Source organism: Daejeonella sp. (assembly GCF_036405355.1).
GTDB lineage: Bacteria > Bacteroidota > Bacteroidia > Sphingobacteriales > Sphingobacteriaceae > Daejeonella.
On the sequence record NZ_DASWXT010000122.1, the window covers coordinates 1 to 115,343 of the forward strand.

At 39.5% G+C, this 115,343-nt stretch carries 116 protein-coding genes and 1 pseudogene (1 of these 117 running past the window's edge); 57 read left to right on the forward strand and 60 right to left on the reverse strand.

The genetic code is table 11. The features are described from left to right. The 7 genes from map to VGE44_RS14785 form a co-directional block, all read right to left on the reverse strand. Positions 1-716: type I methionyl aminopeptidase (map, locus tag VGE44_RS14755; protein ID WP_331080481.1), on the reverse strand; the 716-nt coding region annotated here is incomplete at its 3' end. Positions 717-901: 185 nt separating this feature from the next. Next, complete coding sequence (locus VGE44_RS14760) at positions 902-1,618, reverse strand: DNA alkylation repair protein (protein WP_331080483.1); 717 nt, start codon at positions 1,616-1,618, stop codon at positions 902-904. Positions 1,619-1,630: 12 nt separating this feature from the next. Beyond that, a complete protein-coding gene (locus VGE44_RS14765; RefSeq protein ID WP_331080485.1) occupies positions 1,631-2,062 on the reverse strand; it encodes a DUF3788 family protein in 432 nt (143 codons plus the stop codon). Positions 2,063-2,186: 124 nt separating this feature from the next. Then, positions 2,187-2,549 carry a DUF4180 domain-containing protein gene (locus VGE44_RS14770; RefSeq protein WP_331080487.1) on the reverse strand — a complete coding sequence of 121 codons (363 nt, stop codon included), beginning with the start codon at positions 2,547-2,549 and terminating at the stop codon, positions 2,187-2,189. Positions 2,550-2,636: 87 nt separating this feature from the next. Next, positions 2,637-5,954 carry a vitamin B12-dependent ribonucleotide reductase gene (locus VGE44_RS14775; protein ID WP_331080489.1) on the reverse strand — a complete coding sequence of 1,106 codons (3,318 nt, stop codon included), beginning with the start codon at positions 5,952-5,954 and terminating at the stop codon, positions 2,637-2,639. Positions 5,955-6,254: 300 nt separating this feature from the next. Continuing rightward, positions 6,255-7,685, reverse strand: coding sequence for a pyruvate kinase (pyk, locus tag VGE44_RS14780; RefSeq protein WP_324488286.1), 1,431 nt, complete (start codon positions 7,683-7,685; stop codon positions 6,255-6,257). Between the two features lie 65 nt (positions 7,686-7,750). Beyond that, on the reverse strand, positions 7,751-8,170 hold the full coding sequence (locus VGE44_RS14785; RefSeq protein WP_331080493.1) for an IPExxxVDY family protein: 420 nt from the start codon (positions 8,168-8,170) through the stop codon (positions 7,751-7,753). 148 nt (positions 8,171-8,318) lie between these two features. Here VGE44_RS14785 and VGE44_RS14790 point away from each other — a divergent pair, with 148 nt between their 5' ends. The 4 genes from VGE44_RS14790 to VGE44_RS14805 all read left to right on the forward strand — a co-directional run bounded on the left by VGE44_RS14790 (position 8,319) and on the right by VGE44_RS14805 (position 11,535). Further along, on the forward strand, positions 8,319-8,555 hold the full coding sequence (locus tag VGE44_RS14790; protein ID WP_008508386.1) for an acyl carrier protein: 237 nt from the start codon (positions 8,319-8,321) through the stop codon (positions 8,553-8,555). A 22-nt stretch (positions 8,556-8,577) separates the two neighbouring features. Then, positions 8,578-9,831, forward strand: a complete 1,254-nt coding sequence (gene fabF, locus VGE44_RS14795; protein ID WP_331080495.1) for a beta-ketoacyl-ACP synthase II — start codon at positions 8,578-8,580, stop codon at positions 9,829-9,831. A 73-nt stretch (positions 9,832-9,904) separates the two neighbouring features. Further along, a complete protein-coding gene (gene rnc, locus VGE44_RS14800) occupies positions 9,905-10,633 on the forward strand; it encodes a ribonuclease III (protein WP_331080497.1) in 729 nt (242 codons plus the stop codon). 149 nt (positions 10,634-10,782) lie between these two features. Beyond that, positions 10,783-11,535, forward strand: coding sequence for a lysophospholipid acyltransferase family protein (locus tag VGE44_RS14805; protein WP_331080499.1), 753 nt, complete (start codon positions 10,783-10,785; stop codon positions 11,533-11,535). On the opposite strand, the gene VGE44_RS14810 is transcribed toward VGE44_RS14805, so the two are convergent. Beyond that, positions 11,532-12,257 carry a hypothetical protein gene (locus VGE44_RS14810; protein ID WP_331080501.1) on the reverse strand — a complete coding sequence of 242 codons (726 nt, stop codon included), beginning with the start codon at positions 12,255-12,257 and terminating at the stop codon, positions 11,532-11,534. The genes VGE44_RS14805 and VGE44_RS14810 overlap by 4 nt on opposite strands. A gap of 160 nt (positions 12,258-12,417) precedes the next feature. Here VGE44_RS14810 and VGE44_RS14815 point away from each other — a divergent pair, with 160 nt between their 5' ends. The 4 genes from VGE44_RS14815 to VGE44_RS14830 all read left to right on the forward strand — a co-directional run bounded on the left by VGE44_RS14815 (position 12,418) and on the right by VGE44_RS14830 (position 15,292). Further along, entirely contained in the window at positions 12,418-13,293 is an 876-nt protein-coding gene (locus tag VGE44_RS14815; RefSeq protein WP_331080503.1) for a YicC/YloC family endoribonuclease, read from the forward strand. An 87-nt stretch (positions 13,294-13,380) separates the two neighbouring features. Then, positions 13,381-13,947, forward strand: coding sequence for a guanylate kinase (gene gmk / locus VGE44_RS14820; RefSeq protein WP_331080505.1), 567 nt, complete (start codon positions 13,381-13,383; stop codon positions 13,945-13,947). A gap of 64 nt (positions 13,948-14,011) precedes the next feature. Then, positions 14,012-14,584: a nicotinate (nicotinamide) nucleotide adenylyltransferase gene (nadD, locus tag VGE44_RS14825; protein WP_331080507.1), complete on the forward strand. Its 573-nt coding sequence runs from the start codon at positions 14,012-14,014 to the stop codon at positions 14,582-14,584. A gap of 105 nt (positions 14,585-14,689) precedes the next feature. After that, positions 14,690-15,292, forward strand: a complete 603-nt coding sequence (locus tag VGE44_RS14830) for a tRNA-(ms[2]io[6]A)-hydroxylase (protein WP_331080509.1) — start codon at positions 14,690-14,692, stop codon at positions 15,290-15,292. A gap of 159 nt (positions 15,293-15,451) precedes the next feature. On the opposite strand, the gene VGE44_RS14835 is transcribed toward VGE44_RS14830, so the two are convergent. Continuing rightward, positions 15,452-16,162 carry an SAM-dependent methyltransferase gene (locus VGE44_RS14835; protein ID WP_331080511.1) on the reverse strand — a complete coding sequence of 237 codons (711 nt, stop codon included), beginning with the start codon at positions 16,160-16,162 and terminating at the stop codon, positions 15,452-15,454. Between the two features lie 186 nt (positions 16,163-16,348). Between VGE44_RS14835 and VGE44_RS14840 the strand changes: the two genes are divergently transcribed. Beyond that, positions 16,349-17,689: a DUF6600 domain-containing protein gene (locus VGE44_RS14840; protein WP_331080513.1), complete on the forward strand. Its 1,341-nt coding sequence runs from the start codon at positions 16,349-16,351 to the stop codon at positions 17,687-17,689. Positions 17,690-17,734: 45 nt separating this feature from the next. On the opposite strand, the gene VGE44_RS14845 is transcribed toward VGE44_RS14840, so the two are convergent. From VGE44_RS14845 to VGE44_RS14900, 12 genes are all read right to left on the reverse strand, one after another. After that, on the reverse strand, positions 17,735-18,991 hold the full coding sequence (locus VGE44_RS14845; RefSeq protein WP_331080515.1) for a pyridoxal phosphate-dependent aminotransferase: 1,257 nt from the start codon (positions 18,989-18,991) through the stop codon (positions 17,735-17,737). A gap of 50 nt (positions 18,992-19,041) precedes the next feature. Then, positions 19,042-20,376, reverse strand: coding sequence for an argininosuccinate lyase (gene argH, locus VGE44_RS14850; RefSeq protein WP_331080517.1), 1,335 nt, complete (start codon positions 20,374-20,376; stop codon positions 19,042-19,044). Continuing rightward, on the reverse strand, positions 20,373-20,966 hold the full coding sequence (locus tag VGE44_RS14855; RefSeq protein WP_331080520.1) for a GNAT family protein: 594 nt from the start codon (positions 20,964-20,966) through the stop codon (positions 20,373-20,375). Before VGE44_RS14855 ends, argH begins: the two co-directional genes overlap by 4 nt. Then, positions 20,966-22,024, reverse strand: a complete 1,059-nt coding sequence (locus VGE44_RS14860; protein ID WP_331080522.1) for a M20 family metallo-hydrolase — start codon at positions 22,022-22,024, stop codon at positions 20,966-20,968. Before VGE44_RS14860 ends, VGE44_RS14855 begins: the two co-directional genes overlap by 1 nt. 5 nt (positions 22,025-22,029) lie before the next feature. Beyond that, on the reverse strand, positions 22,030-22,848 hold the full coding sequence (proC, locus tag VGE44_RS14865) for a pyrroline-5-carboxylate reductase (RefSeq protein ID WP_331080524.1): 819 nt from the start codon (positions 22,846-22,848) through the stop codon (positions 22,030-22,032). Next, the gene (gene argB / locus VGE44_RS14870; protein ID WP_331080526.1) at positions 22,848-23,672 is read right to left on the reverse strand and encodes an acetylglutamate kinase; all 825 of its coding nucleotides are present in this window, start codon (positions 23,670-23,672) and stop codon (positions 22,848-22,850) included. The genes proC and argB overlap by 1 nt, the downstream gene beginning before the upstream one ends. Beyond that, positions 23,669-24,631 (reverse strand): acetylornithine carbamoyltransferase, encoded by a 963-nt coding sequence (locus tag VGE44_RS14875; protein WP_331080528.1) that lies wholly within the window; start codon positions 24,629-24,631, stop codon positions 23,669-23,671. Before VGE44_RS14875 ends, argB begins: the two co-directional genes overlap by 4 nt. Before the next feature lie 23 nt (positions 24,632-24,654). Then, complete coding sequence (locus VGE44_RS14880) at positions 24,655-25,785, reverse strand: aspartate aminotransferase family protein (RefSeq protein ID WP_331080530.1); 1,131 nt, start codon at positions 25,783-25,785, stop codon at positions 24,655-24,657. A 48-nt stretch (positions 25,786-25,833) separates the two neighbouring features. Beyond that, positions 25,834-26,187, reverse strand: coding sequence for a four helix bundle protein (locus VGE44_RS14885; protein WP_331080532.1), 354 nt, complete (start codon positions 26,185-26,187; stop codon positions 25,834-25,836). 187 nt (positions 26,188-26,374) lie between these two features. Then, positions 26,375-27,358, reverse strand: coding sequence for an N-acetyl-gamma-glutamyl-phosphate reductase (argC, locus tag VGE44_RS14890; RefSeq protein ID WP_331080534.1), 984 nt, complete (start codon positions 27,356-27,358; stop codon positions 26,375-26,377). Positions 27,359-27,362: 4 nt separating this feature from the next. Then, positions 27,363-28,553 carry an argininosuccinate synthase gene (gene argG, locus VGE44_RS14895; RefSeq protein WP_331080752.1) on the reverse strand — a complete coding sequence of 397 codons (1,191 nt, stop codon included), beginning with the start codon at positions 28,551-28,553 and terminating at the stop codon, positions 27,363-27,365. A gap of 3 nt (positions 28,554-28,556) precedes the next feature. Then, positions 28,557-29,282 carry a GNAT family N-acetyltransferase gene (locus tag VGE44_RS14900; RefSeq protein ID WP_331080536.1) on the reverse strand — a complete coding sequence of 242 codons (726 nt, stop codon included), beginning with the start codon at positions 29,280-29,282 and terminating at the stop codon, positions 28,557-28,559. Between the two features lie 709 nt (positions 29,283-29,991). Here VGE44_RS14900 and VGE44_RS14905 point away from each other — a divergent pair. The 30 genes and pseudogenes from VGE44_RS14905 to VGE44_RS15050 all read left to right on the forward strand — a co-directional run bounded on the left by VGE44_RS14905 (position 29,992) and on the right by VGE44_RS15050 (position 53,926). Beyond that, positions 29,992-31,410: an APC family permease gene (locus tag VGE44_RS14905; RefSeq protein WP_331080538.1), complete on the forward strand. Its 1,419-nt coding sequence runs from the start codon at positions 29,992-29,994 to the stop codon at positions 31,408-31,410. A gap of 184 nt (positions 31,411-31,594) precedes the next feature. Beyond that, positions 31,595-31,921, forward strand: a complete 327-nt coding sequence (locus tag VGE44_RS14910; RefSeq protein WP_331080540.1) for a metalloregulator ArsR/SmtB family transcription factor — start codon at positions 31,595-31,597, stop codon at positions 31,919-31,921. Then, positions 31,911-32,897, forward strand: coding sequence for an SRPBCC domain-containing protein (locus VGE44_RS14915; protein ID WP_331080542.1), 987 nt, complete (start codon positions 31,911-31,913; stop codon positions 32,895-32,897). The genes VGE44_RS14910 and VGE44_RS14915 overlap by 11 nt, the downstream gene beginning before the upstream one ends. A 175-nt stretch (positions 32,898-33,072) precedes the next feature. Continuing rightward, on the forward strand, positions 33,073-33,573 hold the full coding sequence (locus tag VGE44_RS14920) for a sigma-70 family RNA polymerase sigma factor (RefSeq protein WP_331080544.1): 501 nt from the start codon (positions 33,073-33,075) through the stop codon (positions 33,571-33,573). A gap of 3 nt (positions 33,574-33,576) precedes the next feature. Beyond that, positions 33,577-34,242: a hypothetical protein gene (locus VGE44_RS14925; RefSeq protein ID WP_331080546.1), complete on the forward strand. Its 666-nt coding sequence runs from the start codon at positions 33,577-33,579 to the stop codon at positions 34,240-34,242. Between the two features lie 174 nt (positions 34,243-34,416). Continuing rightward, positions 34,417-35,706: an amidohydrolase family protein gene (locus tag VGE44_RS14930; protein ID WP_331080548.1), complete on the forward strand. Its 1,290-nt coding sequence runs from the start codon at positions 34,417-34,419 to the stop codon at positions 35,704-35,706. Positions 35,707-35,837: 131 nt separating this feature from the next. Beyond that, positions 35,838-36,194 (forward strand): DoxX family protein, encoded by a 357-nt coding sequence (locus VGE44_RS14935; protein WP_331080550.1) that lies wholly within the window; start codon positions 35,838-35,840, stop codon positions 36,192-36,194. A gap of 22 nt (positions 36,195-36,216) precedes the next feature. Next, positions 36,217-36,531: pseudogene (locus tag VGE44_RS14940) on the forward strand (DoxX family protein); the annotation flags it as partial. Positions 36,532-36,699: 168 nt separating this feature from the next. Then, positions 36,700-37,605: a prohibitin family protein gene (locus VGE44_RS14945; RefSeq protein WP_331080552.1), complete on the forward strand. Its 906-nt coding sequence runs from the start codon at positions 36,700-36,702 to the stop codon at positions 37,603-37,605. A 42-nt stretch (positions 37,606-37,647) separates the two neighbouring features. Then, the gene (locus VGE44_RS14950; protein ID WP_331080554.1) at positions 37,648-38,178 is read left to right on the forward strand and encodes a peroxiredoxin family protein; all 531 of its coding nucleotides are present in this window, start codon (positions 37,648-37,650) and stop codon (positions 38,176-38,178) included. Between the two features lie 149 nt (positions 38,179-38,327). Beyond that, on the forward strand, positions 38,328-39,059 hold the full coding sequence (locus VGE44_RS14955; protein WP_331080556.1) for a hypothetical protein: 732 nt from the start codon (positions 38,328-38,330) through the stop codon (positions 39,057-39,059). Positions 39,060-39,078: 19 nt separating this feature from the next. After that, positions 39,079-39,666, forward strand: coding sequence for a Crp/Fnr family transcriptional regulator (locus VGE44_RS14960; protein ID WP_331080559.1), 588 nt, complete (start codon positions 39,079-39,081; stop codon positions 39,664-39,666). Between the two features lie 132 nt (positions 39,667-39,798). Beyond that, positions 39,799-40,509 (forward strand): pirin family protein, encoded by a 711-nt coding sequence (locus tag VGE44_RS14965; protein ID WP_331080561.1) that lies wholly within the window; start codon positions 39,799-39,801, stop codon positions 40,507-40,509. Positions 40,510-40,549: 40 nt separating this feature from the next. Continuing rightward, positions 40,550-41,434 carry a pirin family protein gene (locus VGE44_RS14970; RefSeq protein ID WP_331080563.1) on the forward strand — a complete coding sequence of 295 codons (885 nt, stop codon included), beginning with the start codon at positions 40,550-40,552 and terminating at the stop codon, positions 41,432-41,434. 5 nt (positions 41,435-41,439) lie between these two features. Further along, positions 41,440-41,841 (forward strand): OsmC family protein, encoded by a 402-nt coding sequence (locus VGE44_RS14975; RefSeq protein WP_331080565.1) that lies wholly within the window; start codon positions 41,440-41,442, stop codon positions 41,839-41,841. Between the two features lie 115 nt (positions 41,842-41,956). Next, positions 41,957-43,177: a glycosyltransferase family 87 protein gene (locus VGE44_RS14980; RefSeq protein WP_331080567.1), complete on the forward strand. Its 1,221-nt coding sequence runs from the start codon at positions 41,957-41,959 to the stop codon at positions 43,175-43,177. Beyond that, positions 43,170-44,111 (forward strand): glycosyltransferase family 2 protein, encoded by a 942-nt coding sequence (locus tag VGE44_RS14985; protein ID WP_331080569.1) that lies wholly within the window; start codon positions 43,170-43,172, stop codon positions 44,109-44,111. Before VGE44_RS14980 ends, VGE44_RS14985 begins: the two co-directional genes overlap by 8 nt. Further along, positions 44,108-44,887: a polysaccharide deacetylase family protein gene (locus VGE44_RS14990; protein WP_331080571.1), complete on the forward strand. Its 780-nt coding sequence runs from the start codon at positions 44,108-44,110 to the stop codon at positions 44,885-44,887. Before VGE44_RS14985 ends, VGE44_RS14990 begins: the two co-directional genes overlap by 4 nt. Positions 44,888-45,018: 131 nt before the next feature. After that, positions 45,019-45,513 (forward strand): DinB family protein, encoded by a 495-nt coding sequence (locus VGE44_RS14995; RefSeq protein ID WP_331080573.1) that lies wholly within the window; start codon positions 45,019-45,021, stop codon positions 45,511-45,513. A gap of 90 nt (positions 45,514-45,603) precedes the next feature. Then, on the forward strand, positions 45,604-45,837 hold the full coding sequence (locus VGE44_RS15000; protein WP_331080575.1) for a hypothetical protein: 234 nt from the start codon (positions 45,604-45,606) through the stop codon (positions 45,835-45,837). Positions 45,838-46,350: 513 nt separating this feature from the next. Next, complete coding sequence (gene rplM, locus VGE44_RS15005; protein WP_324487238.1) at positions 46,351-46,794, forward strand: 50S ribosomal protein L13; 444 nt, start codon at positions 46,351-46,353, stop codon at positions 46,792-46,794. Positions 46,795-46,803: 9 nt separating this feature from the next. Continuing rightward, complete coding sequence (rpsI, locus tag VGE44_RS15010) at positions 46,804-47,190, forward strand: 30S ribosomal protein S9 (protein WP_305366380.1); 387 nt, start codon at positions 46,804-46,806, stop codon at positions 47,188-47,190. Between the two features lie 18 nt (positions 47,191-47,208). Next, positions 47,209-48,066, forward strand: coding sequence for a 30S ribosomal protein S2 (gene rpsB, locus VGE44_RS15015; RefSeq protein WP_324487237.1), 858 nt, complete (start codon positions 47,209-47,211; stop codon positions 48,064-48,066). Positions 48,067-48,211: 145 nt separating this feature from the next. Beyond that, positions 48,212-49,051 (forward strand): translation elongation factor Ts, encoded by an 840-nt coding sequence (gene tsf / locus VGE44_RS15020; protein WP_331080580.1) that lies wholly within the window; start codon positions 48,212-48,214, stop codon positions 49,049-49,051. A gap of 55 nt (positions 49,052-49,106) precedes the next feature. Next, the gene (nagA, locus tag VGE44_RS15025; protein WP_331080582.1) at positions 49,107-50,216 is read left to right on the forward strand and encodes an N-acetylglucosamine-6-phosphate deacetylase; all 1,110 of its coding nucleotides are present in this window, start codon (positions 49,107-49,109) and stop codon (positions 50,214-50,216) included. A 31-nt stretch (positions 50,217-50,247) separates the two neighbouring features. Continuing rightward, positions 50,248-50,955, forward strand: coding sequence for a UMP kinase (pyrH, locus tag VGE44_RS15030; protein WP_324487234.1), 708 nt, complete (start codon positions 50,248-50,250; stop codon positions 50,953-50,955). 79 nt (positions 50,956-51,034) lie between these two features. Beyond that, on the forward strand, positions 51,035-51,598 hold the full coding sequence (frr, locus tag VGE44_RS15035) for a ribosome recycling factor (RefSeq protein ID WP_331080585.1): 564 nt from the start codon (positions 51,035-51,037) through the stop codon (positions 51,596-51,598). Positions 51,599-51,668: 70 nt separating this feature from the next. Beyond that, a complete protein-coding gene (locus VGE44_RS15040) occupies positions 51,669-53,423 on the forward strand; it encodes an ABC transporter ATP-binding protein (RefSeq protein ID WP_331080587.1) in 1,755 nt (584 codons plus the stop codon). Positions 53,424-53,492: 69 nt separating this feature from the next. Beyond that, positions 53,493-53,717 (forward strand): PLDc N-terminal domain-containing protein, encoded by a 225-nt coding sequence (locus VGE44_RS15045; RefSeq protein WP_331080589.1) that lies wholly within the window; start codon positions 53,493-53,495, stop codon positions 53,715-53,717. Beyond that, positions 53,714-53,926 (forward strand): PLDc N-terminal domain-containing protein, encoded by a 213-nt coding sequence (locus VGE44_RS15050; RefSeq protein ID WP_324487229.1) that lies wholly within the window; start codon positions 53,714-53,716, stop codon positions 53,924-53,926. Before VGE44_RS15045 ends, VGE44_RS15050 begins: the two co-directional genes overlap by 4 nt. On the opposite strand, the gene VGE44_RS15055 is transcribed toward VGE44_RS15050, so the two are convergent. The 6 genes from VGE44_RS15055 to VGE44_RS15080 all read right to left on the reverse strand — a co-directional run bounded on the left by VGE44_RS15055 (position 53,923) and on the right by VGE44_RS15080 (position 60,329). Further along, positions 53,923-55,197, reverse strand: coding sequence for an MFS transporter (locus VGE44_RS15055; protein ID WP_331080591.1), 1,275 nt, complete (start codon positions 55,195-55,197; stop codon positions 53,923-53,925). The genes VGE44_RS15050 and VGE44_RS15055 overlap by 4 nt on opposite strands. 38 nt (positions 55,198-55,235) lie before the next feature. After that, positions 55,236-57,341 (reverse strand): ATP-dependent DNA helicase RecG, encoded by a 2,106-nt coding sequence (gene recG / locus VGE44_RS15060; protein ID WP_331080593.1) that lies wholly within the window; start codon positions 57,339-57,341, stop codon positions 55,236-55,238. 5 nt (positions 57,342-57,346) lie between these two features. Beyond that, positions 57,347-58,276 carry an EamA family transporter gene (locus VGE44_RS15065; RefSeq protein WP_331080595.1) on the reverse strand — a complete coding sequence of 310 codons (930 nt, stop codon included), beginning with the start codon at positions 58,274-58,276 and terminating at the stop codon, positions 57,347-57,349. Between the two features lie 2 nt (positions 58,277-58,278). After that, the gene (locus tag VGE44_RS15070; RefSeq protein ID WP_331080597.1) at positions 58,279-58,659 is read right to left on the reverse strand and encodes a RidA family protein; all 381 of its coding nucleotides are present in this window, start codon (positions 58,657-58,659) and stop codon (positions 58,279-58,281) included. Positions 58,660-58,717: 58 nt separating this feature from the next. Continuing rightward, entirely contained in the window at positions 58,718-58,855 is a 138-nt protein-coding gene (locus VGE44_RS15075; RefSeq protein WP_331080599.1) for a DUF6728 family protein, read from the reverse strand. A 91-nt stretch (positions 58,856-58,946) separates the two neighbouring features. Then, on the reverse strand, positions 58,947-60,329 hold the full coding sequence (locus VGE44_RS15080) for an OmpA family protein (RefSeq protein ID WP_331080601.1): 1,383 nt from the start codon (positions 60,327-60,329) through the stop codon (positions 58,947-58,949). A 161-nt stretch (positions 60,330-60,490) separates the two neighbouring features. Between VGE44_RS15080 and VGE44_RS15085 the strand changes: the two genes are divergently transcribed. After that, positions 60,491-61,780, forward strand: coding sequence for an aminopeptidase P family protein (locus VGE44_RS15085; protein ID WP_331080604.1), 1,290 nt, complete (start codon positions 60,491-60,493; stop codon positions 61,778-61,780). Here VGE44_RS15085 and meaB read toward each other — a convergent pair. Beyond that, on the reverse strand, positions 61,767-62,669 hold the full coding sequence (gene meaB / locus VGE44_RS15090; protein WP_331080607.1) for a methylmalonyl Co-A mutase-associated GTPase MeaB: 903 nt from the start codon (positions 62,667-62,669) through the stop codon (positions 61,767-61,769). The two genes, VGE44_RS15085 and meaB, sit on opposite strands and share 14 nt — an antisense overlap. Before the next feature lie 457 nt (positions 62,670-63,126). Between meaB and VGE44_RS15095 the strand changes: the two genes are divergently transcribed. The 5 genes from VGE44_RS15095 to VGE44_RS15115 are packed head-to-tail and all read left to right on the forward strand — an operon-like array spanning position 63,127 to position 68,407. Then, complete coding sequence (locus tag VGE44_RS15095; protein WP_331080609.1) at positions 63,127-64,005, forward strand: glycosyltransferase family 2 protein; 879 nt, start codon at positions 63,127-63,129, stop codon at positions 64,003-64,005. Further along, positions 64,002-65,009 carry a glycosyltransferase family 2 protein gene (locus VGE44_RS15100; RefSeq protein WP_331080611.1) on the forward strand — a complete coding sequence of 336 codons (1,008 nt, stop codon included), beginning with the start codon at positions 64,002-64,004 and terminating at the stop codon, positions 65,007-65,009. Before VGE44_RS15095 ends, VGE44_RS15100 begins: the two co-directional genes overlap by 4 nt. 41 nt (positions 65,010-65,050) lie before the next feature. Beyond that, on the forward strand, positions 65,051-66,889 hold the full coding sequence (locus VGE44_RS15105) for an ABC transporter ATP-binding protein (RefSeq protein WP_331080613.1): 1,839 nt from the start codon (positions 65,051-65,053) through the stop codon (positions 66,887-66,889). Next, the gene (locus VGE44_RS15110; protein ID WP_331080615.1) at positions 66,890-67,591 is read left to right on the forward strand and encodes a glycosyltransferase family 2 protein; all 702 of its coding nucleotides are present in this window, start codon (positions 66,890-66,892) and stop codon (positions 67,589-67,591) included. It begins immediately after the preceding gene. Between the two features lie 12 nt (positions 67,592-67,603). After that, positions 67,604-68,407, forward strand: coding sequence for an FkbM family methyltransferase (locus tag VGE44_RS15115; protein ID WP_331080617.1), 804 nt, complete (start codon positions 67,604-67,606; stop codon positions 68,405-68,407). Positions 68,408-68,662: 255 nt separating this feature from the next. Here the strand turns inward: VGE44_RS15115 and infB are convergent, their stop codons facing one another. The 4 genes from infB to VGE44_RS15135 form a co-directional block, all read right to left on the reverse strand. After that, complete coding sequence (infB, locus tag VGE44_RS15120; protein WP_331080619.1) at positions 68,663-71,668, reverse strand: translation initiation factor IF-2; 3,006 nt, start codon at positions 71,666-71,668, stop codon at positions 68,663-68,665. 116 nt (positions 71,669-71,784) lie between these two features. Beyond that, positions 71,785-73,020: a transcription termination factor NusA gene (nusA, locus tag VGE44_RS15125; protein WP_324487208.1), complete on the reverse strand. Its 1,236-nt coding sequence runs from the start codon at positions 73,018-73,020 to the stop codon at positions 71,785-71,787. A 33-nt stretch (positions 73,021-73,053) separates the two neighbouring features. Further along, the gene (gene rimP / locus VGE44_RS15130; RefSeq protein WP_331080622.1) at positions 73,054-73,518 is read right to left on the reverse strand and encodes a ribosome assembly cofactor RimP; all 465 of its coding nucleotides are present in this window, start codon (positions 73,516-73,518) and stop codon (positions 73,054-73,056) included. A gap of 141 nt (positions 73,519-73,659) precedes the next feature. Continuing rightward, the gene (locus VGE44_RS15135) at positions 73,660-74,112 is read right to left on the reverse strand and encodes a hypothetical protein (protein WP_331080624.1); all 453 of its coding nucleotides are present in this window, start codon (positions 74,110-74,112) and stop codon (positions 73,660-73,662) included. Positions 74,113-74,145: 33 nt separating this feature from the next. On the opposite strand from VGE44_RS15135, the gene VGE44_RS15140 reads away from it, so the two are divergent. Continuing rightward, a complete protein-coding gene (locus VGE44_RS15140) occupies positions 74,146-74,493 on the forward strand; it encodes a phage holin family protein (protein ID WP_331080626.1) in 348 nt (115 codons plus the stop codon). 46 nt (positions 74,494-74,539) lie between these two features. Here the strand turns inward: VGE44_RS15140 and VGE44_RS15145 are convergent, their stop codons facing one another. From VGE44_RS15145 to panC, 6 genes are all read right to left on the reverse strand, one after another. After that, a complete protein-coding gene (locus VGE44_RS15145) occupies positions 74,540-76,657 on the reverse strand; it encodes a M1 family metallopeptidase (RefSeq protein WP_331080629.1) in 2,118 nt (705 codons plus the stop codon). 175 nt (positions 76,658-76,832) lie between these two features. Beyond that, positions 76,833-78,080 (reverse strand): TlpA disulfide reductase family protein, encoded by a 1,248-nt coding sequence (locus VGE44_RS15150; protein WP_331080631.1) that lies wholly within the window; start codon positions 78,078-78,080, stop codon positions 76,833-76,835. 17 nt (positions 78,081-78,097) lie between these two features. Continuing rightward, a complete protein-coding gene (locus VGE44_RS15155) occupies positions 78,098-79,237 on the reverse strand; it encodes an acyl-CoA dehydrogenase (protein WP_331080633.1) in 1,140 nt (379 codons plus the stop codon). A 149-nt stretch (positions 79,238-79,386) separates the two neighbouring features. Then, the gene (gene rfaE2 / locus VGE44_RS15160) at positions 79,387-79,881 is read right to left on the reverse strand and encodes a D-glycero-beta-D-manno-heptose 1-phosphate adenylyltransferase (RefSeq protein ID WP_331080635.1); all 495 of its coding nucleotides are present in this window, start codon (positions 79,879-79,881) and stop codon (positions 79,387-79,389) included. Then, entirely contained in the window at positions 79,859-80,872 is a 1,014-nt protein-coding gene (locus VGE44_RS15165) for a lysylphosphatidylglycerol synthase transmembrane domain-containing protein (protein ID WP_331080637.1), read from the reverse strand. Before VGE44_RS15165 ends, rfaE2 begins: the two co-directional genes overlap by 23 nt. Then, a complete protein-coding gene (gene panC, locus VGE44_RS15170) occupies positions 80,869-81,723 on the reverse strand; it encodes a pantoate--beta-alanine ligase (RefSeq protein WP_331080639.1) in 855 nt (284 codons plus the stop codon). The genes VGE44_RS15165 and panC overlap by 4 nt, the downstream gene beginning before the upstream one ends. A 147-nt stretch (positions 81,724-81,870) precedes the next feature. Here panC and VGE44_RS15175 point away from each other — a divergent pair, with 147 nt between their 5' ends. The 4 genes from VGE44_RS15175 (at position 81,871) to VGE44_RS15190 (ending at position 86,695) form a co-directional block, all read left to right on the forward strand. Continuing rightward, positions 81,871-82,695, forward strand: coding sequence for a glycogen/starch synthase (locus VGE44_RS15175; protein WP_305366411.1), 825 nt, complete (start codon positions 81,871-81,873; stop codon positions 82,693-82,695). An 89-nt stretch (positions 82,696-82,784) separates the two neighbouring features. Further along, positions 82,785-84,164, forward strand: coding sequence for a DUF4270 domain-containing protein (locus VGE44_RS15180; protein ID WP_331080642.1), 1,380 nt, complete (start codon positions 82,785-82,787; stop codon positions 84,162-84,164). A gap of 69 nt (positions 84,165-84,233) precedes the next feature. Beyond that, the gene (glmS, locus tag VGE44_RS15185) at positions 84,234-86,069 is read left to right on the forward strand and encodes a glutamine--fructose-6-phosphate transaminase (isomerizing) (RefSeq protein ID WP_331080644.1); all 1,836 of its coding nucleotides are present in this window, start codon (positions 84,234-84,236) and stop codon (positions 86,067-86,069) included. Between the two features lie 122 nt (positions 86,070-86,191). Beyond that, complete coding sequence (locus VGE44_RS15190; RefSeq protein WP_331080646.1) at positions 86,192-86,695, forward strand: hypothetical protein; 504 nt, start codon at positions 86,192-86,194, stop codon at positions 86,693-86,695. 27 nt (positions 86,696-86,722) lie between these two features. Here the strand turns inward: VGE44_RS15190 and VGE44_RS15195 are convergent, their stop codons facing one another. Then, the gene (locus tag VGE44_RS15195; protein WP_331080648.1) at positions 86,723-88,087 is read right to left on the reverse strand and encodes a dipeptidase; all 1,365 of its coding nucleotides are present in this window, start codon (positions 88,085-88,087) and stop codon (positions 86,723-86,725) included. A 216-nt stretch (positions 88,088-88,303) separates the two neighbouring features. Here VGE44_RS15195 and panD point away from each other — a divergent pair, with 216 nt between their 5' ends. Beyond that, positions 88,304-88,654 (forward strand): aspartate 1-decarboxylase, encoded by a 351-nt coding sequence (panD, locus tag VGE44_RS15200; RefSeq protein WP_331080650.1) that lies wholly within the window; start codon positions 88,304-88,306, stop codon positions 88,652-88,654. A 9-nt stretch (positions 88,655-88,663) separates the two neighbouring features. On the opposite strand, the gene VGE44_RS15205 is transcribed toward panD, so the two are convergent. Both VGE44_RS15205 and VGE44_RS15210 read right to left on the reverse strand, forming a co-directional pair. Continuing rightward, positions 88,664-89,404, reverse strand: a complete 741-nt coding sequence (locus VGE44_RS15205; RefSeq protein WP_331080652.1) for a pseudouridine synthase — start codon at positions 89,402-89,404, stop codon at positions 88,664-88,666. Between the two features lie 51 nt (positions 89,405-89,455). Next, positions 89,456-91,915, reverse strand: a complete 2,460-nt coding sequence (locus tag VGE44_RS15210; protein ID WP_331080655.1) for a zinc-dependent metalloprotease — start codon at positions 91,913-91,915, stop codon at positions 89,456-89,458. Positions 91,916-92,125: 210 nt separating this feature from the next. Here VGE44_RS15210 and VGE44_RS15215 point away from each other — a divergent pair, with 210 nt between their 5' ends. Beyond that, the gene (locus VGE44_RS15215; RefSeq protein WP_331080657.1) at positions 92,126-93,067 is read left to right on the forward strand and encodes a hydrogen peroxide-inducible genes activator; all 942 of its coding nucleotides are present in this window, start codon (positions 92,126-92,128) and stop codon (positions 93,065-93,067) included. On the opposite strand, the gene VGE44_RS15220 is transcribed toward VGE44_RS15215, so the two are convergent. From VGE44_RS15220 to VGE44_RS15235, 4 genes are all read right to left on the reverse strand, one after another. Continuing rightward, on the reverse strand, positions 93,064-93,231 hold the full coding sequence (locus tag VGE44_RS15220; protein ID WP_331080659.1) for a hypothetical protein: 168 nt from the start codon (positions 93,229-93,231) through the stop codon (positions 93,064-93,066). The genes VGE44_RS15215 and VGE44_RS15220 overlap by 4 nt on opposite strands. Before the next feature lie 70 nt (positions 93,232-93,301). After that, positions 93,302-93,910, reverse strand: a complete 609-nt coding sequence (locus tag VGE44_RS15225; protein ID WP_331080662.1) for a superoxide dismutase — start codon at positions 93,908-93,910, stop codon at positions 93,302-93,304. 76 nt (positions 93,911-93,986) lie between these two features. After that, positions 93,987-94,463, reverse strand: coding sequence for a nucleoside deaminase (locus VGE44_RS15230; protein ID WP_331080664.1), 477 nt, complete (start codon positions 94,461-94,463; stop codon positions 93,987-93,989). Next, positions 94,460-94,795, reverse strand: a complete 336-nt coding sequence (locus VGE44_RS15235) for a tRNA-binding protein (RefSeq protein ID WP_331080666.1) — start codon at positions 94,793-94,795, stop codon at positions 94,460-94,462. The genes VGE44_RS15230 and VGE44_RS15235 overlap by 4 nt, the downstream gene beginning before the upstream one ends. 130 nt (positions 94,796-94,925) lie before the next feature. On the opposite strand from VGE44_RS15235, the gene VGE44_RS15240 reads away from it, so the two are divergent. Continuing rightward, positions 94,926-96,113 (forward strand): class I SAM-dependent rRNA methyltransferase, encoded by a 1,188-nt coding sequence (locus tag VGE44_RS15240; protein WP_331080668.1) that lies wholly within the window; start codon positions 94,926-94,928, stop codon positions 96,111-96,113. Positions 96,114-96,124: 11 nt separating this feature from the next. On the opposite strand, the gene VGE44_RS15245 is transcribed toward VGE44_RS15240, so the two are convergent. The 7 genes from VGE44_RS15245 to VGE44_RS15275 all read right to left on the reverse strand — a co-directional run bounded on the left by VGE44_RS15245 (position 96,125) and on the right by VGE44_RS15275 (position 101,611). Then, positions 96,125-96,898 carry a TerC family protein gene (locus tag VGE44_RS15245; protein WP_331080670.1) on the reverse strand — a complete coding sequence of 258 codons (774 nt, stop codon included), beginning with the start codon at positions 96,896-96,898 and terminating at the stop codon, positions 96,125-96,127. 101 nt (positions 96,899-96,999) lie between these two features. Continuing rightward, positions 97,000-98,241 carry a hypothetical protein gene (locus tag VGE44_RS15250; RefSeq protein ID WP_331080672.1) on the reverse strand — a complete coding sequence of 414 codons (1,242 nt, stop codon included), beginning with the start codon at positions 98,239-98,241 and terminating at the stop codon, positions 97,000-97,002. Next, the gene (locus VGE44_RS15255; RefSeq protein ID WP_331080674.1) at positions 98,222-98,794 is read right to left on the reverse strand and encodes a hypothetical protein; all 573 of its coding nucleotides are present in this window, start codon (positions 98,792-98,794) and stop codon (positions 98,222-98,224) included. Before VGE44_RS15255 ends, VGE44_RS15250 begins: the two co-directional genes overlap by 20 nt. A 34-nt stretch (positions 98,795-98,828) precedes the next feature. Beyond that, positions 98,829-99,392: a sigma-70 family RNA polymerase sigma factor gene (locus VGE44_RS15260; RefSeq protein WP_331080676.1), complete on the reverse strand. Its 564-nt coding sequence runs from the start codon at positions 99,390-99,392 to the stop codon at positions 98,829-98,831. A 458-nt stretch (positions 99,393-99,850) separates the two neighbouring features. Further along, a complete protein-coding gene (locus VGE44_RS15265; RefSeq protein ID WP_331080678.1) occupies positions 99,851-100,396 on the reverse strand; it encodes an ATP-binding protein in 546 nt (181 codons plus the stop codon). A gap of 5 nt (positions 100,397-100,401) precedes the next feature. Continuing rightward, the gene (gene pnuC / locus VGE44_RS15270; RefSeq protein ID WP_331080680.1) at positions 100,402-101,031 is read right to left on the reverse strand and encodes a nicotinamide riboside transporter PnuC; all 630 of its coding nucleotides are present in this window, start codon (positions 101,029-101,031) and stop codon (positions 100,402-100,404) included. A gap of 49 nt (positions 101,032-101,080) precedes the next feature. Further along, a complete protein-coding gene (locus VGE44_RS15275) occupies positions 101,081-101,611 on the reverse strand; it encodes a hypothetical protein (protein WP_331080682.1) in 531 nt (176 codons plus the stop codon). Between the two features lie 329 nt (positions 101,612-101,940). Here VGE44_RS15275 and carB point away from each other — a divergent pair, with 329 nt between their 5' ends. Then, positions 101,941-104,757: a carbamoyl-phosphate synthase large subunit gene (gene carB, locus VGE44_RS15280; RefSeq protein WP_331080684.1), complete on the forward strand. Its 2,817-nt coding sequence runs from the start codon at positions 101,941-101,943 to the stop codon at positions 104,755-104,757. Between the two features lie 167 nt (positions 104,758-104,924). Next, positions 104,925-106,379, forward strand: coding sequence for an arabinose isomerase (locus VGE44_RS15285; RefSeq protein ID WP_331080687.1), 1,455 nt, complete (start codon positions 104,925-104,927; stop codon positions 106,377-106,379). Positions 106,380-106,445: 66 nt separating this feature from the next. Here VGE44_RS15285 and VGE44_RS15290 read toward each other — a convergent pair whose 3' ends face one another. The 5 genes from VGE44_RS15290 to VGE44_RS15310 all read right to left on the reverse strand — a co-directional run bounded on the left by VGE44_RS15290 (position 106,446) and on the right by VGE44_RS15310 (position 111,615). Next, positions 106,446-106,931, reverse strand: coding sequence for a DUF4920 domain-containing protein (locus VGE44_RS15290; RefSeq protein WP_331080689.1), 486 nt, complete (start codon positions 106,929-106,931; stop codon positions 106,446-106,448). 156 nt (positions 106,932-107,087) lie between these two features. Next, complete coding sequence (gene radA / locus VGE44_RS15295) at positions 107,088-108,506, reverse strand: DNA repair protein RadA (protein ID WP_331080691.1); 1,419 nt, start codon at positions 108,504-108,506, stop codon at positions 107,088-107,090. A 119-nt stretch (positions 108,507-108,625) separates the two neighbouring features. After that, complete coding sequence (locus VGE44_RS15300) at positions 108,626-110,176, reverse strand: Rne/Rng family ribonuclease (RefSeq protein ID WP_331080693.1); 1,551 nt, start codon at positions 110,174-110,176, stop codon at positions 108,626-108,628. Between the two features lie 283 nt (positions 110,177-110,459). Next, entirely contained in the window at positions 110,460-111,311 is an 852-nt protein-coding gene (locus tag VGE44_RS15305) for a tetratricopeptide repeat protein (RefSeq protein WP_331080696.1), read from the reverse strand. Between the two features lie 19 nt (positions 111,312-111,330). After that, a complete protein-coding gene (locus VGE44_RS15310; protein WP_305363534.1) occupies positions 111,331-111,615 on the reverse strand; it encodes an HU family DNA-binding protein in 285 nt (94 codons plus the stop codon). A gap of 146 nt (positions 111,616-111,761) precedes the next feature. Here VGE44_RS15310 and mutY point away from each other — a divergent pair, with 146 nt between their 5' ends. Both mutY and VGE44_RS15320 read left to right on the forward strand, forming a co-directional pair. Next, positions 111,762-112,838 carry an A/G-specific adenine glycosylase gene (gene mutY / locus VGE44_RS15315; RefSeq protein ID WP_331080698.1) on the forward strand — a complete coding sequence of 359 codons (1,077 nt, stop codon included), beginning with the start codon at positions 111,762-111,764 and terminating at the stop codon, positions 112,836-112,838. A gap of 23 nt (positions 112,839-112,861) precedes the next feature. After that, positions 112,862-113,326: a single-stranded DNA-binding protein gene (locus VGE44_RS15320; protein WP_331080700.1), complete on the forward strand. Its 465-nt coding sequence runs from the start codon at positions 112,862-112,864 to the stop codon at positions 113,324-113,326. A 341-nt stretch (positions 113,327-113,667) separates the two neighbouring features. Here VGE44_RS15320 and VGE44_RS15325 read toward each other — a convergent pair whose 3' ends face one another. The 3 genes in view from VGE44_RS15325 to VGE44_RS15335 are tightly spaced (at most 9 nt apart) and all read right to left on the reverse strand, a layout consistent with a single transcriptional unit that may run on beyond the window. Further along, positions 113,668-114,510 (reverse strand): hypothetical protein, encoded by an 843-nt coding sequence (locus VGE44_RS15325; RefSeq protein WP_331080702.1) that lies wholly within the window; start codon positions 114,508-114,510, stop codon positions 113,668-113,670. Between the two features lie 9 nt (positions 114,511-114,519). Further along, entirely contained in the window at positions 114,520-115,200 is a 681-nt protein-coding gene (locus VGE44_RS15330) for a hypothetical protein (protein WP_331080704.1), read from the reverse strand. Beyond that, on the reverse strand, positions 115,181-115,343 hold the end of the coding sequence (locus VGE44_RS15335; protein WP_331080706.1) for a sigma-70 family RNA polymerase sigma factor. Its footprint extends 389 nt past the window's final position; only the last 163 of its 552 coding nucleotides appear in the window; its start codon lies off the right edge, out of view — the gene reads right to left on this strand; its stop codon occupies positions 115,181-115,183. The genes VGE44_RS15330 and VGE44_RS15335 overlap by 20 nt, the downstream gene beginning before the upstream one ends.

The window sequence follows — 115,343 nt, forward strand, 5'->3', positions numbered from 1 at the left end:
GTAACCACAATGGTATGTTCATGCTGAGCCATAAAACCTCCTCTATTTCCAACCATTGTCCAGCCGTCATTCAGAGTCTCGGCAAATGTTGATGTCGTTGATATAAATGTTTCAATTGCAACAACAGAATTCTTTTTAAATCTTGTCGGATTAAACCGGTCCCGGTAATTCGCTATTTCGCCAGGTTCTTCGTGAAGGCTTCTGCCTATTCCATGCCCGGTGAGGTTTTTTATCACTTTATAGCCATGCTTTTTGGCTTCAGTTTCTATAAGGTGCCCTATGTCTGAAATTCGAACCCCGCCTTTTATATTGAATATTGCTTTATGTAAAATCTGCTTTGAGGCATCTATTAATTTTTGGTGTTGGTTAATATCTTCGCCTACGACAAATGAACCACCGTTGTCGGACCAAAACCCATTAAGTTCTGCTGAAACATCAATATTCACTAAATCGCCCTCTTTCAGTATTCTTTTGTGGGATGGAATACCATGGCAAAACTCATTATTCACACTAATGCAGGTGCAGCCCGGAAATTGATAAGTTAAAAATGGAGCTGATTTTGCTCCAAAATCAGACAGGATTGCTGCTCCATAGTCATCCAATTGCTTTGTGCTAATGCCGGCTTGAGCATAGTTTCTCATTTCCTTCAGGGTGAAAGCTACTGCCTCACTAGCCTTTTGCATCCCTATTAATTCCTCTTCTTTTGTTATTGACATAATTATTTAATTAGCTTGTATGGATTGTATCCATTGCCTCTGATTTTTAATTAATCATTTAATCCAGGTACATCCGTATTTGAACAAATCTAACCGTTTGTCCTTAAAGTAAGTCCACACTACTGTTCTTAAAAATCAATTTAGAAAATTGACGGAAATTCTCCGGAAACTTCAGAACCGCAAATTTACCTTTTCATTAGGATTACTTTTAATGCTTCCGGCATTTTTTCAATTGCATAACGCAATGCTGTCCGGGGCATTATTTCCTTTTTTGAATGTACATAATCAAAAACTTCCTTTTGATGAACTTCGCTTGCTGCCTTCAGCATCCAGCCATAGCCCTTTTGTACCAAATCGTCCTTGTCTAAAAGAAGAATATCTGCTATTTCAAAAATATCTTTCAGAAACTTACCCCTTCGGGCCGGTATAATCAGTGTTACAGCAGAAGCTCTTTTGGCCCAGCGACCAGGTAATTTAGCCCATTGCTTTAAGTTGCTGAGGTATTCAGGATACATCATAACAAATGTTCCAATGGTATGGTTGCATAGGGTGTCACAATCTGCCCAGTTGTTTACATAATCCATCACCCAATGTTCGAAAATTTTAAAATCAGATGGTTCATATAGTTTATGCTGGGATTCCGAAAATTTACAGGCAATAATAGCTTCCTCGAGATATTTAGATCTCCATAATTCTTCGCAAACAGCAAAAATGTCCTGCTTAGAATATCCTTTCATCTGTCTGTAAAATCCCTTTGCAATCTTGTTGACTTCGGCAGTTTTGACTCCATATACCAATGCCTCTTCCCCTTTTTTAAAAAAACGGCTTGAAGTTTCCAGCATTTTATTGTCAGAGTTGTTCCTTAATGCCAGGCGAATTTCATTGAGCAATGCTTCTTTCATTGTATTGAGTGCTTATTTCATCTTTTTCTTATACTCTATTATACTTTTTAAATCCTTCAAAGCTTCCATATTTTTTATTTCTAGAATCAGGGGGATTAGTTTTCCTATTGACTTTGCGGCAGCGAAGGAAGATTTAACGTTATGGTCTATATGCAAATTTAAAACACCGGAACGGGTTTTTTCGGTAAAGTAGAAACTCGTTTTAATGGATTCATCCCAAAGAGATAACCAAAGAATAGTTTTTTTCTTGTAAGTTGCTTTCCCTAACCAGGCTTTCCCGTCTTTATAATATCTCCATTCGAGAGCAAGCCCCGTTTCTTTAAACAATTCGACAATCTTCCCGACAATATGGTAATTGGGTTTATCAAGAATACGCTGAAATAATTTATCATCCGGGATTTGTTCAGGATCCCTTAGTAGTTGTTTGGGATTTATGGCTTCCATTGGGGTTATTTCAGTTTAATGATAGTTAAAACTCTGTATAAGATTTAATCCAGTATTGATCAACTAAACGCTATTACAATGCTAGTTTGGACAATCAATAAATCTCACTTCAACGCTAAAGAATTCATTTTCCGGAAAGTACATTTAATGCTTCTGCCCTTGAATTTACGAAGTTTATTTGTCTGCCTTTGTTGCTTTCATAAATGAAGTCAGTTAAACTTTTACTTGGGTATTTTGAGAGGTCGCCCACGGTAGCTAAGCGAACACGGTAATTTGAAAATTTCTGAAGTATCTCTCCGGCAATTCCGTTCTTAAGATCAAAAAAGTCCGGGGTGATATTTACTTCATGAATTACAATCTTGTCAAAACCCTGATAGTATAAGTTTCCCAATAAGTCTAATCCATTTTCAGCAGTGCTTATTAATATTCTGTCAGAAATCACTTCGGCAATTTCTGCGTCATTTATATTATGAGTTTTAATGTTCATTTGTTTTCTAATATTCCTGCACAAAAAAAGCCCTGCCATTTCCGGCAGGGCTTTAAGCTTTTGGCTTTCGCCTTTAAATTTTTATGCTTAACTGCATCCTCCCTGCGTTCCGCAGTTCAAACACTTATAACAAGTACCTGATCTTACCATGATATGACCGCAGTTACCACAAGCAGGTGCGTCAGACTGACCGCCGCCGGAAATATCCAGAACAGGCTTCAGTTTAATGCTTGAGGTAGTAGAGGAAACGGTAACCGACGCCTCAATAAAAGAGTTTGAAGTATCAGGATTCACGTCATTATCAGTCATTTGTGGATTTCCAACAATGGCTTTCTGCTCAGTGATTACATGCACCAGATCTGTACGACCCAGGTACTCATAGCCCAGCATTCTGAACATATAATCTACAATAGAGGTTGCACTCTTGATATTATCGTGCCCTGTAACCATACCTGATGGCTCGAAACGGGTAAAGGTAAATTTATCAACAAACTCTTCCAATGGTACTCCGTACTGCAGACCAACTGAAACTGCGATGGAGAAGCAGTTCATCAGGGAGCGGAAAGTTGCACCTTCTTTGTGCATATCCACAAAAATCTCTCCCAATGTTCCATCTTCATACTCTCCGGTACGAACGAATACGGTTTGTCCGCCGACAGCAGCTTTCTGAGTGAAGCCACCACGTTTACCAGGCAGGTTTTTACGCTCTACAACAGAGGATAACTGACGCTTGAACTTAGTATCGGTAGAACGCTCAAGGATCGCTCTGGCGGCATCAAGCACCTGCTCAGCAGTAAGATCACTCAGCTTGACATTTGCTGCCTCTCCAAGGACTTCTTCTACGGTATCCAGCTTATCTTCTTTACTGTCGGATGATTTAGTAGATAATGGCTGAGATAATTTACAACCATCGCGATAAAGCGCGTTTGCTTTCAAAGCAAGCTTCCATGATAATTCATAGCAATCCTTAATTTCATCAACCGTAGCCTCATTTGGCAGGTTGATAGTTTTAGAGATCGCACCTGAAAGGAAAGGTTGTGCCGCAGCCATCATTTTAATGTGACCATGTGCATGAATGTAACGCTCGCCCTTCTGACCGCATTTATTCGCACAATCAAAGATTGGATAATGCTCTTCTTTCAAATATGGAGCACCTTCAACGGTCATGGTTCCGCAGATGTACTCATTTGCTTCTGCAATCTGCTGACGGTTAAACCCGATCGCACGTAAAAGGTTGAAATCAGGAGAAGAATATTGCTCAGATTTAAATCCTAAACGGTTTAAACACTCTTCACCAAGACTCCACTGGTTGAATACAAAACCTATTTCGAAGGCTGCGAGCAATGATTTATCAATTTTTTCGAGTTCATCCTGAGTAAATCCTTTGGCAGCCAGGCTGTCGAAGTTAATATGCGGAGCTCCCTGTAAAGTAGCTGCACCTTTTGCATAATTCACAATGGCTTCAATTTCATGCTCCTTGTATCCCTGATTGCGCAAGGCTGCAGGAACTCCCTGATTGATGATCTTGAAATAACCTCCACCAGATAATTTTTTGAATTTAACCAATGCAAAATCAGGCTCGATACCGGTAGTATCACAATCCATTACCAAACCGATTGTCCCTGTAGGTGCAATAACTGTAGTCTGAGCATTACGGTAACCGTATTTCTCACCAAGCTCAACAGCTTTATCCCATGAATTGCAGGCCGCAGATAACAAATAATCAGGGCAGAATTTAGGATCAATTCCCGGAGGCGCAATCTCAAGTCCTTCGTAAGCATCGTTGTTATACGCAGCATAACGGTGGTTACGCATAACCCTTAGCATATGCTTCTTGTTTTCTTCAAATTTCTTGAAAGTACCCAGCTCCTTCGCCATTTCTGCGGAAGTAGAATAAGCTGTACCGGTCATGATTGCTGTGATCGCACCCCCAATTGCGCGGGCTTTATCACTGTCATAAGGAATTCCGGCAACCATCAGCATGGAGCCAAGGTTAGCATATCCCAACCCAAGTGTGCGGTAATCATAAGATAACTGTGCCACTTCTTTGGATGGGAATTGTGCCATCAATACCGAAATTTCGAGAACCACGGTCCATACACGGCAGGCATGCTCGAAACCTTTAACATCAAATATTAATGTTTGAGGATCGAAGAAATGCGCCAGATTAATGGAAGCCAGGTTACAGGCTGTATTATCCAGGAACATGTACTCTGAACATGGGTTGGAGGCATTGATACGTCCGCCTTCAGGACAAGTATGCCATTCGTTGATGGTTGTATCATATTGAATTCCCGGATCGGCGCAAGCCCAGGCCGCAAAAGCAATATCTTGCCATAATTTTTCGGCTGAGATCGATTTTACCGGCTGTCCGCTGATTCTTCCGATCAGATCCCAGTTGCCACCATCTTCCAGTGCTTTGAAGAAAGTATTTGGAACACGTACAGAGTTATTTGAATTCTGTCCGGATACGGTACGGTAAGCTTCACCTTCATAATCCGAAGAATAGCCCGCCGCAATTAAAGCAGCAACTTTTTTCTCTTCTTCGACTTTCCAGTTTACAAAACCTTCAATTTCAGGGTGATCAAGATCCAGACAAACCATTTTTGCGGCACGGCGTGTGGTACCACCTGATTTGATCGCACCTGCAGCACGGTCACCGATTTTCAGGAATGACATCAGACCTGAAGAATAGCCACCACCTGAAAGTTTTTCGCTTTCGCCGCGGATTGCTGAAAAGTTAGTTCCAACTCCTGAACCATATTTAAATATTCTGGCTTCTCTAACCCAAAGGTCCATGATACCACCGTCATTCACCAGGTCATCACTAACTGAAAGGATGAAGCAGGCATGAGGCTGAGGACGCTCGTAAGCGGAAGTTGATTTTTCTAATTGATCTGTATCCGGATTCACAAAATAATGCCCCTGAGGCTTACCTGTAATTCCGTAAGAGCTGTGTAATCCTGTATTGAACCACTGTGGTGAATTTGGTGCAGCTAACTGACCAACGATCGTATAAACCAATTCATCGTAAAAAATTCCGGCATCTTCCTTGCTTGCGAAATAATTGTATCGCTCCCCCCATGATCTCCAGCAATGAGCCATACGATGTGCAACTTGTTTGATGCTATTCTCAGATGAAGTTGATCCATCAGGCTGAGGAACTCCCGCTTTGCGGAAATACTTCTGGGCTAAAATATCCGTTGCTACCTGGCTCCAGGTTTCGGGTACCTCTACATTTTTCATTTCGAAAACAGCATCACCTGCCGGGTTACGAATAACCGAGGTACGTTTCTCGTATTTGAACAGATCATATACGTTTACCCCCTGCTTGGTGAAATATCTTTGGAACGTAAGACCTTTTCCTGTTCCTTTTGCCGCTGTGTTTGTAGAAGCTTTTGCCATAAAAAATGATTTAATGTTGTAATTGAGCCAGTTACCCTCAATAAAAATGTTTGGGGGTTTTTAATCAAATCTATCAGTTGGAGGCATTTATATCGAATCAGAGTTTTCCACAGATTGTTAGTGTATCTGCACCCCAACACTTAATCAGTTAGTAATAGCGTGATTTAAAGCTAATTAACAATGTTGAAAACTCTAAAAAATGGCGATTTCGGGACATTTTTGTTACACCCGTTTACACACTAAAAAAGCCGGCTTTTGCCGGCTCTTTTACTAAATTTTTAAGGCTGCTTATGCCCTGATTTAATCAACGATGGTCACTTTGATCATATTGGTTTTTCCTTTCTTCTCGATAGGAATGGCGGCAGTATTGATTACCACATTACCCGGTTCAACGAGTTTCTCGGCTTTCAGGATCTGATTTACATCCCTGATCGTTTTATCTGTACTATCAAATTTATCGTAATAGAATCCGCGAACACCCCATAAAAGACTGAGTGTATTCAGAAGTTTGCGATTACTTGTAAAAATAAAGGTTGCTGCTTTTGGGCGATAACTGGAGATTTCGAATGCAGTATAGCCCGATGAGGTCATTGAAATGATACCAACCGCATGGGTCTTTTCAGCAAGAAATACAGCAGAACCGCAAACTGCATCGCCCATATATGTTGGTGAACTCTCATTTAAAACTTTTGTGGTGTTGTAGGGATAATCATTTTCTTCCACATTCCTCACAATCTTATGCATAGTTTCAATTACTATCAGCGGATATTCACCAACCGAAGTCTCACCACTCAGCATAACCGCATCAGCGCCATCCAAAACAGAATTAGCCACATCATTCACCTCAGCACGGGTAGGGCGGGGTGAAGTGATCATACTTTCGAGCATCTGAGTAGCCACGATAACAGGTTTTGAAGCCGCACGGCATTTTCTGGCGATCATTTTCTGCAGCAAAGGAACCTGTTCCATCGGCATTTCAACCCCAAGGTCACCCCTGGCCACCATCACTCCATCAGTTGCTTCAATAATTTCATCAATATTATCAATGGCCTCCGGTTTCTCGATCTTAGCAATTACACGCGCAGTTTTATCACTTCTGGCGATGATCCGCTTCAATTCAATAATATCATCTGCAGAACGGACGAATGAAAGCCCGATCCATTCCACATCATTATTAAGTGCAAATTCAAGGTTTGCGAGATCTTCTTCTGTCAAACTCGGGATTGAAACCTTTGTATTGGGAAGATTTACACCTTTACGGGAAGTAAGGATCCCCCCATAAACCACCTCACACTGAACAGAATCTTTATTATTAGTACTCAGAACCCTCATCTGGATCTTTCCATCGTCAAGGAGAATGATCTCTCCGGAACGGACATCACTTGGAAAACTCTGGTAGGTAATATAGATCTGTTTATCATCCCCGATCAGTTCTTTGGTCGTGATTTCGATCTTATGTCCGCTAATCAGATTGATTCCACCGTCTTTTACTAAACCAATACGGATCTTTGGGCCCTGTAAATCAGCAAGTATCCCAACATTTGTTTTATATTTTTTATTGATATCACGAATAATGTCGATCACCTTTTGATGATCCTCTGCTTTTCCGTGAGAAAAATTTAACCTGCAAACATCTACACCAGCCTTAATCATGTTCAGCAATACTTCTTTCTTAGCAGAAGCAGGACCTAATGTGGCTACAATTTTAGTTCTGTTATGAACCGTCTTCATCTCTTCTTATTTAATTTAAATATCATTTGGACAATTAAGTGTACTTAATACACCATCCCAAAGGGCTAAAATATGAGATTTTCTTTGGATTTCAATTTTTTAGGATCAACTTCCACTGCAACAAGCACCTCCGGAATCTTATTTAAACCATTAATTATTCCTTTCAGGTCTTCTGCATGGATATAATTCTGAATTAATAAAAAGAAATCTACCTTTTTCATTTCGGGCACCAGAAAACCTTCCGTACCTTTATTTGCGAGGATATAGAGTTCTGTTTCGGATTCGGGCAACAGAAAAAAATATCTGCTGAAATAAAATGGTTCTTCATCAGAATTAAAAGGGAGTTCCAAATCAGCGATTTTGCAAAAGTTGGTTCCTAGTTGTTTATTAGTTTTAAAACAAAACATATAGTCTTTAAGTTGTGTAGTAATAGCTACCAGCACAAAATCGAGGTCAAGTTCAAATTTTAAAGTAGTTTTGTTCAAGGTATATTTTCAAGATATTATACAAAGGTAACACGCTTTATCTTTTAAAATGTCGCTATGTTAAAATAGCTAAAAACAAAAAGGTTTGAAAATTGCTAGAATTTATTTTTCTTTGCACAGAATTATTAAACAATTAAATCAAAAAACCATGTCTGATATCGCTTCAAGAGTTAAAGCAATTATCGTTGAAAAATTAGGTGTTGACGAAAGTGAAGTTACACCAGAGGCATCTTTCACCAATGATCTTGGTGCCGATTCATTAGACACCGTGGAATTAATCATGGAGTTTGAGAAGGAGTTCAACGTGGCCATCCCGGATGACCAGGCTGAAACTATCGGTACTGTAGGTCAAGCCATCGCATATTTAGAAAAGAACGTAAAGTAATTTTACGATATCCTAACTATAAATGGAGCTTAAAAGAGTTGTTGTTACAGGACTAGGTGCGCTTACTCCAATCGGTAATACTATTCCGGAATTCTGGAATAGTCTGATCAATGGGGTAAGCGGCGCCGCTCCTATAACACATTACGATCCTGAAAAATTCCGTACGAAATTCGCCTGTGAGGTTAAAAACTTCAATCCGGAGGATTTTATGGATAAAAAGGAGGCTCGTAAACTCGACCCTTTTGTTCATTATGCAATCGCTGCCTCTGATGAAGCAATTAAAGATGCAGGTTTAGACTTCCCTAATCTTGATACTAACCGGATCGGTGTGATCTGGGGTTCAGGGATAGGCGGATTGAAAACCTTCACCGACGAGGTTGTAAACTTTGCACACGGAGACGGAACACCACGTTTCAACCCGTTTTTCATTCCTAAAATGATTCTGGACATTGCTCCGGGTCATATTTCGATCAGGCATGGCCTTCGTGGTCCGAATTTTTCTACCGTTTCTGCCTGTGCCTCTTCAACCAATGCATTAATTGACGCATTCAACTATATTCGTCTGAATATGGCTGATGTGATCGTTTCCGGAGGTTCTGAAGCCATTATTAATGAGGCAGGTATGGGAGGTTTCAATGCCATGCATGCCCTTTCGACCAGAAATGATGATCCTTCAACCGCATCCCGTCCATTCGATAAAGACCGGGATGGTTTTGTGGCAGGCGAAGGTGCCGGAAGTATCATTCTCGAAGAACTCGAACATGCAAAAGCCAGAGGTGCTAAAATTTATGCTGAACTAGTTGGAGGTGGTATGAGTGCTGATGCAAATCACATTACTGCACCACATCCTGAAGGTCTTGGTGCAAAATTGGTTATGACCAATGCGATGAGAGATGCAGGAATTTCAACTTCCGATATTGATTACATCAACGTTCACGGTACCTCTACTCCACTTGGAGATATCAGTGAGGTAAAAGCCATTCTTGATTTATTTAAGGAAGATGCTTTCAAGCTGAATATCAGTTCAACAAAATCAATGACAGGCCATCTTTTAGGTGCTGCAGGTGCTGTTGAAGCAATTGCTGCTATCTTGGCTGTTAAAAATGATATTGTTCCCCCAACGATCAACCATTTCACAGATGATCCCGGTTTTGACCCACGTTTAAATTTCACATTTAACAAGGCTCAAAAACGTGTAGTAAATGCTGCATTAAGCAATACGTTTGGCTTTGGAGGGCATAATGCTTCCGTAATTTTCAAAAAATACAAAGCCTGATTTTGATATCCTGTATTCCGGATCTATTAAAACCTGTATATTTTTTTCTTATCATTAAAATTATCGGTCCTTAATGCCATTTTCCAGAATTTATAAACTTTACTTCTCTCCAAATCGCAACTACATTCGCTCTTTAGAGAATCTTTTAGGTTTTGTTCCCGGAAATCTGCGGCTTTATCGCATGGCATTCCGACATCGTTCAGTTGCTGTTGAACTTAAGAACGGTACAAAGAACAGTAATGAGCGTCTGGAATTTCTTGGCGATGCTATTTTGGGTTCTGTTATCGCTGAGATTCTTTTCAAAATGTATCCTTACAAGGATGAGGGCTTTCTTACAGAAATGCGCTCGAAGATCGTAAGCCGTGCAAACCTGAATCAACTTGCTAAACGACTTGGCCTGGATGAGCATATTGAATACGATAACAGGCTGATCGGTCATAACAACAAGCAGGGTTCCTTACTGGGCGATACTTTTGAAGCAATGATAGGGGCTGTTTACATGGACAAGGGCTATAATTTCACACGCAACTTCCTGATAAACAGAATTATAAAACCCCATATTGATATCCATACCCTCGAGCTTACCGAGACGAATTTTAAGAGTAAAATCATTGAATGGTGCCAACGCCATGGTAAAGACATTAGTTTTGAAATTATAGCTAACGAAGAGGGTGAAAATTCCAAACTGTTTACGATCCAAATTAGTGTGGATGGAGAAAATTGTGCAATTGGCAGGGATTATAACAAGAAAAATGCAGAAAAACTCGCCGCTGAAAAGGCTTGCGAGTACCTAAAGATCTGACAAAAAAGATTATTGTACCAGGCAATACAAATTTTTGCAGCCGAAACCCCGCTGATTCGATAATAAATTTCCATATTACATCTCTTAAAAATACAAAACAGGAATAATTCCCGGCTTTTTGTAGGCTAAGCTTCTTCCAAAACAGTAAAATGGTGAAACTCTTAAAAAAAGTTGCTGCATTCCTGTTCCTCATTTGGGGCTTTCTGGTATTCATCTCAGCGATGATTCTTGTATTTCCACTGATTCTCCTGATGTCGGCACTTTTTAAGAAGAAAAAAGCACAGGATATAGTCTTCTTATTCCTGAAAATTTGGGCTTGGATATTCTCGGTTTTATGCTTCTTCCCGGTAAGAACCAGGGGAAGAGAAAGCCTAGATCCTGATAAGGCCTGCATCTATGTTTGCAATCATAATTCTTATCTGGATGCCATAGCTGTAGTTATGGCAATTCCGGGTTCATTCAAACCATTGGGTAAAATCGAAATGGTGAAGACTCCAATTTTTGGAATGATCTACAGGCGCGTTGTGGTATTGATCGACCGAAAAAGTCAGGAAAGCCGTGCAAGAAGTGTTGAGGAGTTAAAAATTGACCTAAGAAACGGGCAGTCTATTCTAATTTTTCCTGAAGGAACAATGAACCGCAGCGATGCACCTCTTTCTGAGTTTTATGACGGTGCATTCCGGCTTGCAATTGAAACTCAAACCGCCATTGTACCAATGGTTATCCTGAATGCGAGAAAACTGCTTCCCCGAGATAAACCTCTGGCTGTCAGACCGGGTGTCCTGGAATGTGTTTTTGCAGATCGGGTTGAAGTAACCGGACTGAAACCTGATGACCTGGGAGATTTGAAAAGCAGGGTATATAAATGTATGGAAGAGCTGATAACAGATAATCGTGCTTAATATTTAAGATTTTTCTCCGATAAATCAGGAGCCTTTGGCAGAGGAGGTAAAGATCTTATCGCTTTGGGTCTGCCCGAATCGTTAAACAACTGAAGAGACTTTTTAATGTAACTGATCATTGCATAGTCATCAAATTTTGCAACATTTTGATAATCAGGTCGATATAATATCATAAAATTCTTCAGATCATTTCCTTCCAGACCAGTGACCTTTGTGATTGCGTAAGCACTAAAACGGCGATCAATCTCCGATTCCTGAAGTTCTTTGGTATAATATGCATTGAAACGACGCGCCTGAGCAGGAGTTTTGCCGATCAGTTCATATAAAGCCGTGAGTGGCCTGAAGAAATATGCTAGCAAAGGAGGTTTCCCGGCATAATAAGATCCCTTTTTGCGGTACTGATCTCTAACTTCATCCAGTTCCTGCTTTTTGCTCTGTCCCAGCACTTTAACTTCAGATAAGCTTATCACCTGCTGAAGCATTAATACCTTATCAGAAAGCTCTAAAAGAGGAAGAATCAGATCTGAATAACCGGATTTGGATATACTCAGGGTATCCCCAACGGAAGCTGCAATCCTGAAAAGACCCAGTTCATTGCTGAAAGTAGAAATTCCCGTCTTTTTATTCAGGATATATACTCCGGCAATTCTGGATGCGCCCGATCTTTCCATAATTAAACCCTGAATGCTGTTCTGCTGAGCCATCACTGGCCTGATTACCATACATGCAATAATTAATAAAAAAATGTTTGATACGGCTTTCATCAGGTTTCTGGTTCGTGTTCAAAATTACTAAAACAGGTTAGGCTTTCAATGAATGAGATCTTTATGAGCTCTATCAAACTGTTTCAAAGCCTTTCCAATTAAATCTTATCTTTGCAAAATGATAAAATCGATGACAGGTTATGGCTTGGCGGCCAATGATTATTCCCGTGCTAAATACACGGTAGAGATCAAATCATTGAACAGCAAGTTCCTGGAGCTTTCTTTAAAACTTCCTAAATCATTTTCAGATAAGGAATTTTTATTGAGAAATGAATGCAGCAAGCAAATTGAAAGAGGTAAGGTGAACATCAGTATTAATGTGGAATATGCCGAAACCACGCTAAAAACCTCCAGTATCAATCAGCCTTTGCTCAAACATTACTACGATCAGCTCAAAGAAGCAGCCGATTTACTGGGCTCTGCGAATAGCAATCTGTTTCAAATAGCTCTAAACTTTCCTGATGTTATTCAATACGGCTCAGATGAAATCAGTGAGGATGAATGGAAGACTGTTTATAAAACTTTTGAGGAGGCTCTTTTAAACTTTCAGAATTTCCGTCAGGACGAAGGAAATGTTCTAAAACAAGACCTTATTCTCAGAATAAACAACATTCTGGAAGGAATGAGACTTGTATCAATTCAGGAGCCGCTTCGCATACCTTCGATAAGGGAGCGGCTAAACCAGTTTCTGGAAGAGGCTGTTGGAAAAGAAAATGTGGATCATAACCGCTTCGAACAAGAGCTAATCTATTTTATTGATAAACTGGACATTACTGAAGAAAAGATTCGTTTGAAAAGTCATTGCGATTATTTCATTGAAGCACTTAAAGACAAGGATGCAAACGGTAAAAAACTCGGCTTTATTTCGCAGGAAATCGGAAGGGAGATCAATACCATGGGTTCGAAAGCCAATGATGCTAAAATGCAGCAGATTGTGGTGGGAATGAAAGAAGAACTCGAGAAAATTAAAGAACAATTACTTAATGTTTTATAAGTTGTAGGTTTTAAGTTATAGGTTATAAGTTCCCACCAATAGCCTTAACTAATACTTACAACTTATAACTTATAACTTAAAACTCCATTGAACGGCAAACTCATCATATTTTCAGCTCCTTCAGGTGCGGGTAAGACTACGATAGTCCACCATTTGTTAAAAAAGATCCCCGATCTTTCATTCTCAATATCAGCTACAACCAGACATCAGCGTGGTGATGAGGTAAATGCCAAAGACTATTACTTCATCAGCAAGGAGAGTTTTCTTCATAAAATCGCTCAAAAAGAATTTGTAGAATTTGAGGAGGTTTATACCGGTACATTTTATGGAACCTTACGCTCCGAAATAGACAGAATCTGGTCAGAAGGCAAGCACGTAATTTTCGATATTGATGTAATTGGTGGACTTCACCTGAAGAAAAAATTTGGCGATAAAGCTCTGGCGATTTTCGTTCAGCCACCCTCACTTGAGGTTTTGATTGAGCGATTAACAAGTAGAGGAACCGATCTTCCCGAAAAACTTGCCGAGCGTATAAAAAAGGCAGATAAGGAATTGCTATATGCCGATCAGTTTGATGTGATTTTGAAAAATTACGAGCTGGAAACAGCCTGTAAAGAAGCAGAACAACTGGTTACCAAATTTCTTGCTCAATAATAAATAGAATGTCCTGGTTAGCCTGTCTCATATCTCCAATCTCATATCTCATATCTCCAACAATATGAAAATAGGATTATTCTTCGGCTCCTTTAACCCTATACATATCGGCCATCTGATCATTGCCAATTATATGGCTAATCATACTGATCTTCAGCAGGTTTGGCTGGTTGTTTCGCCACATAATCCATTGAAAGAAAAGAGTGATCTGATCAATATGTATGATCGTCTGGAGATGGCAAAACTGGCCACCGAAGATGCAGTCAATATCCGGGTAAGTGATGTGGAACTTAAGCTTCCACAGCCATCTTATACAATTGATACCCTTACCTACCTTCATGAGAAGTATCCGGAACACGAGTTCAGCCTGATCATGGGTTCAGATAACCTGGTATCATTAAAAAAATGGAAAAATTATGAGCTCATCCTGCGGGACTATCATATTCATATTTACCCGCGCCCGGGATTTGATAATCATGATTTTCAACAACATCCTTCTATCAGTTTTACTGAAACTCCATTGATGGAATTGTCGGCCACATTTATCCGCAAGGCTGTTAAAGAAAGAAAAAATGTTCAATATTTTGTACCCGATAAGGTGCTGAAATTTATTGAAGGAAAGAATCTGTATCGCTAAAACAAGGCTGACTGGGTCAAAACCCAGTCAGCCTTGAAACCATATTTAAGAATGAAATCGACCTTGCGAGCGTTCAAAATGCTGACAGGGTTAAAAAATTCAAACGTGAGCAAGGAAAAAACCATATTAAAACTGAAACTCCCCACAGATCCACTTTGGGTTAAGAATGTGGTGGAAAGTAATATCGAAGAAATTCTGACTGACCATGCTTTTTGTGAGCAGAAAGCTGCCAGTAATGCCATTACCCTCATTGTGCAGAATCCCAACTTGTCTGATCTGGTTCAGGAAATGGCGATGCTTGTTCAGGAAGAAATGGATCATTTTAAGCGGGTTCATGATCTGATTCTTGCCCGTGGATATACTCTTGGACGTGAACGTAAAGACAATTATGTCAATGAGTTGATGCAGTTTGTAATCAAAGGAGGCAGTCGCCAGGATCAATTGATAGACCGTTTATTATTCTCGGCAATGATTGAGGCACGCAGTTGCGAGCGTTTCAAAGTAATGTCTGAACACATCAATGATAAAGAACTGTCAGATTTTTATTACGAGCTAATGGTCAGCGAAGCCGGGCATTATACGATGTTCATCGGTCTTGCCCGTAAGTATGCCGGTGATATTGATGTAGACAAACGCTGGAAAGAGTTTCTGGAATATGAGGCAAAGGTGATTCAGAATTATGGAAAATCGGAGACGATTCATGGGTAATCGGTCGTCATTTCGAACACACAACCCCTATTGCTATTATTTAATGAAATTACGATGTGTGGAGAAATCTCGCAGTTTAAGGTTATAAATCAATTAAGGTTGTGCTATTAACACTGAGGTTCCTCAGTCGTACCAACTTCGGAATGACAGAGTAAAGTACTACTTCTTATACAACAAAAATATCGCAGGCCTCTTATGCAGATCCGGGACTTTATTCTTCCAGTCTTTGATACTTTTTGTTTGAATAAATTCATCCTCCGAATTCAGATCGCAGGCTATACACAGTTTTGTATCAGCTTTACAGCTTCGCAAAATCTCCTCTATCATTGGATTATTACGAAAAGGAGTTTCAATAAATAACTGGGTCTGACTATGTCTTTCAGCCAAAGCCTCAAGCTCTTTGATCTTATTTGCCCTTTGGACTTTATCAATGGGCAGGTAACCATGAAAGGCAAAACTTTGTCCGCTAAAACCAGAAGCCATCAATGCAAGTAAAATGGAGCTGGGTCCAACCAAAGGAATAACTTTTATTCCCTTTTGATGAGCCATAGCAACAATTTCAGCACCCGGGTCGGCAACCCCCGGACAACCTGCTTCACTCATCAGACCAACATCTTTACCTGCTAAAAGTCCTTTGAAGAAATCATTTTGATTGCCTTCACGATTATGCTTTCCATAATCATGGATAATAAGCTCACTCTGCGGGATTCTTAAGCCTGCTTCCTTTAGAAACCTACGTGCAGTTTTACTATTCTCTACAATATACTCATCGATATGATTTATCGTTTCTACCAGATAGGGAGTGAACGACTTTGCCGAAGCATTTTCTGCCAAAGGTACAGGAATAAGATAAAGTGAGCCTGGAAGCATGTTTAATTTTTGCTACAAATTAAAACAAATTCCTCTCAAACGAGTTATATCTATAAAATGATATAAAACCATGAATTCATAAATATCCTCTAAAATGAGTTTACGTAATAATTTAATTACAATACAACCTTTGGCAAAATTTTATCCTCTTGTCTATAAGATCACACAAATTAAATTTTAGGAGCTATGAAAACGAACATCAAATTCCCGGAATATTTGGCTGGACTACTATTATTCCTGTCATTTTTATTGCCGGCACAGGTAAAAGCTCAGTATGACGACGTTTCTCTTGAAACATTTTATGAGGAACTGTCCCCTTATGGAGTATGGATAAATGACCCTCAATATGGTTATGTATGGCGCCCTGATGTAGATCAGGATGAGTTCAGACCTTATTACACAAATGGTCATTGGGAAATGACTAAATATGGAAATACCTGGGTATCCGATTACGAATGGGGATGGGCACCATTCCACTATGGCAGATGGCATCACAGCAGCCGAAGAGGCTGGATATGGGTTCCGGATACCAGATGGGGGCCGGCATGGGTGAGCTGGAGAAGTGGTGGCGGCTATTATGGCTGGGCACCGCTGGGTCCCGGTATCAACATCAATATTAATATCGGAAGAATACCTGATTTCTACTGGGTATTTGTACCGCAACGAAATATCTATTACGACAGATATCCGCGTTACGACAGGTACAGAAATAGAAATATTTACAATAACACGATCATTATTAACAATACCTATGTATACAACCGAAACCGGTATTATACAGGTCCAAGGGTTGATGAGATCCGAAGAGTGACCCGTCAGCCAGTCCGTATACATGATGTCAGGGATAACAGACCAACAAATTATGGAAACGGCAGAAACGACAGACCACAGGTGAACAGGGTGCCGGATAGGGTTGGCAATCCAGGACAAAATCCACGCCCTGACCGTCCGACCGACAATTCGGGAGGCAGAGGAGCTGTGACAGGAAGAGGATCAAGCCCCGTGGCTGATAATTCAGTAAATCGCGGAGCTGTACGACCTGAAAGCAGACAGATTCCAGCTTCATCACAGAGATCAGGCAGAGCCTATGACAATCAGGATATCAGGGGGAGTCAAAGCAATCAGGGTGGACAACGCTCTCCAATAACTGATCGTCAAGAGCAAATCAGGCAGGCACCTGCTCAGGTACAAGGTGGTCAAAGGCCGGAACGGGTAGGACAGGCACCGGGTCAAAGTCAGGCTCCTGAACGTGTACAAAGATCTGTACCACAGGAACGCCAGGCACCGACTCCGGAAAGAATTCAGAGAAGTGCACCGCAACAACGCCAATATCCGGCACCGGAACGGGTTCAGAGAAGTGCACCGCAACAACGTCAGGCACCAGCACCCGAGCGAATTCAGAGAAGTGCACCGCAGGATCGCCAGGCTCCTTCACAGAGCAGGCAGAGTTCCGAAGTGCGGGGAAATTCTTCTTCGGGACAAGAAAATGGAAGGGGTGGCCAAAACAGGCCCTCCAGAGGTAATTAAAGCAAAAAAACCGGCGAATTCGCCGGTTTTTTTGCTTTGCACCTATTATTTCAACTTACTGAGTGCAGCCCGCATCCTGGGTATCATTTGTTCTATATCTTCATGCGAACATCCTCCAACAGAAGCTCTGAACCAGTTTATACCGCTATCTGTACCAAATGCTGAAAATGGTACTATACCCATTTTCGCTTCTTTGATCAGGTAGAAATTAACTTCTGCACTATCTTTCAAAATATTTCCTTCGGGAGTGGTTTTACCTATATAATCGACCTTAACAGTTAAGTAGATCGCCCCCATCGGATTGATTGCATCTACAGCAAAACCATCGGCTTTAAGCTGGATCATGCCCTGATATAAAGTATCAAGACTTTTCTGAACTTTTGCTTTAAAAGTTGTCAGATAATTATTTAATTCTTTTGTTTGAGTTAAAAATTTCGCTGTTGCTACCTGCTCAGGCTTCGGTGCCCAGGCTCCAACATGACCTACGATAGTTTTCATTTTATCGATTACATGTTCCGGACCAAACGCCCAACCAACGCGAACACCTGTAGCAGCAAGACATTTGGATATACCATCTATATAAATCACCCTGTCTTTCAGTTCGGGCCTTAAAGTAACCGGATCAAAATGAAACTGATCGCCAAAGGTCAGAAGTGAATAGATCTGATCATACATAATATAAAGTGGCTTTTCACCAGCCCCGCGAGTTTTATTCTCTTCGATTACCAGATCACAGATCTCTTCCAGATCCTTTTTGGCAAACATAGTTCCGGTTGGATTAAGCGGTGAACATAAAGCCAGTAGTGTAGCTCCCTTCAGGTAGGGCCGGATATCATCGGCTGTTGGCATAAATTTATTCTCTGCTGAAGTCTTAACCGCAACCTGAGTTGCCCCTGTAAAACGGCAATAATGATTGTTATTCCAGGATGGTGTAGGATAGATTACCTTGTCTCCGGGATCAACCAGAGCCATATAAGTTCCATAGATCAAAGGACGCGATCCACCGGCAACCAGAATTTGCTTACTGTTATAGGCTAAACCGAAGCGTTCCTGTAAGAAGGCCGAAATGTTCTCACGCAATACTGCCACACCCTCTGCAGGCGGATAATTGGTCTGATTGGCCTGATAAGCCTCAACAATTCCACCTTTCAGCTCATCGGGAATCGGAAAAATATTTGAATCAAAATCCCCGATAGTCAGGTTAGCAATTTGCTCACCCGTACTTTTCAATTCATTGATCTGACCTGCAATTTTTATTATTTCTGAACCCTCAAGGGTACTTGCTATTTTGGATACCTTCATTTCTATTTTTTGTATTCTTCAGGATATCAACCTGTTATAAATTATCTATTCTACCTGATTAATGCTTCAACCGCCTTGTCCACCTTTTCAAAATTGAAGCTTTTCAATATATCCTTAAATGATGAATTGATCTGCTCATTACATAGATTACCTATACTTCCTTCATGTGTATGTTTAACAATGCCCGGCGCCTTAAATTCCCCCTTTTCGATTGCTGCTCCAACTTTTTTATAGGCTTCCCTGAAAGGCAATCCGTTCAAAACCTCTTCATTCACCGCATCTACGCTAAACAAATAGTTATATTTCTCATCCTTAAGAATATCCTCCTTAATTCTGATAGATTGCAACATAAAGCCTGTCATTTCCAGACATTCATTCAGTGATATGAAGGCCGGAAACAGATTCTCTTTTAGTAATTGCAAATCACGATGATAACCTGATGGCAGATTTGTGGTCATCAGGGCAATTTCATTCGGTAAAGCCTGTATCTTATTGCATCTGGCACGAATCAGTTCAAAAACATCCGGATTCTTCTTATGAGGCATTATGCTTGAACCGGTGGTCAGTTCATCAGGGAAACTGATAAATGCAAAGTTCTGATTAATGAATAAACAGGCATCCATAGCCAGTTTAGCCAAAGTTGCCGCAACGGAAGACATTGCCTGAGCCAAAATACGCTCAGTTTTTCCACGACCCATCTGGGCATAAACTACATTATAATTCAGAGAATCAAAGCCCAGTAATTCAGTGGTCATGGTACGGTTCAATGGAAAGGAAGAACCGTATCCTGCAGCAGAACCCAATGGGTTTTTATTACAGATTTTCCAGGCTGCAAGCATCAGCTCCATATCATCGGCAAGGCTTTCGGCATATGCTCCAAACCATAATCCGAAGGATGAAGGCATCGCAATCTGCAAATGTGTGTAGCCCGGAAGTAATTTATTCTTATGCTCTTCACTTTGTGCAATCAGCTGAGTGAACAGAATGTCAGTATTTCTGACCAGTTTCTGAATCTCACTGCGAAAGAACAATTTGAGATCCACCAGAACCTGATCATTTCTGGACCGTCCGCTGTGAATTTTTTTGCCTGCATCACCAATCCTGCGGGTAAGCAATAGCTCTACCTGAGAGTGTACATCTTCCACATCATCTTCGATGCTGAATTTACCTTCCTGAACTTCCCTGAAAATTTGCTTAAGACCAGCCTGAACCTGTTCCAGATCCCGGCTATCCATTAAACCAACGCTTTCAAGCATACGGGTATGGGCTAATGAACCCAATACATCAAACGCAGCAAGCTGATGATCCAGCTCCCTGTCATTTCCAACAGTAAACTTTTCTACAGACCTTTCAGTTTCTGTTTCCTTTTGCCAGAGCTTGCTCATAGAACTGCTTTAAAATTTGTGAAATACTGTGCTTTAATTGTATCCCATTCGGATCTCAAAATACTGTAAAAAACGGTATTTCTGATGTATCCATCATGTATTTTCATATGCTGGCGCAATACTCCTTCGCGGGTAGCACCAATTCCCAATAAAGCCTGACGTGACTGATGATTCCGTTCATCTGCTTTAAATTCTATTCTGTTCAGCCCCAAAACCTCAAAACCATAAGTCAGCATCAGGTACTTCATCTCCTTATTCAATCCGCTTCCCTGAAAATCACGTCCGATCCAGGTCCAGCCAATCTGACCCCGCTCATCTCTCCAGGAGATCTCGGCAAGCCTGGTACTGCCTGCCACCTTATTAGTTTTTTTATCAATGATTACCCAAACTGCACTTGTGCCATTTTCACGGTCAGAAATAGCTTTTTTAATATATTTATTCAACTCTGTCGGCTTCGAAAGATCCTGAAGGCCATAAATCCAAAGACTATCATCATCTGCTACCTCCTGCAATGCTTTTTCATCATCAATCCCAAGCGGACGAAGCAAGACCCTTTCACTTTCCAGGGTAATATTTAAATCCTTTGCCATCACAGAATCTCCGTCAGTAATTTAATATAGATATCTATTCCCTCTTCTATTTCCTTTACATAAATATACTCATCAGCCATATGTGAACGAGCTGAATCTCCCGGACCCATTTTTAATGAAGGGATATCAAGCAATGCCTGATCACTTGTGGTAGGAGAACCATAGGTTTCCCTGCCCAAAGCAATTCCTGCCTTAACAATCGGATGATCAAGACTTATTGAAGATGGCTTTAAGCGGGTAGATCGCGGATTAACCTCACAATCGACATTCTGACTGATAATCTTCAGTACTTCCTCGTTGCGGTAGGCATCAGTTACTCTTACGTCTACTGTAAAATTACAAACCGCAGGTACAACATTATGCTGGGATCCGGCTTCGATGATGGTTACGCTCATTTTAACTGGGCCAAACAGGGCTGATTTCTTGGCAAACTCATACGTTTTGAACCAATTAATATCCTTCATTGCCTTATATATCGCATTCTCACCTTCTTCCCTCGCAGCATGACCTGCCCTTCCATGGGCAACACAATCCAAAACCATTAATCCCTTCTCGGCAACGGCCATTTGCATTAATGTCGGCTCTCCAACTATTGCAAATTCCAGCTGACCCAGTTGAGGAAGGATCAGCTCAATACCGTTATTACCTGAAATCTCCTCCTCGGCAGTTGCAGCCAGACAAAGGTTATATTTTAAATTCTTCTCTTTATAAAAATGAATAAATACCGCGATAAGCGATACCAAACAGCCGCCTGCATCATTACTCCCCAAACCAAACAATTTACCATCAATGATATCAGCCGCAAATGGGTCACGAGAATATCCAGGATTTGGCTTTACTGTATCATGATGCGAATTGAGCAGAATTGTAGGCTTACTTGCATCAAAATGCTCATTATATGCCCAGACATTATTAATTTTACGATAAGTTTTTACTCCGCGATCCTTTAAAAACTGCTCAATTGCCGAGGCAGTATTTTCCTCTTCTTTACTAAGTGAAGGGATGCTGATTAACTCACGCAATAATTCAAGACTGTCATCAAACAGTTTACCGGTCATTTTATTTAATCGTTAGTATATAATTCACCCGCCTTTTGAGCTGATAATTTAATTCCTTTGATCATTGAAGAGCTAAAACCATTATGTTCCATTTCATTCAGTCCGGCAATGGTACATCCTTTTGGTGAGGTTACCTTATCGATCTCATGTTCGGGATGACTGTTCTGCTGCAATAAAAGTGATGCTGCACCTTTGGCTGTTTGTGCAGCCATACGTAATGCCTCATCGGCATGAAAACCAATCTCAACACCTCCCTGTGATGCTGCACGAACCGCTCTGAGAAAGAATGCTACCCCACAGGCACATAGCGCCGTGGCGGCTGTCATCAAATCTTCATTAATCTTAATAACTGAACCAACAGTTTCAAACATTTTGGTCACTTCCGCAATATTTTCAGCCTCTGCATTATCAGAAGCAACACAGGTCATAGATTCACCGATTGCAATAGCCGTATTTGGCATTGCTCTGACAACCTGAACTCTGCTTCCCAGTTTGGCGCGGATATCAGCACAACTAACCCCAGAGATCACAGAAATCACTAAATGTTTGGCAGGATCGATTGCACCGTCGATCTGCTCCAATAAATTATCAAGTTGCTGAGGCAAAACAGCCAGAATGACTATTGAGGCGCCTGCCGCAGCAGCATAATTATCTGAGCTGACCTGAAAACCCTGAGCTGAAACAGTATCCAGTCGCTGTACATTACGGCGGGTCAGGGTGATGTCAGCGGGTTTACAATAATCAGCTTTAACCAGTCCTTTGGCCAATGACATACCAATATTTCCGCTTCCTAAAATTGCTGTTCTTTTTGTTTCTGTTTTCATTATGTGCTGATTAAGCGTGTACCAAAATTTCCATTATTCAAGCCTGGCAATGCATCAGCTTTGCCAATACAAACCTCCTTAAGTCCTTTATTTAGTGCTTCAAATGCATTATCCAGTTTAGGAATCATCCCGTCATTTATAATTCCCTGACGTTTTAATTCATTGTAATAATGCGGATCAATCGAACGGATTACTGAGTCTTCATCTTCTACATCCATCAATACACCTGCTTTTTCAAAGCAAAAGATCAGTGATGCTTCATAATCCTCTGACATTGAGATAGAAATGGCAGAGGCAATAGTATCGGCATTTGTATTTAACAATTGACCTTTACCATCATGCGTGATAGCTGAAAAAACTGGTGTAAAACCAGCTTCCAATAACTTCCTGAGGCCCTGATGATCAATCGACGATTCATCAAGATCACCTACAAAGCCATAATCCACACTAATCGTTTCATTTTTCTCTTTGGAGAAAAGTTCTTTCAAAGGACGTCGTTTTGCATGAATTAAATTCCCATCCGCACCCGACAAGCCAATTGCATTACAATTCTCAGATTGCAAACCTGCGACAATATTCTTATTAATCAAACCGGCATATACCATGGTTACTACTTTCAGGCTTTCCCCATCGGTAATTCTTCTGCCTTCAACCATTTTTGATTTGATACCCAAATCTTCGGCAAGTTTGGTCGCAATTTTTCCTCCGCCATGAACCAGTATCTTAGGCCCCTCCAGAATCGCAAAGTCAGCAATAAATTGATGCAAACTTTCGGGATTATCGATTACATTTCCACCAATCTTTATAACCTTCAGGGATTTCATATCAAGCCCTCCAGCATATTTTTTAAGACCGTTTGAGCAGACCAAACCCGGTTTGCAGCTTCTTTTATTACCAGAGAGTGCGGGCCATCCAGAACTTCAGCAGAAAGCTCGAAATCACGGCGAACCGGCAGGCAGTGCATTACTTTTGCCTCATTGGTTTGCTCCAATTTTTTATGAGTCATCATCCAGGATTCTCCGTTCTGAACAGTTTTACCATAGTCATTGTAAGATGACCAGTTCTTGACGTACACAAAGTCTGCCCCCTGTAATGCAATATCCTGATTGTATTCAATTTTTGCTCCCGGAGTGAATTTCTCAGCCAGCTCCAAACCTTCAGGATGGGTAATTACAAAATCGATCATTCCCTCAGCCTGCGCACGGCACATCCACTCAGAAAATGAATTTGGAACAGCCTGTGGTAAAGATTTTACATGTGGTGCCCAGGTTAAAACAACCTTTGGCTTTGCCACCTTTTTATATTCCTCAATGGTTATCAGGTCGGCAAAACTCTGCAATGGATGCAAGGTAGCACTCTCCAGACTAATCACAGGAACTCCACTGTATTTCACAAATTTATTGAACAAACCCTCGCCATAATCCTCCTCACGATTCAATAATTTAGGAAATGAACGAAATCCCAGTATATCACAATATTGACCCATGACCGCTGCTGCTTCACGAATATGCTCTACACTTGTTCCATTCATCACGACTCCGTCTTCTGTTTCCAAAGCCCATCCTTCCTTGTCGAGATTCATCACCATCACATTCATACCCAAATTCATAGCTGCCTTCTGAGAACTTAAGCGGGTACGCAGGCTCGGGTTCAGGAACACGAGTCCGAGGGTTTTATTCTTACCCAGCGACTGATTTGCATAGGGATCTGCCTTAAGGATCAGTGCCTGCTCAATGAAAGATTTCAGGTCTGCAACATCATTAACGGAAGAAAATAGTTTCATATTCGTAAAAATAGCCTATTATATTAATTCAATTCTGCTTTCAATGCCGTCAAAAATTGATCAGCATGTTCTTTTGTGATATTTAAAGCAGGTAAAAGCCTGATCACATTCGGTTTTGCCTCTCCGGTAAAGATACGATGCTTGAAAAGTAAATCCCTTTTTACGTTTGCATACTCTTCAGAAAGCTCAATTCCGATCATCAAGCCTCTTCCACGAATCTCAGTGATTTGCGGGATCTGCTTTAATTCATTTATGAGGTAATCTCCAATTTCTTCTGCGTTCTTCATAAGATCATCCTGTTCCATTACCTCAAGAACAGCAAGCGCTGCAACACAGGCTAAATGATTTCCTCCGAAGGTTGTTCCCAGCTCACCATACCAGGGCTTAAATTTAGGTGAAATGGAAATTCCCCCGATCGGGAAGCCGTTGCCCATCCCTTTTGCCATTGAATAAATGTCGGCCTCCACGCCTGCATAATCATGTGAGTAGAACTGACCAGTCCGGCCATAACCACATTGCACTGAATCAGCAATATAAACCGAATCATACTGATCACAAAGGCTTCTGATCTTCTGCAAAAAGCTCTTTGATGCTTCCCGGATTCCACCGACACCCTGAATACCCTCAATAATTACTGAAGATATCTCGTTTCCGAATGATTTAAACGCTTCATCCAAAGCCTGTTCATCATTTAACGGAAGAAAAGTGACATTTTCTGTTTCATTTACAGGAGCAATGATCTTCGGATTGTCTGTTGCCGAAACAGCCAGAGAAGTACGTCCATGAAAAGCGCCTTTAAAGGCAATGATTTTTTTACGCTTATTATAAAAAGATGCCAGTTTCAGGGCATTTTCATTAGCCTCAGCACCAGAATTACAAAGAAAGAGCTGAAAATCAGATTTAGCAGACAGATTTCCAAGCTTTTCAGCCAGTTCTATCTGCTGAGAGATGATTACCGAATTAGAATAGAAACCTACTTTATTCAGCTGTTCAGTCAAACGTCTTACATAATGCGGATGGGTATGGCCGATTGAAATCACAGCATGTCCACCATAAAGATCCAGGTATTTATTACCATCAGCATCCCAAACACTGCTGTTCTGAGCTTTTACAATTTCTATATTATTGAGGGGATATACGTCGAATAGTTTCATTTTATGCGAGTTATAAGTAATAAGTTGTAGGTTATAAGTATTTCCTTCCTACGACCTAATCTTTTGTATTAATGATATTAGCATTGCTTTGACCTCGTTTATAGATCTTTCTAAAAGCCGATGATCATCTGTTGTTAAATAACCGAGATCTTTTGCCAGCAGAAGAAAGTATTCAGTTTCATTAGCCGAGCCCAAAGAAATATTCAAAAATCTTCCAAGATCATTATTAGAATTCTTACCACAACCTTCCGCTATATTTGCAGGAATTGAAGATGAAGACCTTCTAATCTGACTTGTTAAAGAATAAATTTCCTCCTTTGGAAAGCCTTTAGTGAGGCTGTAAATTTTAAGGGTAATCTCATGTGATTTAACCCACACTTTCAAGTCTTTATAGTTTTGCATTAATAAACTTAAAAACTCTGATTAAACTCTTATAATTTACTTAACCAACGGACGTTGATGAACACCATCGTCGAAACTCTGTCTTCAAATACCAGGGAGAATTTATTTTAATTTTCATTATATCTTCAAACTTTTTGTTTAGTAGGAGTTTCCAAAAACTTACAACTTATAACCTACAACTTATAACTCAAAAGGCGCTAGCCTTTAGCCTCAAACCTACCGTTTCCCCAATCCCGAACATCAAATTCATATTCTGGACTGCATGACCGCTGGCACCTTTCAATAAATTATCTATTATACTGATAATGAATAATTTATTGCCATGCTTCTCCAGATGGATCAGGGCTTTATTTGTATTTACCACCTGTTTCAGGTCAATGTTTCTTTTGCTCACATGGGTGAATGGATGGTCTTTAAAATAGTTTTCGTAAAGATCGTAGGCTTCATCCAGCGTCAATGCGCATTCGGTGTACATGGCTGCCAGAATCCCCCGGGTAAAATCACCTCTTTGCGGGATAAAATTCATTGCCTGGTCAAAGTTATTTTGCAATTGAGTGAGACTTTGTCCAATCTCATTCAGGTGCTGATGTTCAAACGCTTTGTAAACCGACAGGTTATTGTTTCTCCAGCTGAAATGGGAAGTTGGACTTAAGCTTTGTCCAGCTCCTGTAGAGCCGGTAGTTGCATTGATATGTACTTCCGAATTCAATAATCCTGCAGCTGCAAGAGGCAATAATCCAATCTGGATACCGGTGGCAAAACAGCCTGGATTAGCAATATTATGAGCCTGTTTGATCGATTCCCTGTTTAATTCAGGTAATCCATAAATAAAGGATCTGCTTCCATGTTTAGCATTGAGGTTTAACCTGAAATCCTGAGAAAGATCGATGATTTTTATACTCGCTGCAATTTCATGATTATCCAGAAACTTTTTGGCATCACCATGACCTACACAAAGAAAAAGCACATCTATATCCTGGGAGATGGAATCAGTAAACTTAAGATTGGTATCCCCAAACAGGTCGGCATGCACATCAGAAATTGGCTTTCCAGCGTTGCTGTTACTATTTACCCAACATACTTCTGTCTGAGGATGGTTGATCAGTATTCTGAGCAATTCTCCACCGGTATATCCTGCTCCGCCTGCGATTCCTATTCTGATAGTTCCCATTATTTTATTTTTTATCGTGTACCCGATGCCAGATCATAGTCTGGTTTCCAAATATTTTTGAGAAGCCTTTCACATCCTCTCCCGACCATGAATTATTCATTTCACCATAGCTTCCAAATTTGTTCGACATCAGATCGTTCTCAGATTGAATTCCGATGATCTCAAAACGGTATGGATGAAGCTTCACAAATACCTTTCCGCTTACGGTTTTCTGTGTATCGCTTAAAAACGCTTCAATATTACGCATGATTGGATCGTGAAACTGACCCTCATGAAGCCAGTTGCCGTAGAAACTTGCCAACTGATCTTTCCAGCTTAACTGCCATTTGGTTAAAGTATGTTTCTCCAGAGTATGGTGAGCCTTGATAATAATCATTGGTGCGGCAGCTTCAAAACCAACACGACCCTTGATACCAATTATAGTATCACCCACATGAATATCCCTTCCAATGCCATACGGCTGTGCAATTTCCTGCAGCTTCTGAATGGCTTTAACCGGTGATAGGCTTTCTCCATTAATTCCAATTAGTTCACCCTGCTCAAAATCGAGTTCCAGCTTGCGCGGCTCGGTTTGAGTAACCTGTGTTGGCCATGCCTCTTCAGGCAAGGTTTCATTAGATGTCAGGGTTTCTTTACCCCCAACCGAGGTACCCCAGATACCTTTATTGATTGAATACCTCGCTTTCTCGGCCGTGTATTCAAGACCATGCTTATTTAAATATTCAATTTCTGCTTCACGGCTTAATTTCAGGTCACGGATTGGGGTAATAATTTCCACTCCAGGGATCATGATATTGAATATCATATCAAAACGTACCTGATCATTTCCGGCTCCGGTACTTCCGTGAGCCACATAATCAGCACCAATTAATTTCACGTAATTAGCGATAGCAGTAGCCTGGCTTACACGCTCAGCGCTAACCGAAAGAGGGTAAGTTGCATTCTTCAGTACATTCCCGTAGATAAGGTACTTGATACAACTTTCGTAATAGTTCAGTGTTTCGTCAACTACTGCATGAGAAGTAACTCCAAGGGCATACGCACGTTGCTCAATCTGCTTTAGCTCTTCTTCAGAAAAACCACCGGTATTCACGATCACCGAATGTACCTCCAGATCACGATCTTTAGATAAGTAAATACAACAAAAGGAAGTATCCAAACCTCCGCTGAATGCTAAAACCACCTTCTTCTTCATCATTTAATTTTGTAAAAGTTTAACGAATAACGTACCTATTGCGGCAATCATTTTCAATGAATTGCGTAATTTTTCTTCAAGACGTTCGAACAAAGTTTGCTTGCGGGCAACTTTACTTAAACGTTCCTCTGCCTCTATTTTTAAACGCTCATCTTCTTCCTTCATTTTGCGTTCAATTTCCTTTGCCTTTTCTTCAGGATCCCATAGCATAGCAGTACACATACAGTTTTTGCGGTCCTTGCTTTTGAGGATATCATAGTTCACACAACTTTGACAGCCTTTCCAGAAATCCTCATCCTGAGTTAGTTCGGAATAGGTGACAGGTTCGTAACCAAGTTCAGAATTGATCTTCATTACCGCTAATCCGGTAGTCAAACCAAAGATCTTCGCTTCCGGATATTTTTTACGGGAAAGGTCGAAAACTGCCCGCTTAATCATTCTTGCAAGTCCGCGATTGCGGTAAACCGGATTCACTATCAGACCTGAATTGGCCACAAAAGTACCATGACTCCAGGTTTCGATATAGCAGAAACCAGCCCATGTTCCATCCTTATGAAGTGCGATCACAGCCTTGCCTTCCAGCATTTTTGTAGTGATGTATTCAGGGGTTCGTCTGGCTATTCCCGTACCTCTGGCTTTGGCAGACTCTGCCATCTCATCGCAGATCTGTGTTGCGTATTCAATATGTTGTTCTGTTGCCGGGATGACAACAAATTCGTTTTCTTTCATTGATTTAAAGAAAAAATCCGGTTTTGAATCGGAAAAAAGACTACGTTTTTAGTCTTTCCTTTTGTGAATAATCTGATTGATTGATCTTCCGGCAGGAATGCTCCGGTTACCTATGGGTTAATGCCAAGATTCAAGTCCGCGGCATAAAGGGTCGTCGGAAACGCAACACTAACTTCTCAGGCCTGAAATTACTACAAACAATACCCCTCAAATAACCCGTTTGGGTTAATGATCCTGTATTGGCCTGGTAGTTTAAACTATTCATTGTTAATAGTATAAGTGGTATTGAAATTTTTTACAAAAAAACAAAAAAAATACTGAAATCTGCAATAGTGAGGGGATAATATTACAATTTTTTAATACTGTTTTGTCATTGAAGGCCTTGTATCACAAGCGCTAATGTACATTCAGTATAAATTAAGCTGAATGACCTATCGATTCTATACATTCACCTATAATTAATTCTAATTATCCTTCCGTTCATTGACAGTTAATATTTTTACAAAAAATGAAACTATTGGATTTAAGTAATTGTCCGGATTCGTTTCTGATTTGTTAAAATAATACGTTCCACATCGCCATATATTTCTATTCCCTCTTAATTGTTTTAGCCAACATATTACTTAAATTGCTGCATATACCTAAATATCTTACAACAGTAAATTAAGGTAAAAGCAGGTAATTAATCTTAAAATCTCCCTGGAACAAAATGAATGAAAATGTAAAAACTGAAGCATCACTGAACAGAACATTAGGCCTTTTTGCAAGTACCTTAATGGTGGTCGGAATAGTGATTGGGAGCGGAGTGTTTAAAAAAATAGTTCCAATGGCTCAAACCGGGCTAAGTGAAACTGCAATCCTGATGGCCTGGATTCTGGCTGGAGTAATCAGCTTATTTGCCGCATTTACCGTGAGTGCTTTAGCTTCTCTAACTGAAGAATCCGGAGGTTTATATGAATACTTCCGTTTATCATTCGGAAATTTTTTTGCATTTATTTCAGGCTGGGCTGATTTTATAATTATTAGTCCGGCAGCAATTGCTGCACTCGCCTTTTTGTTTGGTGAGGTTATCAATTCCTTTATCACCCTTCCAAAACCGCTGGATGCCTGGAAAGATTTTTCGATTGGGGGCTTCATTTTCCCTTTTGCAAATTCGGGCGTAAAAATGGTTGGCATTTTTGCAATAATCCTGCTTACAGGAATAAATTCATTTGGGTCCCGCGAAAGCGGTGTTTTCAACTCCATCATTACCAGCGCTAAAATTTTGGGTATATCAGTTCTGATTATTGTGGGACTTGCTTATTCCGGTCCTGAAACGCAAAGCTCCAACACTATGTTCAATAACGTAAATGCACCCGAGGGCATGCTGTTTTACAGTGCGTTTTTTGCTGCAATGCTCAGTGCTTTCTGGGCTTATAATGGATGGGAAACCGCTACCAATATTTCGGGTGAGATCATTAATCCGAGGCGTAACCTTCCACTGGCCCTTACAATCGGTTTGTCACTTGTAGCATTGGTCTATACACTTCTTAATTATACTTACATGAATGTGCTCAGCCTCCAGCAAATAAGGGCCATAGATGTAAATCAGATCGGTGCATTTGTTGTGGCAGAGACATTACTGGGTACTTTCGGAAAAATTCTTCTGATAGTACTTCTGATTATCTGCGTATTCGGTGCATTGAACAGTAATATTGTTTCCTCCCCACGTAAATTCTACCGTATGGCACAACAGGGATACCTTTTTAGCCATCTGAAGAAAGTTCACCCCAAATTCAGAACACCTCATGTATCCCTAAACTATATGATGATTCTGGGTTGTATTATGCTAATCTCGGGTTCCTTTGATACACTCACCAATATGGTCATCTTTCTGAATTTCCTATTTTATGGATTTCTCGCCTTTGCAGTTCTTCGTCTGAAAAGAAAAGGAACCATCAAGGCTAAGGTAACAGGATACCCATTCGTGCCCATTGTATTGTTGCTCTTCTCAGTTGCTTTAACAATAAATACGATCTGGGTTCAGCCTCAGCAATCGTTGGTGGGAATTATGCTTGTTCTTAGCGGTGTACCTGTTTATTATTATTTCAAAAAACAAAAACAGTTTGATCATACTAATCAATCCTGATTGTATACTACTAGCCCTCAAATAAGTGTTGATTGTGAAATTGAAAAATAATTCTTCATTGTTTACATTGAGGATGCTTCTCAAGCCGGAAGCAAAATATCAACTCAATTTTTAAAATAATTTGGGAAACTGAATTTTGCATGTATATATTTGCAACTGATTGGTTTCATAAACAAATAAAATAATGAGAAGAGATGTTTTTCAGGCTATTGCCGACCCCACCCGGCGAGCCATAATTTCACTTATTGCCCTTCATGCAATGACCCCAAATGCACTTGCTGAACACTTCGACACCAGCAGGCAGGCTGTTTCAAAACATTTAAGAATACTGACTGAGTGCCAGCTTGTGAAACAGGAAGTTCAGGGCAGAGAAATTTACTATCAACTGGAACTCAGCAAAATGAAAGAAATTGATAAATGGCTTGAACAGTTCAGAAAAATATGGGAACAAAGGTTCAGCGAACTTGATAATGTATTGCTAACATTAAAAAATAAAGAAAATGAATCCTAATTTACTATTCGACTTTTCCGTAAACAAGGGAAATAAAACCATTAGTGTAAAAAGAGAATTTGCAGCCCAGCTTCAATTGGTTTGGGATTGCTGGACAAAACCCGAACTGCTTGACCTCTGGTGGGCTCCCAAACCCTATCAGACAAAAACAAAATCGATGGATTTCAGGGAAGGTGGATCCTGGTTTTATGCTATGGTCGGACCAGATGGTGCTAAACATTGGTGCAGGGCTGATTATAAAAAAATAGAGCCTCAGAAGAACTTTTCAGGTCTGGATGCTTTCTGTGATGAGGAAGGAAATATAAACACAGATTTCCCGAGATCCTTCTGGACCAATTCATTTAGCGCAAATACAGACAAAACCACAGTAGATATTGTCATAAAATATGAGGCGTTAGAAGATCTCGAAAAGATCATTCAACTAGGATTCAAAGAAGGCTTCACGGCGGCATTGAGTAATCTTGATCAATATCTTGAAACACAGTTAAAACTCAGAAACGAACTGCGGACTGATAACAAGGCAAGAGTTTGTACCTATCTGAACTTCCCCGGAAATACAGAAGAAGCATTTTTATTCTACAAATCAATATTCAAAGCGCAATTCAGTGGAAATGGAATACAGCGCTTTGGTGATTTGCCGGCCGATTCGGATCATCCGCCTATAGCTGATGCAGTAAAAAACATGGTGATTCACATTGAATTACCCATAACAGGAAACCACATCCTTATGGGAACTGATGCTCCAAAAGAAATGGGCTTTACTGTAACTCAGGGCAATAATATGCACATTTCATTAGAGCCTGAAACTAAGGAAGAAGCGAAACGGATTTTTGAAGAACTATCAGCTGGTGGAAATATTACTATGCCATTGCAAGATATGTTCTGGGGGGCTTACTTTGGCAGCTTCTCAGATAAATATGGCATTAACTGGATGGTAAATTACAACACCAAAAACGAAAATTCAAATCAGGTTTAACGATTTCATAGGATTTAATAGCTGTGAAATATTGAAGACCCGGGAACTATTATTTAATCTGGCCAGGCATTTAGGAGGAATTCGGTAACTATTTAAACAGAAAAACCAGAAACACTGTGATTTTTTGAATTGAGATGCGAATAATAAGAGAAACAATATTCCAAGCAATCACTGAATGAAGGTAACCGAGTTAAACTTTCAAAAACTTATTGAAGAGCATAAGGGCATTCTTTTAAAAGTAGCAAGAACCTATTGCCATAATGAAGACGACCGCGTTGACCTGATTCAGGAAATGAGCATACAGATCTGGCGGTCACTGGATAAATACAACGATAAGTGCAAGATAAGTACCTGGATGTATCGTGTAGCATTGAATGTTGCCATTTCCTTTTACCGGAAGAATGCAAAGAGGAATGAAAATACTATCCCCTTAAACGATGAACTTTCACAAATTCCTGAATCAGAAAACAAGGAAAAGGAAGGCCAATTAATCCTCCTGGAACGTTTTATTCAAGAACTGCATAATCTTGACAAAGCATTGATGCTCCTCTATCTGGAAGACAGATCATATTCTGAAATAGCTGAAATTCTGGGAATCACTCCAGGCAATGTAGGTACAAAGATTAACCGCATCAAAAGCAAACTTAAAACGAGTTTCTCACAATTAAACTTATAGAAAATGAAAGAATCTGAACTAAAAAAGTATTGGCAAACAACTAATGAGAAATTGGAAATGAGCCTGCACACCAATAAAATTAATACAGATGAATTTAAACAGCTGAAGATTTACCATTTCATCTCAGAAATGAAAGCCACTAAACTTTTCACAATTATATGCGGGATTTTATGGGTCGGAATCGGTTTAGCAATTCTAAGCAGAGTCTTTATTTATCAGTATGCATACGCAAACAAATTCTTTTTGTTCTCGGCTACTTTTCAGATTGTTTTAACAGCAATTGCACTGTTATTATATCTCTACCAGATCATTAACATTTATACCGTAGATATAACTGAGCCCGTTCTTAAGACTCAGGAGAAACTCAACAGACTCAGATCATCCACATTATGGATCGTCCGTATTCTGTTCCTTCAGCTACCAGTTTGGACAACATTCTACTGGAATGAATCGATGTTAGAAAATGGCAGTTTGTTCCTTTGGATCATTCAATGCCTCTTTACACTTTTCTTCACTTTCGTTGCTTTATGGCTATTTTTCAATATAAAAATTGAGAATAGAGATAAAAAATGGTTTCGGCTGATCTTTAATGGGAAAGAGTGGGAACCCCTTATCAGGGCAATAGAATTGTCGCAAAAGATCGAGGAATATAAAATGGAGGAAGAATGAAAAATAACCAGTAAATTCTTTATCCAGCTTATCCTAATCAAAATAAATTGATAAGTTTTAAATAAATAAGCCCTAACATATTGAACAGGATTCAATTTAAATATTGGACAATCCATGATTTTACTTCGGATTATTTTTATTTTTCCGAAACAAAACCCTAAAACCATCATTTACATGAAACGCTTACTCATCCTGCTTCTTGTACTTATCTTCCTGGCTACCGCACTTTTTGCACAAAAACCAGTACAAAAGACTATCAAACCACTTAATGAGGCCGAGTTGCCCCGGGGAACAGGGATCATAGCCATAGTAGATGTCAATCTGATAGACGGGAATGGTGGAAAAGCCATTCCGAATGCATCGGTAATAGTTAAGGGGGATAAAATTATAACTGCCGGACCCTCAAAAAGTATACAGATTCCCCAGGGAGCTGAAATTGTTCAGGGTAAGGGTATGTCGCTTTTGCCGGGCCTCATTGATTCCCATTTCCATATCGATGGATCTGATGAGCTTCCATCAACCTTCCTGCAAAATGGTGTTACATCACTTCGTGACCCCGGACTATGGATCGAAGTATATGACAATGTACGGAAATCAGGCAAACATAATCCGAGATTGTTTTTAAGTGGTCCGCATCTTGATGGTTCACCTCCTGCATATCCCGATGATGCATATGTAGTACGAGATGACGCAGAAGCGGTAAGACAAGTGAACGAAGTAGCAGATCAGGGTTCTACAGTTATCAAGATCTATTTCAGAACCCCTCCCGGGATGATTAAAGCAATTACCGATGCGGCGCATAAGCGCGGGATTCCGGTTACCGGACATTTGGAAATTACTGAAGCCAAACATGCAATTGAAGCTGGCCTTGATGGGATTGAACACATAACTTCATTCGGATTATCCCTCACACCAAAACGTGAAGCCGAAAAATATCGTCAGGCAATGCTAGCTGATAATAATTACCGGAAACAAGGCCGCTATGAATCCTGGGCAGCAATTGATTTAAACTCCCTTGCGGCAGACAGCCTGACCCGTTTTCTGGTCAAAAAAGGCACCTTTGTTAGTCCGACCTTAGCTATTTTCGAATACCAGCCAGGGTCAGGAACGGTAGACAGTATTAAACTAAAAGGATTCGATCAGATGATGAAACTGACAGCAAAACTTCAGAAAGGTGGGGCAAAAGTTGTAGTTGGTTCACATGGCATGGTCCCATATGCAAAAAAAGGCTGGGCTTATCAGCGGGAGATGGAACTTTTCGTCGAAAGCGGGATGTCAAACGCTGCAGTCATTCATGCCGCGACTATGGAAAATGCCCGATTCTTCAGGATTGATAATTACTTAGGCAGCATTGAGAAAGGAAAGCTGGCTGATCTGATTTTAGTAAGGGGTAATCCATTGGATGATATCAAAGTGATGAGGAATGTGGAGAAAGTGATGGTTAACGGGGTTTTTGTCAAATAATTCTATTAAGTATTATCACTGTCTTCTTTGAATTTGGTGATTCCCATAAATCATAAAACGTTGTATTAACTTCTAAGACATAGGGGCATTACAGGAAAGCCCGAAGACCAGCAAACATTAAACACATAAACATGGAAAATTTAGTAATTATTGCCCAGCTCGTGCTAGCTTTATCAGTGGCATATGTCTGGATCTTCCGATTCGATAACATTGTTCTGGAATTTAAGCAATATGGTCTGCCAGATCTGATCAGAAACTTTGTTGGTGCTTCCAAAATAGCTTTGGCTACCATATTAATCCTTGGGATCTGGTACCCAGATCCGGTACTTTATGCCGCTCTCTCAATGGCTTTTTTAATGATATGTGCACAACTGGCACATTTCAAGGTTAAAAATCCTATATCAAAACATATCCCTTCACTGATTCTTCTGCTTATTGCTCTGTTTATTGCCGGAGTTTATGCCGGGATTATCACTGTAAGAATTTGATAAATCTACCCTTACCTGGTTCTCTGCGCTCTCTTTTCTATTTTATGGCTTAAGCTTTTACAGATCCAGCCATGTGAAAGATGAATTCAAAAGATATGGACTGGCAAAATTCACCCTCTTAACCAGTATTTTGCAGATTATGGGAGGAATTGGATTAATGGTAGGACTTCAGATTCGTCCAATCTCATTACTTTCAACTGCAGGATTATCCGTCTTAATGCTGTTTGGCTTTGCTGTCAGGCTGAAGATCAAAGATGGTTTCTGGCGATCATTACCGGCCTTGTCCTATTTTATACTTAATAGCTATCTGTTCTATGTTGCTGTCAAATCAGAATAATTTAACCTTGTTTATGAGAGCTGCAAATGCAATGAAAGATTGCTATTTTGAAATGCATTTTTTTTTGTCTTCACAGAGTAATTTTCTTAGCGCTTATGTCCACATCTGAGATTAATATTCCCTCATAGCCAATGTTTTATATTAACTTTATTTAAAAAATCAGCAATCATGTTTTTAATTATCATTGGAATTTTTGCCATCATTGCCAGTTTTTTTATGGCCTCGCAGGATGGACCTGCAGCAAGATTTAGTACCATCACCCGCATTGTAGCAGTTGTATTAGTAATCATCGGTGCATCTCTGTCCATGTTCAAAGTAGTCGAATCCGGCGAGGTTGGTGTGAAAACTCTTTTCGGAAAAGTTAATAATGATGTTTTGTACAGTGGTTTAAATATCATTAACCCAATGATGAAGGTAACTACGTTTGATGTAAAAACACAAAATTATACCATGTCCGGAGTGAATGATGAAGGTGGAAAAGTTGGCGACGATGCCATCAGGGTACTTTCAGCAGATGGTCTGGAAGTAATTATCGATCTCTCTGTGCTATTTAAGGTTAAACCTTCTGCTGCACCAGAAATTTTACGAACCATTGGTACAGACTATCTGGATAAAATAGTCAGACCAATTGCACGTACTGCAATAAGAGATAATGCAGTTTCTTATGATGCTGTCGCACTTTATTCAAGCAAGCGAGATGAATTCCAGAATAAAATATTTAATACAATCAATAAAAGTTTTATTAAACGCGGACTTGAGTTAGAACAATTGCTGGTTAGAAATATTACTTTACCCGCATCCGTAAAAACGACTATTGAGTCAAAAATCAATGCCGAACAGGATGCGCAGAAAATGACTTTTGTGCTCCAAAAAGAAAGACAGGAAGCTGAACGAAAACGGGTTGAAGCTCAGGGTATCGCAGATTACCAACGGATCTTGTCGACAGGTTTAAGCGATAAACAGCTCCAGTATGAAACGATTAAGGCTCAGAAGGAGATTGCACTTTCCCCAAACACTAAAGTAATCATCATGGGAAACGGTAAAAATGCTCCAATCATTCTTGGAGGAAATTAATTTAATGAGTTTTTTAGCCAAATTGTCAAAAAAAATTGTTTTATGAAAATCAAGTACAGCGTATTAACTATACTGTGTTTACTGTTCCTAAATGTAGGTGTTAAGGCCCAGTCAAGTGCTAACATCAGCTTACAATCCGCAACAGATGATCGTCAGTTTTTGCTAAGCAAAGAAAAGGGCAAATTTGTCGCCCTCCATTTCCTGCTTAAAACCGAATGTCCCTATTGTATTCGTCATACCCAGGAATATTTCAGCAAAGCAAAAACTCTGAAAAATGTTGTTCAGGTATTTATCAAGCCTGATACCGAACTTGAAATCAGAGCATGGTCAGGGAAATTAGCCGCCGAGGATTTGAAAAATTTCCCAATCTATCGGGATCCAGATGCTAAACTGGCAAAACAGCTTGGTATTCCAGATGGTTATAAATTTCACAACCAGATCGTACATTATCCTGCAACTGTCCTGTTCGGACCGGATGGAAAAGAATTATATCGCTATGTGGGAAAGAATAATTCAGATCGATTATCTTTTGATCAGCTTGTTTTAAAAGTAAATGAGTTAAGTAAAAAATAAGTCGATATTTGCGGCGGCTGTCTCATTAATCAATCTGAAACTTGTTTAATCCGTGCAGTAAATGCAGGAATACACATTTAATAATATCAGAAATAGCTACTCGAGACCCCTTTTTTACCTTATTTAAGGAAGCGCCAATTAACGGGTCTTTGCCTGAGCGATTCACTTTTCTTGAAAGTAACAAACCTCATCCTTTATGCAGGGTCGCAGCAGAACAATTACAGGGCTATCTTCTTGATCAGGATGACTGGATTCACAACTTTGGCTTAAAACCAGATCAGGAAGGAAGCGTAATTGGGAAGATGTTTGGTGTTTTAGTAGTGCAGACTTCAGAAAATGAACTGGGATATCTGGCAGCATTTTCGGGCAAACTGGCGGGAGGAAACCATCATGCCAAATTTGTACCACCGGTATTCGACAGTCTTCACCAAAACAGCTTCCTGAATAATGGAATGGAAGAACTAAGCCGAATGAATGAAGAAATCAAAAAAGCAGAAGCATTAAAGGAAGAGGATCAAAAAGAAAGGATCAGCAATCTGAAAATAGTCCGAAGAATCCATTCCAAAGCCCTGCAAAATGAACTTTTCAATCACTATAATTTTCTAAATCAAAAAGGAGAGGCAAAGAGTCTGAATCAAATTTTCAAGGCTGCATTCTATAAAAACCCACCAGCAGGGGCAGGCGAATGTGCAGGACCAAAACTTTTACAGTATGCTTTTCAACATCAAATGAAACCGTTGGCCATTGCTGAATTCTGGTGGGGGCAATCGCCAAAGTCAGCTCAATGGAAACACAATAATTACTATCCATGCTGTAAAGAAAAATGTGAGCCCATTCTGGCGCATATGCTGGATGGATTAGACTATGAAATGCTAATTTGATTTGCTAATTTGATATGAAATGGAGGATCTGCTAAGGCAAAATATTCAACGAACTATCGGGCATTCGATAAGCGACCTGGAATTTGAACAATTCTCCAAATTCCTGTTTCCAAAATCATTTGATAAGAAAGCCAATCTTTCTGAAGAAGGAGAGCATTGTAAATATGTTTATTTTATTCTTAAAGGATCAGCCTACTCCTATTTTGTCAATGAACATGGTGACAAACATGCGATACAGTTCGCACTTGAAGGATACTGGATCACAGATCATTACAGTTTTTTCTCTGGTAAACCCGGTATTTATACGATAGAAACTCTTGAGCCCAGCCAGATCCTGGTACTGAATCATGATAACTACGAGAAAATCTGCCGAAGCAATCACCTGTTTGAACATTTTTTCAGGATTCTGATCCAAAATGCATTCATTGGCCTTCAATATCGCCTTGCAAAAACTAATAGTGAAGATGCCGAACACCGCTATTCCGAGTTTTCCAATTTATATCCAGCTTTTGTTGAACGTATTCCTCAATATCTCATAGCATCTTATCTGGGCATTAAGCCTCAATCACTTAGCCGTATACGCAAAGAGCAAGCAGGTAAAAAATAGTACAAAAGGAATTTTCATTTATTAACCTATGTGAACGATAGTCTTATGATTTAGCCGGACCTTTGTCATATTAAACAAGTCAGAAACGTAGTCAGGATAAATCTCAACATTCTTTACTAAACACTAAGAAATATGAAAACAATACTTCACAAAGCTGACACCCGCGGTGATGCCAATCATGGCTGGTTGCATAGTAAACATACCTTTAGCTTTGCCAATTATTTTGATCCGGCAAGGATGAATTTTGGGGTACTAAGGGTATTAAATGATGATACCGTTGATGCCGGGATGGGTTTCGGCACTCACAGGCATGATAATATGGAAATTATCTCCATCCCACTTGAAGGTGATCTGGAGCACAAGGACAGTATGGGGAATAAAACCGTGATAAAAAACGGTGATGTGCAGATAATGAGTGCAGGTACAGGAATATCACATAGTGAATACAATGCAAACACTGATAGACCAGTGAAATTTTTACAGATCTGGGTTGTTCCAAACAAGAGAAATGTAACACCACGATACGATCAGATCAGCCTGAATCCGGAAGACCGGCATAATAAACTGCAGCAAATCCTTTCTCCAAATCCTGAGGATGCAGGTGTCTGGATCCATCAAAATGCCTGGTTTCATCTCGGGAGACTCGACAAAGGTTTCCAAACTGAATATACAGTAAAAGAAAAAGGCAATGGTGTGTATGCATTTATTCTTAATGGAGAGATTAAAATCAATGACCAGAAACTAAATACAAGGGATGGCTTTGGTATCACCGAAATTGATAACTTTAAGATAATAGCCGATACCGATTCCGAAATTCTCCTGATGGAAGTTCCAATGAACTGATCGTACTTCCTGAAAATTAAGATTATTTAAATCTTTCATTATGTCAAATATTGAACTGATCATAGAGGAACGCGCAGCCAGTATAGGTAAATTCTTGGTTGGGCGTTTACTTCCATTCCGTCAAAAAAGAATGGTAGGGCCCTTTATTTTTATTGACCACATGGGTCCGGTAAGAATGTCTGAACGTGAAAACTTCGATGTGCTTCCACACCCGCATATTGGGCTTTCTACCCTCACCTTCCTTTTCGAGGGTAGTATCATGCACCGCGATAGTCTTGGAAATGAATTGGAGATCAGGCCCGGTGCAGTCAACTGGATGACCGCAGGTAAAGGAATTGTACACTCTGAAAGAACACCTGAATATTTGAGATATTCTGAAAAAGAAATGCATGGCCTGCAGATCTGGGTAGCATTGCCTAAAGAACTCGAGCAGATGGAACCTGAATTTTTCCATCTGGATGGTTCCCAAATCCCTTCATGGGCAGATGCTTATACACAGTTTAAACTCATTGCAGGGGAAGCATTTGGCAGAAAGTCGCCAGTACCTGTATACAGTAAACTTTATATGCTTGAAATTAAAAGTAAGATTCGGCAGCATATCAAAATCGGGAATGAACTATACGGGGAGTCCGGATTATATATACTTGAGGGAAGTATCGAAAGTGAAGGCAATACCTATCTTCCGAAGCAAATCCTGATTGCAAAGGACAGCACTTTGTGCGAATTTGTTATGGAAGCCAATACAAGTATTTATATATTCGGTGGAGAACCATTCCCGGAAGAACGTTTCATCGACTGGAACTTTGTTGGAAGCAGCAAGGAAATTATATCGGTAGCTAAAGAAAAATGGATTGCACAAAGTTTCCCTAAAATTAAAGGAGATGAAAATGAGTTTGTTCCCTATCCTTCTTCCATAAGAAAATAATTGCCATGACTAAGATAAAAGCAGGTATTGCAAAAGAACTTTATAGAATTGACATAAAATCCCCCTCGGGAAATACCCTCATTGCTGATGAAACTCTTGATGCCGGAGGCAAAGATTTGGGCTTTTCTCCAAAAGAACTGCTTGCTTCTGCCCTGGCGGCCTGTACAGCAGCTACTCTTCGCATGTATGCCGATCATAAAAAATGGGATTTGCAGGAAGTAAAGCTGGAAATTGAACTGGAGCAGAATGATATTAAGACCAAAACAAGTATCAATCGGAAACTCCTGTTTATAGGCAATCTAACAGAAGAGCAACGAACAAGGCTGCTTGCGGTTGCAAATGCCTGTCCGGTTCATAAAATACTGACTAACCCGGTTGAAATTAGCACGTTAGAGTTAAAGTCCTGAATGAATTAAGCTATTAATCTTTGCTTTTATTCGATTAAAAGATTTTTATCATCTTATTGTAAAAAAATATATATTTGCTATTGTAATATTTTCGTTATGATTAAACCTTTTAAGTTTGACTATAACGGCAGTAGACCAAATTAGCGCTTTACCCTCTGTGGAGTCAGACCAGAAAAGTAAATTTTATAATATTCTGCTAAGCAGGAGATTTGTATTCTCTCTGTTCATACTTATTGCACTGATTACAGGAGTAAAACAATACACCAGGGGGTCCTACAATAATTACAAGATTTTCAAACACACATTTCTTCACAGTCTGAGCGAAAAACCGTTGTTTGCGGAATATCCTGGTGAATATGGAGATTCCAATCATTACGGACCTGTATTCGCTCTGCTTATTGCTCCATTTGCCCTATTACCGGATTCATTAGGTACCTCATTTTGGAACATTGCCAATGCGCTGGTCTTATGCATGGGCTTTTACAGTCTTCCGCTTCCTCTAAGAACCAGATCAATTATTGCTTTATTATGTGCCCATGAAGCTTTGGGAGCAATGCTCAGCTTTCAGTTTAATGTTGGTCTTACAGGTCTGATTATGCTCAGTTTCTCATATATGCATAAGGGGAAGGAAGTGAAATCAGCTTTTGCAATCGTTTTAGGAACTTTGATCAAATTGTATGGCATTGTCGGTCTGGCATTCTTCTTTTTCAGTAAGAATAAACTAAAATTAATTGTTTCAGGATTGATGGCACTCGCAGTATTATTCATACTTCCTGCTATATTATCTTCGCCTGAATTTATAATCAGGTCTTATACAGACTGGTTCATATCACTCAAGGAAAAAAATATGCAGAATGTCTCACTGACCTCTATGCAGGATATTTCATTTATGGGGATGGTAAGAAGGTTAATGCAGGATGCCAGTATCCCAAATCTGCCTTTTTTGATTGGCGGACTATTCTTATTCTTCTTACCCTATGCCAGAACCAGCCAATATCAGCATACGGCTTACAGGCTTATGCTTTTAGCTTCGGTATTGATCTTTACCGTTATATTCAGTTCAGGCTCAGAATCGCCAACCTACATTATTGCGTTTACAGGGGTAAGCATCTGGTTCATGGTACAAGCACCTCCAAAAAGTAAAGGAATCCTGTTTCTATTTGTGTTTGCATTTCTACTGACAAGTATGTCGCCGTCAGATCTATTCCCCAAAATCATACGGGATACCTATATCAAACCATATTCACTGAAAGCACTTCCATGTGTATTGGTCTGGTTCATAATTATTTACCAAATGCTAACTATAGATTTTAAAAAAATTAATACCCATGCATGATAAATTAATCTCTATTGTAATTCCAGCATTCAACGAATCCGAGAATATTCCAAAGATTACTGCTGCCATCGAAAATCTGTTCGAACCACTTCCCTACAGATATGAAATTATTATGGTTGCCGATGGCTGCACCGATAGTACCATGGAAAAAATTCAAGAACTTCTTACAACAAATAAACATCTTTTTTATATCGAATTTTCCAGAAATTTTGGTCACCAGAATGCATTAAAAGCAGGGCTGGATCATTCAAATGGTGATTGTGTAATCAGTCTTGATTGTGATATGCAGCATCCGCCTGAAATAATTCCGGAAATGCTGGCAAAATGGGAAGAAGGTTATGAAGTGGTGTATACGATACGAAAAGAAGATAAAAAGCTTCCTTTAACTAAACGTTTTACCTCAAAACTTTTTTATAATACTATTAATAGACTTTCGGATGTAGAAATCGAATCAGGATCTGCTGATTTCAGATTGCTCGATAGAAAAGTAGTCCGGGTGATGAAAAACTTTCATGAGAATGAACCCTTCCTAAGAGGCCTTATCAAATGGATCGGGTTCAGACAATTTTCAATGGAGTATTACCCGAATCAGAGAACTCTGGGGAAAAGTAAGTACAGTTTTAAAAGAATGATTAGTTTTGCACTACAGGGAGTTACCTCATTTTCTGTCAGACCCTTATACGCTGCAATTTATCTTGGTTTTACATTCACTATGTGTTCAATCCTGTATTTACCCTATATTTTACATGCAATATATACTGGTAAAGAAGTTTCAGGATGGGCATCAATCTTAATGACCATTGTATTTTTTGGGGGCTTAAAACTCACGATACTCGGAATCATAGGAATTTATGTTGGGAAGATGTTTATGCAGGTTAAAGAACGTCCTAATTATATTATAAGATCCACAAATCTCAACGCACAAACAAATTGATTTTACTCAGTTTTGATATCGAGGAGTTCGATATGCCGTTTGAATATGGGAAGGATATATCCTTTGAAGATCAGATAGCCATTTCTATTGCAGGCACGAACCATATTCTTGAAATACTCGAAAAACATCAGGTAAAAGCTACCTTTTTCAGCACAGTGATTTTTGCCCGTAATGCCCCGGAAGTAATCAGGCGAATCGTGGAAGGAGGGCATGAGCTGGCATCGCATGGATATTATCATTCCACTTTTGAAACCGCTCACCTGGCTTCATCTAAGTTAGCCCTTCAGGAGCTTTCGGGACAGGAAATAAGAGGCTACCGTATGGCAAGGATGAAACCTGTTGATGAAAATGAAATTACCAAAGCCGGATATTCCTACAACAGTTCAATTAACCCAACCTGGTTACCCGGGAGATATAATAATTTATCAAAACCAAGAAAACTTTTTAAAGAAGCAGGAACCTGGCAGATACCAGCCTCTGTTAGTCCGCTTTTACGATTTCCACTATTTTGGTTATCCTTTCATAATCTACCAATAAGTATTTATCAATGGCTGGCCGAAAGCACCCATAAAAAGGACGGATATCTCAACATCTATTTCCATCCCTGGGAATTTACAGAACTTGGAGATCAGGAAAGATTTGGTTTCCCCGGATATGTGAGCAGGAATTCAGGCAGGAAAATGATTGAAAGAATGGATCTATTCATAGGATATCTAAAACAAAAGAAATATAGCTTCCACACAATAACGGACTTCCTGGAAATTATAAAAGCATAAGCTCTTCGGCGACCAAATCCAGCTTAATAGAAAATGAGAAAAAATATTTGATCCTATAGATTTCTTAATACTACTGACATACTGTTGTCATTCATGCTCCATAGTTTTGATTTAAACTAAAAAACAATACAATGGAAAGCTTAAATACAACAGAAAAAATCGGAACTGTAATTAACCCATCTGAATTACTCGATCATTGGCAAGGACACCGCGGACTCACTCGCAGGGTGATTGAAGCCTTCCCTGAAAAAGAATTTTTCGAATACTCTATTGGTGGAATGCGGCCTGCGGCACAGCTTATCCAGGAAATGATGGATGTAAGCACAGGCGGAATCCGTGAGATGGCAGGCGGAGAAGCAGGTGAAATTGCGGGCCATGCCGTTAAATCAACAAGTATTGCCGATACTCTGGCTATATGGGATGAAAATACTGCCGAGCTCTTTGAGAATCTTGCAAAGATTCCGGCTGACAAATTCCACGACAGAATCCTGTCTTTCGGACAATATGAAGGCACGATCTGGGGAAATATCTTTTACTTTATAGATAATGAGATCCATCACCGTGCACAGGCATATGTTTACCTGCGTGCTCTTGGTATTGAACCCCCGGCTTTCTGGGACAGATAAACTATTAGAGCCATTGAAAGCGCGCGCCTGCGTGTGCTTTCAAATCTCATGTATATGATGGCTAATTCTGAAAAAATACCAATTATTAAAATGAAAAAAGTACTGGTATTCAAAACATCGGTTGAAAACTATCTGGATTTAAAGTCGATTGAGCCATTGATGAACAGTTTAATGAGTGAAACCGAAAGATGGAGTTTCGATCTTGAAGATTGCGAACATATCCTCAGGGTTGAAGCTGTTTCTATTGAAGCAGGAATCATAATTAAAAGTTTAGCCAGAGTTGGTTTTAGTTGTGCAGAGCTGGAGGATACACTATCTGTTTGAAGGACGCCATTGACTATTCTGATAGAAACGCAATCCTCTCAAATCTAAACCTGATGGCAGCGTAAAGCCCGGAGCCTCAGGCAAAGTTCATTCTTGAACTATCCTTACCATCGGCGAGGACTAATAGCGCCCGCCCGGCTGATGCCGTTCGGCCGCGAACAGCAAGACTGGCGGTTCCTATGGAATTCGGACACTGCTTTCCAAACAATTCAAATGCTGCCACGGTAAGTTTTCAGCTCTTTCCACTATGCTCACTATCAAATAAACTCAGGCCAATTCGAGCCGATAACCTCAAATAAGACACCCTTTATGGCCGAAGCAGTTCGTTTTTCATTACAACTGTCAACTTCGACCATCTTTCTTTGTCCAGCAACTTTCAACTCTCCAAATTCAACTCATCCTAAAGAATCATATTTTCACTCCAAGCATTTGCTCTTTAGAAAATTTCTCCTATCTTTGCAGTCCCTAATTTTAGGGCAAAAAATAATTAATACATAATTTAAATTCAAGCAAGTGAATACGTTAAGTTACAAAACTGTCTCTGCCAACAAAGCGACCGTCAGCAAAGAATGGGTAGTTGTTGACGCTCAAGGAGAGATTTTGGGGCGCTTGTCTTCTAAGATCGCAATGATCATCAGAGGGAAAAACAAGCCATCGTACACCCCACACGTAGACTGCGGAGATAATGTTATCGTTATCAATGCAGACAAAGTAAAACTCACAGGGAACAAGTTTGCTGAAAAGCAGTACGTTTCCTACACCGGTTATCCTGGTGGGCAGAAATTCATTTCTCCGAAAGAGTTAATGGCAAAGCATCCTACCCGTGTGGTAGAGAAGGCTGTACGTGGTATGTTACCTAAAAACAGTTTGGGCCGTGCATTGTACAAAAACCTGTTCGTTTATGCAGGTTCAGAACATCCGCATGCAGCGCAAAATCCTACAACCATTAAACCGTAATTAAGAGAAATGTCAACTACAAACACTTCAGGAAGAAGAAAAACCGCAGTTGCACGCATTTATCTAACAGATGGAAGCGGCAACATTACCGTAAACGGTAAAGATTACAAGGAGTATTTTCCAACATTGCCATTACAATACATCGTAATGCAGTCAACCGAAGTTTCTGAATCAACAGGAAAATTCGATGTAACTGTAAACGTTGCCGGCGGTGGTGTTAAAGGACAGGCAGAAGCCGTTCGTTTAGCAATTGCCAAGGCTATTGTAGAGCTGGATCCAGAGAAAAAACCTGCATTGAGAGCAAAAGGCATTATGACCCGCGATGACCGTATGGTTGAGCGTAAGAAACCAGGTCGTAAGAAAGCCCGTAAGAAATTTCAATTTAGTAAACGTTAATCTCAGGAGGATCAGACAATGGCAAGAACAACATATCAGGATTTATTGGATGCAGGTGTACATTTTGGTCACCTTACCCGCAAATGGGATCCGAAAATGGCACCGTACATTTTCATGGAGCGTAATGGCATCCACATTATAGACTTAAATAAAACTTTAACAAAATTAGAAGAAGCTGCTGCTGCGATCAAACAGATCGTAAAATCAGGACGTAAGATCTTATTTGTTTCTACGAAGAAACAAGCTAAAGATATCGTTGCTGAGCAGGCTCGTTCTGTAAACATGCCTTATGTAACCGAGCGTTGGTTAGGTGGTATGTTAACTAACTTTGCTACAGTTCGTAAATCGATCAAAAAGATGTCTAACATCGATAAGATGACCAAAGACGGAACATTTGATGTATTATCGAAAAAAGAAAAATTAATGATTCAGCGTGAGCGTATCAAATTAGAGGCACTTCTTGGAGGTATCGCTGATCTGAACCGCCTGCCTGCTGCATTATTTATTATTGACGTTAAGAAAGAGCATATCTCTGTTGCTGAAGCGATGAAATTAAACATCCCAACATTTGCAATGGTTGATACTAACTCTGACCCGTCAAACATCGACTTCCCTATCCCTGCAAATGATGATGCAACCAAATCAATTACATTGATTACTGATGTTATCATGAAAGCTATCCACGAAGGATTGGATGAGCGTAAGCGTGAGAAAGAAGAAGAAGCCGACAAAGAAGCTGCAGCTGCAAAAGCTAAAGTTGATACAGAAGGTGAAGCTAAAGATGAAGCAGCAACTCCAGGCAAACGTACCCGTAAGGCTACAAGCCCTGAAGGTGTAGCAGTTGAAGCTGAGCCTGAAGCGAAGAGCGAAGAGTAATCTCCAATTTAATCCCTGCTTCATTCAGGGGGTTCCCGCTTTCGTCTGCCTACCGCAGGCAGGCGAGGATGAAAATAAAATTTATAGTTTACAAAAATTACAGGATCACATGAATTGTGATCCTGTATTAAATAAAGGAAATAACATGTCTACAGTACAAATTACTGCCGCAGATGTAAATAAATTACGCCAGCAAACCGGAGCCGGTATGATGGATTGCAAAAAAGCCTTAACCGAAGCTAACGGAGATTTCGAAGCCGCTATTGACTACCTTCGTAAAAAAGGTGCAAAAGTTGCAGCTAGCCGTCAGGATCGTGAATCAAATGAAGGAGTGGTTATTGCAAAAACAACAGCCGACGGCAAACGCGGTGTTATTGTTGAATTCAATTGTGAAACCGATTTCGTAGCTAAAAACGCTGATTTCATAGCCTTTGCTAATAGCATTGCTGATTTGGCAATCGATAAAAATCCTTCTTCATTAGAAGAATTGGTTGAGCTTGAACTTAATGGTGAAAAATTAGCTGATACTATCGTTTCACAAATCGGAAAGATTGGTGAGAAAGTAGGTGTTTCTAAATTTGAATCAGTAACAGGTGAAAAAGTGATCGCTTATATCCATGGAAATTATCGTCTTGGAGTATTAGTTGCATTAAACTCTAATCCTGCAAGTGCTGATGAAGTAGGTAAAGATGTTGCTATGCAAATCGCAGCCATGAACCCGGTTGCAATTGACAAAGGTGATGTTGATTCAAAAACTATCGAAAGAGAACTTGAAATTGCTAAAGATGTGATCCGTGCAGAAGGTAAACCTGAAGAAATGGTTGAAAAAATTGCTGCAGGAAAACTTAATAAATTCTATAAAGACTCTACCTTACTAAATCAGGAGTTTGTTAAAGACTCTTCTAAAACTGTCGCACAGTTTTTAAATGATGTAGAAAAAGGCCTCACTGTTACCGCATTTAAGCGGGTTCAGTTAGGAGCTTAATTCTTAATCCTCTCCAAATTGGAGAGGATTTTTTTTGCCTTTATTTTTTTACGCTATGGATCAAGCACTTATTAATGCCAGCATTTTTACCGGAGAAGAAAGACTGGAAAATAAAGCCCTTTTAATAAGTAATGGAAAAATCCATTCGATCACTGATCCTGAACAGATTCCTGCTGGTTTCAAAATAACAGACCTTAAGGGTTTGACTATTGCTCCCGGACTTATTGATCTTCAAATTTATGGCAGTGGAGGTAAATTATTCGGTGCATTACCGGATGAAGAAGGTCTGGAACAAATGGAAAAAGATCTTCTCGCTCAGGGCACAACCGGATTTTTCGCCACAGCAGCAACCAATAGTGATGAGGTAGTACTTAAAGCTATTAATGCATCTAAAGCTTATCGCAAAAGAGCAACAGGTAATTTTCTGGGCCTGCATCTTGAAGGACCTTATCTGAACGTAAAACGTAAAGGTGCCCATCCTGAAAAATATATCAAAAAAGGAACTCTTGCAGAGATAAAAAGCTGGGTGGAACGTGCAGAAGGTGAATTAAAAATGATGACCATTGCACCCGAGCTTCAGGATCAGGAATTGATAGATTTCCTCCATTCAAACAATATCATTATTTCAGCCGGACATAGCGATGCGACTTATGAGGAAGCTTTATCCTTTTTAAATAATCCGGTGCAGGCTGCTACCCATCTTTACAATGCAATGCCGCCAATTCATCATCGGGCTGCCGGACTTGTACCTGCAATTTTTAAACTAAAACCTTATACCAGTATAGTGGCTGACGGTGTTCATGTGAGTTTCCCAATGATCGAACTTGCTAAACGTGAACTTGGTGATCGTTTATTTCTGATCACAGACGCCGTTACCGAAACCAATGAAGGTGTTTATCAGCACGTATTTAAAGGCGACAGGTATACCATGCCCGACGGAACTCTTTCAGGTTCATGCCTGAGCATGCTCAAAGCAGTTGAAAACTGTGTTCTAAAGGTTGGTATCCCCCTGGATGAAGCTTTAAGGATGGCCTCAACCTATCCTGCCCGCTTAATGGGAGACAATAATAAAGGTCTGATTAAAAAGGGATTCAGAGCCGATATTATCGTGATAAACAAAGAACTAAAACATCATAGCACCTACTTTTCTGGTAAGCTCAACTAAAATATTTTAATAACTTTAAAAAAATATCTCCATGAAGTACAAACGTATCCTTTTAAAATTAAGCGGTGAAGCATTGATGGGCGAGAAACAATACGGTATTGATATTGACCGTGTTGCTCAATATGCAAAAGATATTCACGCTGTACATGCTAAAGGGATAGAGATCGCACTTGTAATTGGGGGCGGCAATATTTATCGTGGCCTGAGCGCTGAAAAAGCAGGCATGGATCGTGTGCAGGCAGATTACATGGGTATGCTTGCTACTGTTATTAATAGCATGGCTTTGCAGGATGCGCTTGAAAAAACCGGTGTAAAAACACGTTTGCTTACTGCTATTAAAATGGAGCAGATCTGTGAACCCTTTATTCGCCGCCGTGCAGTCAGACACCTTGAAAAAGGAAGGATCGTAATCTTTGGTGCCGGTACAGGTAATCCATATTTTACAACTGATACCGCAGCTTCTCTTAGAGCAGTTGAGATCAATGCAGATGTTGTAATGAAGGGCACACGCGTAGATGGAATTTACACTGCCGACCCACTGAAGGAACCAGATGCCACCAGATACGATGAAATAACATTCGATGAGGTTTACAAAAAGAATCTGAATGTTATGGATATGACCGCGTTCACCCTTTGTCAGGAAAATAACTTGCCAATCATTGTTTTTGACATGAATAAACCGGGTAATTTAATGCGTCTGGTGGATGGTGAACCTATCGGTACATTAGTGAAAGGCTAAGAAATCAAAGACCGGGTAAAGCTTAAATACCTGAGAATAACAGGAATTTAATTAATTTTACAGATCGAACAGATATATTATGAACGAGCTAATTAAGAAACAACTGGATGATGCAAAAACTCATATGGAAAAAGCCATTGAGTTTTGTGATAATGAACTTGTAAAAATTCGTGCTGGTAAAGCAATGCCTTCCATGCTTGACGGGATATTTGTGGACTACTATGGAACGCCAACTGCTTTGAACCAGATCGGTACGGTCAATACTCCTGATGCACGTACCTTAGTTGTACAACCATGGGAAAAAACGATGCTGATTCCGATAGAAAGAGCTATCATGGAGGCAAATATCGGACTAAACCCACAGAATGATGGTGTTGTGATCCGCCTAAACGTTCCGCCATTAACTGAAGAGCGCCGTAGAGACCTTGTGAAAAAAGTGAAAGAAGAGGCTGAAAAAGGTCGTATTGCCGTCAGAAATATCCGCAAAGATGCAAATGAAAAAATCAAACGCTCTAAATCTGAGGGGGTATCAGATGATGAAATTAAAACGGGCGAAGGTGATGTACAAAAATTAACAGACTCATGTATCGTAAGAATTGACCGCCTGATGGAGGCCAAGGAAAAAGATATCATGACTGTCTAATCTTAATATGATTGTAAAAAGAAGGGGAATATGGCAAAAGCACTATTCCCTTTTTTAATTTTGATGCCATATGAAATTACTAGCAGACTATTTAAAAAATTACAAGGGGCTTATTGCCCTGGCTCTGCTTCTGGCAGCAATTAACCAAATTTTTTCTCTGCTTGATCCCTGGATCTTCAGAAAAATCATTGATACATATGTAACCCGTTACCAGGAATATACCACTGAAGAATTCTTTCAGGGCGCAGGTTTACTCATCCTTGCGGCAATGGGTGTTGCAATGGTTTCCAGAATTGCAAAAAACTTTCAGGACTATTATGTAAATGTGATCACCCAGCGGTTGGGAGCAAAGATTTATTCTGATGGATTGGCTCATTCCCTGGAATTACCTTACTCCGTATTCGAAGATCAGCGCAGTGGCGAAACATTGGGAATCCTTCAAAAAGTAAGAACTGATACTGAAAAACTAATCACAGCTCTCATAAATATTGTCTTTACTTCACTCGTAGGAGTAACTTTTGTCTTTGTTTATGCCATCAATATCCATTGGTCTATTGCTGTGGTTTACGTTTCTGTAATCCCGATTCTTGGTGTGATCAGTTCTGTATTGAGCAAAAAAATTAAAATTGTTCAGAAAACCATTGTCAGTGAAACCACAGCACTGGCCGGATCTACGACTGAATCGCTTCGTAATATTGAGCTGGTAAAAAGCCTTGGGCTATCCAGTCAGGAAATTAAACGCCTGAGCAATACGACTGATAAAATATTAAAACTTGAGCTGAAGAAAGTAAAATATGTCCGCAGCCTTAGTTTTATCCAGGGGACCCTCGTAAACCTATTGAGAAACATGATTCTCCTTCTGATGCTTTACCTGATATTCGCAGGCAGAATAAGTGTAGGTGAGTTTTTCTCACTTTTCATCTATTCCTTCTTTATTTTTGGACCATTACAGGAACTCGGAAACATCATCAATATTTATCGGGAAACCGAGGTATCTCTGGATAATTTTAGAGGGATACTAAATACCCCAAAAGAGAAAAAACCATTAAAACCGGCACTTCTCGGCCGCATCACCAGTCTTAAATTTAATTCAGTTAGCTTTAAACATCAGTCGGCAAACCGTTATGCACTTGAAAATATCTCCTTTGATACAGTAAAAGGACAAACGATTGCTTTTGTTGGGCCTTCGGGATCAGGAAAAACTACTTTAGTAAAACTTTTGGTAGGTTTATACCACCCTGCGGCCGGGCAGGTACTTTATAATGATATTCCCGGAACCGACATTGATCTTGATGAACTTCGTGAAAAAATAGGTTTCGTTACACAGGATACACAATTATTCTCGGGTACAATCCGGGAAAACCTTCTCTTTGTTCGTCCGGATGCCAGTGATGAAGATTGCCTGCGCGTATTGCAAAAAGCTGCCTGTCAGAATTTACTTGCCCGTGCAGATAAAGGTTTGGATACCGTAATAGGAGAAGGAGGTGTGAAAGTATCAGGAGGCGAAAAACAGCGTCTTTCTATTGCCAGAGCCTTATTACGCCAACCAAATATCCTGGTATTTGATGAGGCTACTTCTTCTCTCGATTCAATTACCGAAGAGGAGATCACCGAAACCATTCGTGATGTATCTGTTATACAGGATCATATTACAATACTGATCGCGCATCGGCTTTCAACCATTATGCATGCTGATAAAATCTTTGTCCTGGAGAAGGGGCATATCATTGAATCAGGTAAACATGATGAACTGATAGCAGAAAAGGGTCTTTATTATGCAATGTGGCGCCAGCAAATCGGCGAGAAATACAATACAGAAGTTTAAATAATTTTGTATATTCAACAATGAACAATGTACTCCTTATATGCACATGGATAAATATTTAGCCCATCTATGATTACAGAATTCACATCAGGCTTTGGTATTTGGGAATGGATTATGGTAATATTTGCCATTCTATCCCTTCTTCTAATTATTCCATTTGCAATTTTCGATACTCTGAAGTCAAAAAGTTTAAGTACAAGTCAAAAATTTCTCTGGATCATTTTTATTCTGATAGCACCATACCTGGGAGCAGTAGTTTATCTTTTCTGGGGACGAAAACAAAAAGCATTATGATTACTCTAACAAGTCTACTTTTTATCGGAAATATCTTCCGCTTCCTGTTTGGGATTCTCTGGGCAATTTTGATCGTGTATACCCTGCTTGACCTGTTCAGAAGCAATAAGCCTACAAATACAAAATTGCTCTGGCTCATCGTAATCCTTATCGCACCAATACTTGGTTCTATTATCTATTTTGTGGTTGGAAGAACGAACAGAATCTAATCCCTGTTAATTTGTTTCAATCCCAGAGGGACAAGCTTTCTGGTTTTCAGGTAAGTAAAAAATACAATAATCAGCGTCATCGTGCCTCCAAAAAGCACTGAATGTATTGTCCCCATAAGTTTTGCGGTTGCTCCCGACTCAAATGCGCCAATCTCATTCGATGAATTAATAAACATCCCGTTAACTGCAGAAACTCGTCCACGCATTTCCTGGGGGGTTAGTAACTGTAATATGGTTGACCGGATTATTACACTGACACTATCAAATGCACCCTCGAAGAAAAGACAGATTAAAGACAAATAAAAATTACGTGAAAGTCCGAAGCAAATAATAGACAGACCAAAACCGGCAACTGCCAGGAGCAGGTTTCTCCAGGGCTTGTTCATCGGAGGATATCTGGCCATGATAAACATCGTAATCACTGCACCTGCTGCGGGTGCAGCACGCATAAAACCAAGACCTTCAGAACCTACTTTAAGAATGTCATGAGCAAAAATAGGCATCAAGGCAACTGCACCTCCAAAAAACACAGAGAACATATCCAGACTTAATGCACCGAGAATCATTTTGTTATTAAAAACAAATTTTATACCCTCCGAAAGACTTTTGAATATATTTTCCCTCGGAACAAACTGAGGAGGATAATTTTTAACAAAAAAGACAATGCAGCCCAAGGCCATAGCCATAAAACTAACAATCACTATAAAACAGGCGGTAATACCGCTGAATGCATACAACAATCCGCCAACAGCAGGCCCCATGATCGAAGCGACCTGCCAAATTCCACTGTTCCAGGTTGATGAATTTGCATAATGATCTCTCGGGATGATCTGAGCCACCAGAGTAAACGCGGTAGGTGAATAAAAACCTCTGGCAATTCCCACAAAAAATATCATCAGATACATGATCAGAATGACTGATTTTTGTCCCAGATACTCAAGTCCCTCAGGGCTGGATACAAGCATCAATACAAGGCTTGATAGCAGCATCGCAAGGATGATCCAGATCATTAGTTTCTTTTTATCCGATTTATCAGCAATATATCCACCGTAAAGGGTCACTGTTATTGAAGGAATAGCTTCTGCGAGGCCAATAAGCCCCAGTGAGAGCGGATCTTTGGTTAGCTGATAAATATGCCAGCCAACTACAACAGCCTGTACCTGATAGGCAAAAGTGAATAAAAACCGCATGGCCAGATAGGAGCGGAACTCCGGAAAACGCATTGCGATATAGGGATCATTGACAGCCTCTGAAGACTTGCTAGCAGTCATTATGATTAAATCCTTTCATTTATTGTAATATAATTTCTTTAAGATATTTTATCCCAACTGATACCACCCGATTTCTGTTCAAAATATTGTTTTAAGAGCAGGTTTGAATCAGACTTTAATTCCGGATCATCTTCAAGTAACTGTATAACAGTTTGCCTGGCATCAGCTAAAAGTTTCTGATCCATTGAAAGATCGGCCAGCTTTAGATCCAGTACTCCGCTCTGCTGTGTTCCTTCAATATTTCCGGGTCCTCTGAGCTGAAGATCAATTTCTGCGATCTCAAACCCATCATTTGTACGAACCATCGTATCTAAACGGGTTCTGGCATCACTGCTTAACTTGTTTCCTGACATTAATATACAAAAAGATTGCTCCGCCCCTCTGCCTACCCTTCCACGCAACTGATGCAATTGTGATAATCCAAAGCGTTCAGCATTTTCAATAATCATCACACTTGCATTCGGAACATTAACTCCAACCTCTATCACAGTTGTAGCTACCATGATTTGTGTTTCTCCCTTAACAAAACGCTGCATTTCGGATGCCTTCTCCTTAGCCGCCAGTTTACCATGAACTATACTGTGCTGATATTCAGGCATTGGAAACTCATCAATAATTGCTTGTATTCCCGCCTCAAGATACAATAGGTCAAGCTTCTCGCTCTCCTTGATTAAAGGATAAACAATATAAATCTGTCTTCCCTTGGCAATCTCCTCACGCATAAAACCAAACATCCTTAAACGCTGGCTATGATATAAATGAACTGTTTTAATGGGTTTTCTTCCTGCAGGAAGCTCATTGATTACTGAAATATCCAGATCACCATAGAGGGTCATGGCTAAAGTACGTGGAATGGGTGTGGCCGTCATAACCAGGACATGCGGCGGGATGATATTTTTGCGCCATAATTTAGCACGCTGTTCAACTCCAAAACGATGCTGCTCATCAATCACAACAAGTCCAAGATTTTTAAACTTAACAGCGTCTTCTATCAGAGCATGTGTACCAACAAGAATATCAAGCTCTCCACTCTCCAGTCGCTGATGAAGACCTGTTCTCGCCTTTTTCAAAGTAGATCCAGTCAATATTTCCACACTGACAAAGCCATCGCCCAACAGACTCTTAATAGACAAATAGTGTTGCTGAGCCAAAATCTCAGTAGGGGCCATTATGCAGGCCTGATAACCATTATCTATGGCCAGAAGCATAATCATCAGGGCTACGACTGTCTTCCCACTACCAACATCACCCTGGAGCAAGCGGTTCATTTGTACTCCGCGTTGGGTATCCTGCCTGATCTCTTTAATTACACGCTTTTGGGCAGCTGTGAGTTCAAAAGGTAATTTCTCCGAATAAAAAGTATTAAAATTATTTCCAACAGTATTAAAGAGAGCTCCTTTAAATTTTTGAGTCCGAACCAGTTTCGTCCGTAAAAGTTTCAACTGAATAAAGAACAATTCGTCAAATTTCAGACGGGTCTCTGCGGCCTTAAGAATTTGGGCATTTTCAGGAAAATGAATATTATAAAGTGCTTTCTGCAGGCCTAAGAGTTTATGTTTATCTAATATATAATCAGGCAGAGTTTCTTTAATTTGCCTGATTACCTGATCAATAAGAGTAGCCTGAGCCCTTTGAAGACCTTTACTGTCAAGGTTGAACTGTTTTAACTTCTCAGTAGAGCTGTAAACCGGCTGCAGAGTAAGATTACCTCTATTCTCTGCATTAGGCTGATAAGGCTCAAGTTCAGGATGAGAGATCGAGAAGTGTCCATTAAAAATTACTGGCTTCCCAAAAACAATAAAAACTGAACCAGGCTGGATGATCTTATCAATCCAACGAATACTCTGAAACCAAACAAGTTCAATACTACCGGTATCATCCTTGAATTTTGCGACAAGCCTTCTGGTATGCTTATCACCCAATATCTCCTTTGAAAGAATCCGTCCAAGTATTTGAACCGAAGGCAGATCAGGATTTAGTTCCCGAATCTTATAAAATCGGGTCCTGTCAATATAACGGAAAGGATAATGATGGAGAAGATCGTCATAAGTAAATATCCGCAGATCCTTCTTAAGTATCTCAGCACGCTGAGATCCTATACCTTTTAAGTACTCAACAGGAGTTTTTAAGATTTGTTCTGTCAATCCTTTCAGGGAGTAATTTCCGGAAACTCAGGGGCCGGAATTTTAAAAAATATTTCTTTGATCGTATTCCAGTTAAAAACAATAACAGCGGCTAATAACAGGGAGTATGCATATAACTGATGCAGACTAATTCCCTCGTGAAAGTAGAAAAATGCTACCGCAAAAGCAACAATGGGATTAAGATAAATAATGATCCCCAAAGTGGAAGAAGGCATGCCAATCAATGCATAAAGACTTAAATATAAGGGTATTATAGTAAAGAAAATCGCAATTATAACAATGTCCACCCAGAAGTAAGTATCAAGAGGAAAGCTCCGGAAACTGTATATAAAAAAAGGAAACATTAAAACTGTGGCGATAAATAGTTGTAAACCCAGCATATTAAACTTATCCATCCTGCTCATTACCTTCTGAACGATCAGAAAAAAACTGTAGAGTGCCGCAACAAATACAGACCACAAAACATCTCTCAGGGATCCCTGCGCCAGAATTAAAATACTGACCGAAGCAATTCCCAGCGCAATGAGCTTCAGCATGCTTAGTCTTTCTTTTAGAATCAGAAAACCGGCGAAAGCGGTAATTAAAGGGCATACCATATAGGCAAAGGCCGCTGACTTCAAATTAACATTATTTACAGCATAGATATAGGTGAACCAGTTCCCGCTTATCAATACCCCCGAAAGCAAGCATAGAATGATTATTCTCTTGCGTCCACTTTTGTCCAGAGAATAAAAATAACCCAGATCAGATTTTACCTGTTTAACACGAAATAGTGCAATATAGGACCAGGTGAATATCAGTGAAGTAAATATCCTGTAATATAATATCTCATCAGAAGGGTAATGCTGGATTTTACGCAGTGGAATAGAGAAGAAGCCCCAGGTTACCACAGATATAATTGCGGCTAAAAAATATTTCAGTTGACCCGCTTTCAATATCAGGACTTAACAGCAACAAGGGAGATCTCTACATTCACATTTTTAGGTAATCCAAGAACAGCAACGGTTTCTCTTGCCGGAAAATCTGACCGAAAGTATGAGCCATAAACCTCATTAACCTCTGCAAAATGATTCATATCACTTAAAAAAATGGTGGTCTTTACCACATTTTCAAATGAAAAGCCGGCAGCCTGGAGCAGCGCTTCCAAATTTTTCATAACCTGCCTGGCTTCATCCCCAATACCACCCTGAATCAACTGATTTGTTATGGGATCTATTGGAATCTGGCCGGATATAAACAACATATTTCCGGCCTGCACAGCCTGACTATAAGGCCCGATAGGTTCAGGTGCCCTTTCAGTATAAATTATTGATTTCATAATAATTATTTAATCAGGTAGAGAGACAAAACACCTAAAATAAGACTCATTCTAAATCTCAGAATACATACCAATCAAAAAGCTTATAAATAATACCAGCAAGAAATAAGACAATTGCAATTGTATTAATTATATGCATTACCTTCAGATTGAAACTTGAAGGTCTGTTAGGATCGTGCTTTCTGAAAAAATACATAGGGCAAAAATATTAAATAAAAAAAGAATCCCGTACCGAAATAATCGGTACGGGATTCTTTTTTTTACAATCTGCTTATATACAGTATTGTTTATTGTTGTTTGATCTCAACACGACGATTTTGGGAACGTCCTGCTTCAGTTGCATTAGATGCAACCGGACGGCTTTCGCCATAAGCAGTTGTTGCAATTCTGTTAGAAGCGATACCAGCGTTAACCAGGTAAGTTTTAACTGAATTAGCTCTGTCTCTTGATAAAGTCATGTTGTATTCTTCAGTACCTTCAGCAGAAGCGTGACCGTCTAATTGAACAACTGCAGAAGTATTAGCTTTCAATGAAGAAGCTAAGCCATCAAGAATTGAATAAGCTGAAGTTCTTAAAACTGAAGAGTTAAACTCAAACTGAATTGGAACAACCGGACCAGCATTAAACTCAGGGCATCCGTTTAATCTTGCGATACCTTTAACAGTAGGACAAGCATCTTTTGAATCAGGAATACCATCAGCATCAACATCTAAAGGACATCCGGAACCATCAACTTTAATTCCAGCTTCAGTATTAGGACATTTGTCTAATTTATCAGCAACACCGTCACCATCTGAATCTTTTAACAGATCAGCAGCTTCAAGAGCACTTACACGACCTTTTAATGCCTCAACTTCCTGACGTAATGTAGGATCTTTTAATTCATCATACATTAGGGCAAGTGGATTAACCCAGTCTAAGTTCGGCTTAGCAGAAGAACCTAAAGAGAATTCAATACCAGCAGAGGTATAAGACCATTTATCTTTTGAGAAACCTTTTCCTTTTGTACCATCAAGATCGTCAGCATCAAGGAAGTTCATGGTGTAACCAAGATCAAAGTTAACACGCTCTGAAACTTTAAATTTGATACCAGCACCTACCGGAACATACATGTTACGGATGTTGTTACGATCTCTGTCTGGACCATAAGTTCCTTTTGCAGGAGTTGAGTTAGGGTTAATTTCTTTCCAGTGATAAGCAGCATAACCAAAACCAGCTTTTAAGTTGAAGTTAACTGCGTTTTCTCTTTTAAGGAAATCAATTGTACCTACGTTAGCAATACCTGTAAGGTCTAATGCATGGCTGATTTGTGTAACTCCGTCAGTACGTGGGCCTAATCCCAAATTAACTGTGGCACCATCATTATCATAGCTAAGCTCTCCACCGTGGTAAGCAAACTGAATACCGAAGATATGATCTACTTGCTTTCTTAAAGTAAGACCATAACCTAAAGATGGACTCCAGTTAGTAAAGTCATTAGTTCCACCGATAGCAACAACAGGTGCTAATACTCCGGCATTGACACCAAAACTCCAGGTTCTATACTGGCCTCTCCCACCAAATACTTTGGCAGAGGAGTTAGTAGCATCTTGCGCAAAGGAAACCTCACTGAGGCCTAAGGCTGCTACTAATGAAAACACAAGTGCTTTCTTTAATGTAGAATAATTCATAATCGTTTTTTTAAAGGTTAACAAATTTCATTAGTGTAATTTACACAAAAATAGTCATAAGTTTGACTTGTGCAAATAATCAAATACTGTTCCAATCATTTTCTTTGACAAAAATTACATCTTAAATTGTTTTATCGCACACAAAATTATATACTTTTAACATGAAATACCCTCTCGTTGATAGGCAACTCTTCGAAAAAAATCGTCAAAATTTTACAAAAAGACTCTCTGCGAACTCTATAGCCATATTTCAATCCAATGATGAATTTCCAAGAAGTGGCGATCAAACCCATTTGTTTAAACAAAATGCAGATCTCTTTTACCTGAGTGGAATAGACCAGGAAGAAACAATTTTATTTTTATTTCCCGACTGTCCTAATCCACTATACAGAGAAGTCCTGTTTTTAAGACAGACAAATGAACACATTGCTGTCTGGGAAGGTCATAAATTGACGATTCAGGAAGCAAAAAATGTTTCAGGTATCAATACTATATACTGGCTTGACGAATTTTGGAATATCTTGCCAGCAATAATAAGTTATGCGGAAAGCATTTATCTCAACACCAATGAAAATGATCGTTATGCTCATAAGGTTCCCTATCGGGATATCCGGTTTATTGAAAAAATAAAAACCCTTTATCCATTACATAATTATAAACGGGCTGCCTTGATTATGCGCGAGCTTCGCCCTGTAAAGTCAGAAATCGAGATTGAACTGACAAAAAAAGCATGTGAAATTACCCGGGATGCCTTTGTAAGAATCCTGAAATTTATAAAACCAGGAGTAGCAGAGTATGAGATTGAAGCTGAAATTATCCATGAATTTATTCGGCAAAGAGCTACTGGTCATGCATATAATCCAATTATAGCTTCTGGTAAAAATGCCAATATCCTTCATTACAATGACAACAACCAGATCTGCAAAGATGGTGATGTGATCCTGTTTGACTTTGGGGCAGAATATGCTAATTATAATGCCGACATGAGCCGTTCAGTACCTGTCAGTGGACGTTTCACAAAACGCCAGAAGGATGTGTATAATGCCGTTTTACGGATCATGAAAGAGGCCAGAAAAATGCTTCTTCCGGGAACGATATGGAATGACTATCATGCAGAGGTTGGTAAAATAGTTGAATTTGAACTGATTGGGCTTGGTTTAATCGATAAACAGGATATTGCTAAACAGGATCCTAAAGCCCCGCTTTATAAAAAGTATTTTATGCATGGCACTTCCCACCACCTTGGTTTGGATGTACATGATTTTGCAAGCAGGTATAAACCTTTTGAAGCCGGGAATCTTCTGACATGTGAGCCAGGAATTTATATTCCAAAGGAAGGTCTCGGAATACGGATTGAGAATAATATTCTGATAACGAAAAATGGCAATATCGACCTTATGGATGATATCCCAGTTGAGGCTGAAGAAATAGAAGCAATTATGAATTCTTAGGACCTTGCTGAAAGGTATTTATAAACCGATAGAGATTAAAATCAGGATCGGCTGATGCCTTAATAATATCCTGCTGAAGCTGATATTTATTCAAATTCTTCATTTTCTGATGCTGAAGCAACTGCCAGGCCTTTTCCGCCAATAAAAATATACGCCTTTTGTTTTCTTTAATCGACTGATTTTCAATAGCTTCTATCAGTTCTGAAATTCCAATAGATTTATCAGCAACAGTATTTATAACCGGAATAGGCTGGGGTCTTTGATGAACAAGTTTCTTGAGATTATTGGCAAAAGTATCAGCTCCTTCCCTGTCCGATTTATTCACAACGAATATATCGGCAATCTCCATTAATCCTGATTTCATGTTCTGAATCTCATCACCCGACTCAGGAACCAGCACTACCACACTGACATCTGCAAGTCCGGCAATTTCAACTTCCGACTGACCAACTCCGACTGTTTCAACCAGAATATAATCAAAACCGGCAGCCTTAAGGACATCACACATTTCAATTGTTTTACCCGATAAGCCCCCTAATGAGCCCCTGGTTGCCAGAGAACGTATATAAACATTCGGCTTATTAAATTGTTCTGCCATTCTGACACGGTCCCCAAGAAGAGATCCCAGATTAAATGGAGATGTAGGATCAATGGCAAGAACTGCAATTTGCTTACCCTGAGCACTCAGATGATTGATCATCGCATTAACCAGCGTACTTTTCCCTGCACCGGGTGGGCCGGTAATTCCGATTACCGGAGTATTATTTGATCTGAGCCCCCTTAATAAGTCCTCTGAACCAGGCAAATCATTTTCTACAATAGTTAACTCCCTGGCTAATTTTCTAAAGTCCTTGAGTAGTATGGAATTATTATGCTTGTCTGGCTGCATATACAAAGTAAGCTGTTTTTAATTTCATTTTACAATTCGCTAAGACAAAGGGCTGACAATAGCTATTTCAGGACGTAAAAATTCCCTGATCAAACAGGGATAAAACTCGGATAAAACAGGGATCAAACAGGGATAAAACTCGGATAAAATTCAAATAGAATACACTAAATGAGCGTCTTTTATCTGTATTTTATTCCTTTTTTATGTGTTATGTACTCGTGTTTATAAAGAAGTCGTTAAGAAATCTTAGCCAAGTCGTCAGGATGCGGTGTAAGATTAAGCTGGAATTCAGCTAGTTGTGAAGTATGCTAGTCCTTTTTTACTTATTTTATTTCTAAGCACTGAAATAAGGAAGGGATCTCGAATAGGCTGGTAACAGGATGATTTTTAGGGCTATTCTACAGCACATTAATCAAAAGAGGCTAATTTATTTAACTTTGCCCAATATTCTGCCAACATGAAAGTTACAGGTTTTTCATTCATACGTAATGCTGTTAATAATGACTACCCTGTGGTACAGGCAATTCTCTCTATTTTGCCCATTTGTGATGAATTTGTAATTGCAGTTGGCGATTGTACTGACAATACCCTGGAACTTATTGAAGGCATCGCTTCTCCAAAAATAAAAATTATACATACAGTATGGGATGAAAGTATCCGCGAGGGTGGGAGAACATTTGCACAGGAAACTGATAAAGCTTATGCTGCGATTTCAAAAGATACTGACTGGGCATTTTATATCCAGGGGGATGAATGCGTGCATGAAAACTATCTTCCGGTGATAAAAAATGCTATGGAAGAAAATTTGAACAATGAAAATGTTGAAGGCCTCTTATTTAAATACCTCCATTTTTATGGTTCTTATGATTTTATAGCATCCTCCAGAAGATGGTATAGAAATGAGGTGAGGGTTTTAAAACTTGATCCCGGAGTTCATTCTTACCGGGATGCGCAAGGCTTTAGAAAAAATGGTAGAAAAATAAATGTAAAACCAATTGAGGCCTATATTTATCACTACGGCTGGGTTCAGCCACCCGCCGGTCTTGGAAACAAGGTTCGTAATTTTAATAAATTTTACCATGAGGATTCCTGGATTCAGGAACATCTTCCTGAAAATATTGAATTTGATTATGGCAATGCCGACCGTCTGATCAGATTCGAAGGTACACACCCCCAGGTTATGCAGAAACGGATTGAAGTCAGTAACTGGAAGTTTCAGGTTGATCCAACGTTAATGAAAAAGAAAATGAGCCTGAGACGTCGTATTTTACAAAAAATAGAAGATCTGTGGCAATGGAGAATCGGAGAATATAAAAACTACAAAACTGTTCAATGACCACTGTGTCGAATTCCCGAAAAAGTATATCTGTAGTTATACCAAATTATAACGGCAGGCATTTGCTGGAGCAAAACCTGCCTTCTGTCTATGCAGCCTTAAACAATTCCAGAACAGATTTTGAAATCATCATTACAGATGATTGTTCAACTGATAGTTCCATAGCATTTATCAGACAAAACTATCCGCTGGTACGTTTGATTATTAACGATAAAAATCAGGGATTTTCAGCAAGCTGTAACAGAGGGATTGAAATAGCTGAGAAAGATCTGGTTCTATTACTAAATACTGATATTGAATTAAATAATCACTTTTTCGAGAGCCAATTTAAATATTTTGAACTTCCGGATACTTTTGGGGTGATGAGTAAAATCATTGGAGCTAAAAATGGTGAAACACAGGATACCGCACGGTTTTTAAAATATTCCGGGTTTAAAATTAAAGCCAATAACTTTTACCACCTGGAAAATGAGGATTTCTTTACTCCAACCGCCTACTTATCAGGTGCAAATGCCTTAATCGACGCAAAAAAATTAAAGGATATAGGCGGATTTGATGAAATCTTCTCACCATTTTATTGTGAAGACTTTGAATTGGGACTTAGAGCATGGCGCATAGGCTGGAAATGCTATTATGACCCGAAATCCTATTGCATTCACGATCATTCATCTACAACCAAAAATTATCGTACCCGAAATTGGGTTAAGGCTATTTTCTTTCGAAACAGGCTTTTTGTTCATGCCATACATTTAAGCAGTATCCGATTAGTTTTTTGGTTCCTGCAAATCGCTTTTATTGATATGCTCTTTATGTGGATTGGTTTAAAATTCTACTACTATAAAAGTTTTGGAATGTTTTTGAACAATCTAAAATATGCCCGCCAGTCGCGCAAAAAAATGAAGCAATTAATGGATAGATACAATAGCACTACAAGTATTGATGATGTTATTAATAAAATGAATAGGATGCTTGAGGGGCAAGCAATCATTTTCAGAAGAAATTAGACATCTTTCAAAATGATTAACTTTGTTTTAGAAATCTTTTTATGAAGACCTTTTTCCGACTTTTTGCTTTTGCTGCCCCTGTTCAGAAATTTGCGGTTCCATTCTTTTTAATGTCATTATTAGGTGTCATCTTCGGCCTTATAAATTTCACATTACTGATCCCTGTTTTTGAGCTTTTATTCGATCAATCAGGAAACAAAGGATTACAGAAACTGGCTGTTGCACCTGCATTTGATTTAAGTCTTAGCTATTTTAAAGACTTGTTCTATTACTATTTTCAGAGCATCATTAATACTTCAGGTAAAGCTGGAGCTTTAAAAATGGTCAGCATTGCCATTGTCGTTTCTGTAGTGCTGAGTAACTTATTTAAATACTTATCTGCCAGAATAATTGAAAATTTCAGGTTAATGATCGTAAACCGTATACGAACCGGTATTTTTAAAAAACTTACAGATATCGATATCCAATATTTCAGTACCCAACGTAAAGGAGACCTTATTTCGAGATTCATGACCGATGTAGTGATTATTCAAGATTCTATCATCCGTTCAGTACAGGTTATTCTGCGGGAGCCAATAGCCATTATTCTAAACTTTGCCGTTTTGTTTGCCATTTCTTCAAAACTGACATTTTTTGCCTTGATCTTAATTCCTGTTTCAGGACTGCTGATTTCAACTATCGTAAAACGACTAAAGAAGCATGCAACAGCCGCCCAGGAATCTGTAGGAGTCTTGGTTTCCAGTATAGACGAGGGCCTCAATGGGGTTAAAATCATTAAATCCTTCAATGCAGAGAAATATATACAAGAGAAATTCAATGCTATCAATATGTGGACAAGCAAAATCCACAGGAGACTGGCAAGACGGGTTCTTTTGGCTTCACCTGTTTCTGAAATGTTGGGTGTGACTACAGTAGCTGCGTTATTATATTATGGAGGTACTCTCATTCTTCAGGAGGGATCAGAACTTCAGGGAGCTGAATTTATTGGCTATATCATCATATTTTCACAAATCATTAATCCGGCAAAAGCTATCTCAGAGGCGTTTGGAAATATCTCCCAGGGCATCTCGGCAGGTGAGCGGGTATTTCAGATTTTGGATGCTCCTGAACGCATTACTGATAAACCCAACCCGGTGTTAAAAACCTCATTCAATGATTGTATCGAGTTAAAAAGTGTTTCGTTTGCTTATGGCGAAAAGGAGGTATTAAAAGACATCAGTTTTAAGATTTTAAAAGGAAGTACCGTTGCCTTAGTCGGCCCTTCTGGAGGAGGGAAAACCACGCTTTTGGATCTCTTACCGAGATTTATGGATCCTTTACAAGGAGAAATATGTCTGGATGGACTTAACATAAAAGATATCAGCATGCGTGATGTCAGGGCATTGATGGGGATAGTGAATCAGGAGTCTATTCTTTTTAATGACACCATTTTTAACAATATTGCCTTTGGCAGATCCTTTACAGAGGAGGAAGTAATCGAAGCTGCCAGAATTGCAAATGCACATGAGTTTATTATCAATACTACAGAGGGTTATCAAACCAGTGTTGGAGACAGGGGGATGAAACTTTCGGGTGGACAAAAACAACGGATCTGCATCGCAAGAGCTGTACTTGCCAATCCACCTATACTGCTGCTTGATGAGGCTACTTCAGCCCTGGATACTGAATCAGAAAAGGTAGTTCAAAATGCGCTAAAAAATTTAATGAAAAACCGTACCTCTATTGTAATTGCGCACCGCCTGAGCACCATACAGGAAGCTGATCAGATTATTGTTCTTGAAAATGGTAAAATTGAAGAGCAGGGTTCCCATAATGAGTTGATGATGGCAAATGGACTTTATAAAAAGCTAATATCGATGCAAAGCTTCATAGCAGAATAAATGGAAAATACTTTAGTTTCAATCATCATTGCAACTTTTAATGCTGGTAAAACACTTCAAAATTGCCTGGATAGTATTTTCCAACAAACTTATCCTCACATAGAAATAATCATAATAGATGGATTAAGTAGTGATGATACGATTGAGATCATAAAGAAAAATGAAAATAAAATATCGTTTTGGTTAAGCGAAAAGGATAGTGGTGTTTATGATGCAATGAATAAATCTTTAAATTACGCTAAGGGAGACAGAATATTTTTTTTAGGTGCTGATGATGCTTTGTTGCCTGAGTTTAGTTTAATGATGAATCATTTAACAGATGAAAATACAATTTACTATGGCAGGAGTAAATTCAAAAAACGAATAGACGGAAAGAAATTTAAATCTTATAAATTAAGTAAAGGCAATATTATCCATCAGAGCATTTTTTATCCCAAAAAAGTCTTCCTTAAATATAAATATGAATTGAAATATCCCATTTTAGCTGATTATTATTTAAATATTCAATGTTATAGCGATGGTGAATTTAAATTTGAATTTCTTCCATATTTAGTCTCAGTTTTTGCACCAGGTGGGTTATCAAGTACACAGAAAGACACTCTATTTATTTCTGATTTTGACCAAATAGTTAGAGATAATTTTAATAAAAAAATTTATTACAGGTATCTTTTTAGAAAGTTTAAAAAGAAAATTGGGCTATAAGATACAATAATCATGAAAATAAAGAGAACCATTAACAAAATATTAGCCAGTACAAATATTCAATTTCAGGAGAAGACTAATAAACAGGAAGTTTTAAGCTTGATCGAAAAGTTACACCCAAAAAAAACTAAAAAGCCTTTAATCAGAATGGGGCCAAATGGTGATGGTGGCTACCTTTTACCTGATGATTTAGAAAATATAGAGGCTTGTTTTTCACCTGGTGTTGATCAGGTAAGCGGGTTTGAAGAAGATTGCTCAAGAGCTGGGATGAAACTATTTCTTGCTGATAAATCAGTGGATTTCCCCCCTATTAATTTACCTAAGGAAAAATTTAATTTTATAAAAAAATTTATTGGGTATACTCAAAATGAAGATTACATAACCATGGACGAATGGGTTAGGCAAGCAAATTTAAAAGAAGATTCAGATTTGCTCTTACAGATGGATATAGAAGGTTTTGAGTACTTTACCTTCATTAATATGACCCTAGCCCTCCAAAAAAGATTTAGAATAATTGTAATAGAACTTCACAGTTTACATAAGTTATGGGAAGAAGAATTCTTTAAACTTGCTTCTTCTGCACTAGGAAAAATTTTAGAAACTCATACCTGCGTACACATTCACCCTAATAATTGTTGCGGTGTTGACAATAAAAGGGGAGTGAAAACCCCAAGACTGGCAGAATTTACTTTCCTAAGGAATGATAGGGGTATTTTAGATGAATATCAAACAACATTTCCTAATCCTTTAGATTTTGATTGTACCACAAAACCAACTGTGATATTATCAAAAGATTGGTACCACTCTCTCAAATAGGTAAATATCGGGAATAAATAACACAGTTTTTATCTAGAGAAGCTTCAGTAAATAGGTGTCCCGAAAGAAAATAGCAGCTACAAATTCTATTTCCTATATGTTTTTTTATATTTTATGTTGGGTTCAATTAAAATAAGGATACCCTTTAAATTAGACAACAGGCTGGAATTAACCTGGCAGATGGTTGAATAATCAATAATCAGCCAAAACAAAAAAAGCGATCAAATAGATCGCTTTCAAAATTATTTGTTCAGACTATAATTTCCTTTTCACTTCTACCTGTTCGTATGATTCAACAATATCACCTACCTCAATATTATTGAAGTTCTGAATATTTAAACCGCACTCATAACCGGTAGCAACTTCTTTCACATCATCTTTGAAACGTTTCAATGAGGCGAGCTCACCAGTATAAACAACCACACCATCACGTATGATACGAATTTTGCTGTTTCTGGTAATCTTACCGTCGAGTACCATACAACCTGCAATCGTACCCACCTTACTGATCTTAAATACCTCACGAATTTCAACGTTCGAAGTAATTTTCTCTTCAAATTCAGGATCAAGCATGCCTTCCATAGCGGCTTTCACCTCATTGATGGCATCGTAGATAATTGAATACAGACGGATATCAATTTGTTCAGCTTCAGCCAGTTTACGTGCACTTGCAGAAGGACGAACCTGGAAACCTATGATAATTGCATCAGAAGCCGAAGCTAATAATACATCAGATTCAGAGATCTGACCTACAGATTTATGTATGATATTCACCTGGATCTGCTCAGTAGAAAGTTTCAGCAAGGAATCGGATAATGCTTCAATTGAACCATCCACATCACCTTTAACAATCACATTCAGCTCCTTGAAGTTTCCGATCGCCAAACGACGTCCGATCTCATCAAGGGTAATATGTTTCTGCGTACGTAAGCCTTGCTCACGTTGTAACTGTAGTCTCTTATTTGCAACCTGACGCGCTTCAACTTCACTTTCCATTACATTAAACTTATCGCCTGAGGTTGGTGCTCCCTGCATACCAAGTACCTGAACAGGTGTTGAAGGTCCGGCATGATCTAACTTAACTCCACGCTCATTATGCAATGCTTTTACCTTTCCACTGTACCCACCGGCAAGTATTGCATCTCCAACCCTCAATGTTCCAGCCTGAATCAGCACAGTAGTGACAATTCCGCGACCTTTATCCAATGCCGCTTCGATAACAGTTCCTATTGCCCGTTTGTTCGGATTAGCTTTTAATTCAAGCATATCTGCTTCAAGCAAGACCTTTTCGAGCAGTAAATCAATCCCTGCACCGGTTTTACCTGAAATTTCCTGACTCTGATATTTTCCACCCCAGTCTTCAACCAGAATATTCATAGCAGAAAGCTGCTCACGAATCTTATCAGCATTCGCACCCGGCTTATCAACCTTACTAAAGGCAAATACAATCGGCACATTTGCAGCTTGTGCATGATTGATAGCTTCACGCGTTTGAGGCATCACACTATCATCAGCAGCAATTACAATAATTGCAATATCGGTAACATTGGCACCCCTTGCACGCATTGCCGTAAAGGCTTCGTGACCCGGAGTATCCAGGAAAGTTATTTTACGATCATTTTCAAGGGTTACCTCATAGGCACCAATATGCTGGGTTATTCCCCCGGCTTCTCCGGCAATAACATTGGTCTTACGAACAAAATCAAGCAATGAGGTCTTACCATGATCCACGTGACCCATTACGGTTACAATCGGAGCTCTTGGTAATTGATCTTCAGGACTGTCGGATTCTTCAAGCAAACCAATTTCTTCGTCCTCAGGCTTCACAAACTCAACTTCATATCCGAATTCATCAGCTACAATTGTCAGAGTTTCAGCATCAAGTCTTTGATTTATGGATACGAACATTCCCAGACTCATACAGGTTGAAATAACCTGAGTCACAGGAACATCAAGCATCAGGGCCAGTTCATTTGCCGTAACAAACTCGGTAACCTTAATGGTTTTAGACTGCATTTCTGCTTCCAGTGCCGCATCTTCTGCAGTTTGGGCAACATCATCACGTTTCTGACGGCGTAATTTTGCACGTTGCGCAAATTTCCCTGATTTACCTGCACCACTTAAACGTGCAAGTGTTGCTTTAATCTGATCCTGAATTTCTTTATCTGTTGGTTCAGCTTTAGGGGTGTCCGGGGTACGTGACTTATTCCTGAAATCAGGACGGGCAGCACCACCTGTAGTACCTCCCTGGCCGGGTCTTGCATTTCTGAAATCAGGACGATTACCCTGATATCCTGCACCGGGTGCAGGACGCGGTGATCCTCCGGCTTGCTGACCCTGTTGTGTCGGCTGACCGGGTTGTCCCGGAGCATTATCTTTACGCTTGCGCTTACGCTTATGATCAGCACCTGCCGCACTCGATGAAGAGGCAACCGGCTGCCCGCGACGCGCTGGTGAAACAGGTAAATCAATTCTGCCAATCACATTCGGGCCTGAAAGACGTTCTGCTTTGGCACGAATAACAACAGCATCAGGATTACTTTCCTGCGTATTTGGTTTATTTTCTTGTTTTTCTTCGGCAACTGGTTTAACAGCCGGAGATTGAGGCTGTTCCTCAATAGTTTCTTTCGGACTTTCGACAGATTCTTTAACTTCTGCTGCAGGTGCGGCTTCCACTACAGGTTCTGCTTTTTCTGGAGCGGGCTGCGGAATTACTTCCGGTTCTTTAACTTTTACAGGCTCCTCAACTTTAGCAGCAGGGGCTGGTATAGCAACAGGCTTTTCCGGTTCCGGACTTTTCTTATCAGGGCGGGTTTTGGTATTCAGGTCGTCTAAATTGATTCTTCCGACCACTTTAACGCCCGGCAAAGCACCTTCTTCTGATTTAGGCTCAGTAGCCACAGGCTCCTGAGGTTCAGCTTTTGGCTTCTCAACTGCAGGAGGAGTAAAAGGATTGACATTCTTGATCAGAATCTCTTCCTGTTCAAAATCCTTTGAACGCTGTGGCTCAGTCTTTTCGTTAGTTACAGGGACATCATCGCGACGAATCTTGCCAATAACAATTTGCTTAGCTTCTTCTTTTACGATCTTATCACCCTGAAACTCCTTAAGAAGAACATCGTACATCTCATCGGTGAGTTTAGTATTGGGCCTGGCCTCAACTTTGTGACCTTTTTTCCCTAAAAACTCCACCGCAGTGTTAAGGCCGATATTCAGCTCTTTCGCAGCTTTAAGTAAATTTGTGCTTTTACCTTCTGACATTTATTATTTTAACCTCGCTATTTTTGTACAAAAGTACGTTTTTTATATGTTATATGCTTTGAGGATACGGCTTTTTCTTAAGTCCGCTATTTCTCAATGAGCAGCAATCGAATAAATTATTCAAATTCTGACTTCAGGATCTCAATCACATCTTTCACTGTGGTATCTTCCAGGTCAGTACGCTTAACTAATTCGTCTACAGATAAGCTCAAAATAGATTTCGCTGTATCTAAACCAACACGCTTGAATTCGTCAATTATCCAGCCCTCAATTTCATCTGAGAATTCCTCAATATCAACATCCTCATCATCTTCATGTGCTTCACGGTATACATCAATTTCGTATCCTGTAAGCTTTCCGGCCAACTTAATATTGTGACCACCACGGCCAATTGCCAATGAAACCTGATCAGGTTTTAGATAAACTGCCGCTCTCTTTTCTTCGTCATCAAGCTTGATGCTTGTGATTTTCGCCGGACTTAATGCTCTTTGAATATACAATGAAATATTATTTGTAAAGTTAATTACATCAATATTTTCATTTTTCAATTCGCGAACAATACCATGAATACGTGATCCTTTCATACCCACACAAGCTCCAACTGGATCAATTCTGTCGTCATAAGATTCTACCGCAACTTTAGCCCTTTCACCTGGTTCACGAACAATTTTCTTGATTGTAATCAGCCCGTCGAATATCTCAGGAACTTCCATTTCAAACAAACGTTGCAGGAACTCTGGTGCAGTACGTGAAATAATGATCTTAGGGTTGCCATTCAGCATTTCTACTTTCTCAATGATTGCGCGTACAGAATCGCCCTTTTTGAAGTAATCGGCTGGGATTTGCTCTGTTTTAGGCAATAAAAGCTCATTTCCTTCGTCGTCGAGTACTAAAGTTTCTTTTTTCCAAACCTGATATACTTCTCCGGTTACAATCTCACCCACACGGTCTTTGTATTTCTTAAAAATTTCGTCCTTTTCAAGTTCCAGAATCTTGGAAACCAGAGTTTGACGCGCAGCCAGGATGGCTCTCCGGCCAAAACTTTCGAGGGTAATCTGCTCAATAAAATCATCCCCAACCTCCAGATCAGGATCAATTGCTTTTGCTTCGGCAAGTTCGATCTCCAGATCATCATCTTCCGAAAAACCATCTTCCATAACCGTTCTTGTACGCCAGATCTCCAAATCCCCGTTATCCGGGTTTACGATCACATCACAATTTTCGTCTGTGCCATATCTCTTCCGCAACATGCTGCGGAAAACCTCTTCCAACACACTGATAACCGTTGGCCGGTCAATATTCTTGAAGTCCTTAAACTCCTGGAATGAATCGATTAAATTAATATTGCTCATTTTTTATTGAATTTGTCCCGTAGGTACGGGACGTTATTTAAAACTCACTAAAACTATCGTTTCTGATATATCTTCAAACTTTATAAAATTCTCCAGCAAAACTGCTTTCTTACCCTTTTCTTTAACACTCTCCTGTATTGTTATACCTGAATCATCTGCACTCATCAATTTGCCTTCCCTGATATTGCCGTCTTTAAGTTTAACCTTCAATGAACGATTAATATTTTTTTGGAACTGACGTAATGATTTCAGAGGGGTATCTATTCCCGGTGAGGAAACTTCCAGTCTGTATGCTTGTTCAATAGCATTTTCCTCTTCAAGATGGAAACCCACATGCCGGCTTATTGCAACGCAATCACTAATTGCAACACCATTATCTCCATCAACTAAAATAGACAAAATTCCGCTACCATGCATCTGAACGTCCACCAGAAACAAATCCGGACGGTCAGCAATCTTTTCTTCAACTAACTCAATTACACGTTTTTCTATATTCATGATTGACCTTTTTTTAATTCCCTTGAAAAACAGGTTGGTAAAAAAAGAGCCCCGAAATTGTCGGGGCTCTTCTCAGATCGATGCAAATATAAAAAAACTATCCGTCATTACAAATACCTGATTTCAATACATTTATAAGACTTAATTTTTTGAAAGACTGAATTTATATTCTGTAAACCCGTCTGAAATAAACAGTTCTCTTGTTTCAATCAGATCCTCAGCATCCTGAAGCAATAGTTTTGTATAACACCGGGCAAAATATAATTGGTTCTCTTTGAAATTATCCTTTGGTCTAAACCGAACTCTTTCCCCCTCAATGCTATAGATACCTTCCAAAGCCGGCTGAAAATCCCTCATTTCGGGATCAATTGGTTCTTCATAAACTGCAAAAAAATTAGTCCATAGCGAATCAGGCAGAGAATCAGTCCTTAATTCCTCTAAAACAGGATTTGCTAAACCAATTAATTCTATCGAGCTGCTGTCGGGATTAAGCCTGATAATTAATTTATTTGGGGTACTTTCCTGAGCTATTTCCTGTTTACAGGAATTAAATAAAATCAAAAAAATTACCGAAATATGAAATAGATTCTTCAATTTCATCATTATTAAATTTAAAAACTAAAAAATATGAGGCTGATCATTGAAATTCTATTAATGGGTGCAGCTGTCGCCATTGCTGCTTACCTGCTTCCGGGAGTTGATGTTGAAAATTTCTGGAGTGCCATTATTGCCGGGATTCTTATTGCTCTTGCAAACGCAACCATCGGCACAATTCTCCGTATTCTAACCTTTCCAATCAATTTTCTGACTCTGGGTTTGGTTTCTTTCATTATTACCGTTCTCATGGTATTATTGGTCGACAACCTGATGGAAACCTTTAATACCAGTGGGTTTTTCTCTGCCGTGCTTTTTGCAATTGTACTTGCTCTGATCAACATGATATTTTCGGCATTTCAATCAGAAAAGTCAGCTTAGATATAATTCCGATCCTGGTTTTTCAATATTAAGGGATCGTATACTATTATTCTTTCAAAGCCTCAGTTACTCTGATTACCAGAGGAGACTTGTCTTTCGCTGCCTGAGCAAATACGTCTTTATTGTCTGTCATCCGGTAATGTTTCCCGAGTTTTTCGACCGCTGCAGCCCTTACTTGTGAAACCTGATCACGAAGAGCCATTTCTTTCAATGTTTCATGAACAACTTTACGCTCATCGTCCGAAAGATTTTCAATAACAGATAAGGCTGTATGACGAATAAGCCAGTTTTTATCTTTGAGTGCTGAAACCACTATACTTCTTGCTGCTGCTTCCTCCTTCATATCCTTCAGTTTCATTATTGCTTCAATCCTGTCCATAAATAATGGTGCATGCTGATACTGAAAAATATACTCCTGGATATTTTTTACTTCGTTTTTTTCTGCAAGAACATACTTTTCAGCATCAACATTCACAAGATCCGGAGGGCTTGCTGAGGGGAAAATGAACGATTGATTTTGCCTTTCAAGGATAATTTCTTTACGCTCAACCTTCGATCCGGAATAAATATCTATAGCTATTGGAATTCGGTAAAGAGGTGTTTCTGATAGATTCTGATCCTGGGTAATATTAACACTAATCTCTCTTTTCACCGGATCATAAGAATTCTGAATGCTTAAAACCGGATGTCCTGAAGCAAGGAACCATTGATTGAAAAACCAATTCAAATCCATGCCGGTAATTTCTTCAAAGGCAAGCCTGAGGTCATGGATTTCAGTCGTTTTATAGGAATGCTTCTTCAGATAAAGCTTTAAAGATTCAAAAAATGCCTCATCTCCAACCGTCTTTCTAAGCATATGCAGTATCCGTCCACCTTTATGATAACTGATCTCATCAAACATTTGCTCTCTATCGGCATAATCAAAACGGATCACATCCGGTTCTGATTTTCGTTTATTTCCGATATAAACCGACATATCCTCCAGACCTTTCAAATCAGCCTGATCCCTGCCGTATTTATATTCTTCCCAAAGATATTCTCCGTAGGTGGCAAATGATTCATTCAAAGGCAGATTTGCCCATGATTCGGCCGTTACCAAATTTCCAAACCATTGATGAAAAAGTTCGTGCGCTATGATATCTTCGTGATTTTCATCCAGATACTGACCAGCTGACATATTCATACCCTCGAAAAATACAGACGCTGTGGTGTTTTCCATAGCCCCGCTCACAAAATCCCGAACAACGATCTGTGAGTATTTATCCCAGGGATATTCGATTCCAAATTTATTTGAAAAAAACTCCATCATCTCAGGGGTCTTCCCAAAAACCAGTTTTGCAGTAGATGCGTAAGCGGGTTCGGTATAATAACTTACCTCCTTACCCCGCCATGTATCCTTAGTAATTGCAAAATCTCCGACTGCAAGCATGGTCAAATAAGTTGAGTGTGGCTGCTCTTGTCTCCAGCTGTCTGTTCGGGTACCATCCCCGTTCATACTCGAAAATTCAAGCGTCCCGTTCGAAAGGCTGACAAACTCATTTGGCACTGTAATATTAAGTTCCTGAGTCATTTTCTCCTGAGTGCCATTGATGGTTGGAAACCAGTTCGAATTACATTCTGTTTCACCTTGAGTCCAGATCTGTCTTGGTTTGCCTTTATCCTTTCCGTCTCTATTTATAAAATATATACCGCGATCACCTGCTGAAGCAATATCCTCACCAATCTTTAACTTATTGGGCATTGCTACATAGTCAATAAATACAGTATATTTTTGATCTCTGGTGTATATCTTATCGAGACTGATCCTTAGTATTTTGCCATCGTAAGTATATCGCAGAGGTTTTTTATCATAGCTGCTAACCAATGAAACGGAGTTAAAACGAAAGCCATTGGCATTCAATATCAGCTGATCAGAAGGGTAGAAATAAGGTTTTGCAAGAATTGTAGCTTTTCCAATCACATAGGCACTATCCCAATCAAAATTAAGATCAAGCCGTGTATTTACTATATCTGTATTCTTAGTATAGCTTCCCCTGTAAACCACTGAGCCCTTTGAATTTTCAACAACCGTAACCGGATCGAGATTTACCATCCTGGGTGCAGAACAAGCCAGCAGAAATATTGAGGTCAGGATAGGGTAGCAGAAGATATATTTTATTTTCATGAGTATGAAATTTGTTTTTTAGTGGATATGAAGCATGTATGAGCTTAAATCCATTCTATTGTTAACTGTAAGCTCATGCAGGTTTTATGAGATAAACTTGTTTTTTAAGCCCCGCACAAGCGGAACTCCATATGTTTTCCAGGCTTGTACTTTCCTGCAAATGGAGCTTTATTTTCTATTGTTCAAGCAGCAGATCATCAATGGTTTTTTCAAATTCCTTTTTAAAATCCACATAGTGGACCCCGGTTCCGGGTCCGCTGAAACCGGTATGGATCTTTCTGACTTTGCCTTTCTTATCAATGATAATCAATGTTGGAAAGCCTATGAAACTTTTTAACATTGGCAGACTTTTCACCACCTCGGCTTTATCATTTATATAGCCGGTAATTAACATATCATATGGAACGTTAAACCTTTCGCGTAAACGTAAAATATTTTTCTTTGAACGTTCATAATCAGTACTACGTTCATAAGCTAAAGCAACGATTTCAAGCCCCTTTTTCTGATACTTTTTGTAAAATGGAACCAGATAGGCTGTTTCATCCATACAATTTGGACACCAGGATCCAAAAAACTGTACCAAAACAATTTTATTCTTAAATTTTGAATCAGACAAGGACACATTCTTACCATTAAGATCAGGAAAAGAAAAATCTATTTTATCAAATCCATCTTTCAAATCTGTTATTGAATAGGCATCGGGCAGGATAGCTTTTTCATCCCTTTTAGCGGTCCAGGTCTGAACAGAAGAAAGTCCGGAATAGAAATTCCCATCCACTATTGTATTATTGTCCAGTATTTTGCCTGTAAACAGAAAGGCATGACTGCCATCGAAACAGGAAAGATAAATGTTATCGTCTGAAACAGTTCCCTCCAGAAAACGGTAATCCCCTGTACTGGTTAAAAAAGTGCCCAGAACGCGGCCATTCTGCTGGGTAAATTCTCCAATGGCAGGAATTGATTTACCCGTCTTTGCATCCTGAAAGTTAACAGACCAGCGACCAGTCACAACAAATTCAGGTTTGGTATTCGCCTTAAAAAAACGCCATGAATAACCATTTTTGGCCTCAATCATCATTACTTCGCTACTATCTGCAAATTGTTTAATCCATTGTCCGTTGAGAGACCCATTCTTGATTTTTGCCCTGATCTCAGAATCAAAAAGAGGCATCTGTATAAATATGGAATCTGATACCGTTGAAATTTCATTAACCCTGAACCTCTCATCCCCGTTTATAACATCAAGAAATTTCTGATCAGCTGAATCGATTACCTCAAAATTAAAAGGTATTTCGGCCCCTGAAGAGGTCTTGAGCGTAGCACGCCAAATCCCCTTCTCCAGTTGATTATCGGAATTACCCTGACATGCACACAGACTGGTGAATAGAAAGAAGAAAGCTATAATTTTTAAGTTATTGTTCATGGAATGATTCCGGCTGTCTATTTCAAAATCTCACGTGCAATCACAATGCGCTGAATCTCAGAAGTTCCCTCATAGATCTGGGTAATCTTTGCATCCCGCATCAAACGTTCAACATGGAATTCTTTAACAAATCCATAACCCCCATGTATCTGAACTGCTTCAACTGTAGTTTTCATAGCCACCTGGGAGGCAAATAGTTTAGCCATAGAACTTGCCTGAGCATATGGAAGTCCCTGATCTTTTAACCAGGCAGCTTTTAAGCAGAGCATTCTGGCAGCTTCAATTTCAGTAGCCATGTCTGCAAGCTTGAACTGAATTGCCTGATGACCGGAGATAGGTTTTCCAAATGCCCTGCGTTCTTTGGAGTATTGCAGAGCAAGCTCATAAGCACCTGAAGCGATCCCCAATGCCTGAGAAGCAATCCCTATACGTCCTCCGTCCAGCGTTTTCATAGCAAATGAAAATCCGAAACCCTCCTCACCAATACGATTCTCTTTAGGTACTTTTACATCAGTAAACATCAGCGAATGCGTGTCAGAACCACGTATTCCAAGTTTATTTTCTTTAGGACCTATAGTGAAACCCTGCATACCTTTCTCAACAATCAGCGCATTTATTCCTTTATGCCTTTGCGCAGGATTAGTTTGGGCTATGACAAGATAGGTAGAGGCGTTTCCACCATTAGTAATCCAGTTTTTTGTTCCATTGAGAAGGTAATGATCGCCCATATCGATCGCACTGGTTTGCTGTGAGGTGGCATCAGAGCCGGCTTCGGGTTCAGAAAGACAAAAAGCACCCAATTTTTCGCCTGCTGCTAGTGGCTTAAGATATTTTTCCTTTTGAAACTCAGATCCATATTTCTCAAGTCCGTAGCAAACCAGTGAATTATTTACCGAGACCACCACAGAAGCCGATGCATCAATTTTTGATAACTCTTCCATAGCAAGAACATAGGAGATGGTATCAAGCCCTGATCCATTATATTTTGGATCAACCATCATCCCAAGAAAACCAAGTTCTCCCAGTTTTTTGATCTGCTCATGCGGAAACTTTTGGTGTTCGTCCCGTTCTATTACACCGGGCTTCAATTCACTATTGGCAAAATCTCTGGCTGCTTGCTGAATCATCAGCTGCTCCTCCGTAAATTCGAAAAACATAATAATTGGTTTAGTGCCCAAAATTAATGTTTCGGGCTTGATTAGTATTTGCTCCTTTGCAAATATTAAGAAATATTTCCGTTAGTTATACGGAGGATTGTGGAATCTGCTGTAAAAACTTATCTGTGACAAATACCTGATTGATAATTTCAGGAATTGGATCTGATCTTTTTCTCAATAAGTGTTGTAGAATAGCCGCTAAGATATTCGATGGTCTTTACTTCTCCACCGTATTGCAATACCAGATCGGCACCAACAATCTGCTCAATGGAATAATCAGCACCCTTAACCAGAATGTCCGGCCTCACCAATTCAATTAGATGAAGTGGTGTGGGCTCATCAAAGATTACAACTGCATCCACAAAGGAAAATGAAGCAAGCATTACCGAACGCGAAAGCTGATCTGTAATTGGGCGGCCCGGACCTTTCAAGGCTGATGCAGATGCATCAGAATTTAAGCCAATCACTAATTTATCTCCCATGTCAGCAGCCTTCGACAAATAATCGATATGCCCTAAATGAAGCAGATCAAAGCACCCATTAGTAAAAACAACTTTTTTTTCGAGCAAGCGCCATATATTCAGTACAGCCTTTATTTGCTCCCTTGTGTAAATCTTACTTTTAATATTCTCCAGTCTGCTCATTTGATCTTTTTCCGGTTGATTGCTTCAGGAACAAAATTAAACTTATTGAACCAATAATGAGGATAATTAATGTTTGTGTTGTATGGACTAATAATGCGTAGGAAAGACCATCAATTTTGGATATTCCATAAATGGTCAAACCCTCCGAAACCATCCAGTGAAAGGCACCTATCCCTCCCTGAACCGGCGCAATCATTGCAAGACTTCCAAAAACCAGGGTAGAAAGTGCAGCACCCGGGCCGAGGGAGGATGTAGCGCTCAGAGCAAAAAAACACAAATAGGATGAAAGCCCGTACAACAACCAGATGAACACTGAACTAAATACAAATGCGGTTTTATTGTCCAGATTTTTAACTGAAAGTATTCCGGTTTTCATTCCTGAAAAAAACTTTAAAATACGATTGGAAATGCCCCATTTTTTCTTTTTCATCAGGATAAGAAAGAAGATAATAATTATTACCAATAGTAAAAAAGCAAAGATCAGTAAGGTAATATCTCCAATTCTACCACTTAATTTAATGAGGATATGCTTGTACAAAAAGTCGGATAACAATTTGAATTCTAATAATATAGCCATTGCAAATACGATTCCAAGCATCAGCAAATCAACCATACGCTCAGCAATTACAGTCCCCAATAGCTTAATTACAGGGATTTTGTCCGATTTATTTATCACGCTGCATCTGGCAAGCTCCCCCATGCGTGGAAATGCCAGATTTGCAAGATATCCCATGATTACTGCATGAAAAGTGTTTAGCATAGAAGGTGTGCCATGCCCAAGCGAGCCGATCATTAAATTCCATCTGTATGCTCTCATGATATGTGCAAGCAGACTCGAGATAATGGAAAGGAAAACCCAGGCAAAATCTGCCCTTTTCAGATCAGAGAGCATTTTATTAAGATCCTGCCCTTTGAAAGCTAAATACAAAAGCAATACACCGATGATCAGGAATACCAGGTATCTGATAAATGTGGTGAGCGAAATTCTCAATATAAATTTTCTTTATTCAGGTACATATTATCTATGATCCTGATTTTACCTATTCTGGCAGCTACCAGAGCAATCATTGTTGCCGCCCGTTTAGAAGCAATTGGTTCAAATGTTCGGGCATTAAAAATTTCAAAATATTCAGTTTCAATTCCCGGGCATGACTCAAGAAAAGCATTAACCTTTTTCTTAATCTGATTAAGCGATTCAGTTTTGAATAATTCCTTTGCCAACAGGAGTGATTTGTATAAAGCAAGGGCCTGCTTTCGTTCCCCGGGTAAGAGGTAAACATTACGGGAACTCATTGCAAGGCCATCATCTTCCCTGATAATCGGGCAAATAACCAGTTTCACTCTGATCTTTAATTTTTTGACCATATGTGTGATCACCATTATTTGCTGGTAATCCTTCTGCCCAAAAAATGCATAATCAGGCTGTACGGTATCAAAAAGCTTCTTTACGATTTGAGTTACCCCCTGATAATGACCTGGTCTGATCTTTCCTTCAAGGATCTTATCCAGATTACCCAGCTCAATTTTCCAGAATTCTGAACTATTATACATCTCATCTACTTCAGGAAGAAATAAAACATCGCAATTAAATGCTCTTAATTTTTGGAGATCTTCTTCTATTGGTCTCGGATAATTTTCGAGATCCTTTTTATCATTAAACTGTGTCGGATTTACGAAAATACTGCAAACCACAATGTCTGTCTTCCCGCGAGCCGCCTCTATTAAGGATAAGTGACCGGCATGCAAAGCACCCATGGTCGGGACAAATCCGATGGACTTGCCTGCTGAACGTAAATCATCCAGATATTGATGAATGGCTTCTCTTTTGTTGAAGATTTTCAAATTATAATTTGATTTTAATGGGCTCAAAAATGGTTAAATACTTAAACAGAACCAAAACAACTTGCGTAATTCGTTGATATTTCATAAGATAATGATTACCTTTGCTCTTCGAAAACTTTTCTTAAACTCAAATTAATCAAACCGGAGATGGCAAAAACGAAGATTCTTTTTATTACGCATGAGATGTCGCCTTTCCTTGAACTTACCAAAATTTCTGAGATTACCCGTCACTTACCTCAGGCTATGCAGGACAAAGGATTTGAAATCCGAATTCTGATGCCACGTTTTGGAAATATTAATGAGCGCCGCAACAGACTACATGAAGTAATACGACTTTCGGGTATGAACATCATTATAAATGATAATGATAACCCACTAATTATCAAGGTTGCTTCTATCCCTTCTGCAAGAATGCAGGTATATTTCCTGGATAATGAAGAATACTTTCAGAGAAAGCATGTATTTACTGATAACAACAATAAATTCTATGCTGACAATGACGAAAGAACCATATTCTTCTGTAAAGGAGCTCTTGAAACTGTTAAAAAACTAGGCTGGTCTCCAGATGTCGTACACTGTCATGGCTGGATGAGTGCCCTGGTTCCTGCTTATTTGAAGACTTTGTATAAAGATGACCCTACTTTTAAGAATTCAAAAGTGGTTTATTCTCTATATGAGGATAATTTTGACACCTCTCTAAGTGCAGAATTTGCTACAAAAGCAATCATGAACGGAATGAATGCTGAGCATACTGAAATGTATTCTGATGCTACCAACACCGCCTTGAACCTGGGAGCAATCTCTTATTCTGATGCAGTGGTTTGTGCCTGCGAAAATATCAATGAAGAAGTGTTAAAGTTTGTTAAAAAATCTAATAAACCGCTTCTGGAATTCAATTCCACTTCAGATTACGAAAATTATTATAACCTTTACGAAGAAATTGCTAGCGAAGAATTAGTGTCATTAGCCTAAGCGTAAAAAGCAAAGCTCAGGGTACAAATTGGGATACTTTATTAAGAATATAAAGAGCCTGCAAGCTTTTAAAAATTAATGTAATACGGATGAAATTATACAAACTGGACTTATTAACGCTGTTGATAAGTCTTTTTATTTTAAGCAGCTGTCAGAATACAGATTCTATTGGCCTTGATGTCGACCCGGCTACTGAAGTTACAGGTAGCTTTACAGATACAATTACTGTTATCTCATCCACGGTTAAGGAAGACACCATGGTTACCAATACTCTGGAGAAATACCCTCTTGGATATTTGGTGGATCCAATTTTTGGAAAAACTACAGCTAATATTGCAATGTCTCTGACACTTGATCCTCCCGGACTTACTTTCGGAACCACTCCAACACTTGATTCAGCAGTACTGGTACTTTATTATGCCAAGGATTTTTATGGTGACAGTACATCAAATTTTCAGGTTGATGTTCATCAGCTTAATAATGCTTTAAGTACTTCAGTACAATATTACAATACACAGCCTCAAAGCTATGGATCAACGGTACTGGGAAGTAAAAAACTTAGATTCAGTGTCAAAGACAGCGTCAGAATTACAGAAATTGTAACAGGTAAACCCGATATACAGGTGACCAGAGCGCCTCAGATGCGCATACCAATCAATCCAGGGTTTATTACAGCAAACTTTCTGAATGCAAGCAGCACTACTTTAAGCAGCAATGAACTGTTGAATAAGGCAGTCAAAGGATTCTACCTCACTGTTAACAAGGCACAAAGTACCGGGCCAGGAGGTGTTGCATTCTTTAACCTGACCGACTCCAGCAGACTGGAAATCTATTATAAAAGTCAGAATGGCACTTTGATTGATACTACTTTGCACAAATTCCCTATTGTGAATAATTCAGTGCCGGTAATTGCCGATTTTAAACATGATTATACCGGAACCGCGATTCCCGCTAACTTGAATAGTACCACTCAACAAGATTTTACCTATGTACAGGGTTTGGCAGGTCTGCGGACGAAAATTCGCTTTCCGCACATCGAAAAATTAAAAAACCTTGGTAACATTACCATTAATAAGGCAGAACTGATCGTCTCAGTTGTAGGTGGAACAGATGCATTTAAACCTGCATCAAGATTAATTATGTACCGCACGGATATTGCAAGTCAGAGACAATTTATACCCGACTTCAGTACCGAGCCTGCATTTTCATTAACTGATCTTGACTTTGGCGGCTTTTATGACTCAAGCAAAAAGCACTACAGGTTTCAGATCACAAGCTATGTTCAGGATATCATAAAAGGTAAACTGAAGCAATACGACACCTATATTGCACCGGTCAACCTAGAATACAATCGTTCAGCAGGTCCGGTAGTATCCGGAAGTGCAGCTGGCGGTTCAGTGATTGGCAGTGGAAAATCCGGTGTCAGCTATCAAATGAAGCTTAGAATAATTTATAGTAAGATAAATTAATTAAACTTCCTCCGTCCCTTCATATTATACAATCAAATTCTTAGTTTCGGCCATTAATCATTCATAATTATGTGTGGAATAGTTGGTTATATCGGACATCGTGAGGCTTGGCCTATTATTATCAAGGGCTTGCAACGCCTCGAATACAGGGGATATGACAGTGCCGGAGTGGCACTCATGAACGGTCATCTGAGCATTTATAAAAAGGCGGGGAAAGTAAGTGATCTAAAGCAATCAGTTGAGGGAGAAAACCTAGGTGGTACCCTTGGCATGGGGCATACACGCTGGGCCACACATGGTGAACCTTCAGACCGCAATTCTCATCCCCATACCTCTGGAGATGGCCGCCTGGCAATTATCCATAATGGTATTATAGAAAACTATTCAAGCCTGAAAGAGGCTTTGTTATCCAGAGGCCATATTTTCAAAAGTGATACAGATACTGAAGTTCTGATTCATCTTATTGAAGACATCCAATTGCAGACCGGACTTGACATCAGGGAGGCAGTCAGAATTGCCCTTGATAAAGTGATCGGTGCATACGCCATTGTGATCATGGATAAAGATGAACCTGATGAACTAATCGCGGCCCGTAAGGGTAGTCCAATGGTGCTGGGAGTTGGTGAGGGAGAATATTTTATTGCATCTGATGCTTCCCCGATAATAGAATACACCAAAAATGTTATTTACCTGAATGATAATGAAATCGCTTTTATCAAACGGGATGAAATACTGATTAAGAATATTGACAATACTATACAAATCCCTTACGTACAGGAGCTGGAATTAAAACTTGAGATGCTCGAAAAGGGTGGATTTGATCATTTCATGCTAAAAGAGATCTTTGAACAGCCAAGGTCGATAAAAGATTGTATGAGAGGCCGTATCTATCCTGATGAGGGTTATGTTCAATTGGGAGGCATCAAAGAATACGCAGAAAAACTAAAAAATATTGACCGCATTGTGATCGTCGCCTGCGGAACCTCCTGGCATGCAGGCCTGGTTGGTGAATACCTGATAGAAGAATATTCCCGTATCCCTGTTGAGGTTGAATATGCATCAGAATTCAGGTACCGTAATCCGATAATCTCAGAAAAAGATATTGTAATTGCGATCTCTCAATCAGGAGAAACTGCCGATACTATGGCTGCAATTGAACTTGCAAAATCAAAAGGGGCTACTATTTTTGGAATTTGTAATGTTGTTGGAGCTTCCATACCCCGACTGAGCCATGCCGGAGTATACACTCACGCCGGACCTGAGATAGGAGTTGCTTCAACCAAAGCATTTACAGCCCAGGTAACTGTTCTTACACTAATGGCCTTATATATGGCCCAGCAAAGAGGTAAGATCACACAAAGTAAAATGGTTCATCTGCTTACAGAACTTGACAATATTCCGGCACTTGTTGAAAAATGCCTTCTTTCTAATGATAGCATAAAAAACATCTCTGAAGCCTTCAATGATGCAAGTAACTTTTTGTTTTTAGGCAGAGGAAGTGGTTTTCCGGTAGCGCTTGAGGGTGCCCTTAAATTAAAGGAGATCTCTTATATCCATGCAGAAGGTTATCCTGCTGCTGAAATGAAACATGGACCTATCGCCCTAATAGATGAAGAAATGCCGGTGGTATTCATTGCTACAAAAAACTCTTCTTACGAAAAAGTAATCAGTAACATACAAGAGGTTAAAGCCAGAAAGGGCAGGGTCATAGCCATTGTTACCGAGGGTGATATTGTAGTTAAAAATATGGCTGATTTCACTATAGAAATACCTGATGCCGACGAAATATTCCTGCCGCTTCTTGCTACCATTCCATTACAGCTTTTATCATATCATATCGCTGTATTGAGGGGTTGTAATGTTGATCAGCCAAGAAACCTTGCAAAATCGGTAACGGTAGAATAAAACTACTGAGCATCGTCAATTATACTTTGTTCAGAATGCTTATTTCAGAGCGAAAGAATAGCTCAGTTTATTTTTACTATTGTAATGATAAATTAGCTAACTTGTATTAAAAATCAGGCATCATGACCAGCAGAATACCATTTGTAATAGCCATACTTACGCTTATCTGCGGAGTATTTATTTCCATTATTTTCGGAGCCAATGAAGACTTTTTTAAAAACAAGATCAAGGAAGGTTTAAGCAAAAACGAAAAGATCAATCTTATTCAGGATGCTGCAGAAAAGGATGCTGTTTTAAAGGCTGAGGCTGAGAAAAACTGGCGGTATTATCAGAGATTTCACTTTCATGCAACAGGAATAGGAGCAATGGTAATGGGGGTATTACTTTTTATATCATTTTTATCTGCTCCTGAGGGGATAAAAAATATTACCTCCTATGCTACTGCAATTGGCGGATTTCTTTATCCCTTTGTCTGGCTTTTCGCAGCAATATACGGCCCTGAATTGGGCAGAGAAGTTGCCAAGGAAAAATATGCTGTTTTCGGCTATATGGGTGGCTTATTTCTACTGGGCTTATTTTTGAGTCTTTTTATGGCGCTTAAATACTCATTCAAAAGCAGTAAATAATTTCAAATAGACAATTAATTAAAGCTTTCAGGAGAGCACAGCATTTGCAACTCTCAGGCTGTTTCCCGAAAGGATCTTTTGAATATCATCATCCGAATAACCCATTTGAACCATACCTACTGTGAATAAAGGCCAGTTGGTCCAGGACATACTTTTCACCATCTCCGGTGTTTCTTTGAAATCATCGGCAGGCCAAAGCGCTTCCCATCGGGTTCTTTCCTGGCGATAAGAAGGAATTTTCTTGCTTTCTTCGGAGGCAAATTGTGAAGTGTAGGAAATATCTGTACCTATTGCAACGTGTTCACTGCCAAACTTTTTAACCACATAATCTATATGCCTCATTAGCGCTGCAATATCACCGGAGCTTCCAAGAAATCTTGGAATACAACAAATCCCAATATATCCACCGGTATCAGCAATAGCACGAATCACATTGTCGGGTTTCGAACGGATATGTTTATGAACCGATGCCGCTGTTGTATGACTTGCAACCATTGGTTTTGTAGAAACCTGAGCGGCTTCCAGACTTGTCTGCCACCCAGAATGAGCAATATCCACGATCACACCCACTCGATTCATTTCCTTGACTACGGCACGGCCAAAATCACTTAGCCCACCATTTGCCAACTCTGCACAGCCATCCCCAATAACATTTCTGCGATTATAAGTAAGATGCATCATTCTGATTCCTAAATGAAAAAACACGCTAATGTACCTCAATTCATCTTCAACAGAAATCCAATCCTGAGGTAAAGGAACCCCATTCGCGGAAAAATATAATGCATGACGATTTTCCTTTTTAGCCTGAATAATGTCCTTTGGTGTAGCAGCCTTTCTCACATAATCACTCATCATATCAGTAGCGTGGGTGAAATGGGCTAAACGTTTAAGTAAACGCTTAACTTCATTTCCCTCTTCACCAGCATTCTGAACAATACAGGTTACGCCAGAGGCCTTCCAGGCATTTTCAAATTCCTCCCTTTCCTTTTTATCATAAACAAAGCGGGTCATCGACATATCTTCCTGCATATCCTGAATTTCTAAAATAGATGCCCTTGCGTTTACTGCAGAACCAATCTGCCCGCCGTCATAAGCAGCTCTGGGCATGAATCCATATGTATCAATCACCAATGAATTTTTATGTAATTCAAGTCCGCGTTCAAGCTGTTTCTGTGTAGGTTTTAGAATATTTTTCGCTAATTCAAAATCTGCTTTAATCTTATCATTAAACAAATAATCTCTTTCTATCTTTTGTGGTTTAGCATTAGCAGGAATTTTCTGTGCACTACTGCTGAATGAATCTGATCTTAAACCTCCAATAACTCCATCACTGGCTAAAGTTAGTCCGGCGAGTCCGCTTAGTTTCAGGAAATCTCTGCGTTTAGTTTTCATATATTTTCAATTATTGGCCTGAAAATTGTTTTCGTGTTAAAAGAATACTATCTGAATTATAAACAATTTAAGTCTTTAAAATTTAGTGGCAAAAAATAAACAGCTTCAATTCTGATATTTTCAGAGATAAAATACAATTCTACCCCCATTTCTAAATGAATGCAATATCCTGAATTCAATAATCCAAGTATTCCATTAAATACATAACTTTGTGCCATGCAAATTCACATATTAAAATCAAAAATTCACAGGGTTAAAGTAACAGATGCAGATCTTAACTATGTAGGCAGTATTACAATAGATCAGGACTTAATGGATGCGGCAAATATCCTGGAGGGCGAAAAAGTACAGATCGTTAACAATAATAATGGTGAACGCTTTGAAACCTATACGATAACCGGAAGAAGGGGAAGTGGAGATATTATCCTGAATGGTGCAGCTGCACGAAGAGTTATGAAAGGTGATGTAATCATAATCATAACCTATGCTATTATGGAGGCAGAAGAAGCCAAGAACTATAAACCAGTTGTTATATTCCCGGATGAGGAAACTAACTTATTGAAATAATTACAATATTCAGGGCTCACCAGAATGAGTTTTAGCTGAGCCGGAAATCAATCTTGTAATTTCATTCAGTTCATCATCTGTCAGATACCTCCATTTTCCTATGGGTATATCTAGTCTGATATTCATTATTCTGACTCTTTTGAGTTTAACTACCTTATAATCAAGATATTCACACATCCTTCTGATCTGTCTGTTCAGTCCCTGGGTGAGTATTATTTTAAATCTATTCTTATCCAGTTGTTCCACTTCACAATTGCGGGTTATGGTATCCAGTATTGGGATCCCGTTCCTCATCCTTTTTAGAAATTCAGGATTTATTGGCTTATTTACTGAAACAAGATATTCCTTTTCATGGTTATTTCTGGCCCGCAAAATTTTGTTAACTATATCCCCGTCACTTGTCAGCAAAATCAGTCCTTCACTTGCCTTATCAAGTCGACCAATTGGGAAAATACGCTTCGGATATTTGATATAATCAATGATATTATTTTTCTCAGCTTTTGTATCGGTTGTACAGACTATTCCTACCGGCTTATTGAATGCAATATATACCGGCTTCTCTTCCGGCGTTGAAACCAGTTTACCATCCACCCTAACCTCATCATCCGGGACTATTTTAGTCCCCATTTCAGGCACCACACCATTTATGGTAACACGGTTTTCAAGAATCAGTTTATCCGCAGCTCTTCTGGAGCAATAGCCAATTTCACTTAAATATTTATTAATTCGTGTTGTATTCGTATCGCTCATTTATTTGTTAATCTGAATCGAAATTAAAAATGCATTAATCAAACGGTTTTATTATTCATCCATTGCACAGCCGATCGGTGCCCCCGGAGGTGCAGCCTGATGGAGTGTTGGTTTTGCTTTTTCAGGAGATTTTATCCGTTCGAGGGTGAGCAGCAAATAACCTTTGTTTGTATTGTCAGTCGCTGCTTTTAACTGAGCCACTGCAAACAGCTTCAGATCCTCAATTGCTTTCAATATCTCTGCTTTAGCAGCAAATGATGCATCCTCATTAACAGATACAGCCAGCAGATAAGTGAGCAGGAGTTGTTCATTCTGCTTTTGTATCAGTCCCTCTAAACCTTTCAGCCTTGCCGACTTCCAGGTTTTTGCGATCAATACATTTATCATTTCATCAAGGCCCAATCCATTGTTTGAGGCCTGGTATTGTATCATCCTGTTCAGCCGGCTGGTATTAAATAAAAGGGAAAGTGGCATATCAGCAGCCGATTCTGCCGCTGCCAGCGGATCGAATGCCAGACCGGTCCTCCTCTTAAACAATTCCCTGTTATAAGTATATCCCGCCGGACGCGGAGGAATTAATTTGATAATACTTTCAGGCAGGGCCAGCACTTTGGGATCCATACAGTCCGACAAGGCATTCAAAGCCGCAAGCTGGGCTTCTCTGGAAACAGAATGTGTTACCATTTGCCCGTCGCCCTTTATAGCATAGGAATAATACATCCCTCCAACCTGTTTTGAAACCGCTTCTAACTGATAACGGTGAAAAAGATAAACCGGGACCAATACATCCTCCAGCATAGACATCGCCGTACCTTTAGGGATATTGTTCAGACCAAATTGCGAAAGCGCTTTTGCACGCACACTCATTACATTCTTCAATTCCTTTACAGGGTCATTCCCATTATCCCATAAATGGGCATCAGGATTCAAGCCAGCAGGGTCACGGGCATCCCGGTCTGATATAAAAGTCAGGCCATTCATTGCAGCATCGGTCAGTATTTTATTCAGAGCATCCGCTTCATTGATTCCTTTCGGAAATTGGGAGTATCCGTATTGAATACTTACTTTATCCCAGTCACCAATCTCATTGGTATAGGCGTTGCTCAGGTCTATTTCATTCCTGCTGTTCAAACTTACCATAGGCGGTGGATAATCCATCACGCTTGCTCTGTTCTGCGCACTGGAAATATAGTTATGCATCAGCCCGATGGTATGCCCTACCTCATGCGCGGCCAGCTGCTTTAAACGCTGCAAGGCCATCTTCAGCATTTTATCATCTGCAGGTGCAGTACCATTTTCAAAAGGGGCAAGCAAACCCTGTGCGATCAGATAATCCTGACGAACACGCAATGAGCCCAGGGTAACATTTCCCTTGATAATTTCGCCTGTCCGCGGATCAACAACCGCATCGCCATAACTCCAGCCTCTGGTAGAGCGGTGCACCCAATTGATCATATTGTAGCGCAGGTCCATCGGATCTGCATCATCAGGTAAGATCCTTACCTGGAAGGCATTGATATAACCCGCTGATTCAAAAGCCTGATTCCACCAGCTTGCACCTTCCATTAAAGCGGTTCGGATTGGTTCAGGTGTACCATTATCCAGATAGTAAATGATGGGTTTAATGGCTTCACTTTTCGTGGCAGCGGGATCTTTCTTTTGCAGGCGATGGCGGAGGATAGTATATTTCTGAACCGGCTCATTCACTGGTGAACTGTAATCATAATATGAATGCGTTATATAAGGTGAACGGGCATCATATAATCTTTTTTCAAAATTATTATCCGGCAATAGTGCAAAAGTATGGTGCATTCTTAAGCTAATAGTCTCGGAGGCAGGTGCAACTGATTTGACAAAATCGCCCTGCTTTCCATCAGTATTTACGAATGTGACCGTCGTTTCAAACTCAGTGTTCAAAGGAAAATTTTTGCTGCGAGGCAGATATATCGCACTACGGGATGCATCCATATTATAATTCCCCTGATTGGAAGTTCTCAAGCGATTAGCCACCTGCAGGGCATCACGCATTAAAAAATCAGTCGCATCGATTAGTACTGAGCCCTTATTCTCTACAGAAATTGTAAAACCCCAGATGGTGGACTGGGCAAATGATTGTTCAACTGCCCGCTTTTCAGCTGTTCCCGCAGATTCTGCCCGATATTCATAATTAGGTTCAATTAACAGGACTTTATTTCCAACCCGATTGAATTTGACAATATAAGTGGTACCCAGGCTTCCTCTGTCGAGACCCACATCATTTGAGCCCAGGCCTGCTGGCAATGAGGTTTGATAAAGTATCTCTTTATCAAACTCATCGATCTGAAGCCATATTTTCCCTGTGCTCTCATCCCAGAAATAACTGAGAAAACCAGGATGGGGCTTCATATTCTTAGTTTTTTCTGTAATGGGATCTCCGGTTTGTGCAGATGAGACGGAATAAGATCCAAGAAAAAGGATCAGGGCAATCCAAAGTTTGTCCATCTTGAGAGGCTTGAAAATAGTTTTCTTCATAATTGGCGTTTAGTAAATAAACCTATTAAGAAGAATCTGATATTGCAAATGATTTCAACTCAATAAAAGCTGGAAACAAAAAAGGGTCCAGCCTTAATGGCAGAACCCTCTTACAGATTATAATTGGTCTTATTATCCTGCAAATATATCAAATCTATTATTATCATTATAATCAATATTAATTATATTTACATAGCTAAAATCTATAATATGACCTTAGTACAATTAGAATATATAGTTGCTGTAGATACCTACAGAAGTTTCGGAATTGCTGCAGAGAAGTGCTTTGTAACCCAGCCTACTATGAGTATGCAGGTACAGAAACTGGAAGAAACCCTAGGAGTAAAGCTTTTCGACAGAAGCAAGCAGCCGGTATTACCAACTGAGATTGGATCTGAAGTAATAGAGCAGGCAAGGATCATACTAAAAGAGAGCTATAAACTAAATGAGCTGATCAGCAATCAGAGAAATATAATTACCGGTGAACTCAGAATTGGTATAATCCCAACAATGGCTCCTTATCTGATGCCAAAAGTGATCTCTGCATTTATGGAAAAATACCCGGATGTACAGCTGCAGATATGGGAATATATGACTGATCAGATCGTTCAGGAATTAAAAAACGGGCTGCTTGATTGCGGGATACTTTCAACTCCGCTTGAGGATAAAAGTTTGTGTGAAACACCTCTTTTTTATGAATCATTCGTGGCATACCTCTCTAAATCAAGTCCTCTGATAAGTAAAAAGAACATCTCAGCGAAAGATATAAATATTGAAGATCTGTGGCTTCTAAATGAAGGTCATTGCATGCGCAATCAGATTCTGAATATCTGTAACCGTAAAAAAACAGATGAGCAGAAGCCTCTTGAATACAATACCGACAGCGTTGAAACCCTCAAACGTATGGTTGAACTGAACAAAGGAATTACGCTTTTGCCTGAGCTTTCAATAAGTGATTTTTCAGTTAAGCAGCTTGACCGGGTACGTTATTTTAAAACACCCGAACCCAGCCGCGAAATAAGTATCGTTACGCATAGAAATTTTCTTAAGCGCAGACTAATATTAATTCTTGAGAAGGAAATTATTGAAGCTATTCCAAAACGAATGCGCAGCAAAAAGAAAAAAGAAATTATGGAGATTAAGCCTGACTAATCCTTACTTCTGAATTTTGAAATCACAAAGACGATCAGTGCGATAACTACTAAAACGACAAAAATACCGGTATATGCACCGGCTTTAAAAATACCGGTTATCAGGTCGCAACCAGATAAAAGGCTAATAGCCAAAAAGGCTACAACGAAAGATAAATTTTTCATAAGCATTTAAAATAAAAATAGTGATGTATTTAAATATACATCACTATTTCAATTTTAATGCCAAATGTGATTATTTTGCTTTCGCGAAGCGCTCAGCTACTGCATCCCAGTTAACAACATTCATAAATGCTGCAACATAATCAGCACGTTTGTTTTGATATTTAAGGTAATAAGCATGCTCCCAAACATCCATTCCTAAAATTGGAGTACCTTTAACTTCAGCGATATCCATCAATGGATTATCCTGGTTTGGAGTAGAACTTACCTGTAATTTTCCATCAGAACTAACCGAAAGCCATGACCATCCTGAACCGAAACGGGTCATACCTGCCTCAGCAAATTTTTTCTTGAATTCATCAAATGATCCGAACGCGGCATTGATTGCATTTGCCAGATCTCCTGAAGGTGCACCGCCGCCATTAGGCGACATTACTGACCAATAAAGTGTATGATTGAAGTGACCTCCACCGTTATTTCTTACCCCCATCGGGTATTTTGAAATGTTTTTCATCAGATCTTCGATCTTATGATTCTCTCCTTCAGTTCCGGCCAATGCTTTATTTACATTGTCTACATAAGCCTGATGATGTTTGCCATGGTGAATTTCCATAGTCATCTTGTCAATATGTGGTTCCAGAGCGTCTGTTGCGTAAGCTAACGCAGGTAGTTCAAATGCCATAATTTTTATATTTAGGTTAACGATTTATTCTATAACAAATATAAGACCGAATTGTCATAATTTATTCAATTTGTTGTCAAGTTTTGTTACGCCGGGAAATAAAGAACTCCTTCATCAGCCTTACTGCATCTTCAGCTAATACCCCCGATATCAATTCTGTTTTAGGGTGAAGAATCCGTTTACTGATCTGTGAAAAGCCTCTTTTTACATCCTCCGCACCGTAAACAATGCGGCTAATCTGAGTCCAGTGTGCCGCACCCGCACACATCACACAAGGTTCAATAGTGACATAAAGCGTGCAATCTTTCAAATATTTACCACCGGTATAATTTGCTGCTGCTGTAAAAGCCTGCATCTCTGCATGAGCAGTAACATCATTCAGTTGCTCGGTCAGGTTATGTCCTCTGCCTATTATTTTACCTTTATGTACGATAACTGCACCAATAGGTACCTCATCAAGTGTAAGGGCCTTATGCGCTTCTTTCAGGGCTTCTGCCATAAAAAAATCGTCTGGACTTTGTTCCGGTTCATCCGTAAAATTCACGTATCTCATATTAATGCTGAGCCATTTGGAACCGGGCGTTCTACAGAAGCTAAAACGATATGGCCATCCTGATCTGCAAAACCAGTTACCAGGAACTCTGAACTAAAATTTGCAATTTGCTTTTTTGGAAAATTCAAAACCCCTATAATCTGCCTGCCTATCAATTCGGATTTTGTGTAATGTTTGGTAATTTGAGCACTGCTCCATTTCACACCTAAATCCCCAAAATCAGCCTTTATTTTAAATGCAGGTTTTCTGGCTTCCGGAAAATCAAGAACTTCAAGAATTGTACCTGCTCTCAATGCCACCTTCTCAAAATCATCCCAGTTTATTTCTTTCATGTTCAAAGGTAAGTTGATGGCGGGATTATTCAAAAGGTTTTCAGAGCTGGCTGGCGATAACACGAACCGGAGGGGATAGGAAATAGGGAACGGGAATAGGAAATGGGTAACTCTTTGATAACTTTGCATCATGGATTCGGTAAGATTAAAAAAAGGTAAGGAAAAAGCAGTAAGACAATTACACCCATGGGTGTTTTCGGGTGCAATAGATCATGTTAAAGGAAAGCCCGAAAATGGCGATATTATCATGGTAACCGACAGCAATAATGATTTTCTTGCCTATGGATTCTTTAATGATCAGTCGCGGGTTGCCGTTCGCTTACTCGAATGGAACCTGGAAACTGAAATCAATGAAACCTGGTGGAGAAAAAAAATCAGAAATGCCGTTAAACTCAGAACGGATCTGCATACCGATCAAACAAATACCTACCGGGTAATTTTTAGCGAAGCTGATTATTTGCCGGGCCTAATTGTAGACCGTTATGCCGATTTTCTTTCCGTACAGATTTTAACTTCAGGAGTGGAGCGAATTAAACATATTCTGCTCGATGAACTGCAGAGTTTATTAAATCCCAAAGGCATTTTCGACAGAAGCGATGCTTCAGCACGGGCACACGAAGGGATGGAAGCTTCTTCCGGGGGAGTTTTGCTCGGAATAGAACCGCCAGAATTTGTCAGCGTCAGAGAAAATGGTATATTTTATCAGGTCAATATTGCTGAAGGACAGAAATCTGGTTTTTACTGTGATCAGCGTGATAACCGTAAATGGGTCGCAGAGTATGCTAAAGGAAGAAAAGTCCTGGATTGCTTTTCCTACTCAGGGGGATTCAGCCTGAATGCTATGAAGAACGAAGCCTCAGAAGTAATCAGTGTAGACAGTTCAGCACTTGCCCTTGATACCCTGAAAAGAAATATTGAAATCAATGATTTTCACAATATCCCGCACAGTCAAATACAATCTGATGTAAATAAACAGTTAAGGGTGTTCCGGGAAGAAAATGAAAAATTTGATATCATCATCCTTGATCCGCCCAAGTATGCCCCCTCCCGTTCGGCTTTAACAAAGGCCTCCAGGGCTTATAAAGACCTTAACCGCATGGCGATGCTTTTACTGAATGAAGGGGGGCTTTTAGCAACATTTTCCTGCTCGGGCGCTGTCGATATCAGCATGTTTAAACAGATTATTGCCTGGGCAGCACTTGACGCCGGTAAAAATGTACAATTCATTCAGCAGTTCTCACAACCCGCAGATCATCCGGTAAGGTCATCCTTCCCGGAGGGCGAATATTTAAAAGGTCTGCTATGCAGGATTAGTTAAATTTCCGGCTTTTAATCCTCGGGAACATTGTGTAAATGAACAGGCTTCTTACCTTTATTCATCTTTAGATTTAGCATTTCTACCAGCACTGAAAACGCCATTGCAAAATAGATATATCCCTTTGGAATATGCTGTTCAAATCCTTCGGCTAAAAGCGACACTCCTATTAGTAGCAGGAAAGACAGAGCAAGCATTTTTACTGTCGGGTGCTTGTTTACAAAATCACTGATACTTCCTGCAGAAAGCATCATCACAAAGACAGCAATTACTACTGCGGCAATCATTACTTCGATATGATCAGCCATTCCTACCGCTGTAATCACTGAATCGAGAGAGAAAACAACATCAAGAATAAGGATCTGAATAATAACTCCGGAAAAAGTTACTACTGCTTTGGTATCTGATTTATGTTCTTCCCCTTCAAGCTTATCATGAATTTCTGTAGTACTTTTATAGATCAGGAACAATCCTCCACTGAGCAGAATGAGATCTCGTCCAGAAATAGCAAATTTCTCAAATAATTCACCTTCGCTTAAGCCTATCCATTCACCTACATTAAACAGCGGACTCGTAAGCGTCATGATCCAGCTTAGCGAAAGCAGCAGCAGAACACGGGTTATCATTGCCAATGCTAAACCTAGCTGACGGGCTTTCTTTTGTTTATTTGCCGGCAATTTAGAGGCCATTATCGAAATAAATATGATATTATCTATTCCGAGCACTATCTCTAGCACCGTTAATGTGATCAATGATATCCAGATCTCAGGATTCGCTATCCATTCCATATTTTTTAACTTTTATCAAATGTAGATTAAAAGGTTTTAGAAATAAAACAAAAAAACCTCCCTGTACATACAAGAAGGTTTTAATGACAAATTAATGTGCTTTATAAAAACTTTACCCCTCCATAATTGGATTTAATAATGATCCGGCTATCCGAACCCTTACCTATTTGCCCTTTATAGTTTTTGCTAGGGCTCCAGGTCTTAGGTTTATCTGATGTATTAAACTGCTCAACAAGATTTACACGGCTATTACTGTAATTAAACCCGGCATAGTTCACTGTTACATCAAAATCAAAATTTGCACCTTCTTCCAGACCCAATGAAACACCGGAATAGGAAGAATTGATATTCAGATTTTTAACACTTTTGTCCACTTCATCTATTTTAAATCCACCGGTATAAGCCAGATTAAAATTACCGCCCTGACTTAGCTGTGCAATCGTAGCTTTACTATATTTAATAGTCGCACTAAGTTTAGCGCCCTGATTCATGGTTAAACTACCATACGCAACAGAGAGATTTCCATTTATAAAGTTATCAATACTTGCTGAGCCATAGCTAACCTTTACCTGGTTTGCCGGATTATCAAGCTTTCCTGATTTAAAGGAGCCATATGAGCTTGAAATATTTACAGGTCCGCTAAAATCATCAATCTCAGTTTTACCATAACGGTTACTGATATCAAGTGGATTTTTTGATGGCATATAGATCTGATAATTTACCTGAACACCTCTGCGCTCTTCCTGCCCATTCTTAATCCTCGACCAGAAATTCAAAGAGGTCTTCCCAAAATTTGTTTTAAAACTAATGAGATTTCCTTCTCTCAACTCTGCGATATCAACACTCTCAAGCAGATTTTCAGCACCACTCTCAGATGCTTCATAAGCCTTAATTTCAATTTCAATCTTTATCTCATTTTTAGCCCAGGTATGCACTGATACTTTTCCATATTGATTATTTACCGAAAGCTTATCTTTACTGTCAACTGAAAATGATCTGGTAATATTTTTTATCTTTTCGGCAGTCCCGGTTAATTCAACCGGCTCCTTCGGATCTTCAGGAATTTGATTGTCTGATATAATAATCTGAATATCTCCCAACTCTTTCCTAAGTTCATGTGTAGCAACAGCCAGCGTTTTGCCAATCTTTTCAAAATCAATATTCTTAATTTCAACGGCAACTGTTTTAAATGCTTCGGCTAGTTCGAACTCAATATTTTTAAGTTCGGAATTCACTCTGGGACTCTTTGGTCTGGCTGGCTCAACGGTCTGAGCTGATGCTAATTCTATAAAGAGCATCGTCAAAGCAAAAAGTAATGCTTTCTTAAATATTTTGTGTGTCATCACCCTGTTCTTTTTTTAATTGGTTAATCTGTTGTATTATTTCAAGCTGCTGATTCAATAATTCAATCTGTATCTGAAGATTTCGGATCATCGCCTTAACTGTTTCTTCCTGATTCGGACTTGCAGGTAAATCCTGCTTTAATTTTTGAAAATTAGCATCCATCTTTTTGATCTCTTCTGAGAATTCCTGATAAAGCTGAGGTTCTTCCTTTTCAATTCGTTTTAACTCACTCCTTTTAACTTCTATCAATGATGCATAATGTACCTGTTGTTGAGCCAGTTGCGGATCGATATTGCTCAGATAGGATGATTGCTTAAACTGATATTGATAAAACCAGATACCCGCAAACAAAATCGGAATAATTGAAGCCGCCAGTTTAAGCAGGAAACTAAGACGAACAACCCGTTCCCTTTTCTCATTTTTATTTTGAGATATCCCTATCTGTTTTTCATCGAGTTGTCTCTCAATTTTAGCCCACAGATCAGCAGGTGGTTCGAACTGATCGAAATCACTCCTGTTATCTTTTATAAAATTTTCTAATTTTTCTTTCATCTTTTTCCTCTCCCTGATCCATTACTGGATCATATTAATTATAACTTATCCCCTGATTCCTCAATAATTCAACAAGCTTTCTTCTTGCTCTCATAAACTGAGTCCTTGAAGTATTTTCACTTATGCGCAGAATCTGTGAAATCTCTTCATGATCATAACCCTCCAACAGGTACAGCGTAAGTACCAAACGATATCCATCCGGAAGCTGTTGGATGGTCGTCTGTACTTGCCGCACCTGCATTTCGAATTCTGAGTTATCAGTCTCCTCATCATCCGGAATAGATTCAACGTCTGTATCATCAATAGGTATCAGCTCCATTTTTCGCTTACGGATCTGACTGATTGATCTGTTGATAACGATCTGTTTCATCCACAAACCGAAAGTGGTCTCCTGCCTGAAATCGGCGATTCGGGTATAAGCATCTATGAATGCCTCCTGCAGCACATCTGCCGCTTCATCCGCATCATTCACAATGCGCATAGCTATATTGAACATGGCCCTTGAATAGAGCTTGTACAATTCATTTTGTGCCTTCCTACTACCGTTTCTGCATTCAACCACAAGGTCATAATGCTGATCTACGTAAACAGCTTCCAAATTTTTACGCTTTTCTTAATCAATAGACGCAGGGATTTTTCCCACGTTGCATCAAGGTAAGGGAAATATTTAATTAGTGGGATTCGCATATGAGGTAGGAGGTCTGAGTTCTGAAAGCGACCTAAGAAATAACATCATGTTTTGAATGTTGAAATTACTATTGGGTTTTGGCTTTCGGCTTTGAACTTTTTACTTTAAGCATTTTGCCTTTCGCATTATACGCTAATTATCCATCTGGGGCTTGCCTGAAGGCCGGGCTCTACGCTATAGTTTTTGCCCACAAATTCCATTTAAACCGAAAAATTCCTTGGGCAAAAAGCTGCCGCTTCGATCCCTAAGCCAACTAAACGCTGTATTATCAGATTCTGCTATATAAAAATCGGGGTTGATAATATTTCTTGTATCTGAATACCTAAAAGAGAAAACTAAATTCAGTTCGCAGACAAATTGACTCGCTGTCAAATCGAAAAATAGGAATCAATTGTCTGGATGGCATTTTGAAGCCTTTCTTCTTCAGATCCTGAAATTAAACTGTATGTAGCATTGAGTGCTTTCAGTTCCTTATGCCACACTTCCATGAAATGTTCCCGCATATGAGGAAAATCGCGAAGGGGATCTTCCTCCCAGGGAAGATCGATGTCCATTAATAAATAGAGGTCATAGTTGTGTAGCGGAAGTTTATCAAGCACTTCCTGCGGTGCACGGCCAAACATATGATCACTCCAAATCTTGACAGTTATGAAGGTAGTATCACAAATCAGAAGACGATTGGCTTGTGAAACCATTTGCTCTTCAAGTTCCAATTGCCCCCTGAACATATTGATCTCATCTTCCCAGGTACACTCAGCAACAAGCTTTTCGCAATAGCCGCGGGCGTATTCAGGTACCCATACCGTATCATAATGTAAGGCTAGTTGTTGGGAAATTGTGGATTTTCCGGTAGATTCAGGACCAACAACCGCTATCCTGATTAATTCCTTGCTAAGATTCTCCGAGTTCTCCATTATAGCTAAATAATCTGATCCTGTCCACTTACTAAAACGCGGCTTCTTTGATACTCTTTTCTCCAGTCGTAATACCCAATCGCCGCAATGATAATATACAATGTATACATGCCGGCAGTCAGATGCAAGTCCTTAGAGATGTATACTCCAACATAAATGATGTCGACAAAGATCCAGATCAGCCAGTTTTCCAAAACCTTCCGGGCAAGAAATACCTGGGCAACCAGACTGCAGGCTGTACAGAAACTATCTATAAATGGAAATGATGCATCTGTACCCTTGAAAAGGAAGAAACCTAAAACTGCCGTAAAAGCAACAATTCCTGCCACTGATAAAACGATTTCTTTAAGGCTAATCGAAGAGACAGGAACTTTTTTTAGCTCATCTTTTCGGCTCCAAAAATACCACCCATAAAAATTCATCAATAAAAAATATACCTGTAAACCTGTATCGGCATATAATTTAGCTTCAAAAAAGATGAAAATATAGATCAGAACGCTGATAATTGCGATCGGCCAGCTCCAGATATTATTTTTTGCAGCCAGATAAACGCATAAAATACCTGTGATTACCCCCGAAGCTTCGAGCAAACTTTGATTCCAAAGCCAGTCAGTAAAAACAGAAATTAAATACATCAGGCCAAATATAAAGCACCCGGGCAATAATCAAGCTTATGATAATAATTTACTTGCTAGTATTTGGTGCAGCATTAAAGCCAAGACTTGCTTTAATCGTCATATCTGCGGTTGTGGCATTACGTAAAACATATTCCATTCTAATGCGAACAGTTGATTCTTTGATGTATTCATCGAGAAGGATTGTAGTATCAGCATCAAGCATAATACTATTCCCAACAGTTGAAGCTATGTTATCACGGGTTGCAATCAAAAGCTCTCTGGAACTGTCGCCACGTGAAATATAAATCTTTACAGATTTGAATACCCCAAAACTCTGACCTGAAGGATAAGTGGCATCAAGTTTTACCGATGATACACGCACATCCGTAATAGCATTGGTATTGGAACCCTGGCCGGTAAAGATCTGGTCAAAACTGCTCGCCTGAGCAGTAACCGATTGTGCTGCATCAGTCCTGCTTGTTGAGGGTACACTTAAAGTAGCAGTATATGGAAATGTAGAACGTACTATAGATTGAATAGCTGAACATCCACTTAATATCGAGGCACTTACAACAAATGCAATAATTGATTTTTTCATGATTTTGTGTTTTAAAAGGCTAATTTATTCAACAGAATAAGGGTTTATGAATTTATAATTAGTATTACATCTGCTACACACACAAAACCCGTTCCAATCGTTGAAAAATAGTGATAATTTTAATTGGTTTCTTTAGGCCCTTTATTTACTTCTCTTAAAGGTTGTATAAAAATTCTTTTTACTCTTAAAATACATGAATTCAAAAAAATCAGACTAAAAATGCATAAAAATATATAACTTTGCATCCCGACAAAACAGTCGGGATCTTTGTTCTCCACAGCATAGTAATCTCCTCTTTTGTTATTAGAAATTAAAATTTTAGAAGAACTATGCCATTAGACACCTCCATCCAATCAATCCTGATCATCGGTTCAGGACCAATCGTTATCGGTCAGGCCTGCGAATTTGATTATGCCGGATCTCAGGCTGCACTCTCTTTAAAAGACGAAGGAATCAAGGTTTCCATAATCAATTCTAACCCTGCCACTATCATGACAGATAAGGTTATTGCTGATCATGTATATCTGCTTCCCTTAACCTGTGAAAGTATAGAGCAGATACTCAACGAACAAAAGATTGATGCAGTTCTGCCGACTATGGGTGGACAAACCGCATTAAACTTGTGTAAAGAGGCTGAAGAAAGAGGAATCTGGGAAAAATACGGTGTCCGTATAGTCGGCGTAGATATTGCTGCCATTGAGAAGACAGAGAACCGTGAAGAATTCCGAAAGCTTATGGTAGAAATTGGAGTAGGGGTTGCCCCATCCAAAATTGCCAATTCCTTTCTTGAAGGTAAAGAAGCTGCACAGCAAATTGGTTTTCCGCTTGTAATCCGACCTTCCTACACTCTGGGAGGTTCAGGGGGTGGCTTTGTTCACAAAAAAGAAGATTTCGATCAGGCATTAAGCCGCGGTTTACAGGCTTCACCTACACATGAAGTTCTTGTAGAAAAAGCGGTTTTAGGCTGGAAAGAATATGAGCTTGAATTATTGAGAGACGGAAATGATAATGTAATTATCATCTGTTCGATTGAAAATTTCGACCCTATGGGTATACATACCGGTGATTCTATTACCGTTGCTCCTGCCATGACACTGAGTGATCGTTGTTATCAGGAAATGCGTAATCAGGCTATCCTAATGATGCGCTCAATCGGAAATTTCGCAGGCGGATGTAACGTGCAATTCTCCGTTGATCCTGTTACTGAAGCTATTATAGCCATTGAAATCAATCCAAGGGTTTCCCGTTCGTCGGCTCTGGCCTCAAAAGCAACCGGTTACCCGATTGCAAAAATTGCATCAAAATTAGCTATCGGCTACAACCTTGATGAAATTGAAAATCAGATCACAAAAACTACTTCAGCATATTTTGAGCCAACGCTCGATTATGTGATCGTTAAAATACCTCGTTGGAACTTCGACAAATTTAAAGGTGCCAATACAGAACTGGGCCTGCAGATGAAATCTGTGGGAGAGGTTATGGCCATTGGGCGCACCTTTATTGAAGCACTTCAGAAAGCTTGTCAGAGTTTGGAAACTAACCGTTTGGGATTAGGCGCTGATGGCAGACAGAGCCGTAATCTGGAAGAGATCATGCATAGTCTCGAGCACCCAAGCTGGGATCGCCTGTTTCATGTTAAGGATGCCATGAGCCTTGGCGTCCCTTTGGAATCAATCCGCAAAATAACACATATTGATAAATGGTTCCTGGTACAGATCCTTGAACTGGTCAATATGGAAGCTGAACTAAAACGCTATTCATTAAATAATATCCCCGCAGATTTCTTCATTACATTAAAGCAGAAGGGTTATGCCGACGCTCAGATCGCCTGGTTACTCGGAAATGTAACAGAAGATGAGGTTTATGATCGCCGCAAAAGTCTGGGTATAAACAGGGTCTATAAAATGGTTGATACCTGTGCGGCAGAATTCCCGGCACAAACACCATATTATTACTCCACTTTCGAGGACGAAAACGAGTCGATTGTCAGCAATAAGAAAAAGATCATCGTACTCGGATCCGGCCCTAACCGAATCGGTCAGGGTATAGAGTTTGATTATTCATGTGTCCACGGATTGCTTGCAGCCAAAGAGTCTGGTTTTGAAGCAATCATGATTAACTGTAATCCTGAAACGGTTTCTACCGACTTTAATATGGCAGATAAGCTGTATTTCGAACCGGTTTTCTGGGAACATGTGCGCGAGATCATTGAGCTTGAAAAGCCTGAGGGGGTAATCGTTCAGCTTGGCGGACAAACGGCCTTAAAAATGGCCGAGAAGCTGCATCAAAAAGGAATTAAGATTATTGGTTCTTCTTTCGACAGCATGGACATAGCCGAAGACCGCGGTCGTTTCTCTGACCTGCTGAAAGAAATGGATATTCCTTATCCATTGTATGGAGTGGCTGAAAGTGCTGAAGAAGCCCTGGAGGTTGCACATAAAGTTGGATATCCGGTTTTGGTTCGTCCGAGTTATGTACTGGGCGGACAGGGAATGAGCATTGTGATCAATGATGAAGACCTTGAAAAAGCTGTTGTAAAATTATTGAGAAACCTGCCGGGAAACCGTGTATTGATCGATCATTTCCTCGACAGGGCTGAAGAAGCTGAATCTGATTCTATATCAGACGGAGATGATTGCCATATCATTGGTTTGATGGAGCATATTGAACCCGCAGGGATTCACTCAGGTGACTCATACGCTGTATTGCCACCATTTAATCTCTCTAAAAAGGTAACGGATCTCATGGAGGAGTATACCAAACGAATTGCAAAGGCATTGAATGTCAGGGGATTATTGAATATTCAGTTCGCTATAAAAGATGAAAAGGTATATGTGATTGAAGCCAATCCAAGGGCATCCAGAACTGTTCCTTTCATTGCAAAAGCATACGATGTACCTTATATCAATATTGCTACCAAAATTATGCTGGGTGTAAATAAACTGAAAGATTTTAAGATCGAACGTAAACTTGTTGGATATGCGATCAAAGAACCTGTTTTCTCTTTCGATAAATTCCCTGAAGTTAAAAAGGAATTAGGTCCTGAAATGAAATCTACCGGCGAATCGATCCGCTTTATAAATGACCTTGAGGATCCTTATTTCAGACATCTTTATAAAGAGAAATCGATGTACCTTTCTAAATAAGCGGAAAGATAAAAGCCTAAAGCAAAAAAGGCCTGCAGAAAAATTCTGTGGGCCTTCTATATTTTCAAGAGGTTTTATTTTTGTTTATTTATCCTGAATGGATTGAATAAAAATTCGAAATTGGATTTTTCTGTTGCATCTTTAATTATCGATTAAATAAAATATTCATGAATAAACTGAACAATAGTGCGATCAACAAATCAAGTTTGAAAATTGGCCTTTTCGGCATCGGACTGGATACTTATTGGCCGCAGTTTGAAGGTTTGAAAGAACGACTGGAAGGCTATTTAAATACCGTAGAACAAAAGCTTTCTGATATTCACCCTTCAGTTGTTAACGCCGGACTGGTAGATAATCCTGATAAAGCCTTTCAGGCCGGAAAATTATTTAAAACTGAAGACGTAGATCTGATATTTCTATATGTTACTACCTATGCATTGTCATCAACTGTTTTGCCGGTAGTGCAGCGGGCAAAGGTTCCTGTTATTATTTTAAATCTGGCACCTGAGGCATCAATTGATTATACCTCATTCAATGCGATGGGCGACCGGACCAAAATGACCGGTGAATGGCTCTCCTATTGTTCGGCATGCCCTGTCCCTGAAATCGCAAATGTATTTAACAGAGTAGGTGTTAAATTCCACCAGATCACCGGAATGCTGCACGATGATGAATTATGCTGGAATGAAGTATCAGAGTGGCTGCAGGCTGCTAAAGTGGCTAACATAATGGCCTATAACCGCCTGGGTTGTATGGGGCATTATTACAGCGGCATGCTGGATATTTACACAGATCTAACCCAGCAATATGCTCATTTCGGAGGTCATATTGAACTCATTGAGGTTGAAGAACTGGCAAGCCTGAGAAAAGAAGTAAGCAATGAAGAATTAAACGACAGACTGAAGCTTTTCTATGAGACCTTTGATGTACAACCTGATTGCCCGGCAGATGAGTTGGAGAAAGCGGCCATCACCTCAGTTGCTCTTGATAAACTGGTAGCAAAGCATCAGCTTGGTTCCATGGCTTATTATCATAAAGGCACAGGAAATATTGAAAATGAGGAAGCCATCTCTTCTATCATTTTAGGTAATTCACTTCTTACTGCAAACGGTATCCCCGTTGCCGGTGAGTATGAAATTAAGAACGTACAGGCGATGAAGATCATGGATTCATTTGGAGCAGGTGGATCTTTTACAGAATACTATGCAATGGATTTTAAAGATGATGTTATCTTGATGGGACATGATGGTCCCGGTCATATTGCAATTGCAGAAGGTAAAACCAAAGTACGCCCCCTACATGTTTATCATGGAAAAGTAGGCAAAGGCGTGTCAGTGGAAATGATGGTTAAAAATGGTCCGGTGACGCTGCTTTCTGTTGCAGAAAAGAGAGGCGGCGGACTAATGCTTCTGGTAGCAGAGGGCGAATCAGTCCAGGGACCTATTCTTCAGATAGGTAATACAAACAGCAGGTATAAATTCTCTATCGGGGCAAGAAATTTTGTAAATAACTGGAATAGCTATGGCCCTGCTCATCATTGCGCAGTAGGTATCGGACATATCAGTTCAAAAATTGAGAAACTTGGCCAGTTGTTGAATATGGAAGTGGTGAAGGTGTGTTGAACTTAATTCATTAAAAGGAGCTATACCTTATCGGTAAAGCTCCTTTTAAATACTCATCGGAGAAAATCAGTTCATAACAACAACACCCTTTGCTTCAAAGGCTAATTGTTCTTTCGGACTTGTGATTGCAGCAATCTCTGCTTCAGTCTTCCCGCCATCCTTTGCATAATGTCTTAGCTTTTCAACTGAAGTAGTATCAGTATATGCGAACCCATCTAATACGACTTCTTTGCCACCAAGATCTTTGGGAACAAAAATCTTGTAATCTTTAAAAGTTACTCTCATTTCATCGCCATTATTGAGAGTCATGGTCATCCAGCAGCCTTTTTCCTGACATACCTCTTTTACCACACCTTTAATTTTCATGTCCTTTTTACTTTCACCCTTCATTTCACTTTGAATGGATGCCAGTTCAATTACCTGATCATTTTTTATGGAATCGCCAAAAACAGCTATGCCTTTTACATTTTCAACGGTTTGAGTTTCAGTTTTTGGATTATTACATGCTGAAAGAATAGCCAGAGCAATAATTGAGAGTATAATCTTGTTCATAATTTATATTTGGTTTATACGAAATTGATAATAAAAATTGTGATTATTGATTTATTGAAGATTAATCATAATTTGAGGTCGGAAGTCAGAGGTCTGATGCTAACGTACCTTTCAGATCTCAGACATCGGTCCTCATACCCCAATCTCCCGTCCCACCTATCCGAACAAAGCATTGAATACTTCTTCAACCTTAGCTACGGTTTTGATCTTAATTCTATATTTCTGCCATTCAGGTTCCGTTTTCACACCCCTGCCCGCAGGAAGATTATACTTGGAAATAAAAATTTGTTCGAAGCCAAGTTTTTCTGCTTCGGCAATTCGTTGCTCAATTCTATTTACAGCCCTGATTTCACCGGATAAACCAACTTCTGCCGAGAAGCATATTTTAGAATCCACTGGCATATCTTCATGAGAGGAAATTATCGCAACAACAACAGCGAGATCTATGGCCGGATCTTCAACCCTCAATCCACCGGCAATATTCAGAAAAACATCTTTTGCACTTAACTTAAAACCGCATCGTTTTTCCAAAACTGCAAGCAGCATATTCAATCTCTTCGTATCAAAGCCAGTTGCAGAGCGCTGAGGCGTTCCGTAAGCAGAAACACTAACCAATGCCTGGGTTTCAATCAGCATGGGCCTGAGGCCTTCGAGCATTGCCGAAATGGTGATGCCGCTAAGTGGTTCATCCCTTTGCGATAGCAGAATTTCAGAAGGGTTTGATACCTCTCTGAGTCCGCTGCCCTGCATTTCGTAAATACCAAGTTCTGAGGCAGAACCAAAGCGGTTCTTTACCGCACGCAATATCCGGTAAACATGGTGCCTGTCGCCTTCAAACTGCAAAACAGTATCAACCATATGCTCCAGAATCTTGGGCCCGGCAATCATTCCATCCTTGGTGATATGCCCTATAAGAAATACCGGGGTTCCGCTTTCTTTTGCAAAACGCAGCAGTTCGGCAGTACATTCCCTTACCTGCGAAACACTACCGGGAGTTGATTCTATATGAGCTGAATATAAGGTTTGTATAGAATCAATTACAAGCAGGTCTGGCTGCAGAATTTCAATCTGTTTAAAAATATTTTGTGTGGAAGTCTCGGTAAGAATATAAGTATCTGAAGAGGCAGCATTTTTCAAACCTGCCGCAGGTGCCAATCTTTCGGCCCGCATCTTGATCTGCTGTTCACTTTCCTCACCGGATACATAAAGTACTTTCAAACCAGGTAAATTAAGCGCAACCTGGAGCATGAGCGTAGATTTACCAATACCCGGTTCACCTCCAATTAATATTATTGATCCGCTTACTATACCTCCGCCCAAAACCCGGTTCAGCTCCTTATCCGGAGTAATCAAACGATTCTCCTCAGAATAAATAATTTCATGAATTGCCGCCGGTTTATTGGAACGCTGAGTGCTGCTAGAACCACTCTTCCAGTCGGGAACAGAAGCCCCTGCTTTTTCTATAATCTCTTCTACAAAAGTATTCCACTGGCTGCAGGAAGGGCATTTACCTAACCATTTAGCGGATTCATATCCACAACTCTGACAGAAATAAGCGGAACGGGTTTTAGCCATGGGATAAATGAGCAAATGTGAGAATTTGTAAATTAGCAAATGCAAATTAATAAATGTCCAGATTAAAATTCATCTGCACATTTACTAATTTCCTCATCCGATAGCTATCGGATTACTAATTAAAGCTTAATCTCCTCTTCCTTAGAATTCAGAAAATGAAACTCAGTGAGGTAATAAGAAGGCACAGCCTTAACCCTGATCCACTTACTGAATTTAAAGAACCATTTACACTGAATGGAGAAAAGTCCCTTTTTAATATAGGCTTCAATATAAGGATGAACACATAAAGTGACGCTGCGCTCATTCTGCTCATTGAGAATATAGTTCAGGTTGTTCTCTATATCGTCCATTAAAATGATACTCGCTTTGATCTCTCCTGTACCATCGCAGGCAGGACATTTCTCATTGGTTACGATATTCATTTCAGGCCTTACACGCTGACGGGTCAACTGTACTAAACCAAATTTGCTCGGAGGCAAAATGGTATGCTTGGCGCGGTCAAGTAACATCAGATCCTTGAGATGATCAAACAACTCTTTTCGGTTCTGAGGCTTGTGCATATCGATAAAATCAATTACCACAATACCACCCATATCACGCAGACGTAACTGACGGGCTATTTCCTTAGCAGCTTCCATGTTGATCATCAGTGCATTTTGCTCCTGATTCTCGGTATTTGCTGTACGATTACCACTATTTACATCAATTACATGTAATGCTTCAGTATGTTCAATAACAAGATAAGCTCCTCCAGGTAGATTTACAGTACGCCCAAACGCTGATTTGATTTGCTTTTCAATACCAAAATGTTCGAATATCGGCTCTTTACCTCTGTATTGTTTAACGATCTTTTCCATTTCGGGAGAGATCTCATGAACATAAGATCTGATCTCTTCAAACAATGCAGGATCTCCAATATGGATATTTGTAAAATCGGTATTAAGAATATCGCGAAGGATTGTGGAAGTACGACCCATCTCTCCCAGAATCTTCTTGGAAGGCTCAGTATTCGGAAGGCGGGTAGTAAATTTTTCCCATTTGTCAATCAAATCAAGCAGATCCTTCTGTAATTCAGCAACACCTTTTCCTTCAGAAACCGTACGAATAATTACCCCGAAATTTTTCGGCTTAATACTCTCCACAATTTTCTTAAGACGGTTACGCTCTGTATTACTCTTTATCTTTTTGGAAATTGAAATAACATCCGAAAAAGGGACAAGAACGGCGAAGCGGCCTGCAATTGAAAGATCTGAACTTAAGCGCGGACCCTTCGTTGAGATCGGTTCTTTGGCGATCTGAACGGGAAGCAGCATGTTCCGGTTCAGTATCTCTGAGACTTTTCCGGATTTACTTATATCCGTTTCAAGTCTGAAACTATTGAGCAGTTTATCTTTATAACTGCCATTCTTTACAATTTTTGTAAGTTTTAGCAGCGATTGAACCTGTGGTCCAAGATCCAGATAATGCAAAAAAGCATCCTTTTCGTAGCCTACATCAACAAATGCAGCATTCAATCCGGGCATGATCTTTTTGATCTTGCCTAAATATATATCGCCAACAGCATAATTGTTGCTGACCTGCTCTGTGTTTAATTCTACGAGTTGCTTGTCTTGCAGTAAAGCAATAGTAACCCCACTAGGGGATGAATTGATAATTAATTCCTTTACCAATGGCTAAATTTAAGACACCGGCTAAGAAAACCGGCATACGTTTAAAACTAGGAAATAAATAAAAACAAACAAATGATTTAAACCTCCGGCGCAATTAAGCGGGAGGTTTAAAAATTTTATAAGTCTGCAATTAATCCGAACATAAAGAACAGATTAAAAATCAGACTATTTTTTCTTATGTCTGTTTTTTCTTAAGCGTTTTTTACGCTTGTGAGTAGCCATTTTATGTCTTTTTCTTTTCTTACCGCTTGGCATAATGTTGTTTTTTAAAATGTTTTATAATCTAATTACTTAATTCGTTTACTTTCCTGTCCACAAACGTGCTCATGTTCGGGTCAGCTGCAATTTCTTTGGTTTTCAGATAGGCTGCAATCGCGTCAGACTTCCTATCCATGTTCTCATAACTTGAGGCCAGGTAAAACCATGCCTCAGCGCTTGGAGCAATATCAATAACCGTTTTGAAACGCTCCACTGCCTTATCGAACTGACCTGATTTCATTGAAAACAAGCCCAGGTTCAAGTTAGCCTTTAAATTTTTCGGATCCTGTTTTACCACGTCAAGCAACAAGGTAATACCCTGCATAGGGTTTGGTGTTCCTGTTACGTAAGCTATTCCTAATCCGGTTTTAACCTCCAGAGTATTTGGTTTAATTTTATCAGCTTTTTGATAAGAACTGATCGCCTTTTGTACAAGAGCAGGCTGAACAAGAGTATCCATACTCTGTTGATAAGCATCTGTAAATTTATCACCGGCTTTTAACCATGAATCAAAATTCGGTTCCTTTTCAGCTATTAATTCATAATAAAAAGCTGCAGGAGTAGTTTGATTTACATCATCCCATTGCTGGGCCAGTTGCTTTTGAATATTTAGCTTCTCAGATTCAGACGAGCTTTTTAATTGAGCTTCAAGATCCGAGATCTGCTTTTTAAGACTGGCATTTAAGCTCTCTTTGGACTTTAAAGAAATATCTTCTAATGAAACTTCTTTAACTTTTTCCGCCTGAGCGGTACCTGAAGCATTTGCAGCAGCAGCACCTTCATTCGGTTTAACCAAACCCTGAATATCTAAAGAAAGCATCAGGCCCATCAGTACTACCACTGAACCTATAACTATAATCTGCTTTCTTTGTAACATTCCTGACTGAATAAAATGATTACTTGTTACCGCCCTTTACCTTCTCAACAAAAACCTTGGCAGGTTTGAAACTTGGAACGAAATGCTCAGGGATAATGATTGCTGTATTTTTTGAAATATTACGAGCTGTTTTCTTTGCTCTCTTCTTCACAACAAAGCTACCAAAACCTCTCACGTAAACATTCTCGCCATTTACCATTGAATTTTTGACAACTTTAAAAAACGCTTCTATAGCTTCCTGAACATCTACCTTTTCAATTCCTGTTTTGTTAGAGATCTCTGTGATGATTTCTGCCTTGGTCATATCTATTTTCTTTAATTTTTGTACTGTTATTCTAATTGATTTGGGGTTGCAAAAGTATTGGTTTTAATTCAATTTGGGAAATAAATCTGCTTTTTTTTCAAACCAAGTCGCTATAAAACAAATAGTAAGGTATTTTTGCTGCTTAAATGAGTAAAACCCACTCAAGAGCAATGACATTTTCTGAAGAAATTATTGACTGGTACCAAAAACATAAAAGGGATCTTCCCTGGAGAAATACAAACGATCCTTATATTATCTGGCTATCTGAAATAATCATGCAGCAGACCCGAGTAGAACAGGGAATGCCCTATTTTGATCGTTTTGCTGAAAAATATCCAACAGTCGAACATTTTGCTTCGGCCACCGAAGAAGAAATATTAAAACTCTGGCAGGGACTGGGATATTACTCAAGAGGCAGAAATATGCATCAAACTTCACTGACAGTGATGGAGGAACATGCAGGCTATTTTCCTAAAAATTATGATTCCCTGATCCGTTTGAAAGGAATCGGAGAATATACAGCAGCAGCAATATCTTCATTTTCATCTAATGAGGCTAAAGCTGTTGTTGATGGTAATGTTTTCAGACTGCTTTCCAGATACTTCGGTATTGATACCCCAATCAATACCGGTAAAGGAAAAAAGGTTTTTACCGATTTAGCAAATGAACTGCTTGATCATACGCAAGCCGGAATTTTTAATCAGGCAATAATGGAGTTCGGATCATTACAATGCAAACCTAAAAATCCGGATTGCCCGACGTGTCCACTGCAAACTTCCTGTGAGGCGCGTCTGAAAAACAGAATCTATGAACTGCCTGTCAAAATAAAAGCTCAAAAAAGCAGAGAACGGTATTTCAATTATATTCTGGTATTAAAAAATGATCAGATTCTGGTAAACAAACGCCGCTCGGGAGATATCTGGGAAAACATGATCGATCTCCCTCTTTTTGAGACAGAAAGCCCGGCTGAGATTTCGGATCTTGTCCAGTCAGAAAATTTTATAAAGGCTTTTGGCAAGCAGGTGCTGATTCATTCCGTTTCTAAACCTGTAAAACATATTCTGAGTCACCAGAAACTCAATACAACTTTCATTCAGATAGAGAATTTTACTAATGATTTTCTGCAGGATCAATCCTGGTTCTACGTAAGCAGAGAAGAACTCGAAAAACTGCCGCAGCCTAAACTAATTTTTCAATTCTTCGAAAATTTCTTTAAATTGTAATTGAACCATCTATATTAAAGAACATGTCAGGTATTAACAAAGTCATTTTAGTTGGACATTTAGGTAAAGATCCTGAAGTCCGGCATTTAGATGGGGGAGTTACTGTCGCTAGCTTCCCTTTAGCAACTTCAGAAACCTATAACAAAGACGGTAGAAAAATAGAGCAAACCGAATGGCATAATATTGTTATGTGGAGAGGTTTGGCCGATATTGCTTCAAAATACCTGCAGAAAGGCAAGCTGGTTTACATCGAAGGTAAATTAAGAACCCGCTCTTTCGAGGATAAAGAAGGTCATAAAAAATACACTACAGAAGTAGTTGCTGAGAACTTCACTATGCTTGGCCGCAAAAGTGATTTTGAGGGGCAGGGTGAAAATAATCACCAGAAATCTGATGAGGAGCATGGAACAAATAATAATCATATCATAGCCAAAGAGGATCAGCCGATGAATTATGAAAAGGGCATTGATGACGATTTACCTTTTTAGGCCGGGAATTTAGTTCTTAGCCTTTAATTGGAAAACTGATTGTTTAAATGCGAGCAAAAATTCGTGGATTGATCGATATTAGACAGATCAATTTTTCTGATAGACTAATGGGTTTTAGGTTCACACCAGATTCTGGTTTTGGACTCTGGCCTATGAAAAAATTTACCCTTTTTTATTTGAAAATGAACGCCACTGCCTTTGGCTGCCGCTAGTCCCGTGATCCATTGCAAGCCCGGCAATGAAATCAGCATAAAATGACATTATTTCTTGCCGGAGGCTTTCCATTTCTCCCGGGTTTAGGTACTTCATTCATTGCAAATCACAAACTATCATTGATATAGCTAAAGGATTTTAATGCTAAAACCAGGGAATACTTCCTTAAAATTCTTTGTGACATATATTTCAGGACTTAGCCTGATAAATTTCGACTTTGTCACTACCGATGCGAATAATTTAAAAGTGTTTTTACCATAATAGTTGCCCTCACGTTCGACCAGATATCCAATTCCAGCCTCATATTCGCTTAAAGGCAGGTTTGATCTAAGTTTTGTATTGAATCGGTTACCTAAACTAAGGTTTACAAATGTATTGTTAAAAGTTGTTGAGCTGGTACTGGTAATGGTATGCTCAAACGTATAATAACGATTTGCTGTCAGGGCCATAAATGTAGCAGCAGGCAGACTTTGCAATGAATAATAGTCCTGTTTTTGTGGTATAAAAACAATTCCACCCTCAAAAACCGGACTAAATTTATTGCGTATTAATCCTCCACCTAGATTAAATTTCAAAGAAAATGGAATGTCACTTTTAACATTTTTAGAAAACTTTGATTTATCTGAATGTGCAAGCTCAGATTTTTTTTTGAAACGTTCCTTTGGCGATAAGCCATCGATAAGAAACAATGAATCATTTCTTCGCTTAATATATACTGCCCTTTCTTCCTTACTCATCGCTCTAAAATCCTTTGCTGAAAGACCGGGTATTCTTAGCGAATCACGCATCCTTCTTAATGCCAAATTGATCAATGAATCCGAATTAGTATTCCTGAAGGTATTTAAATCATCAGCAATAAGGATGATCTTCTGCTTTTTTGGGGTTTCAATTATCAGCGTATCGGGTTTGGTCTGCGAAAATGCCGAGAATGAGAAAAGCATCATTGTGAGCGATAAAACTACTTTTTTCATGATTTTGGTTTAAAATTTAATTCTAAATTTTTTTTCTGGTTCTACTTCGACACCTGAAGCATAAGCAGATGTATCGCTTGTTTGAATTTCGAAGATTCTGATTTTGAATCTTTTGAATGCGAGCTTGCTATCTGGCGGAAGCCCAGTATTAATGGGGTCACCCCTTTTGAATATCACTTTGATTTCGGATTCCACATCTTTTACTACCACCGGCAGCTCATTTTTTACTTCTACGGGTTCTTCTATTTTTAAAAAACCTGCCTGGGTAGAGTCTACTCTTTGGATAATATTATCCGTGACTGCAAACACAACTATCGACTGATTAATACTGTTTATAACTTCCTTTTTTGAGGGTTTAATATTTGAGATTTCGGTTTTTTGCTCCTCTGATTTATTAGATACAATTTCCACAGTTCTGGCTTTCGTTTGAGGCAATTCAATTACCTTGCTTGATTTTATGGCAGGTTTTTGTTTTTTAGCTATCTCTACAAACTTTTTAGACTGCTGAAATAAAATTGACAAGCCAAGTATCAATATCAAAGATGCTGCAGCAATGAGAAACCCATTTCTCCTCCTTTCACCTTTTTTAATACCTTTCCAAATCTGATCTTTGTTGAAGAGAGGAGCATATTCCACATCAAACTTTTGGATCTTATCCTTAAGATTTTTGTCAAACTTTTCTTCGTCCATGATTTTCAGTTTTATTAAATAATTTTTGCTTCATAAGTCTTCTTGCTTTATTAAGCTGAGAACGTGATGTTCCCTCACTAATGCCAAGCATTTCTGAAATTTCTGCATGAGAATATCCTTCAATCGCAAATAAGTTAAGTACC

Excerpts from the sequence above, each read along its gene's own strand:
- VGE44_RS15000 (WP_331080575.1), top strand. The coding sequence starts at position 45,604 with ATGAAAAAAGTACTGGTATTCAAAACATCGGTTGAAAACTATCTGGAT.
- VGE44_RS14840 (WP_331080513.1), top strand. The coding sequence starts at position 16,349 with ATGAAAACGAACATCAAATTCCCGGAATATTTGGCTGGACTACTATTA.
- VGE44_RS15210 (WP_331080655.1), bottom strand. The coding sequence starts at position 91,915 with ATGAAGAAAACTATTTTCAAGCCTCTCAAGATGGACAAACTTTGGATT.
- nadD (WP_331080507.1), top strand. The coding sequence starts at position 14,012 with ATGAAAATAGGATTATTCTTCGGCTCCTTTAACCCTATACATATCGGC.
- VGE44_RS14925 (WP_331080546.1), top strand. The coding sequence starts at position 33,577 with ATGAAAGAATCTGAACTAAAAAAGTATTGGCAAACAACTAATGAGAAA.
- glmS (WP_331080644.1), top strand. The coding sequence starts at position 84,234 with ATGTGTGGAATAGTTGGTTATATCGGACATCGTGAGGCTTGGCCTATT.
- VGE44_RS15305 (WP_331080696.1), bottom strand. The coding sequence starts at position 111,311 with ATGTTACAAAGAAAGCAGATTATAGTTATAGGTTCAGTGGTAGTACTG.
- VGE44_RS14775 (WP_331080489.1), bottom strand. The coding sequence starts at position 5,954 with ATGGCAAAAGCTTCTACAAACACAGCGGCAAAAGGAACAGGAAAAGGT.
- VGE44_RS14770 (WP_331080487.1), bottom strand. The coding sequence starts at position 2,549 with ATGAACATTAAAACTCATAATATAAATGACGCAGAAATTGCCGAAGTG.
- radA (WP_331080691.1), bottom strand. The coding sequence starts at position 108,506 with ATGGCTAAAACCCGTTCCGCTTATTTCTGTCAGAGTTGTGGATATGAA.
- VGE44_RS15115 (WP_331080617.1), top strand. The coding sequence starts at position 67,604 with ATGAAAATAAAGAGAACCATTAACAAAATATTAGCCAGTACAAATATT.
- VGE44_RS14880 (WP_331080530.1), bottom strand. The coding sequence starts at position 25,785 with ATGAAACTATTCGACGTATATCCCCTCAATAATATAGAAATTGTAAAA.
- VGE44_RS15265 (WP_331080678.1), bottom strand. The coding sequence starts at position 100,396 with ATGGAGAACTCGGAGAATCTTAGCAAGGAATTAATCAGGATAGCGGTT.
- VGE44_RS14945 (WP_331080552.1), top strand. The coding sequence starts at position 36,700 with ATGTTTTTAATTATCATTGGAATTTTTGCCATCATTGCCAGTTTTTTT.
- VGE44_RS15100 (WP_331080611.1), top strand. The coding sequence starts at position 64,002 with ATGACCACTGTGTCGAATTCCCGAAAAAGTATATCTGTAGTTATACCA.
- VGE44_RS15180 (WP_331080642.1), top strand. The coding sequence starts at position 82,785 with ATGAAATTATACAAACTGGACTTATTAACGCTGTTGATAAGTCTTTTT.
- rpsB (WP_324487237.1), top strand. The coding sequence starts at position 47,209 with ATGGCAAGAACAACATATCAGGATTTATTGGATGCAGGTGTACATTTT.
- VGE44_RS15070 (WP_331080597.1), bottom strand. The coding sequence starts at position 58,659 with ATGAAATCAATAATTTATACTGAAAGGGCACCTGAACCTATCGGGCCT.
- VGE44_RS15220 (WP_331080659.1), bottom strand. The coding sequence starts at position 93,231 with ATGAAAAATTTATCTTTCGTTGTAGCCTTTTTGGCTATTAGCCTTTTA.
- VGE44_RS14905 (WP_331080538.1), top strand. The coding sequence starts at position 29,992 with ATGAATGAAAATGTAAAAACTGAAGCATCACTGAACAGAACATTAGGC.
- VGE44_RS14855 (WP_331080520.1), bottom strand. The coding sequence starts at position 20,966 with ATGGCAAAGGATTTAAATATTACCCTGGAAAGTGAAAGGGTCTTGCTT.
- VGE44_RS15075 (WP_331080599.1), bottom strand. The coding sequence starts at position 58,855 with ATGTATTTTTTCAGAAAGCACGATCCTAACAGACCTTCAAGTTTCAAT.
- VGE44_RS15330 (WP_331080704.1), bottom strand. The coding sequence starts at position 115,200 with ATGGACGAAGAAAAGTTTGACAAAAATCTTAAGGATAAGATCCAAAAG.
- VGE44_RS14910 (WP_331080540.1), top strand. The coding sequence starts at position 31,595 with ATGAGAAGAGATGTTTTTCAGGCTATTGCCGACCCCACCCGGCGAGCC.
- rpsI (WP_305366380.1), top strand. The coding sequence starts at position 46,804 with ATGTCAACTACAAACACTTCAGGAAGAAGAAAAACCGCAGTTGCACGC.
- mutY (WP_331080698.1), top strand. The coding sequence starts at position 111,762 with ATGAGTAAAACCCACTCAAGAGCAATGACATTTTCTGAAGAAATTATT.
- VGE44_RS15110 (WP_331080615.1), top strand. The coding sequence starts at position 66,890 with ATGGAAAATACTTTAGTTTCAATCATCATTGCAACTTTTAATGCTGGT.
- VGE44_RS15320 (WP_331080700.1), top strand. The coding sequence starts at position 112,862 with ATGTCAGGTATTAACAAAGTCATTTTAGTTGGACATTTAGGTAAAGAT.
- pyk (WP_324488286.1), bottom strand. The coding sequence starts at position 7,685 with ATGAAGACGGTTCATAACAGAACTAAAATTGTAGCCACATTAGGTCCT.
- VGE44_RS15040 (WP_331080587.1), top strand. The coding sequence starts at position 51,669 with ATGAAATTACTAGCAGACTATTTAAAAAATTACAAGGGGCTTATTGCC.
- VGE44_RS15150 (WP_331080631.1), bottom strand. The coding sequence starts at position 78,080 with ATGAACAATAACTTAAAAATTATAGCTTTCTTCTTTCTATTCACCAGT.
- VGE44_RS15195 (WP_331080648.1), bottom strand. The coding sequence starts at position 88,087 with ATGAAAACTAAACGCAGAGATTTCCTGAAACTAAGCGGACTCGCCGGA.
- panD (WP_331080650.1), top strand. The coding sequence starts at position 88,304 with ATGCAAATTCACATATTAAAATCAAAAATTCACAGGGTTAAAGTAACA.
- VGE44_RS15055 (WP_331080591.1), bottom strand. The coding sequence starts at position 55,197 with ATGACTGCTAGCAAGTCTTCAGAGGCTGTCAATGATCCCTATATCGCA.
- VGE44_RS15225 (WP_331080662.1), bottom strand. The coding sequence starts at position 93,910 with ATGGCATTTGAACTACCTGCGTTAGCTTACGCAACAGACGCTCTGGAA.
- pnuC (WP_331080680.1), bottom strand. The coding sequence starts at position 101,031 with ATGTATTTAATTTCTGTTTTTACTGACTGGCTTTGGAATCAAAGTTTG.
- rfaE2 (WP_331080635.1), bottom strand. The coding sequence starts at position 79,881 with ATGAGCAGACTGGAGAATATTAAAAGTAAGATTTACACAAGGGAGCAA.
- VGE44_RS14975 (WP_331080565.1), top strand. The coding sequence starts at position 41,440 with ATGACTAAGATAAAAGCAGGTATTGCAAAAGAACTTTATAGAATTGAC.
- frr (WP_331080585.1), top strand. The coding sequence starts at position 51,035 with ATGAACGAGCTAATTAAGAAACAACTGGATGATGCAAAAACTCATATG.
- VGE44_RS15095 (WP_331080609.1), top strand. The coding sequence starts at position 63,127 with ATGAAAGTTACAGGTTTTTCATTCATACGTAATGCTGTTAATAATGAC.
- VGE44_RS14815 (WP_331080503.1), top strand. The coding sequence starts at position 12,418 with ATGATAAAATCGATGACAGGTTATGGCTTGGCGGCCAATGATTATTCC.
- VGE44_RS14965 (WP_331080561.1), top strand. The coding sequence starts at position 39,799 with ATGAAAACAATACTTCACAAAGCTGACACCCGCGGTGATGCCAATCAT.
- VGE44_RS14835 (WP_331080511.1), bottom strand. The coding sequence starts at position 16,162 with ATGCTTCCAGGCTCACTTTATCTTATTCCTGTACCTTTGGCAGAAAAT.
- argC (WP_331080534.1), bottom strand. The coding sequence starts at position 27,358 with ATGGGAACTATCAGAATAGGAATCGCAGGCGGAGCAGGATATACCGGT.
- VGE44_RS15310 (WP_305363534.1), bottom strand. The coding sequence starts at position 111,615 with ATGACCAAGGCAGAAATCATCACAGAGATCTCTAACAAAACAGGAATT.
- VGE44_RS14860 (WP_331080522.1), bottom strand. The coding sequence starts at position 22,024 with ATGACCGGTAAACTGTTTGATGACAGTCTTGAATTATTGCGTGAGTTA.
- VGE44_RS15050 (WP_324487229.1), top strand. The coding sequence starts at position 53,714 with ATGATTACTCTAACAAGTCTACTTTTTATCGGAAATATCTTCCGCTTC.
- argB (WP_331080526.1), bottom strand. The coding sequence starts at position 23,672 with ATGAAATCCCTGAAGGTTATAAAGATTGGTGGAAATGTAATCGATAAT.
- VGE44_RS14810 (WP_331080501.1), bottom strand. The coding sequence starts at position 12,257 with ATGGTAATCAGGCCAGTGATGGCTCAGCAGAACAGCATTCAGGGTTTA.
- VGE44_RS14845 (WP_331080515.1), bottom strand. The coding sequence starts at position 18,991 with ATGAAGGTATCCAAAATAGCAAGTACCCTTGAGGGTTCAGAAATAATA.
- VGE44_RS15235 (WP_331080666.1), bottom strand. The coding sequence starts at position 94,795 with ATGAAAGAAATAAACTGGGATGATTTTGAGAAGGTGGCATTGAGAGCA.
- pyrH (WP_324487234.1), top strand. The coding sequence starts at position 50,248 with ATGAAGTACAAACGTATCCTTTTAAAATTAAGCGGTGAAGCATTGATG.
- VGE44_RS14790 (WP_008508386.1), top strand. The coding sequence starts at position 8,319 with ATGTCTGATATCGCTTCAAGAGTTAAAGCAATTATCGTTGAAAAATTA.
- VGE44_RS14760 (WP_331080483.1), bottom strand. The coding sequence starts at position 1,618 with ATGAAAGAAGCATTGCTCAATGAAATTCGCCTGGCATTAAGGAACAAC.
- VGE44_RS14765 (WP_331080485.1), bottom strand. The coding sequence starts at position 2,062 with ATGGAAGCCATAAATCCCAAACAACTACTAAGGGATCCTGAACAAATC.
- VGE44_RS15175 (WP_305366411.1), top strand. The coding sequence starts at position 81,871 with ATGGCAAAAACGAAGATTCTTTTTATTACGCATGAGATGTCGCCTTTC.
- nagA (WP_331080582.1), top strand. The coding sequence starts at position 49,107 with ATGGATCAAGCACTTATTAATGCCAGCATTTTTACCGGAGAAGAAAGA.
- VGE44_RS14985 (WP_331080569.1), top strand. The coding sequence starts at position 43,170 with ATGCATGATAAATTAATCTCTATTGTAATTCCAGCATTCAACGAATCC.
- fabF (WP_331080495.1), top strand. The coding sequence starts at position 8,578 with ATGGAGCTTAAAAGAGTTGTTGTTACAGGACTAGGTGCGCTTACTCCA.
- tsf (WP_331080580.1), top strand. The coding sequence starts at position 48,212 with ATGTCTACAGTACAAATTACTGCCGCAGATGTAAATAAATTACGCCAG.
- VGE44_RS15240 (WP_331080668.1), top strand. The coding sequence starts at position 94,926 with ATGGATTCGGTAAGATTAAAAAAAGGTAAGGAAAAAGCAGTAAGACAA.
- VGE44_RS14935 (WP_331080550.1), top strand. The coding sequence starts at position 35,838 with ATGGAAAATTTAGTAATTATTGCCCAGCTCGTGCTAGCTTTATCAGTG.
- nusA (WP_324487208.1), bottom strand. The coding sequence starts at position 73,020 with ATGAGCAATATTAATTTAATCGATTCATTCCAGGAGTTTAAGGACTTC.
- infB (WP_331080619.1), bottom strand. The coding sequence starts at position 71,668 with ATGTCAGAAGGTAAAAGCACAAATTTACTTAAAGCTGCGAAAGAGCTG.
- VGE44_RS14915 (WP_331080542.1), top strand. The coding sequence starts at position 31,911 with ATGAATCCTAATTTACTATTCGACTTTTCCGTAAACAAGGGAAATAAA.
- argG (WP_331080752.1), bottom strand. The coding sequence starts at position 28,553 with ATGAAGAAGAAGGTGGTTTTAGCATTCAGCGGAGGTTTGGATACTTCC.
- VGE44_RS15205 (WP_331080652.1), bottom strand. The coding sequence starts at position 89,404 with ATGAGCGATACGAATACAACACGAATTAATAAATATTTAAGTGAAATT.
- VGE44_RS15245 (WP_331080670.1), bottom strand. The coding sequence starts at position 96,898 with ATGGAATGGATAGCGAATCCTGAGATCTGGATATCATTGATCACATTA.
- VGE44_RS15085 (WP_331080604.1), top strand. The coding sequence starts at position 60,491 with ATGAAATACCCTCTCGTTGATAGGCAACTCTTCGAAAAAAATCGTCAA.
- VGE44_RS14885 (WP_331080532.1), bottom strand. The coding sequence starts at position 26,187 with ATGCAAAACTATAAAGACTTGAAAGTGTGGGTTAAATCACATGAGATT.
- VGE44_RS15145 (WP_331080629.1), bottom strand. The coding sequence starts at position 76,657 with ATGAAAATAAAATATATCTTCTGCTACCCTATCCTGACCTCAATATTT.
- VGE44_RS15285 (WP_331080687.1), top strand. The coding sequence starts at position 104,925 with ATGAATAAACTGAACAATAGTGCGATCAACAAATCAAGTTTGAAAATT.
- VGE44_RS14805 (WP_331080499.1), top strand. The coding sequence starts at position 10,783 with ATGGTGAAACTCTTAAAAAAAGTTGCTGCATTCCTGTTCCTCATTTGG.
- VGE44_RS15045 (WP_331080589.1), top strand. The coding sequence starts at position 53,493 with ATGATTACAGAATTCACATCAGGCTTTGGTATTTGGGAATGGATTATG.
- VGE44_RS15255 (WP_331080674.1), bottom strand. The coding sequence starts at position 98,794 with ATGAAAGAAAAATTAGAAAATTTTATAAAAGATAACAGGAGTGATTTC.
- VGE44_RS15325 (WP_331080702.1), bottom strand. The coding sequence starts at position 114,510 with ATGAAAAAAGTAGTTTTATCGCTCACAATGATGCTTTTCTCATTCTCG.
- carB (WP_331080684.1), top strand. The coding sequence starts at position 101,941 with ATGCCATTAGACACCTCCATCCAATCAATCCTGATCATCGGTTCAGGA.
- VGE44_RS15190 (WP_331080646.1), top strand. The coding sequence starts at position 86,192 with ATGACCAGCAGAATACCATTTGTAATAGCCATACTTACGCTTATCTGC.
- rimP (WP_331080622.1), bottom strand. The coding sequence starts at position 73,518 with ATGAATATAGAAAAACGTGTAATTGAGTTAGTTGAAGAAAAGATTGCT.
- proC (WP_331080524.1), bottom strand. The coding sequence starts at position 22,848 with ATGAAAACAGAAACAAAAAGAACAGCAATTTTAGGAAGCGGAAATATT.
- VGE44_RS14960 (WP_331080559.1), top strand. The coding sequence starts at position 39,079 with ATGGAGGATCTGCTAAGGCAAAATATTCAACGAACTATCGGGCATTCG.
- VGE44_RS14950 (WP_331080554.1), top strand. The coding sequence starts at position 37,648 with ATGAAAATCAAGTACAGCGTATTAACTATACTGTGTTTACTGTTCCTA.
- VGE44_RS15155 (WP_331080633.1), bottom strand. The coding sequence starts at position 79,237 with ATGTTTTTCGAATTTACGGAGGAGCAGCTGATGATTCAGCAAGCAGCC.
- VGE44_RS15290 (WP_331080689.1), bottom strand. The coding sequence starts at position 106,931 with ATGAACAAGATTATACTCTCAATTATTGCTCTGGCTATTCTTTCAGCA.
- VGE44_RS14930 (WP_331080548.1), top strand. The coding sequence starts at position 34,417 with ATGAAACGCTTACTCATCCTGCTTCTTGTACTTATCTTCCTGGCTACC.
- argH (WP_331080517.1), bottom strand. The coding sequence starts at position 20,376 with ATGAGCAAGCTCTGGCAAAAGGAAACAGAAACTGAAAGGTCTGTAGAA.
- VGE44_RS15140 (WP_331080626.1), top strand. The coding sequence starts at position 74,146 with ATGAGGCTGATCATTGAAATTCTATTAATGGGTGCAGCTGTCGCCATT.
- meaB (WP_331080607.1), bottom strand. The coding sequence starts at position 62,669 with ATGCAGCCAGACAAGCATAATAATTCCATACTACTCAAGGACTTTAGA.
- VGE44_RS14900 (WP_331080536.1), bottom strand. The coding sequence starts at position 29,282 with ATGAAAGAAAACGAATTTGTTGTCATCCCGGCAACAGAACAACATATT.
- VGE44_RS14920 (WP_331080544.1), top strand. The coding sequence starts at position 33,073 with ATGAAGGTAACCGAGTTAAACTTTCAAAAACTTATTGAAGAGCATAAG.
- VGE44_RS15230 (WP_331080664.1), bottom strand. The coding sequence starts at position 94,463 with ATGAGATACGTGAATTTTACGGATGAACCGGAACAAAGTCCAGACGAT.
- VGE44_RS15215 (WP_331080657.1), top strand. The coding sequence starts at position 92,126 with ATGACCTTAGTACAATTAGAATATATAGTTGCTGTAGATACCTACAGA.
- VGE44_RS15105 (WP_331080613.1), top strand. The coding sequence starts at position 65,051 with ATGAAGACCTTTTTCCGACTTTTTGCTTTTGCTGCCCCTGTTCAGAAA.
- VGE44_RS14995 (WP_331080573.1), top strand. The coding sequence starts at position 45,019 with ATGGAAAGCTTAAATACAACAGAAAAAATCGGAACTGTAATTAACCCA.
- VGE44_RS15275 (WP_331080682.1), bottom strand. The coding sequence starts at position 101,611 with ATGAAAAAATCAATTATTGCATTTGTTGTAAGTGCCTCGATATTAAGT.
- VGE44_RS14970 (WP_331080563.1), top strand. The coding sequence starts at position 40,550 with ATGTCAAATATTGAACTGATCATAGAGGAACGCGCAGCCAGTATAGGT.
- VGE44_RS14875 (WP_331080528.1), bottom strand. The coding sequence starts at position 24,631 with ATGAAACTATTTTCTTCCGTTAATGATGTTGCAGACCTGAAATCTTTC.
- VGE44_RS15250 (WP_331080672.1), bottom strand. The coding sequence starts at position 98,241 with ATGACACACAAAATATTTAAGAAAGCATTACTTTTTGCTTTGACGATG.
- rnc (WP_331080497.1), top strand. The coding sequence starts at position 9,905 with ATGCCATTTTCCAGAATTTATAAACTTTACTTCTCTCCAAATCGCAAC.
- VGE44_RS15080 (WP_331080601.1), bottom strand. The coding sequence starts at position 60,329 with ATGAATTATTCTACATTAAAGAAAGCACTTGTGTTTTCATTAGTAGCA.